The organism is Pseudomonas sp. PB101, from assembly GCF_009764265.1.
Lineage (GTDB): Bacteria > Pseudomonadota > Gammaproteobacteria > Pseudomonadales > Pseudomonadaceae > Aquipseudomonas.
Window position 1 is genome coordinate 400,941 of record NZ_RWIR01000092.1, and the last position, 89,640, is coordinate 490,580.

The window sequence follows — 89,640 nt, forward strand, 5'->3', positions numbered from 1 at the left end:
GGTTCTTCAACGCCCCGACGTTCTCGATGATCTGCTCGGGCCGGCTCGCGCCGATCAATGCCGAAGTGACCCGAGGATCGCGCAGCGTCCAGGCCAGCGCCAGTTGCGCCAGGCTCTGGCCACGACGTTTGGCGATTTCGTTGAGCGCACGAACCTGCGCGATGTTGGCGTCGGACAAATGCGCTGCCTGCAACGAACCACCGCCCGGACGATTGACCCGCGCATCCGCCGGTACGCCGTTGAGGTACTTGTCAGTCAGCAATCCCTGCGCCAGCGGCGTGAAGGCGATCACGCCCGTGCCGAGTTCATCCGTGGTGTCCAGCAGGTCTTTTTCCACCCAGCGGTTGAGCAGGTTGTACGCCGGTTGGTGGATCAGCAACGGCACCTTCCACTCCTTGAGCAACGCCGCCATTTCCCGGGTTTTCACCCCGGAATAGGACGAGATGCCGATGTACAACGCCTTGCCCTGTTGCACCGCTGTGGCCAGTGCGCTGGCGGTTTCTTCCAGAGGCGTGTCCGGATCAAAACGGTGGGAATAGAAGATGTCGACGTAATCCACGCCCAGGCGTTGCAGGCTCTGGTCGAGACTGGCCAGCACGTACTTGCGCGAACCGCCGCCCTGACCGTAAGGGCCAGGCCACATGTCCCAACCGGCCTTGCTGGAAATGATCAGTTCGTCGCGGTACTGCTTGAAGTCTTCGCGCAGCAGACGGCCGAAGTTGATCTCGGCGCTGCCATACGGCGGGCCGTAGTTGTTGGCCAGGTCGAAATGGTTGATGCCCAGGTCGAACGCTGTACGCAACAACGCGCGCTGGGTATCGATCGGCGTGCTGTCGCCAAAGTTGTGCCACAGGCCCAACGACAGCGCGGGCAGCACCAGACCGCTGCGGCCCACGCGGCGGTAAGGGATGGAGTCGTAGCGGTTTTCGGCAGCGGTATAAGTCATCGAATCCTCTCTTGTCGGTCTTGAATCTGGTATCGACTGCTTTGCCAGTCGCCCAGCATACGCCCGCGCGGACACCAGAAAAGCCGGGATTCGACTAATAGCTGAAACGTTTCACAAAAAACCCGATCTGCCCGCAGCATTGAACAAGGCAGCGACAGGCTTGCGCGATCAGGGTCGACAGGAACACAGTCGCCAAAGCAACGAACAGGCGATACCTGTCGCAAGGATGGAGCAAACCATGCACACCACGATCATCATCACTTTCGGCCTGGTCCTGCTCGCGATGATGCTGTTCATCGGCGAGAAACTCGGCTTCAGCCGCCAGACGCTCACCTTCAGTTTTGTGATCCTGTGGCTGGCGCTGACGGTGATCAACGGCGCCATCGGCATAGTGTCCGCCGGTCAGTCGCTGAGTACGGAACTGGGGATCGGCACGATGGTGTTCAGCATTCCGGTGGCGGCGCTGGTGTTGTTCATGGTGCTCAGCGCCGAGAGCTGAAAGCCCCGGCGCCCTGCCCCGCGATCAACGCACCAGATGCAGGAACTGCATGTGCCGTTCGTACTGGTCGAGGATGTCGTTGATGATCTGCTCCTTGGTGTAGCCCATCAGATCGTAGTCCTGACTGCCCTCGCTCAAATGCACTTCGGCCCGGTAATAACGGCGATTGTTGAGTTGCTTGGAACCCATGCCGCCACGAGCAAAGGACGGCGTGAAGTAACCGCGCATCTGCACCTGATAAACGAACGGATGCTGATCGCCATGGCCGATTTCCAGGCTGACGCTGTCATTGGCCGGGTCCGGGTGTGTCGCTACGTGCAAACCCTTTTCGATGAACACGGCAGAGACTTCTTCAATCGCCGGGCGCACCGTCGTGTCGAGGAAGCGATAGACCTCATCGCGCGACGGAAAATGCACCGCCTGGCTCAAGCGTTGCCGCCAGCCGCCGCGCCGGGAACCGGACACCGGCGCCAGGGAATGCATCTGCGCGATCTGCTTCTGCGACTCCAGATAAAACGCCTTGTGCAGCCCCCACATCATCAACAGCAGGATCAACGAGAACGGCAACGACGTCAGGACCACCGCCGACTTCAGTGCATCGATGCTGCCCGAGAACAGCAAGGCACTGGTCACCAGCGCAGTCATTGCGCCCCAGAACACCCGCAGCCATTTCGGCCCGTCTTCATCGGGATTGCCGCCCTTGGCGGACAGCGTCGAGAGCACCACGGTGCCGGAGTCGGCCGAGGTGACGAAGAACACGAAGCTAATGAACACCGTGACCGCGATGACGGTTTTGCTCCACGGGTAGGTTTCCAGCAGCAGATAAAGAGTCATCGACGGGTTGTCGATGGCCGACATGCCCAGCGCGCTCATGCCGTGGTTGAGCACCTGGTCGATGGCGCTGTTGCCGAAGATCGACATCCACGCCAGGGTGAAGCCGAGCGGAATCAGCAGCACGCCGAAGACGAATTCGCGGATGGTCCGGCCACGGGAAATCCGCGCGATGAACAGGCCCACGAACGGCGACCAGGCAATCCACCAGGCCCAATAGAACACCGTCCAGCCGCCCAGCCAGTCGCTGGGTTTGTCGTAGGCGTAAAGGTCGAAACTCTTCATCGGCAAGGCGCCGAGATAATCGCCGACGTTCTGGATCAGGGTATTGAGCAAATGCTGCGTGGGGCCGGCGAACAACACGAACAGCAGCAGCGCACAGGCCAGCAGCATGTTGATGTCGGACATCACCCGCACGCCCTTGTCGACGCCGGATACGGCAACGATGATCGCCGCACCCATCATCAGCGTGATCAGGCCGACCTGAATCCATTGGGTGTGGGCGATGCCGAACAGGTAGTCCAGGCCCGAGTTGAGGTGCAACACGCCAAAGCCCATGTCGGCACCGAGGCCGAACACCGTGGCGATGATGCCGAAGCCATCCACCGCGTAGCCGATGGGGCCGTTGATGCGCTTGCCAATCAGCGGGTACAGCGCCGAGCGCAGGGCCAGCGGCAGGTTATGCCGGTAGGCAAAGTAGGCCAGCGCCATGCCGACAAAGGCGAATACACCCCAGCCATGCAGGCCCCAGTGCAGAAACAGAATCTGCATCGCCTGGCGCGCCGCATCCGCCGTACCGGCCTCGCCCTGGGGCGGTTGCAGCATGTGGGTCAGCGGCTCGGACACGCAGAAGAAAAACAGGGTGATGCTGATCCCGGCGGCGAACAACATGCCGGCCCAGGACAGGTAACTGAATTCGGGCTCGTCGTGGTCGGCACCGAGTTTGATCTTGCCGTAGCCCGATAACGCGGTGACCACCACGAAGACCAGATACAGGGTCATCGCCAGCAGGTAATACCAGCCGACCGTGTTGGCCGCCCAGTTTTGCGCCGCCAGCAACCAGGCACCGGCCTGCTCGGGCATGGCGATGACAACGATGCCAAACAACAGAATGAAACTCGCCGAGAACCAGAACACCGGCGGATTCATGCGGATCAGACCGCTTGGAGGAATGGACGATGCACTCATGTACGGTGCACCTCGAAGGGGAAAATCGTGGCTGTAGAAATCGGACTCAGCAAAGGCAAGCCTCCTGTTGTGAGCGGGCAGCGAACCACCGGTTTAACTTGAATGAACGTTCAAGTTAAACATGGATAGGGGGCTAAGGACTAATCGCAGGGCTCGGCGGTGGTGTTCTTACGCTAGCTCAAGGGAGGAAATAAGCAGGATTTAAAAGCTTCGCGAGCAGGCTCGCTCCCACAGAGGAACGCATTCCAATGTGGGAGCGAGCCTGCTCCGGGCGGCGTTCCGACGAAGAGGTCGGGACAGTCAATGAAGATTCAGGAGCTTACTTCTGCGCCCCATCATCATGCTGCAGGTTCGCCTGGGTCAGGTTGCTGCCCGCCGGCACGCTACGGGTCAGCCAGACATTGCCGCCTATGGTCGAACCCTGGCCGATGGTGATCCGCCCGAGAATCGTCGCCCCGGCATAGATCACCACGTCATCCTCGACAATCGGGTGCCGCGGCTGGCCTTTCTGCAACTGACCGTCTTCGTCCGCCGGGAAGCGCTTGGCGCCCAGGGTAACGGCCTGATAAATCCGCACGCGCTCGCCAATGATCGCCGTCTCGCCAATCACCACGCCTGTGCCGTGGTCGATGAAGAAACTGCGGCCGATCTGCGCACCGGGGTGGATGTCGATGCCAGTAGCCGAGTGGGCGATTTCCGCACTGATCCGCGCCAGCAACGGCAGCCCGGCGCGGTACAAATGGTGGGCAAGACGGTGGTGAATGACCGCCAGAATCCCCGGATAGCACAACAGCACTTCATCGACACTGCGCGCCGCCGGGTCACCGTGATAGGCCGCCAGCACGTCGGTGTCCAACAGGCTGCGCAGCCCCGGCAGAGCAAGGGCGAAGTCCTGAATGATCTGGATGGTCCTGGCTTCGATTTCGGTATCGGCCTGAGCACTGTGGCGCGCGGCGTAGCGCAGTTCGAGCCGCGCCTGGGCCAACAGCGCGTTCAGCGCCACATCCAGGGTATGGCCGACGTAGAAGTCTTCGCTCTCCTCGCGCAGGTCAACCGGCCCCAGTCGCATCGGGAACAGCGCACCGCACAAGGCTTCGAGAATCTCTGCCATGGCCGCCCGGGAGGGCAGCTCGCGACCGCCCTGTTCGGTACTGGCCCGGCCATTTTGCGCTCGCCACTGCTCACGCGCGGTGCGCAGCTGGCTGACGATGGTCTGCAATTGCCAATGGCTGGAACGCTCACTCACGGTAAAAAACTCCTCACGGGCGACCGGACTGTCTGGCCGCACTGACGGCGATTACTTTACGGCAAGGGTTGCGAGGCAAATTAAGAACCAATAGTGCTGTACTCAGTACAAATGGCTATAAGCGATTGGCGGTTGCCCAGGCTTTGGGGCGTGCCTATAGTCCTGAGATCTTCCACGGCCAGTACGGACCCATGATCAAACAACAGCTTGCCCGCTTTAACCGCCTCGACCTGCTCGGTCAGCCCACCGCCCTGGAAAAACTCGAACGCCTGTCGACCTGGCTTGGACGCGATGTTTACGTCAAGCGCGATGACCTGACGCCGCTGGCGATGGGCGGCAACAAGCTGCGCAAACTCGAATACCTGGCCGCCGATGCGCTGGCCCAGGGTGCCGACACCTTGATCACCGCCGGCGCGCTGCAATCGAACCACGTGCGCCAGACCGCCGCCATTGCCGCCAAACTGGGGCTGGGCTGCGTAGCCCTTCTGGAAAACCCCCTCGGCACCGATGACAGCAATTACACCGGCAACGGCAACCGGCTGCTGCTCGACCTGTTCGATTGCAAGGTCGAACTGGTGGAAAACCTCGACAACGCCGACGAGCAACTGCAAGCCCTGGCCAACCGACTGCGCAGCAACGGCAAGAAGCCGTACCTGGTGCCGATCGGTGGCTCCAATGCGCTGGGCGCCTTGGGCTATGTGCGCGCCGGACTGGAACTGGCCGAGCAGATCAAGGACACCGGCCTGGCCTTCGCCGCCGTGGTTTTGGCCTCGGGCAGCGCCGGTACCCACAGCGGTCTGGCCCTGGCCTTGAGCGAAGCACTGCCGGATCTGCCAGTGATCGGCGTGACGGTCTCGCGCAGCGATGAAGATCAGCGGCCAAAGGTTCAAGGCCTGGCCGAGCGCACCGCCGAACTGCTGGGCGTGAATCTGCCGGAGGCTTTCAAGGTCGAGTTGTGGGATGAGTATTTCGGCCCGCGTTATGGCGAACCGAATGCCGGCACACTGGCGGCGGTGAAGCTGCTGGCGGGGCAGGAAGGCTTGCTGCTGGACCCGGTCTACACTGGCAAGGCCATGGCGGGGTTGCTGGACGGGATCGGGCGTCAGCGTTTCGATGAGGGCCCGATTATCTTCCTGCACACCGGCGGGGCACCGGCGTTGTTTGCCTATAAGGAATTTCTGTAACGCTCGTACGGGTACAACGCGAACAATGTAGGAGCCGGCTTGCCAGCGAAAGCAATCGACCTGGCTATATATACCTTTAAGATATAACAAAAAGAATATTTATTATTTTCCTATCTAACGGCTCCATCTTATAGTCACGCCGCAGGCGAATTTGCAGCGAGACGCATAAGCTGCATTAGGGCAGGATATCGCAGTCGTCCAAATCCCGAATTTGCCAACTTTCCTAAAGCGTCTTCCATAAGAAAACACAGGGGCTTGTCATGAATTTTTCCGCACTACGTCGCAATCTGCTGGTGGGTTCTCTGGGCCTGGCATTGAGCGCCGGCCTGATCGGCCAGGCGGTTGCCGGTGAGCAGCTGCAACAAATCAAGGACAAAGGCGTAATCAACGTCGGCCTGGAAGGCACCTATCCACCGTTCAGCTTCGTCGATGCCGACGGCAAGCTGAGTGGCTTCGAAGTCGAGTTCTCCGAAGCCCTGGCCAAAGAGCTGGGCGTGAAGGTCAAGCTGCAACCCACCAAGTGGGACGGCATCCTGGCTGCCCTGGAATCCAAGCGTCTGGACGCAGTGATCAACCAGGTGACCATCTCCGAAGAGCGCAAGAAGAAGTATGACTTCTCCGAGCCCTACACCGTTTCCGGGATTCAGGCGCTGGTGCTGACCAAGAAAGCCGCCGAGCTGAACATCAAGTCCGCTGCCGATCTGGGCGGCAAGAAAGTCGGCGTGGGCCTGGGCACCAACTACGAACAGTGGGTGAAAGAGAATGTGCCGACCGCAGACATCCGCACCTACGAAGATGATCCGACCAAGTTCCAGGACCTGCGTGTCGGCCGTATCGATGCCATCCTGATCGACCGTCTGGCCGCACTGGAATATGCCAAGAAAGCCAAGGACACCACCGCTGCCGGTGACGCGTTCTCCCGTCAGGAAGCCGGTATTGCCCTGCGCAAAGGCGAGCCTGAACTGCTGGCCGCAGTGAACAAGGCAATCGACAAGCTGCGCGCCGATGGCACCCTGAAAAAGCTTTCGGAAAAATACTTCAACGCTGACGTCACTCAATAATGGAAGAAGCTTTTCAACTCGCGCTGGACTCCGCGCCCTTTCTGCTCAAGGGCGCGTACTACACGGTCATCCTCAGTCTGGGCGGGATGTTCTTCGGCCTGGTGATGGGGTTCGGCCTGGCGTTGATGCGCCTGTCGCGCTTCAAACTGGTGAGCTGGATCGCCCGCATCTACGTGTCGTTCTTTCGCGGCACGCCCTTGCTGGTACAGCTGTTCGTGATCTATTACGGCTTGCCGCAACTGGGTCTGGAACTTGATCCGCTACCGGCGGCCCTGATCGGCTTCTCGCTGAACATGGCCGCCTATGCCTGCGAAATCCTGCGTGCCGCGATCAGCTCCATCGAGCGCGGCCAGTGGGAAGCCGCTGCCAGTATCGGCATGACCCGTGCGCAGACCCTGCGCCGGGCCATCCTGCCGCAGGCGATGCGCACCGCATTGCCGCCGCTGGGCAACAGCTTCATTTCGCTGGTCAAGGACACCGCGCTGGCCGCCACCATCCAGGTGCCGGAGCTGTTCCGCCAGGCGCAGCTGATCACCGCCCGTACCTTCGAAATCTTCACCATGTATCTTGCCGCCGCACTGATCTACTGGGTCCTGGCCACGGTGCTTTCGCACCTGCAGAACCAGCTGGAAGCGCGGGTCAATCGGCACGACCAGGAGTCCTGACCCAATGATTGTCGTGGAAAAACTGACAAAGCAGTTCAAGGGTCAAGTCGTGCTCAACGGCATCGATCTAGAGGTCAAGGAAGGCGAGGTGGTGGCGATCATCGGCCCTAGCGGCTCGGGCAAGACCACCTTCCTGCGCTGCCTGAATTTTCTGGAAGAGCCCACCAGCGGCCGGATCAAGGTCGGTGATATCGAGATCGATACCAGCCGTCCCCTGAACCAGCAGCAGAGCCTGGTGCGGCGCTTGCGCCAGCACGTGGGTTTCGTGTTCCAGAACTTCAACCTGTTCCCTCACCGCACCGCCCTGGAAAACGTTATCGAAGGCCCGATCATCGTCAAGAAGATCCCGCTCGCCGACGCCGTTGCCCTGGGTAAAAAGCTCTTGGCCAAGGTCGGTCTGGCAGGCAAGGAGGACGCTTATCCGCGTCGCCTCTCCGGTGGTCAGCAACAGCGCGTGGCGATTGCCCGGGCGCTGGCGATGGAGCCGGAAGTGATCCTGTTCGACGAGCCGACCTCGGCCCTCGACCCGGAGTTGGTGGGCGAGGTATTGGCGACCATCCGCGGCCTGGCCGAAGAGAATCGCACCATGGTGATCGTCACCCACGAAATGGGTTTTGCCCGGGACGTGGCCAACCGTGTGGTGTTTTTCGACAAGGGTGTGATCGTCGAGCAAGGCGAAGCGAAGGCGTTGTTTGCCAACCCGAAAGAAGAGCGAACCAAACAGTTCCTGAGCAAGTTCCTGAATAACGCTCACAACTAACACCCCCGCGCAACAACGGTAATCTTCCATGGATGGAAGTGATACCCCTCGAAATAGCCATGATTAATACCAAACTAATTTTATCTATTCGACCTGCATATCCTGTATGCGTGCGCGGTACATACATACACATCACAACCATTAAACAGTGCTGACCAAGTCAGATCGTCCTTCGCGGACGGGGCTGATGACTTTGCAGAAATCCGCCCGTATTCACGTGCTTTCAGCGGATAACTTCGACGCATGGGCATGGTTTAATTACTTCAGATTGTAGGAATTTTCTGAATAACACGACACACCACCTATAACTAACAATTCTTATTGACACTTGATCCCCCTGACTCTTATCTAGTCTCCAGCCAGCGATACTCATCACGCCCTGATCATTATTTCAACTCAAGATAATGAATGGTTTTTCTATTCGTCTTTTAGTTTTTGATATTCCAGAAACGGACTTCGTTGCAAGACTTCAAGGAGACTCCATGAAAAGCACCCCGAACAAATCCGGGCTTGCAGCCCCGACCCTGGCGCAATCCAACAAGACCGGTATCAACGTCACGTGCGCGGCGCACCTGCTGATCGATGTGGCGCCCTACCCCACCATGGACGCCGGTGACCTGATCGAACTGTTCTGGGACGACTGCTACGTGGCCTCCCGCGTGCTGACGGCCAGCGATGTCGGCCAACCGGTGCAGCTACGAGTGCCCGAGAGTTTTATCGCCAACGGTACTTCACGCTTTCACTACCGCGTGATGCAGGTTGGCCGGGGCCCGGCGATATCGGCCAGCGCAAACGTGAAGATCAAACTCGACTGTCCAGGCGGCCAGCCCTCCGCTTTATGTGGCGATGAAAACCAGTGCCTGGCACCGGTGGGTATACCCGACGCGATTCGCCGTCATGGGGTGAATCCGAACCAGATCAAACGCGGTGTTCCCTTGACCATCGAGCCGTACGTGAACATGGCCGTCGATGATGAAATCACCCTGCGCTGGGGCGATGTGCGCATGGACCTGCCACGGCTCAAGCCCACCGATGTCGGCCAGCCGATCCAGGTCTGGATACCGCCGGCCATCATCCTCGAAGCCGGCGAAGATCTGCGGCTGGAAGTGACGTACTGCATTCTCGACAGGGTGGGCAACAACTCCCGCTGGGCACCGGCTCGGACACTGAAGATCGGGTGCGCCAATCCTTATCTGAAAGCCCCCCCGAAGCAATGTCTCAATGCGGCTGAATCCCGCAAGCAATGAACACCGCTTCTGTGGTGAGGGGGCTTGCCCCCTCACCACAGGGTTTGCGATCTCCCCCGAGAACACCCTTCTATGCATATTCCTAAAAGTTAGTTCATAAAATATTTATACACGTTTAGGGTATATGCACCGGACCACCGGACATCCTTGTTTTCATGCGCGGCCACAAGCGGCGCTTCCATAAGATGTGAGGTAGGTATGGTCCGGAACACAATCACCCCAGTGCAGATCGCCAGGGCATTGCGTGCAGCCAGGGAGTGGCACTGATGTCCAGTCTGGCAGATGCAATCGTCCAGAGTGACCTGGACATCGCCCCGCTGTTGTTGCCCGCACAAATCCTGCGCAACGATGCCCAAGCCATCAAGGCGGCCCAAGAACTGGCGCAAGTCGCGCGCCTGCAAGCAGCCAAACGTGACCGGCAGCGCAAGCTGCCATGGTCTGAAATCGAACAGTTCACCCGCAGCGGCCTGGGCAGCATTTCCATCCCCCGGGTGTACGGTGGTCCGCAGGTTTCGTTCGTCACCCTGGCCGAAGTGTTCGCGATCATTTCCGCCGCCGACCCGGCGCTGGGGCAGATCCCGCAAAACCAGTTCGGCATTCTCAACCTGATACTCGGCAGCGCCACCGACGCGCAGAAAAGACTACTGTTCAAAAGCGTCATCGATGGCTGGCGAATCGGCAACGCCGGGCCGGAGCGCGGCAGCAAGAACACCCTGGAACTGAAGGCGCGCATCACCGCTGACGGCGTCCTCAACGGTCAGAAATTCTATTCAACCGGCGCCCTGTTCGCCCATTGGGTCGCGGTCAAGGCATTGAACGACGACGGCAAACAAGTGCTGGCATTCATCCGTCGCGGCACGCCGGGATTGCGCATCGTCGATGACTGGTCCGGCTTTGGTCAGCGCACCACCGCCAGCGGCACGATCTTGCTCAACAACGTGCAGGTCGAACCCGAACTGGTTGTGGATAACTGGAAGATCAACGACACGCCGAACATCCAGGGGGCCGTCTCGCAACTGATTCAAGCGGCCATCGACGCCGGTATCGCCCGAGGCGCCATCGACGACGCCATCGATTTCGTGAAAACCCGCGCCCGCCCGTGGATCGACGCCAATGTCGAACGGGCCAGCGATGACCTGTATGTGATCGCCGATATCGGCAAGCTGAAAATCGAATTGCACGCTGCCGAAGCGCTGTTGCGCAAGGCCGGACAGGTGCTCGATCTGGTCAGCGCTGCGCCGCTCACCGCCGAGTCTGCCGCCCGCGCCTCGATTGCCGTGGCCGAAGCCAAAGTGCTGACCACCGAGATTTCGTTGCTGGCCAGCGAAAAACTGTTCGAACTGGCCGGCAGCCGCGCGACCCTCGCCGAATTCAACCTCGACCGCCACTGGCGCAACGCCCGGGTGCACACCCTGCACGACCCGGTGCGCTGGAAGTATCACGCGGTCGGCGCCTATCGCCTCAACGGCACGCTGCCGGCAAGACATTCCTGGATCTGACGACCAGACATCTGGAGAAGCATATGAGCATTTCTCACCCCGTCGCGGTCATTACCAGCGATGAGCAAGCCCTGATCATTGCCAGCGATCTGGCCGATGACTTCAAACGCGACAGCGCCCTGCGCGACCGCGAGCGCCGTTTGCCGCACCCGGAACTGGAAGTGTTTTCCCGCTCGGGCCTGTGGGGCGTCAGCGTGCCAAAAGAGTACGGCGGCGCCGGTGTTTCCAACGTCACCCTGGCCAAGGTCATCGCATTGATTGCCCAGGCCGACGGCTCGCTGGGGCAAATCCCGCAGAACCATTTCTATGCCCTCGAAGTGCTGCGCGTGAACGGCAGCCACGAGCAGAAACAACGTCTTTATGCCGAAGTCCTGGCCGGTCAGCGCTTCGGCAATGCGCTGGCCGAACTCGGCACCAAAACCGCACATGATCGCGTCACCCGCCTGACTCGCGACGGCAGCGGCTATCGCATCAACGGTCGCAAGTTCTACGCCACGGGCGCGATCTATGCCCAGCGCATTCCCACCTCGGTGGTGGATGAAAACGGCGTGCAGCAACTGGCGTTCGTGCCGCGCGACAGCAAGGGCCTGAGCGTGATCGACGACTGGAGCGGTTTCGGCCAGCGCACCACCGGCAGCGGTTCGGTGGTGTTCGAAGATGTCTTTGTTGCCGCCGAAGATGTCATCCCCTTTCAAAGTGCTTTCGAGCGCCCGACCCCGGTCGGCCCGCTGGCGCAGATTCTCCATGCCGCCATCGACACCGGCATCGCCCGCGCCGCTTATGAAGATGCGCTGCACTTCGTGCGTACCAAAACCCGGCCATGGATCGACGCCACCCACGAAAAGGCCACGGACGACCCACTGACCCTCAAGAGTTTCGGCCACCTGAGCATTCGCCTGCACGCCGCCGAGGCACTGCTCGAGCGTGCCGGTGAATACCTCGACAAGGCCCAGGCCGAGACGAATGCCGAGACCGTCGCGGCCGCGTCGATTGCCGTTGCCGAAGCCCGCGCCCTGAGCACCGAAATCTCCCTGGCCGCCGGCAGTACGCTGTTCGAACTGGCCGGCAGCCAGGCGACCTTGATCGAACACGGCCTCGACCGCCACTGGCGCAACGCCCGGGTGCACACCTTGCACGACCCGGTGCGCTGGAAGTACCACGCCGTGGGCAATTACTACCTCAACGATGAAAACCCGCCGCTGCGGGGGACCATCTGATGACCGCCGCGAAAAAGAAAATCCTGCTCAACGCGTTCAACATGAACTGCATCGGGCACATCAACCACGGTTTGTGGACGCACCCGCGTGACACGTCAACCCGCTACAACACCATCGAATACTGGACCGAACTGGCGCAGCTGCTGGAGCGCGGGTTGTTCGACGGCCTGTTCATCGCCGACATCGTCGGGGTCTATGACGTCTACCAGAACTCGGTGGACGTGCCGCTCAAAGAGTCAATCCAGCTACCGGTCAACGATCCGCTGTTGCTGGTCTCGGCCATGGCGGCGGTCACTAAAAACCTCGGTTTCGGCCTGACCGCCAACCTCACCTACGAAGCGCCGTATCTGTTCGCCCGACGCCTGTCGACGCTCGATCACCTGAGCCGTGGCCGCGTTGGCTGGAACATCGTCACCGGCTACCTCGACAGCGCCGCCAAGGCCATGGGCCTGAGCGAACAGGTCGAGCATGACCGCCGCTACGACCAGGCCGACGAGTACCTGGAGGTGCTCTACAAACTCCTGGAAGGCAGTTGGGAAAACGGCGCGGTGCTGAACGACCCGCAACAGCGGATCTACGCGCAACCCGAGAAAGTGCACAAGGTCGAGCACAAGGGCGAGTTCTATCAGGTCGAGGGTTATCACCTCAGTGAACCCTCGCCGCAGCGCACGCCGGTGCTGTTCCAGGCCGGCAGCTCGGATCGCGGTTTGCTGTTCGCCGGGCGACATGCCGAGTGCGTGTTCATCAGCGGCCAGACCAAGGCCTCGACCAAGGTGCAGGTGGACAAGGTGCGCGCCAGCGCCATCGAAGCCGGGCGCAACCCCGAGGACATCAAGGTGTTCATGGGCCTGAACGTGATCGTTGGAGCCACCGAAGAGCTGGCCTGGGCCAAGCGCGCCGAATACCTGAGCTACGCCAGTGCCGAAGCCGGTGTGGCGCACTTTTCGGCGTCCACCGGGATCGATTTTTCTCAGTATGAAATTGACGAACCGATCCAGTACGTGAAGAGCAACGCGATCCAGTCCGCCACCAAACACCTGCAAAACAACGACTGGACCCGACGCAAACTGCTGGAGCAACACGCCCTCGGCGGTCGCTACATCACCGTGGTCGGCTCGCCTGAACAGGTGGCCGATGAGCTGGAATCCTGGATCGCCGAAACCGGGCTGGATGGCTTCAACCTGACCCGCATCGTCACGCCGGAAAGCTATGAGGATTTCATCGAACTGGTGATTCCCGAGTTGCAACGGCGCGGGTCGTACAAGACGGCGTACGACAGCGGCACCTTGCGCGAAAAGCTGTTTCAGCGGGAGGCATTTTTGCCTGAGCAACATACCGGTTCCGCGTTTCGCCGCTAAAAGCTTCGCGAGCAGGCTCGCTCCCACAGGGATTGTGTGAACACCCAAGATCCACTGTGGGAGCGAGCCTGCTCGCGAAGAGGCCTGACCAAACGACACAAACCATATGCACTGACTGGATAACTCATCATGAAAAAGAACTACCTCTCCCACCCAGTCAAAGCACTGGCCCTGGCCCTCGGCCTGTTCAGCTCGGCAACCTTCGCCGCCGACGCCGCGCTGAAAATCGGCACCACCGCCGCCTTCGCCATTCCCCTGGAAGCGGCCGTCGAAGAAGCCGGCAAACAGGGCCTGAAAGTCGAGCTCGTAGAGTTCACCGACTGGATCGCGCCGAACGTCAGCCTCGCCGCCGGCGACATCGACGTGAACTACTTCCAGCACATTCCGTTCCTGGAAAACGCCAAGGCTGCGTCCGGTTTCGACCTGGTGCCGTTCGCGCCGGGCATCATCAACAACGTCGGCCTCTATTCGAAGAAATACAAAAGCTTCGACGAACTGCCGCAAGGCGCCAGCGTGGCCATCGCCAACGACCCGATCAACAGCGGACGCGGCCTGCAACTGCTGGCCAAGGCCGGTCTGATCACCCTCAAGCCCGGCGTCGGCTACAAGGCCACCGAAGAAGACATCATCGCCAACCCGAAGAAAATCAAGATCCTCCAGGTCGAAGCGGTGCAGTTGGTGCGCGCCTATGACGACGCCGACCTGGTGCAGGGCTACCCCGCCTACATTCGCTTGGCGAAAACCTTCGATGCCGGCTCCGCGCTGCTGTTCGACGGCCTCGACCACAAGGAGTACGTGATCCAGTTCGTGATCCAGCCGAAAAGCAAAACCGACCCGCGCCTGATCAAGTTCGTCGACATCTACCAGCACTCACCCGCTGTGCGCGCCGCGCTGGATAAAGCCCACGGCAAGCTCTACCAAGCCGGTTGGGAAAGCTGAGCATGACCGCCGCGATCCAACGGCGACTGGAGATTCCAGAGCCTCAACGTGCTGAACAAACCGAACTGCATCCCGAGCTCAATCGTGCCCATGTGCGCTTCATCAATCTGGGCAAAACCTACAACGGCCAGCAAGGCCCGGTGGCCGCGTTGCACGGCATCGACCTGGCGATCCAGCGCGGCGAAGTGTTCGGCATCATCGGCCGCAGCGGCGCCGGCAAGTCGTCGCTGATCCGCACCATCAACCGCCTGGAACAACCGAGCAGCGGTCGGGTGCTGATCGATCAGGTGGACATCGGCGAGTTCGACGAAGACCGCCTGGTGGCGCTGCGTCGACGCATCGGCATGATCTTCCAGCACTTCAACCTGATGTCGGCCAAGACCGTTTGGCAGAACGTCGAACTGCCTTTGAAAGTCGCTGGCGTGCCCAAGGAAAAACGCGAGCAAAAAGTTCGCGAATTGCTGGAACTGGTCGGCCTGCAAGCCAAGCACAAGGCCTACCCGGCGCAATTGTCCGGCGGGCAGAAACAGCGCGTGGGCATTGCCCGGGCGCTGGTGCATGACCCGCAAATACTGCTGTGCGACGAAGCCACTTCCGCGCTCGACCCGGAGACCACGCAATCGATTCTCGGCCTGCTGCGTGAGATCAATCAGCGCCTGGGACTGACCATCGTATTGATCACCCACGAGATGGCGGTGATTCGCGAGATCTGTGATCGGGTGGTTGTCCTGGAACACGGACGCATCGTCGAGCAAGGTCCGGTGTGGGAAGTGTTCGGCAACCCGCAGCACGAGGTCAGCAAGACATTGCTGGCGCCGTTGCAGCACGCATTGCCCAAAGAGTTGCAAAGCCGTTTGCAGCCGCAGCCAAAGTCCTCCGACGCAGCCGTAGTCCTGCGCTTGCAGTTCACCGGTAGCCAACGCGACGAACCGGACCTGGCCGCGCTGTTCAGCGCCCTGGGTGGGCGAGTGCGACTGCTGCAAGGCGGCGTGGAACGGATTCAGGGTCACGCCCTCGGGCAACTGCTGCTGGCGGTGACCGGCTCGTCCCTCGACGCCGAGGAGTTGTGTCAACGCGCCGCCCATTGGGCGCAACAGGTGGAGGTACTGGGCTATGTGGTTTGATCGCTTGCTGCAAGGTTTCATCGACACGTTTTTGATGGTCGGTGTGTCGTCGTTGATTGCACTGTTGGCGGGCATCCCGCTGGCGGTAATCCTGGTCACCAGCTCCAAGGGCGGCATCTTCGAAGCCCCAGGGCTGAACCGCGTTTTGGGTGCTTTCGTGAACCTGTTTCGCTCGGTGCCGTTTCTGATTTTGATGGTGGCGCTGATTCCGTTCACCCGATTGATCGTCGGGACCACCTATGGCGTATGGGCGGCCGTGGTGCCGCTGACCATCGCGGCTACACCGTTCTTTGCGCGCATTGCCGAGGTCAGCTTGCGCGAGGTCGACCACGGTTTGATCGAAGCGGCGCAAGCCATGGGTTGCCGGCGTTGGCACATCGTTTGGCATGTGTTGTTGCCGGAAGCGCTGCCGGGGATTGTCGGCGGGTTCACCATTACCCTCGTGACGATGATCAACTCGTCGGCCATGGCCGGGGCGATTGGCGCAGGCGGCTTGGGAGACATCGCGTATCGGTATGGGTATCAGCGCTTTGATAGCCAGATCATGTTGACGGTGATTGTGTTGCTGGTGGCGTTGGTGGCGGTGATTCAGTTGGGTGGGGATCGGTTGGCTCAGGGGTTGAATAAGCGTTGACCCAGGGAAGATTATTCCTACGCAGACCGTAGGAATAATCAACAGATAAATGCAGCTCATAGCACCTTGAATTACTTAACCAATGGATATGCCAAAGACTTCACCAGAATGGCGATAGAGTCTGCATTAGATAAAAGAACGCGATTTAAAAGCTCAGGGTTATCATTCAATTGCTTCTCAATACCGACTGCATCCGCTTTACCAAAGTATTTTTCTCGCCTTTCCGCGATGATATATTTCATTGAGTACTCTCCTATACTCGAATTTTGCAGACCGCTTGAAACCACATCAACTATCGAAGCAGATCTGTTTACATCATCGGGTTTTAAAACCCTATCAGCCGCATAATACATAAAATCCCAGGTAGGTTTTTTAAGACGATGTGATGACTCATGAATAATGATTGTCATTAACTCAACCGGTGACTTATCAAGAGCGTCACCACTTAAAAATATCCGCTTCTTTTTATCTTCGGGATGTGTGGATGCCACACTCGGGAGAATTTCACTCTTCGTTGACCAAACTAGCTGTTCAGCTCTGTCGCCCGCGTATTTATCGGCAGTTTTCTTTAACGGAATGAGTATTTTCAGCAAAGCGCTCCTCAAATCTTCAGGTTTAGCGAACGTGCCGAAGATTCTCGATGTAAAATCGCGATATACGGTATCCACATCACCTTCTTGCAGTACTCTGATCGCCTCACCTGTTGCAATTGGAACATTCCTTAACGCCGCCTCTAAACGCTCCCCCTTTTCCGCATTTACTTGCTTTATCTCACTTAGCCCTCGCGCAACAATTTCACTACCCCAGCTTGCTCTTGTCTTTTCCAATACATCATTTTTACCTTTGTACTTGACCAGACCGAGAGCATCTCGATAGTTGATCGCGTTATTTCCGCAAAACATATATAAATTAAGACCATCCATACTCCCACTTGGATCAGCACTTACCCAACGTCGTAACCACGGTGCGTAATACCGATAACCGTAGTAATAAAGCCCCGTCGTATCCCGTTCCTTGCCCGAATAACGGATGGTCTTGTATTTGGCCACCAATGCACTTTTGCCCGCCCAGCACGCCGTGCCGCCAAAGGGGTAATAGTGCTCATGAGTCAGCACGCCCGCCTCATGGTCAAGTTCCAGGGTGCTGGAGCCAAGGTGATCGCTGAGGCTGTAACGCCATTGATCGCCATGCTCACCTTGGGGCCAGTGCCGCGCCCGCACGTTGTTGCGCCCGGCTTCGACGCTGATCACGTGATGTTCTTCGCCATCGGCCTGGTGGTGGACTTCCAGACCCGGGAGGTAGCGGATCTCAGTGCGCAGGGTGCGGCCACTGCTTTGGACAAAACCCACTTTGCGCAAGCGATGGCCGGGGCGGTCGTAGCGGTAGCATTCGTAGTCGTCGGGGTCGGTTTCGCGGTTAACCAAGGTCACGTGGTGCAATTGGTTGCGTACGTCCCAAAGCATGGCTTGGCCGCGCTGCAGTTCCTGTTGATTGCCAGCGGCATCGAAACCCGAGGCGATATCGGGCTCGCCCGGCAGCGAACCGTCGTCACGTTGCCCGAGGCTGCGGTTGCTGCGTGTCGAGGTGAACATCGAGAAGCCAGGTGCACCGCTGTGCTGGCGGGTGATGAGATTGCCACCCCGGTCGTACTCGAAACGTTGGGTGTAATTGCGCCGTTGATTGGGGTCCAGCGGTGTGGGCAACAGTTCGGGTAGCGCGGGCCCATGACTCGGCTGGCTGACTTCCCAGCCCTGAGCCTCTACCAGTTGATAGAGGCTGTCGTAGCGGTAGTTGTTGATCGGGTCGATGCGCTGATTGTTGAAATGGGTCACGGGTTGGGACAGGTCGTGCAACTCGACGATGTTGCCCATCGCGTCATAGACGTAGTTCAGGTCCTGCAAGGGTTTTTGGTTGCCGAGCGCCGCCACCAGCCGGATCAGCCGACCGTCATCGGCAGCGTACTCGGCATGGGTCACTACACCATTGCCCGCAGTTTCGCGCTCGACCTGATCCTGGGCGTTGTAGCGGATGTCGCTGACCGGGCGTTGCGGCGGCTTTTCAGGGTCAGCCATTTGCAGCCAGACCACATTCAACTTGCCCGCTACGTCGTAGCTAAAGGTGCGAACGTTGCCCATTGCATCGGTTTGTCGCTGAAGCTCTTCGTCGGGATTGAAGGTGTGGCGGGTGATGAACGATTGGGCTTCCAACCATGAATCGCGTTCATCGAAATCCAGCGGCCAATCCGGTGTTTCGAGGTCGGCGAGAAAGCGTTGCGCTTCAACCAGCACTGCACCCGCGAGCCCATAGTCAACGACACACTGCGTGCCTGCCGGATGGTCATGGCGGGTCAACTGCCCACATTGGTTGTGCTTGGCGAACGCTGGATCGGCGCCAGCATAGGTCAGCCGCTCCACCACGCGTGGCGACTCTCCAGCAGCCTGCTCCAAGATTGTGACCGGCCGCTGTTGATCGTCATGTTCGGTGTGGCGCTGACTGCCACGTGCATCCCAGAACGAACCGGGCAAACCCGCCTGATCCAGCAAACTCAACTGCCAACCGGCATCGACGCTGTCCGTCAGCAACGGTTGCCCGCTCAAACCGTAGCGTGTGGCCAGGTTCGGTTGCGGCGCCATGCCCCACAAACGTGGGTCCCAGGACTCGACCAAGCGCCCCGCCGTATCGAAGCGTTGCCGGGTGATGCGTGGATCAATCACCGGGCTATCGGGGTGGCGGCAATAACCGACGCTGCGGATTGCCAGGGCGCGTGGATCGATGACCGACAGCGTGGGTGTCGCGGCGTGGGGGTTCATTACGCTGTCGGTCCTTCCCTATGACTGAGGACAGACTGAACTTTTTTTGACCGAGCCGAAACTGTAAGAAGTTACAGGTAGATGTCTTTGAAAGCAGGCAAGAGTCCTGATCAAAAGGGAAGTTTTCGTACAGGAAAATCAGCAGTTTTGCAGGTTCTATCCCTTTCTTTTGCAGGACATTTCCTAGATCATTTCGCTCGCTTGCGCCTGCCGAATCCGATGGCTAGTCTCGGTCCGTCACTGCTTATCAGTGATCGGGTTTAGTCGCCCGGATTTCATCGGGCGCACAGCGCCACCTTTCTTCAGGTGTTTTTTATCGCCTGAAATCTATGGTGGCTGTGCGCAGGGCACCTTCGGGTGCGCCGGTTCCCGATGTCCGGTCGACTAACCTGCGTGCAGCCGCCACCCCCTATTCGTTTAGTCGCGATATCGGTTGGCTCCAACTACATCGGAGTTTTACCAATGAAGAAACCCGTTCCCGATCCACCTCCCGAAAACCCTACCAACGAAACCGTCACCGACGATTTGCTCAGGGATCGTTCCGCGCTCTACCGAGCCATCGATTTCCACCTCACCGGCAAGCAACCCACACCCCCCGATGAAATGCGCTTCTACAACGTCAGCAAAGACGTGAGCTTCGAAGACACCCAGCTCTATGTCGCCGACCTGCTGCGTTGTGCTTCGGTCACGGCGTATCAGTGTGGCGAACAACTGAAGGGCGCCGACCGGGCGATGGTGTATTCGATCTGGCATTTGCTGGAGATTGCCAAGGCGATGGTGGATCACTCCATTGAGTGTCTGGGGATGAAAAAGGGCTGATATTTTTTGTGTTTTCCAGATAGCCATCGCGGGCAAGCCCGCTCCCACAGGTATCGCGGCGCTTGAAGCACCGCGCAATCCTGTGGGAGCGGGCTTGCCCGCGATGGGCTGCGCAGCAGCCCCAGGCCTCATGGCGTATATTCGGTGAATCCAAATTGCCTGCGCAGCCGATCATGAAGCAAACACCCGACGACCTCGAACAGATCACCTCCACGACCCTCGGTCACTACAACGCGGTCGCCGAAGACTTTCGCGAAGGCACGCGCGATCACGACGTCAGCCAGAACATCGATGCCCTGCTGCGGCATATTCAGGGCGAGGCGCCTTTCGACATTCTCGACTTCGGCTGCGGGCCGGGACGCGATCTGCAAACCTTCACCCGCATGGGCCACAAGGCGGTCGGCCTCGACGGTTCGGAAAAACTTGCGCAGATGGCGCGGGACGATAGCGGTTGCGAGGTGTGGCAGCAGGACTTCCTGAAGCTTGATCTGCCAGCCGAGCGTTTCGACGGGATTTTTGCCAACGCGGTGCTGTTTCATGTTCCGCGTCAGGAATTGCCTCGGGTGTTGAAGCAATTGTGGGGAGCGCTGAAGCCAGGTGGGGTGTTGTTCAGTTCCAATCCCCGTGGCGAGAATCAGGAAGGCTGGAACGGGCCGCGTTATGGGTCGTACCACGACCTGGCGGCCTGGCAGCATTTGTTGATCGAGGCGGGGTTTGTGGAGCTGGAGCATTACTACCGGCCGGCAGGGCTGCCGCGGGAGCAGCAGCCCTGGTTGGCGAGTGTTTGGCGTAAGGCTGTGTAGTCAATTCGGACGCCATCGCGAGCAAGCTCGCTCCCACAGGGTTCAGCGCAATCCCTGTGGGAGCGGCGGTGCGGCGATCCGACTTGCCCGCGATGAGCGCGCAGCGCTCGCCTTACTGCACCTCTTTCTTCGGCTCGCGAATCTTGTACCAGGCCACATACAGCGCCGGCAAAAACAGCAGCGTCAGCAAGGTGGCGATGACGATCCCGCCGATCATCGCGTAGGCCATCGGCCCCCAGAACACTTCCCGGGCAATCGGGATCATCCCCATGCTCGCCGCCGCCGCGGTCAGCAGGATCGGCCGACGCCGGTGCTCGGTGGCTTGCACCACCGCATCCCACGGCGTGTAGCCCTTCTGTTCGTATTCCTCGATCTGGGTCACCAGGATCACCGAGTTACGAATGATGATACCGATCAGCGCCAGAATCCCGAGGATCGCCACGAAGCCCATCGGCGTACCGGTAGGCACTAGCGCGAGCACCACGCCGATCAGCCCCAACGGCGCGACACTGGCCACCAGGAACAGCTTCTGCACGCTGTGCAGCTGGATCATCAGGAAGGTCGCCATCATGAACAGCATCAGCGGCACGACCTTGGCAATCGGCCCTTGGGCCTTGCCGCTTTCCTCCACCGTACCACCGGTGGCGACCTTGTAACCCGCCGGCAGTTTGGCTGCAAAAGCGTCGATGGACGGCTTGAGGATTTTCACCAGGTCGGTCGGCTGGATCTCGTCACGTATCGCCGCCTTGATGGTGATGGTCGGCAGGCGATCCCTGCGCCATACCAACGGCTGCTCCAGTTCGTAACGCACGGTGGCGAACGCCAGCAGCGGAATCGACGTGCCGCTCGGCGTGACGATTTGCAGGTTCTGCAGGGTTTCCGGCGTACCGCGTTCGGAGTCCACCGCGCGACCGACCACGTTGATCAGGTAAATGTCGTCATCGACCTGGGTCACTGACTGGCCGCTGACGATGCCGTTCATCAGGTTGGCCACGTCCTCGGAAGACAGCCCCAACTGCCGCGCCTTGTCCTGCGCGATGTCGATGCGCAGCACTTTGCCCGGCTCGTTCCAGTCGTAGATGATCTCGCCGATGTGCGGGTTCTTGTCCAGCTCCGTGGCCAGGTCGATGGCATGTCGACGCACCTGATCGATGTCCTTGCCGCTGACCCGGTACTGGATCGGCCGCCCTACCGGCGGGCCCATTTCCAGCGCCTGGACATAACCACCGATGCCGACGAAGTCGTTGCGCAAGCGATCGCGCAGCTTCTGCATCATGGCCTCGCGGGTATGGCCTTTGCTGACGATCACCAATTGTGCGTAGAACGGGTTCTGCAGTTGCTGGTCCAGAGGCAGGTAAAAACGGATGGCGCCCTGACCGATGTAGGTACTCCAGCGCACGATGTCCGGATCATCCTTGAGCGTGGCTTCGAGGCGATCGACCGCCCTTCGGGTTTCGTCGATCGAGGAGTTTTGCGGCAGGTTCAGGTCCACCAGGATTTCCGGGCGATCCGATGACGGGAAGAACTGGTTCTGCACGTAACGCATGCAAAACAACGCCAGCACAAAGCACAGGACAGTGATGCCAATGGCCCACCAGCGATTGCGCATGCACCACAGCAGCCCGCCGTTGAACGCCTTGCCGATACGCCCGGGCTCGTCCTGGTGGGGTTTTACCTTGGTGCTGAGAATGTGCACGCCGATCACCGGCGCAAACAGAACCGCCACCACCCATGACACCAGCATCGCACAGGCAATCACCGCAAACAGCGTGTAGGTGTACTCACCGGCGGAGCTGGCGTTCAAGCCGATCGGCACGAAGCCCGCCACGGTCACCAGCGTACCGGTGAGCATCGGGAATGCCGTGGAGGTGTAGGCGAAGGTTGCCGCCTGCTCCTTGGTCTCGCCCATTTCCAGGCGCGTGACCATCATTTCCACGGTGATCATCGCATCGTCCACCAGCAGGCCGAGGGCGATGATCAGTGCACCGAGGGAAATCCGCTGCATGGTGATGCCGCTGTATTCCATGAATACAAACACCATCGCCAGCACCAGCGGGATCGAGCATGCCACCACCAGCCCGGCGCGCACGCCAAGGCTGACGAAACTGACCAGCAGCACGATCACCACCGCCTCGAACAGCGCGCTGGTAAAGCCGCCGACGGCCTCTTCCACCACCACAGCCTGGTCGGAAACGTTGTAGATGCCGACACCGATCGGCAGGTCGGCGGTCAACTGGTCAATACGGGTGTGCAAGGCCTTGCCGAACGCCTGGACGTTGCCACCCGTTTGCATGGCAATCGCCAGGCCGATGGCCGGTTTGCCGTTGATGCGGAATTCCGGCGAGGCCGGATCGACATAGCCGCGACGGATTTCAGCGATGTCGGCCAGACGATAGTAGCGGTCGTTGAGCTTGAGGTTGACCTCGGCGAGGTCTTTCTCCGAAGCGAACTTCCCTGAGGTGCGCACCGAAATCCGCTCCGGCCCGGCCTCAATGACACCCGCCGGAGTCACGGCGTTCTGGGTTTGCAGGCTCTGCACCACCTGACGCTCATCGATGCCCAGCGCGGCGAGTTTGCGTGTGGAGAAGTTCAGGTAAAGCACTTCGTCCTGCTGGCCGACCATCTCGATCTTGCCCAGCCCCGGCACGCCGCGAATTTCCATGCGCGCCTGTTCCACGTAATCGCGCAGCTGACGCATGGTCAGGCCGTCGGCGGTGAAGGCGTAGATCGATCCGAAGACGTCACCGAACTCGTCGTTGAACGACGGCCCCTGTATGCCCTGCGGAAACTGGTACTTGATGTCGTTGATCTTCTTGCGCACCTGGTACCAGATTTCCGGGATGTCCTTGGCACTGGTGGTGTCGCGCAGGTACACGTACACCGTCGACTCGCCGGGGCGCGTGTAACTTTTCACGTAGTCGAGGGAGTCCAGCTCCTCAAGCTTTTTCTCGATCCGGTCAGTGATCTGCTTGAGCGTTTCCTCCTGGGTCGCGCCCGGCCATTTGCTCTGGATCACCATGGTCTTGATGGTGAACGAAGGGTCTTCTTCGCGCCCCAGGTTGAAATACGAGAACACACCCATCAGCAACGCGACGAACATCAGATACCAGATGAACGACTGATGCTTGAGGGCCCATTCCGAGAGGTTGAAAGGCCCTTTCATTGACTGTCCTCGTCGATTTTCACTTTTTGCCCCGGCTTGAGGCTGTTGACACCGGCACTGACCACCCGCTCGCCGTTCTTCACGCCGCCGGCCAGCACCACGGTGCTTGCGGTACGGCTGATCACGGTGATGTCACGGGGAGAGACGGTTTTACTCTGTGCATCGATCACCCAGATGCGTGGCTTGCCATCGACCTCCTGCAACGCGGTGACCGGCAACTCGATGCGCGGCTTGATCGCCGAGCTCAGGGTCACGCTGATGGCCGTACCGAGGCGAAAACCGTCGGGCGTTTCGGCCAGGGTCAGGCGCGCGCGACGGGTGCGTGTGGCGCTTTGAGCCTGAGGCTCGATTTCGCGGATGATGGCGGTGGTGTTGATGTTCGGATCAAGTTGCGCCGCGACCGAAAACACCACATCGCTGGGCAGTTGGTCGACCAGGGTATCGGGCAGGTCGATCACTGCTTCCTTGATGTCCGGTTGCGCCAGGGTCACCACTTGCTGACCCGCGGAAACCACTTGCCCGGCCTCGGCGCTCCAATTGGTGACCACGGCTTTATGGTCGGCACGCAATTCGGTGTAGCCCAGTTGGTCCTTGCTCTGGTTGACGGCTGCCCGGGCCTGATCGAGGGAGGCCTGGGTGGTTTTCAGGTTGGTGTTGGCCTCGTCGAGTTGCGCTTGCGCGCCAACCCCGCGATCAAACAAGGCTTGCTGACGCTGGGCAGTCGCCTTGGCGTTGATCAGTTGCGCCTGGATTTTCGCCAGGTCGCCCTGAGCCGAACGCAATTGGTTCTGTTGATCGGAAGGATCGAGGGTGGCGAGCAATGTGCCCTTTTGCACCTCGGTGCCTACATCGACGTTACGACTGGCGATTCGCCCGCCCACACGGAACCCGGTATCGGTTTCATAGCGTGCCTGGATACTGCCGGCGAAGCGGCCCAGGTCCTCTTCGTTCAAGGCCTGGACCTTGATCGACAGCACCGGCCGTACCGGCTCCGGCGGCGGTTCGCTTTTGGAACAGGCGCTCAGCACCAGCCCGATGGACAACGCCCATAAAGGCTTCATGGCTTGGCTCCCCACGTCAGATCCTTGTAAGTGTTTTCGGCAATTTCAACTTCCATGTCCGGGTGCAAGAGTTGTCCGCCGGCGATGATGACTTTGTCACCGTCCTTCAAGCCGCCGCTGACAATGATCTTGCCGGTCAGGTAGCGGCTGACCGTCACCGTATGCAACTGGGCCTTGCCCTTGTCGTCGACAATCCAGACCGCAGGTTCACTGATGTTTTTGGTCAGTGCCGACCACGGCAGTTCGATGACCGATTTGCCCGATCCCCTGGCCGTGGCGCTCACCACCGAGCCCAATTGCATGCCTTCGGGCAGTTTGTCGAGGCCGACCTTGACCTGCACGGTGCCTGATTGCGCCGACACCGACGGGGTGACTTCACGCACGGTGCCGGTGGTTTTGATCGCCGGGTTGTCGAGCAGGCTCAGGACAATGGTCTGATCCTTGGGCTTCTCCGCCAGCAGCGATTCATAGACGTTGAACACCGCATCGCGGTCGCCGTCCCGGGCCAGGCTGAAGACCGGCATGGTCGCTTGCACCACCTGGCCAACCTCTGCCTGACGCTCGGTAATGATCCCTGGGGCGTCAGCAATCAATGCCGTATAGCTCAACTGATCCTTGGCGTTGGCCAACTGCGCCTGGGCGGCGCTCAAGGCACTCTGACTACTGTGCAAGGCGGCCTGGGCCGAGTCGTATTCACTCTGGCTGGTGTAGCCCTTGGGCAGGAGTTTTTGCTGACGCACGAATGCCGCCGCGCTCTGCTTGACCCGCGCCTGTTCGGCGACCACTTGTGCCTGGGCCGAGTCGACGCTGGTCTGCAGATCCTTGGGATCGAGCCGGGCGAGCACTTGCTTGGCGGTCACACGATCGCCAACGTCAACCGAGCGCTGGATGATCTTGCCACCGACGCGAAAGGACAGCTCCGTCTGTACCCGCGCCTGGATATCACCGGTGAGGGTGACCGAGGCCGCGTAATCCGCTGGTTTGACGACCTGCACGAACACCCGTGGCAGGTATTCCTGTACGGGCTTTTTCTCGTCGCAAGCCGTCAGCAGGGTGACGACACTCAAGGCCATTACTACTTTCAATCCGGGAACCACCATGCAAACTCCTTGGCCTTTTTCATGTACAACACGACAGAGAGCTTAGAACAGGATTGGAACCTTGCACGAGCGTCTTATGAAGAAAAAGTTCACACCTTTTTACCCTTGAAACAGTTGCAATAGACACCTGTGCATGCCTGACAATGAGCCACGGTCGATCCCGCCTCAGGAACTCACATGCTCAAAACCCTCGCGGTGGCCAATTACCGCTCGATCAACAAACTGGTGATCCCGCTGGGCCGGCTGAATCTGATTACCGGGCCCAACGGCAGCGGCAAATCCAACCTTTACCGCGCGCTGCGCCTGCTGGCGGAAACCGCCCACGGTGGCGTGATCAATGCCTTGGCCCGTGAAGGTGGCCTGGATTCGACCTTTTGGGCCGGGCCGGAAAACATCAGCCGACGCATGCGCAACGGCGAAGTCGCCATCGAGCCCAGCGTGCGCCAGGGCGTCAAACGCCTGCGCCTGGGGTTTGCGGGAGAGGATTTCGGCTACTCGATCAGCCTCGGCCTGCCCGATTCCAATGGTCATTTCATGCTGCCCGGACGCAGCACGCCGACACCGTCTTATTTCAGCCTCGACCCGCAGATCAAGCGGGAATGCCTGTGGGCTGGTGCGTTCTATCGCCCGGCCAGTCTGCTGGTCGACCGTGACGGTCCGATGATCCGCGCCCGCGCCAACCGCAAGTGGGATGTACTGGCGCAGCACACGCCGATGTTCGACAGCCTGTTCGACCAGGTCGGCAGCCTGCGCAACTCTCCGGAAGTGCTGGAGATGCGCGAGTTCATCCGCCGCTGGCGTTTTTATGATCACTTTCGCAGCGACGCCGAGGCTCCGGCCCGTCAACCGCAACTGGGCACCCGCACGCCGGTGCTGCATCACGACGGACGCGATCTGGCGGCGGCCTTGCAGACGATCATCGAAATTGGCGATCAAGAGGCGTTGCAGGCCGCCATCAGCGACGCCTTTCCCGGCGCGCGACTGAATATCGAACCGCTGCCGGGAGGCCGCTTTACCATCGAGTTCTTTCAGGAAGGTTTGTTGCGACCGCTGTCGGCCGCCGAATTGTCGGACGGAACCTTGCGTTATCTGCTGCTGGTCGCGGCGCTGCTGACACCTCGGCCGCCAACGCTGATGGTACTGAACGAGCCGGAAACCAGCCTGCATCCGGACCTGCTGCCCGCACTGGCGCGCCTGATCATTCGCGCCTCGGAGCAGTGCCAGGTGTGGGTGGTGTCCCATGCCCGACGCTTGATTTCGGCATTGCAGCAGGACCCCGACTGCAACTGCATCGTGCTGGAGAAAAATCTCGGCCAGACTGCAATTGTCGGCCAGCGCATGCTCGATGAACCCGCATGGTATTGGCCGGATTGAACGGCGCGTGATTTGCCGGGACGCTGGATGACGTCTATTTTCCCTTGCGCCGCAGGAAGGATCTTTTTTTCGAAACACAACTCCAAGGACGAACCACTTTTGGCCAGACTCACGGCCAGAACCTCACAAGGACGAGAACATGGCAGACAAGCAAACGCCGCAACGGCTGGATCCGCAGGACATTCTGAAACTCTTGATGGCGTTGCGCAGGGCCCTGGAGGCCAGGCCGGCCTGAGTGCTTTTGATCTTGTGGCGAGGGGGCTTGCCCCCGTTGGGCTGCGAAGCGGCCCCATGTAACCTCCAAAAATCTTAATGACGCACCTTGGGCGAATGCTGCGCATTCGAACGGGGGCAAGCCCCCTCGCCACAAAAGCGTCCTCGCCACTGGTAAACCAACACACATAAAAAAACGCCGACGCTATTGATAGCCGTCGGCGTTTGAAACCTTGAAGGGGCTTGCTTCGCGAATCAGAACGCCGGCAGTACCGCGCCGCTGTACTTCTTCTCGATGAAGGCTTTCACTTCCGGGCTGGTCAGGGCCTTGGCCAGTTTCTGGATGGCAACGCTGTCCTTGTTGTCCGGACGGGCCACCAGGAAGTTCACGTAAGGCGAATCGGCACCTTCGATCACCAGGGCGTCTTTAGCCGGGTTCAGACCCGCTTCCAGTGCGTAGTTGGTGTTGATCATGTCCAGGTCGACTTGATCCAGCACGCGCGGCAGCATGGCCGATTCAAGCTCCTTGAACTTGAAGTTGTGCGGGTTCTTGGCGATGTCTTTCGGCGTGGCCAGGGCGTTTTTCGGGTCTTTCAACTCGATCAGGCCAGCCTTCTGCAGCAGGATCAGGGCACGGCCGCTGTTGCTGCCTTCATTCGGGATGGCAATGGTCGCGCCGTCCTTGAGCTCAGCCAGGGTTTTGACTTTCTTCGAGTAGCCGCCGAAAGGCTCAACGTGTACGCCGATCACAGTGACCAGGTTGGTGCCTTTGCCTTCGTTGAAGCTTTTCAGGTACGGCAGGGTCTGGAAGTAGTTGGCGTCCAGGCGCTTCTGGTCGACCTGCACGTTCGGCTGAACGTAATCGGTGAAGACCTTGATTTCCAGGTCCACACCTTCCTTGGCGAGGGTTGGCTTGATCAGCTCAAGAATCTCGGCGTGTGGAACCGGGGTTGCCGCAACCACCAGTTTTTCGCCAGCCTGGGCCAGGCCCGCAGTGAGGGCAGCCGCCAGCGCGGTGAACAACAGAACCTTTTTCATGCAGTGTCCTTATCGAAAATCACAGTCGCTTGTGGCGACGGCTTGAAAACGAGAGTGCCAGTGAAGTGCTATCGCTGGAGTGAAGCGGACGATACCGGGATTTTTTATTCCCGAACAATAACTTTTATTCAAGTTGATATTCCATTTTGAAAGCATAGAGATCTCTGGTCATCCCTGTTCAAATACCGCGCAGCTTGATGATCTGCTCGCCAATCTCATGGGTGAATGACTCCAGAGCGTCCAGCGCATCGCTACGAAACTTCTGGGCGCTGAAATCCTCCGCCAGTGATGGCCAGTAGTCTTGAAGCAATGCGTCGGCTTTGGCCGCGTACTGATCCGAATTCGCGACCACGAATGCTGATTTGGCAGCGATACCCACCCCGCTGGTGACCGTTTTTGCCGTCAACACGTTGGTTAGCCGGCTCTGTAGTTTCACCGTGCTTCTCAATGCCTCATTTGCCGTGGAAACAGCGCCGTATAAACGCCGCCCCACCGCCACCCGCGCTGCCCCTCGCTGTGCAGCCACCACGTCTGCCAGGGAGCCCACACTTTTCGTCAACGCAAAGCCAATGCCTTTACTGCCGATTTTTGCAACCGCGCTGGCCCCGAACGACACCACTCCCAGCGCTATCGACGAGTAGGTCAATATCTGGGCGCCAACGGTATCCGGAGCCAGCTCATCGACAATCGCCGAGGCAATTGAAACCGTCGCGGAAATGACCTCCAGGGTTAAAAAGGCCAAGGCGTTGGCCGAGATCGGCACGAGTGGTGCGGTTGCGCCCACGGTCACGACTGTCAGGGCAATCGCGGCGGCGGCCAGGGCGGCGGTCACTCCGATTTTCACCCACCCCAGGGTCGAGATATGCCCGGTGGGATCCTTGAGATTGACCGGATCGCCCAGACAATAGGCATAGGCATTGATGCCACCACCCTCAAAGGGGCTCCAACTGTCGGGGCTGTGAAATCGCATCAATCGGGGGTTGTAGGCCCGATACCCCCTGCCGAGCAGATAGCACCCGGTTGAAGGGTCCAGTCGCTCGCCCTGAAACCCCAGCAGGGCGCCAAGTCCGCTCGTTGCCGGGCGATCACCATAAGGTACGTAGGACAAAACAGGTTCGTCTTGAGGTCCAAGGCGCGCAACGGCCGTACCCTGACCATCCGTGACAAACAAGACGACGTCGTCACCTTGCTGTTCGGCCAAGAACTTGCCATCGCCTGCCAGCAGACTGCGGCGATGGTTACCCGAGACTTCGCTGCACAGCGCATGTTCGCTATGGAAAAGCCTGATCAACTCTGCGGATTCTGCAGCCACCGCATGCAATTGATCCTCACCGTCGAACTGATAGTGCGTACGACCGCCAGCGCTGGCCACACTTTCGAGCCGACTCAGTGCGTCATACCTGAACGTGCGCCCCTGGTTATCGTTGAGCAGATTACCGTTGGCATCGTATTCGAAACTCACCTGCCCGGGCTGATAGTGCGCGTGACTGTGCGTCATTGAGCTCAACTGGGTTTTATCAGGACGATCGTAGGAAAACCTGCACAGGTTCTCCTCCCCATCGAACCCCGTACGCACCGTCAACAGGTTGTCGAGGTGGTCGTAGGTGAACGCCTGAAAATCAATGCGTTTCCCCCAGGCATCGATTGGTGCCTGCGTGCCTTCACAGTCATAGCGCACCAGGCGCCCGCGGCTGTCGTAGGCGAAGACTTCTGTACGTGACTGCGCACCGGACACCAGCGATCGCTGCTGAAGTTTGTCATCGGCCCCAAATACTTGAAGGATTTCCAGGCGAGATCCGTCGCCGAACTGCGAAATACGCCGGACCTCACGACCGAACTCATCGTGAACCAAGGTGGTCGTCAGCGAACGTTTCGAGGCGGTGTCCTCGACACTCAATGTCAGCAACTGGCCCTGGGGCCCGTAGGCGTACTTCGCCAGAACCGGTCCCTGCCGTATTTCCACGGGCCGCGCCGCAGCGTCATGGAGGTAAGTGGTTTCTACATCGTTGACATCGGTAAAGCTGATGGGCAGCCCATTCAATGAATGGGTAGTGGCAGTGCCGAAGCGGCCTTCGCTGGAGATCCACTCCCGGGACTTTTCCTTGCCCGACCCGGAGTACTCAAACCGGCGCTGAATGGCAGGGCTGGAAGTTTCGACGAGCTGCCCGGTCAATGGATCAAATCGATACCTGGCTGATTCAGCGTGACCGCCCATCCGCGCGGTCACTGCCCCGTTGAGCATGGGATCAAGGGCGAACCTGAAAACATCGCCCGCCGCCGTCACTTGCTGCAAAGCTTGAGCGCCACCCCCCTCATAGGTCCTGGTTTCGGTCCTGCCGCCGACGGTCGTACCGGTGACACGCAACAAACCGTCATAAGTCCGGGTGCCCAACACGTAGTCATCGGCACTGATTTCAATCGGATGATCCCCCGTGCTCAGGGGGTCATACTTTTTTTTTATCGAAGTACCATCCGGTAGAGTCGTCTCGACCAGACGCCCGTAAAGGTCATAACGGAAGCTCGTTTCAAATCCCGCCTCGTTGGTTTGCGTCAGGCAACGCCCAAGTCCGTCGTAGGTAAAAGTCGCGATAACAGTGACCACACCTTGGGAGTCGATGCGTTCTTCCCGATCCGGCTTACCGAACACGTTCAATACGGAACGGGTTTTGCCGGCGCCGTCGAGCCAGCGAGTTCGAGTCAATGAAACCGGGTCAAACACATCATTCACCGCGACACCGTCAGGACCTACCGTTCTGCATACACGCCCCCAGCCGTCGTGGCTGTAGGTCGTGGTTGATTCGGTGGCCTTGCCATCGGACCAGTCCTGGCTGGCTTCGCTCACCAGTCGACCAAAATTGTCGTAGTGGGCTTCATAGGTCAGGCGTAATGGCCTGTCGGCTGAGTCGAAATCCTGAACCTTGACCTTGGTCGTGCGCCCGACCCCGTCGAGCCATATCTTGCTCAGCACTCCCCGTATGTTGGTGATGCCGATGGTCGCGCCGTCCTCTGACTGGCTATCGCCGTAGAATTCAGTGATGCGTGACGCGATATCCGTCCCATCGAATGCCGCCGTCTCGCGAACGACACGGTTGAGATTGTCGTACTCCTTCAACAACTCATTGCCGCCACCATCCCGAAGCTTGACCTCCTGCCCGATAAATCGGTCATGCCAGACTTTGCGCTCATGCCTTGCGCCACCCACGTACAATTGTTGAAGGGTTTTTACCCAATCTCCTTCAATTGAATATTGGAATTCGAGACGGCGATTGCCGTTGTGCCCGGCTTGCGAGCGACTCTTGAGGCGACCGTAAAACGTATCGCTGGCATCATCGATGTATTCGAATCGAGTATCCACGCATAGCGTATTGCTCCCGCCTTCAAACAGCCTTTCGCTTTGAGGCAACAAGAACCGATGACCGCCTTCGCGCATGGAGGGCACGTCAATGTAGGAAAAACGGACAATGACCGTCGGCGCCGGGGCAAAATCAGGTGAAGGCGTGACCGATCGCTCCTTCAATGCCGTGATGAAGCCCAGTGGATTGCGGGGGCAACCTTCGGCACCTTCGGCCGGATAATAGACGTAGTCCTCCCGGGCTCCGCTCGGATTGATCTGCGTTAGCAGATTGCCGAATTCATCATAGGTTGTATGGGTGGTTTCGGTTCGGCGCGTGGCGTTCGCGAAAGTATCGACATAACTGACGACAGCTGTTTTCTGCAGTTGGAAATAGGCGGGCTGACCGGAAAAGTCCAGACCGTCGACATCGTGATAATCAACCGTTTTTTGCTGCACCTTGCCGTTGGAAATGGACTTTTCCGAGATCATCAGGTGAAAGCGGTTGTAGGTTCTTTCGATGCGACTCAGTTCAACCGCATTAACACCCTCCCCCCTGACCAGGCGTTCGGTGGAGGAGTAGGTGTAAGGTCCTTTGTGCCCATGCAGATGGTCCCCGTCCTGCGCCCAACGAAGTCCCGATTGATAGCCGAGGAAATTTTTGTCGGAGTAGTCATAGACACGGGTGATCGTCGGCAACCCTGTACCCGGCACCAGAACACTGCGCCGCACCGCCGGCAAGGCATTGATCGGTGCCCCGAGCGGCAAGCGATGCTGCTGAGGAGCGTACTCGATACGCTCGACACTGCCCGCCGGCGCGCGGACATCCGTCATGACCAGAAAACCATCGTGTAGCTGGTAATCGAATGACCATGCAAGGTGGTCGGCAGAACCGTGATCAAGGGTTATCTGCCGAAGCCAGCCATTGCGAACCGCCAAAACAAATTTTAAGCGTCTTGGCGGATGATCAGGCCATACGGTAATGCTGGGAGGTTGATCATTGGTTCCATGACTCAGGGCCACGACGCGGTGTTGCTGATCATGAATTTCGTGCAGGACGCGACGGCCCCGTACCAACCTGTATTTCAGACTGATCGAGCGCCCTTCGTTGGAGTAGACATGTTCGGGCAACCATTCGTCATAGGTTTCGTCCGGCCTGGTCAACCTCTCGATCAGACCGTTTTTATGGCTGACAACCAGGTTGTCGCCGTCGAGCGTGACACGAGTGTCCTGGAGCTTTTTATCCCGGACGATCAACCGCCCTCTGCTGATGTAGACAAGATAAGAAACTCCGCTTGCAAGGGTCAGCTTACGGGTCTTTCGATTGTAGGAGCTCAAGCCCAATGACCAACCGCGCCCCCAACCGAAATCCGTTGTGCGGAAGCTATCGAATGAAATACTGAAGGGTGTCAGCGGACCGTTTATATTGTTGGCCACCCACCCCGCGAGATTAATGCATGTACTATAAGAGCCGGTACGGACATCAACTCCAGACTGTATAAATTCAGAAAAATTGAACGCACCGGATTCCACTTCTGGCATAGCTGTACTCATCATCATTCCTTGACGCTGCAGATACAGTAAAATTAAACAACTTCGATCATCGAAGGGTTTTGGGTGTTCATTGCGACGTCGACTTCATGCCTGTTCCCATACATATCCCGAACAAACATCTTCACTGACAATTGATCGTATCGAACTGTGGACGCTCCGCCCTTTTTGGCAAAGTGCATCAAAAAAGTTACTTTGCCTTGTTCATCATGGTAGGCCGCAATTTGATCGGCTGTTTCCCACAACACCTCCGCGCCGTCATTCGCCTTGAGACCATTAAAATAGCCAACGGCGTAATACCCGAGATAGTCGGGATGCTCACTGCGTGCCTGCAACACGCCGGCAATCGAGCAATCGACGAATTTTATATGGTGCTGGTCCACCAACAGGTCCAGGACATATCGATCGACCTTGGCAACGTTCTCTGTCGGTTTCCAGTTGGCGGACAGGTGTTTGACCCTGAACTGCTCTTTTCGATAGATCGCCGGTGGCACCGTCCTCAGGCTTATATCACCGAATTCCGAGCTTTCTTCCGAATAGAACACCTCGCCATCCGAACGGGTAATGGCCGCAATCAGCTTGATGGGGTCGGGGGAGTTGCTGCTGACGTAGAATTCCTTGCGAAAGATGGCTTTGCCTCGCACAACGGGGCCATGCAGTTCACCCGTGTGAGGAAACGGTGCGTACGGCAAGCGTCGCTCCAGCATGCACTTCCACATCGGTTCCTCGCCGTCTCGAATGGTGTCTATCGGCAGGGCTTTGCCGGAATAGGCATCCAGCAGTTGAATGCTGTCGAACTCGCTTTCGGAGATTCCAACTACCTTTTGCCCATCGCCGACAACTTGCACAACTACCACCAACTTTAACTGCTGATACCCATTGGCATAAATTATATTTCCGCCCGAAGTCGAGTAGATTTGAAATCGTTTGATGTCTACCCACTCAGGAAAGTCGGCTTCTTGGGAAGGCAGGGGTGCCATCCCCGGGTCCGCAGGCATATAACCCTCGACAAGGGGACTGATATCTTTCAACTCATCGCCGACACCTGGAGCTATCGCAGCATTATTTCCAACAAACTTCACAGAAAAATCCTTTTTCATATGATATTTAACAATGACGGATATCAATGTATCCAGGGAGAAATCAAAAGATATGTCAAAACCTATCAGCCCACAAAACACAAAATTGTTACAGCCACACTGCAAATAGTACAAAATATAACAACAAGAATCAGCGCCCATAAAAAAACCAGGCAAACATCAATTGCCTGGTTTTTTATAAAGCCAATACACGCGCTTATATATTGATGCCTGTGAAGTATTCTTTCAGTGCCCGGACTTCAGCGACATCTCCTTGTTGTACAAGTTGATCTATCCATCCTTGTACAAGCACAGCAGATGGCCGGACAACCGGCAGATTCAAATGCTCCGGCAAGATTTCGTCACCCGTACTGACCAGCAATGCAAAGTGAATGACGTTCTCCAGTTCCCTGGTATTGCCCGGCCAACTGTGATGCTCCAGCGCAAGCTGTGCCGCTTCGCTGATCAGCGGCACCGGCAGGTCGAGGCGCTGGCTGTAGATGCCGAGGAAGTATTCGGCCAGCGACAGGATGTCACCCGTGCGCTCGCGCAGCGCCGGCAGTTCCAGCGGGCCTTCGCTGAGGTAGTGATAAAGCCGCTCATGGAATTTTCCCGCGGCGACCGCCTGCGCCAGATCGATGCTGGTGGCCGCCACCAACCGCACATCCACCGGGCTTGGCTGATGGGCACCGACGCGAGTGACTTCGTGGTTCTCCAGGGCGGCGAGCAATTTGATCTGGATCGGCAGCGGCAAATCACCGATCTCGTCCAGATACAGCGTGCCGCCGTTGGCCGAGCCGAACCAGCCGGCACGGCTGCTCGCCGAACTGCTGTAGCTGCCCGCCGCATAGCCAAACAACTCGGCGTCGGCATAAGTCGGGCTGATGGCGCCGCAGTTGACCGACACGAACAACCCGCCGCGATCACTGGCGCGGTGTATGTGGCGCGCCAGCAATTCCTTGCCGGTGCCGGTTTCACCACGGATCAGCACTGACACTGAACGCGTGGCCAATTGCTCAAGGTCTTCACGCAATTGCCGTGAACGCGGATCGACAAACACCAGCGCCTTGGCGCGAATGCTCAGAGGACTTTTTTCGGCATCGGGAAAGGTCAGCAGCGGCTGACCGAAGGTTTCAAAGCTCATGGCAGACTCCCGCCCAAAACCGCCGGGAGACGGGGGCGCTTTACGAAAAAATGAAATTCAAAAGGTTCAAGCGCGGCGCAGGGCGTGGTGTTCCATGCGGTTCTGCAAGCGATAGAGATAAGCAAAACCCTGCTCCCAGCGCTGATGACCGGACTTCACGTTGATATGCCCCGCCCCCGCCAGAATCCCCGCCTCGGCACCCCAGTTGCGCGCCAGCTCAAGCGCTCGCGGTGCACTGACGGCGCTGTCGTTGTCGGAGCTGACGACCTGGCTCGGAAATGGCAGCAGGTCCGTCGGAATCGGCGCAAAGTTGCGCAAGGCCGGCGCGCAGGCCGGGCGCTCGACGTCCGCCGGTGCGACCAGCAGGGCACCGCGCACCTGACGCAAGAACTGCACAGGCGCTGTAGCCGCCCAGTGCGCGACGGTGATGCAACCCAGGCTGTGGGCGATCAGGATGACCGGCGTGCTGTCCGCGGCAATCGCCTCGGCCAGCGCCGCGACCCAGTCTTCGCGGCGCGGCGTCAGCCAGTCGGCCTGCTCCACCCGCGCACTGTTCGGCAGGCTGTTCTGCCAGTGGCTTTGCCAATGATCTTCCGGCGATCCTTGCCAGCCCGGCACAATCAGGTAGCGAATTGATTCGTTGCGCATGGGGGAGCTCTCCTGCTGCGTGTCTGTTCCTGGTCGAGTATAGGGAGTGGATTTATATTCGTTAAGGAATAAGAAGCTATTTATTAAGACCTACATCGAATATCAAATCCCGACCTGTAGGCGCTGGCTTGCCAGCGATGGCGTCCTCCCAATCGATAAAGATGTTGCCTGTCCCGCCGCTATCGCTGGCAAGCCAGCTCCTACAGGGGACAGTGTCTTCGCGAAAATCGCGGAATAAAAAAAGGGCCGCACCCTGCCAAGGAGACGGCCCCGGAAAACGAAAATCCGTTATCGCGCAGTGATCACTGACAGCTTGGTGATCCCTGCCCGTTCAATCGATGCCATGGCCCGCGCCACCTCGCCGTAATTCACACCATCGTCCGCCTGCAACTGCACGCGCACCTCGGGGTCCCTGGCCTTTGCCGACTTGAGGTTGAACTCCAGCAAGTCCGGTTGTATTTCGTCCTTGTTGATAAACAGTTTGCCGGCCCCGTCGATGCTCACCACCAACGGGTCTTTCTGCTCCACCGGCGCCACTGCTTCGGTCTTGGGCAGATTTATCGGAATGGCGTTGGTCAACAGCGGTGCGGTGACGATGAACACCACCAGCAGCACCAGCATCACATCCACCAGCGGCGTCACGTTGATCTCGCTGAGCACCTCATCGGTGTCTTGCGTGGAGAAGGCCATATCAGGACGCCTCCTTCACTTTCTGCGCATTGCCCTGGGCTGCCGCCTTGTGCGCCGTTGGGTGGATCAGCACACGGAACGAGCTCTTCTGCGCCAGGCTGTAGAAGTCGTGGGCGAAGTCATCCAGGTCCGCCGCCGTCAGTTTCAAACGACGCAAAAAATAGTTGTAAACCAGCACCGCCGGCACCGCGACGGCGATCCCCACGCCGGTGGCGACCAGTGCCGCACCAATCGGTCCGGCGACCGTTTCAAGGCTTGCCGAGCCCGCCGCGCTGATGCCTTTCAACGCTTCCATGATTCCCCACACCGTGCCGAACAAACCAATGAACGGCGAGGTGCTGCCAATGCTCGCGAGCACAGCCAACCCGGTTTCCAGCGACCGGCGCTCACGCACGATCTGCTGACGCAAGGCACGCTCCAGACGATCCTGATGATTGATCGCCTGGCTCAAGTCCGCCGCCTGTGGCGCCTCGCCCACCTGGATGGCCGCATAACCGGCCTGGGCAACCCGGGCGGCCGCACCGGGCCGGGTTTCGCTCAGTTCGGCCGCCGAATCGAGACTCGAAGCGGCCCAGAATTGTTGGTGAAATTTTCGATCCTGTGCCTTGAGGCGGCCGAACTGCACGCCCTTGAGCAATGCCAGCCCCCAGGTCGCGACGGAAAAAACCACCAGCAGCCAGATCACCGCGCTTTCGATGGATTCAAGTGGAGATGCCAGTAACGTCATGGTGTATTCCTCGTGTAAACGTTTCGCGCGAAATTGGTTTCTGTTTAATGAATCTTGAAATCGATGGGCACGCTGACCCAGCCGTCCTGGGCGACGTCACCTTGCTTTGCCGGCACGAAACTCCAACGTTTCACCGCGTTCAGCGCCGCGTCGTCCAGCGCATCGCGACCACTGCTTTTCTGGATCTGGATCTCGCCGGGCTTGCCGCTGGCCAGCACATGCACTCGCAACAGAACCGTGCCTTCCCAGCCGCGACGCTGGGCCAGCGACGGGTATTCCGGCGCCGGGTTTTTCAGGTAACCGGCAGTGGCGGAGGCCGGTGTCACCGGCGCGGGTGCAGGTGGTGCAGGTGGTGCCGGGGCCGCGACGGGCGCAGCCGGTTTCGCTGGCGCGGGGGGTTGCTCAACAGCCTTTGGCGCCGGTTTCGGTACGGGTTTGGCCACCGGCTTGGGCTTGGGAATCGGCTTTGGCGGAGGTGGCTTCACGGCCAGTTCGTCTTCCAGGGGCGGTGGTGGCTCAACCACCGGCTGCACCGGTTGCGGTGGCGGCGGCTCAATCACCGGTGGCGCCGGACGCGAAAACTCGATGGTCATCGGTGGGACTTCCGGCGGCACGATCGGCAGCACCGGGGTCGGTTGCTGATTGACCCAATAGATCACCGCGCCATGCACCAGCAACGCCAGCACACCCAGCACAATCGCTTCCCGTCGGCGCAGGACGCCCTTGGGCGCTCGCTGCAAACGCAACTGCCCCAAGGGCACGCGGTGCGGTCGGCCGAGGTCGACCAATTCGCCACCGGGTGCCTGGCGCCACAGCACCTCATGTGCACCGGCGGCGATCTGGACATTGCCCATTGTTTAACTCCCTGCGGTCTCTTTGCGGATGACCGGAACGTCGTGCTGAACATCCCCCGACGACGTCCCGGTGGAGCAATCATTGGCTGGAACGCTTAGTTCCGAAAGTAATGTTTAAACTTATGTTTAGACCCGAAACGAATAACAATTATCATCAATCCAGCGCCAGAGCCCGCCGATCAAGGGCTCTGGCTCAAAGGAAAAAAGACGATGCCTTTGCTGCATGGAAAGTATTCATTCGAGGCATGCGTTTTCGCCGTCAGAAGTCGTATCGACCGGTCACGCCCAACGTCCGTGGCGTGCCGAGCAGGCCTTCATAACCGCCGTTGGCGGCCGTCCACAGCGTCGTGTAGTAGGTCTTGTCGAAGGCGTTTTTCAGCCACAGAGAAACGTCCCACTGCCCCTGGTTGAAGTCGCCGCGCAGGCCGGTGGACAGGTTGACCACGGCATAGCTGGGGATCTGGCCGAAGTCGGAATCTTCCACGGTGCCCACCGCTTTGGAACGGAACGCATAGCTGGCGGTGACGTACTCTTCGAAGCCGTTGCTCAGGTTCCACTTGTATTCGCCGTTGGCGTTGCCGATCCATTTCGAGGCGCCGACCACCTGATGGCCGCTGAGGTCGCAGGACGCCGGAGCACCCGGCGCCAGGCTGACTTCCGGCGGGCACGGTGCATCCTTGTACGAGAGGTAGCTGACGTCGTTGTACGAGCCGTTGATGTTCAACGTCAGGCCGCGCAACGGGATCAGGGTGCTTTCGAATTCCACGCCGCGCGAGCGTACCGAGCCGGCGTTGGTCAGGTACTGCACGCGGTTGGCGTCGTCGTAGGCGTTGGTCTGATAGCCGTTGACCTGGGTCCAGAACAGGTTGGCGTTCAATTGCAGGCGACGGTCCCACAGGGTGCTCTTGAAGCCGAGTTCGGCGTTGTTGGCGCGCTCGGTGCCGATCAGCAGCGAGTCGGCTCCCGCCACCGGCGCGGTGCCGACGGCCAGGTTGACCCCACCGGATTTTTCGCCATGGGACAACGTGGCGTAGGTGAGCAGGTCGTCGGTGAGGCGATAGCTGAGGTTCAACAGCCCCGATGGACTCGAGCTGTACTGGTTCAGATCGCCGGAATCGTAGGCCCCCGCGCGAGCGCGTCGTGACGCGGCCGCCGCGCCGGTGACCGCGGTACCACCGGCGGGTGCGTCACGGGTGACCCAGGCGTTTTTCTCTTCATAGGTGCCGCGCAGGCCGGCGGTGAAGTCCAGGCGCTCGGTCAGGTGCCAGGTGCCTTGGGCGAACAGCGCGAAACTGTTGGTTTCGATATGACCGTTGCCGACACTGTCGATGTTGTTCAGCGCACCGGTGGGCGTGCCGCTCCAGATGTCCGCCTGCGGGCCGTAAAAGGTGAAGGACTTGTTGTCCAGGTTGGAACCGAAGTAGTAGGCGCCAAGCACGTAATCGAAGAATCCGCCGGTAGGCGACGCCAGGCGAAACTCCTGGGAATACTGTTTGTCCTCCACCGAAACGCCGGCGTTGTAGAAGGCGGTTGCGTTCAGGCCGTCATCATTGCGCGGGGTGAAATTCCACCAGCGATAGGAGCTGATGGAGGTCAGGGTGAAGTCGCTCGGCAGCGTCCAGTTGGCCTCCACCGATGTGCCGCCCTGATGCACGGTGACGTGCTGGTCGTTGTTCAGGTTGACCTTGCGGTGGGTGCCGTCAACCAGGGTCGCGCCCGCGGCATTGGCCCGAGCCTGATAAAGGTTGGTGCCATTGATGGTCGGCCCGGTGTTGTACAGCACACGGGTGCCGGCGCTGGAGTCTTCCTCGTTGTAGTCGCCGATCCAGCGCAGGTTGAATGACTCGTTGGGCTTGAACAGCAACTGGCCACGGAAGCCATCGCGAGAGCCGCCGTTCAAGTCATGGCCGTCGAATTCGTTCTTGATATCGCCGTCGCTGCGGGTGCGGTAGGCAGAAAAGCGTCCGGCCAGTTCGTCATTCAACGGACCGGAAATCGTGCCCTTGGTCTGGAAATAACCGTCCTCGCCCACCGAAGATTCGATGCTGCGCTCCGGAGTAAACGTTGGCGCACGGGTGCTGATGTTGATCACACCGGCGGTGGTGTTTTTACCGAACAACGTGCCTTGCGGACCACGCAGCACTTCGAGCTGCTCGATGTCCATCAGATCGAACACGGCCATGCCCGGCCGCCCGAGGTAAACGTTGTCGATGTACAGCCCGACACTGCCTTCCAGACCATCGCTGGCCGGGTTGTTGCCCAGGCCTCGAATCGACACGCTGGACTGGCGCGCATGCATGTAGGCGACGTTGACGCTGGGCACCAGTTGCTGCAAATCCTGAATGCGATAGACCCGCTGGGTTTCCAGGGTCTGGCCGCTGACCACGCTCATGGGGGTCGGTACGTCCTGCGAACTTTCCTCGCGGCGGCGAGTGGTTACGGTCACGGTTTGCAGTTGCGTATTGTCGGCCGTGGCGGTTTTTGCCGGGGTGGTTTCAGGGGTGGCACTGTCGGCCGCATAACCCTGAGTCCAACTGGCGCTGCCGGCCAGCAACAGAGCGAGAGGAAGGCGTTTGAGCCGTTGGGGTGAAGAGGTTGGGGCGAGGTGCAACGGACTCATAAGGCGGGGTTCCCGATCAGAAAGTGATTCTTTATTGCTTGATAGGCCGCCATCGCGGGCAAGCCCGCTCCTACAGATCCCCTGTGGGAGCGGGCTTGCCCGCGATGGCGTCAGGTCAGACGCCGCCGATATCCGGCCCTTTCACGGTCTGGCTGACCTGCCCGTTCACACCCACCGCCACCTCGCCCTTGAGCGTCACACGGCGCACGATCCGGTCCTGGGTGCCGTAGTCATCCACCGCGTAATGCTGGGTGGAGCGGTTGTCCCAGATCGCCACATCGCCAGCCTTCCAGCGCCAGCGCACGATGTTTTCCTGGCGGATCACATGGCTCTGCAACAACCCGAACAGGTGCGCCGAATCAGCCTGGGAATAGCCCTTGATGCGCTTGACGAAATGCCCCAGCAGCAAGCTCTTCTCACCGCTGATCGGGTGCACGCGGACCACCGGGTGTTCGGTCTCGTAGACGGTCGAGGTGAAGATCTTGCGATAGCGCTCCAGCTTTTCCGCCGAGACGTCAGGCCTGGTGCCGGCGTAGTCGTATTCGTTGCTGTGCACCGCGACCAGTTTGTCGGCCAGCTCGCGCAGCTCCTCAGACAAGCCGCTGTAGGCGGTGGCGGTGTTGGCCCACAGGGTGTCGCCGCCGAAAGCCGGGGCCACCACCGAGCGCAGGATCGAGGCTTTCGGGTAGGCCTCGACGAAGGTCACGTCGGTGTGCCAGGAGCTCGCGCGCTGACCTTCGGCACCGTCCAGTTCCAGCAGAAAACGCGTGCCTTCGCGCACTGGCACGGTCGGGTGCGCCACCGGTTCGCCGAGCAGGTGAGCGAACGCTTCCTGGCGCTGATCGTCGAGCTGGGTCTGCTCGCGGAAGAAGATCACCTTGTATTGCAGCAGCGCCTGTTGGATGGCTTCGACGGTGGCGGCATCCAGCTCGCCGGAAAGCTCTACGCCACGAATTTCGGCACCGATGCGACCGGCCACCGGGTGGATTTCAAGCGCGTGAACAGCGGGTTGTACTGCGAAAGCGGCGTTGCTCATGGGTAGACCCTCATCAGACTGCTTGCGGTTGACCGGCCTCGAAACACTGCTCTATCTATATTCTTTTTTGATCTAATAGATATCTACATGCTTCGTTGACGGAATAAGAGGTTGCATTTAAAACCTCAGTCAACCCTCGTCGCAAATGCCTTCGAGCTATTTTTAGGATGCCGGAAAAGCATATGGATCTTCGCCAGTTGCGTTACTTCATCGCCCTCGACGAACACCGCAGTTTCGTGCGCGCGGCCGAGGCCATGGGCATTACCCAGCCGGCTTTCAGCCGCAGTATTCAGGGGCTGGAACACGAATTCGGCTGCGTCCTGGTGGACCGTGGCAACAAGGATTTGCGCCCCACACCCGAAGGCCTGGTGGTGCTGCAACATGCCCGCAGCCTGGTGCAGGGTGCGGCGCTGCTCAGCAGCGAAGTGACGCAGATGACCAAGCTCGATGCCGGCGAACTGCGCTTCGGCTGCGGCCCGGCACCGGCGGTGAAACTGGTGCCGGATGCGGTGGCGCAATTCATCAACGCGCACCCGAAAGTGCGCACCTGCTTCGAGGTGGATAACTGGGAAAAACTCAGCCGCGCCCTGAGCCGTGAAGAGATCGAATTCTTCATCGCCGACATCCGCCATTTCGAGTCCGATCCGAACTTCCAGACCCAGGCCCTGACGCCCAAGCGTGGCGTGTTTTTCTGCCGTCCCGGACATCCGCTGCTGGTCAAGGAGAGTCTGTCGACCAACGACATGTTCGATTACCCGCTGGCAACCACGATGATCCCGCCGGGCATTCGCAAACTGCTGGCGAACCTGAGTGGACGGGTGGATTTTTCGCCGACCATCCAGACCGAACATTTCCCGGCGCTGGTGAAAGTGGTGCTGCAATCCAACGCGATCGGCGTGGGCACGGAGGAGGCGTTCATCGAGGACGTCGCCCAGGGATCGCTGGTGCTGCTGCACTGGCGTAATTTGCCGCAGAACATCGAGAGCATGAATGCACGCTGCGGGATCGTCAGCCGCACCGGGTTCCGCTTGTCACCCGCGGCGCGGGCGATGATCGAGACGTTGGTGGCGGTGGACAGGCAGCAGATTGCCGTCGCGGTTTAGGGCCTCATCGCGAGCAAGCTCGCTCCCACAGGAGATCTCCGGTGTTTACACGGTCGGTGTGGGAGCGAGCTTGCTCGCGATGGGGCCAGTGAGCTTACTGAAAACTCAAAGCTTCGCCGCAGCCAACTCCGGCGCCACCCAATCACTGACCTTGAACGACTTGCGAATCAGCTTCTGCTGCGAAGCCAGGTCTACGGCATCCTGCAATTTACCCAGGAACACCGGGTCAAGCGTCGAGGGGAACACCTCGCTCAGTTTCTGATCCTGCAGATCCTGCTTGAGGATCACCGGCGGATAACTCGCCAGCCCCGACACCAGCTGAATGTAGGCGTCCTTGTTGCTGTCCTGGGTCAGCCACGTCACCGCTTGCTGTTGAGCCTTGAGCAACGTGGCGACCGCCTCGGGGTGCTCGTCGACGAACTTCCCGGTCCCCACCAGCACCGCCTGCACACTGCCGGCGCCGCCCAGGTCCTTGGTGGTCAGCGGCAACTCGGCCAGCCCCTTGGCTTGTAGTGCGGTGAGCCCGGAACCGCCCCACGAGGCATCGATCTGCTTCGCCGCCAGCGCCGCGACCGCCGCGTTGAAGTCCAGGTTGATGACTTTCACGTCCTTCTCGCTCAACCCCTGGCTGGCCAGCGCTGCATCGAAGGACAACTGGCTGGCGGTGCCACGGAAGATCGCCACGCGTTTGCCCTTGAGGTCTTGCAGGGTCTTGATCCCCGAGCCCGGCACCACGCCGAGGTAATGCTTCACCCCACGCGCCGAGGCGCTGAGCAAGCGCGTATCCAGGCCATTGGACTTGCCGATGATGGCGGCCAGGTCGCCGAGGTAAGCCAGGTCCACCTGACCGTTGGCAAACGCCTCGTTGATCACCGGGCCTGCACCCTTGAAGAAGCTCCATTGGATATTGATGCCTTGATCGGCAAAGGCCTTTTCGAAGATCTGTTGATCGCGCAACACATCCACCACACCTCCCCCGCTGTGCTGGGTACCGGCACTCAGGTCCGGCACGGCGATGCGGATTTCCTTGAGCTCGCCGGCGTTGGCCGCGAAGGCCAGCAGCCCCGCCAGGGCCGGTGCGGCGAACAGGCTGAAAACACGTTTGAAGGGAAGGTTCATGGGTGCGGCTCCTTGGGGCAACGGGCGTTGATGAACCGAAAGTAGGCCGAAGTAGAACCAACACTTAAATACTATAAATTCACATTTTTAGATCATTAGGATCTATATCAACACTGGCGGGCCTCTTGGCCGGGTATGCAGCAACGGCATCGAAAATATTCTTCGAATGCATTGGATGCAGCGGTAGATGGAGGCCTTAAATGGTCTCGCTTATCTCTCAATAGTATTGATTTCAGTTTTTATAGATCAATTTTGCATACACCTTGAACCCTGTGGGAGCGAGCTCGCTCCCACAAAAAAGCAGGTCTTTATTGCAACCCGACAACGGAGGTCGTTCATGGCCCGTGTTTCCCTTCTCAGCCTGCCGCTGGCCGCGCCGTCACTTAAAAACAGGCAACGTTGGCCAAGCCTGAGTCAACGTTTGTTGCCCTGGTTGTTGCCCACTGCCCTTTTCACCCTCTGGTGGCTGGCCAGCCGTAATCACTGGATGAGCGAGCAGATCCTGCCGGCGCCATCCCTGGTCTGGAACAGCGCCATTGAATTGTCCCGGGGCGAGTTGTGGAGCCATTTGTGGATCAGCCTGCAGCGCTTGTTCTGGGGGCTGCTGGCCGGGGTCAGCGCAGGTGCTGTCCTGGGTGCTGCGCTGGGTTTCAGTCGGCGCCTGGAGCGCCTGGTGTTTCCGACCTTTACCGGGTTGGCGCAAGTCCCGACCCTGGCCTGGATCCCCTTGTTCATGGTGCTTTTCGGCATCGGCGAAGTGCTGAAACTGGTGGTGCTGATCAAAGCCATCGTGGTGCCGGTGACCCTGCACACGCTGGTCGGTGTGCGCGATGCGCAACCCAGGCTGCGTGAAGCCGCCGCCGTGTTGCGCCTGCCCACGCACCTGTTGATCCGCCGTCTGGTGCTGCCTGCCGCACTGCCGGCATTCATGGCCGGGGTGCGCCTCGCGCTGGCCGCCGGCTGGACCTCGCTGCTGGCTGTGGAGCTGCTCGCGTCGAGTGAAGGCATTGGTTACCTGATGGTCTGGGCGCGGCAGCTGTTCATGCTCGACATCGTGTTCGTGTGCATCGTGGTGATCGGCTTGATCGGCGTGGCGATGGATCGCGGCATCGGTCTGCTGGACAGGAAACTGGTGCACTGGCCGCACCCGGCCACCGCCGAAATCCGTCGCGGGCCGCGTTATCAAGGTTGGCAGCGCGTGCAACCGTGGCTGCTGCCGTTGGCGCTGCTGGCGTTGTGGCAACTGGCCTCGGACCTACAGTGGATTGACCCGAACATTCTGGTCAGCCCGCTGGCCGTCCTGCAGACAACCCAGGATGGTCTGCTCGACGGCACACTGCTCGGCGGCATGGCCCTGAGCCTGGGTCGCACCCTTGGCGGATTGCTGCTCGGTGGCGGGCTTGGGTTTGCCCTGGGGCTGCTGCTGGGTTTGTCGCGCACCAGTGAACGCGTGCTCGGCCCAACCCTCGCCGCCGTCCGCCAGATCGCCATTTTTGCCTGGGTGCCGCTGCTCACTGCGTGGTTCGGCCTGGGTGAACTGGCCAAGTGGGTGTTCGTTGCCCTCGCCGCCTTTTTCCCGCTGTTCATCGCCACCCAACGCAGCGTTGCCAATCTGTCGCCGCAATTGAACGAGGCCGCACAAGTGTTGCGCCTGAATGTGCGCCAGCGTCTCGCTCGACTGGTGTTGCCGGGCGCTGCGCCGGGAATTTTTGCAGGACTTCGCCTGAGCCTGATCTACGCCTGGCTCGGCACCATCGGCGCCGAATACTTCATGCCGTCCAACGGCGGCATCGGCAGCCAGATGATCGGCGCCCAGCAACTGCTGCGCATGGACCTGATCATGGCCGGCATGTTGCTGGTAGGCCTGACCGGCGCCCTGCTCAACCTCATTGGCCAACGCCTGGAAATCCGCGCCACCCGCTGGAGACACGCATGAACGCACCGATTGTCAGCTTCAATCACGTGGGCAAAACCTTCGACGTCGACGGCTTCGAACTGGAAGCCATTCGCGAATTCAACCTGGACATCGCCGAGGGCGAGTTCGTCGCCATCGTCGGCTCCAGCGGTTGCGGTAAATCCACCTTGCTGCGACTGCTGGTAGGCCTCGATAGACAATTTCGCGGGCAGATCAGCGTGGACGGCAAAGCCGTCACCGGCATCGGCGACGAGCGCGGCATCGTCTTTCAGGAGCATCGCTTGTTCCCGTGGCTGAGCGTGGCCGACAACATCGGCCTGGGCCTGGTCAACGAGCCGTTGAGCGCTGCGCAAAGGCACAAGCGCATCCATGACTTCATCGAACTGGTGGGCCTCGGTGATTTCGCCCGCGCCTATCCACACCAACTCTCCGGCGGCATGGCGCAGCGCGTGGCCATTGCTCGCGGCCTGGTGGCCAGCCCACGGATTCTGCTGCTGGACGAACCCTTCGGCGCCCTCGATGCGCTGACCCGCCAGCAGATGCAGGACGAACTCCTGGCGATCCGCGCGCGGGCAAAAATCACCACCATCCTGGTCACCCACGATGTCGAGGAGGCGATCTTCCTCGCCGACCGCGTGGTCGTGATGGAACCGCGTCCGGGACGGATCAAGCAGGTGGTCGACATTGCCCTGCCGCATCCTCGCCAGCGCAGCAGTTTCGACTTCCACCAGCTGCGCGAAGAACTGCTTCACGAACTCACCAGCGACGATCACTACCAGCCCCCCGTGCCGGTGCAGGTCCGCGATCTGCCGCTGTCCTTCATTGCCTACTGAAAAAGGAAATCATTGATGCCACAACGTCCCAACTTTCTTGTGATCCTGGCCGACGATCTGGGCTTTTCCGACCTCGGCGCCTTCGGTGGCGAAATCAATACGCCGAACCTCGATGCCTTGGCCAACAATGGCCTGCGCCTGACCGACTTTCACACCGCGCCGACCTGCTCGCCGACTCGTTCGATGCTGCTCACCGGTACCGACCACCACATCGCCGGCATCGGCACCATGGCCGAAGCGCTGACACCGGACCTGATCGGCAAACCGGGTTACGAAGGGCACTTGAACGACCGCGTGGTCGCCCTGCCCGAGCTGCTGCGCGAGGCCGGTTATCAGACCTTGATGAGCGGCAAATGGCACCTGGGCCTGACCGCAGAACTGGCGCCCCACGCCCGGGGTTTCGAGCGTTCGTTTTCGCTGCTGCCGGGCGCGGCCAACCATTACGGCTTCGAGCCGACCTACGATGAAACGACGCCAAGGCTGCTCAAGTCCACCCCGGCGCTGTACATCGAAGACGACCAATTCATCGATGAACTGCCCAAGGATTTCTATTCCTCCGATGCCTTTGGCGACAAGCTGCTGCAATACCTCAAGGAGCGTGACCAGACCCGGCCGTTCTTCGCCTACCTGCCGTTTTCCGCACCGCACTGGCCGTTGCAGGCGCCCGCCGATGTGGTCGAAAAATACCGTGGCCGCTATGACGCAGGCCCGGAGGTGCTGCGACTTGAGCGCCTGGAAAAGCTCAAGCAACTCGGCTTGATCGAAGCCGATGTCGAGCCCCATCCACTGATCCAGCTGAGCGCACAATGGGATGCCCTGAGCGAAGAACAGCGGCAGATTTCCGCACGGGCCATGGAGGTGTATGCGGCGATGGTCGAGCGCATGGACTGGAACATCGGCCGTGTCGTCGACTACCTGCGCCAGCAAGGGCAACTGGACAACACCTTCATCCTGTTCATGTCCGACAACGGCGCCGAAGGGGCGCTGCTCGAAGCCTTCCCGAAATTCGGCCCGCAGCTGCTGACCTATCTCAACCAGCATTACGACAACAGCCTGGACAACATCGGCCGCGCCAACTCCTACGTCTGGTACGGGCCGAACTGGGCGCAAGTGGCGACCGCGCCGTCGCGGTTGTTCAAGGCCTTCACCACCGAAGGCGGCATTCGCGTTCCGGCGCTGGTGCATTACCCGCAGCTGCCGCTCAAGGGGCAGATCAGCCACGGTTTCGGCACAGTGATGGACATCACGCCGACCATTCTCGACCTCGCCGGCGTGCGCCATCCGGGCAAGCAATGGCACGGCAAACCCGTGGCGGAAGTTCGCGGCAAATCGTGGCTGGGGTTTCTGTCGGGCGAGACCGCGCAGGTGCATGACGAGCACACCGTCACCGGTTGGGAGTTGTTCGGGCGGCGGGCGATTCGACAAGGTCAATGGAAGGCGGTGTACATCCCCGGGCCGGTAGGGCCGGCGACCTGGCAGCTGTATGACCTGGGCAGTGATCCGGGGGAGATTCACGACCTGGCGTTGAGCCAACCGCAGAAGCTGAATGCCTTGATCGAGCATTGGCAAAAGTATGTGGATGAGACCGGGGTGATCTTGAGTGAGTCGCCGTTTCAGCCGGATTGATGTTGCCTGATCCGGCCCCTTCGCGGGCAAGCCCGCTCCCACAGGGATTTGTGCTGAACGCAAACTTCGCATTCGCCACAGAAACCTGTGGGAGCGGGCTTGCCCGCGAAAGGGCCCTTTCAAACACTACTAAGCCTGCGCCGTACGCACCTTCTCCCCAACCACTTCGTCCTTGCGCTCAAACCTGTTAGCCCGCGCAAACGTGCCGAAATCATTGAACCGCACACCCATCTCCCGCATCACCTTGTGCCCCACCGGCACGGTCAACTGGCGGATGTAGAACGGTTCCTTCACCACAAAGTGATGAATCCCGTGGCTACTGCCGAAATTGAAGCAGAACGCCTGCAACGGCCACAGCCACCACGCGTTGAGCACCTGGGTCTGCTGCATCACGTTGCCCGGTTCCACGTCACCGTAGTAGTGCATGTTCGAGCTGATGAAGTGCAGGCAGAACGTGCGCAACACGTTCGGGCCGATGATCACGACTGCCGCGATGTCGATCACCTGCATCACCGACAACGTCGTCGCCGACCACTCGATCGGTGCGCCCAGTAGATATGCAACACCATTCGCTGCGTGGAAACCGAGAAACACGTACCACGCGCCCCAATGCATCAGCGCCAGCGGCGCATACACCTTCAGGGTGCGCTGGACGATGCTGATCTTTTGCGCCCAGGTCTTGGCTCGCAGCATGCGGATGAACGACGACATCATGTTGTCGCCAATCATCAAGAATCGCGCGATGCCCCATGGCTCGCCGTTGGTGATGGCGCGTTCTTCCATATCGGTTTCAGAACCCGACACCTTATGGTGATTGAGGTGCAGATGGCGGCGAATCCATGGGTTGATGGTGCTTGGCCGCGCCAGCCATACCAGGCCCATCATCAGGTTGTGCGGCACTTTCTGCTTGCGGAAGTACATGCTGTGGATCAGGTCGTGTTCCAGCTCATGGGTCAGCGAAGCGAAAAATGCATTGAGCAGCAGGCACGCCCACCAGGCCATGTGCCCGGTGATATAGAGCGCCGCCGAACCGACCATGCCCGCCAGGGCGAAGGCCAGAATGCCCGCGCCGAGGGCGTCCTGATGCTTGAGAATCGGGTATTGCGCGCGCAACTCGACGCCTTTGGCCAGTACCACTTCACGGATATGCGCAGATCGTTGTGCTGCATTCAGTCGCTGGGGGCTTGCAGAAGTACCGCTCATGCTTCCATCCTCTGGTTATTGATGGTTGCATCCTGCCTTGCGGAGCCTCGCAACGCGGTAGCCGAGAACGCCAACCTGTTGACCGGAAGCGCCAATCAGCATGACTGAACCGACCTCCCTCGCCAGCTGGACCCGCGCCCTGCGCAAGCAACTCGATGCCCTCGGTATCGACAGCACTGCCCTGTGCCAGCAAGCCGGGCTCGACCCCAACCTGATGGACGACCCGAACGCGCGCTATCCGCTGTCGCGCACCACGCAGCTGTGGCAATTGGCGGTACTGGCCAGCGGCGACCCGGCGATCGGTTTGCGGGTGTCGCGCTTCGTCAGCCCGACCACCTTCCATGCGCTGGGTTATGCGCTGGTGGCCAGCGGCAGTTTGCGGGAGGTGTTCGAACGTATCGTGCGCTATCACCAGGTCGTCAGCGATGCCCTGGAACTGGAACTGACCCGCGCTGAAGACCGCTACCGTTTCCGACTGAATATCCCTGCCGGCAACCCGGCTCCGGCGTTCGAAGCCATCGATGCGTTCATGGCGATTTACGTGCGCACCTGCCGCAATCGCCTGGGCCGCGACTACGCGCCGCTGGCGACCTACCTGCGCCGCCCGGAGCCGGCCGACGCGCACCAATGGCATAAAGTCTTTCGCTCGCCCGTGCACTTCGGCGCCGACGAAGACCGACTGGAATTTTCCCTCGTCGACTTCGACAGTCACCTGGATGACGCCAACCCGGAACTGGCCGAGCACAATGAGACGGTGCTCAAGCGCACCCTGGCGCAACTCAAGCCGTTGACCTGGGAGCGCAAGGTCCGCGACGCCATCGAGGAACAACTGCCCGAAGGCGAACCCAGCGCCGAACACATCGCCAAGGCCCTGCACCTGAGCCTGCGCAGCCTGCAACGGCACCTGGCCGATGAAGGCTGCCGGTTCGACACGCTGCTCAACGAAAGCCGCGAAAACCTCGCGTTGCTGCACCTGCGTGACCCGCAGGTGTCGCTGAGCGAAATCAGTTATCTGCTCGGTTTTGCCGACACCAGCAGCTTCAGCCGCGCGTTCAAGCGCTGGACCGGGATGACGCCGGGGCAGTTTCGGGATGGGTTGCGCTGATCAGCCTTTGACCAGGCTGCGCGCCATACCCTCGTTCCACTGCTCCAGCATTGCCCCTCCCACCTCGGCAAAGGCACTGTTTGCCTTAATGTGCCGGCCCATCTCGCCCATCGCCATCTCCATCCCATGGATGACTTGTTGCAGCAATTCGTTGCAGCGCCCCTCGGTCAAATTGCAGGCGGAACGGCCAAACCGCATCAGCATTTTGTACTTGGGCCACGCCTTCGATCCGCCCAGTAACAACGCCATGCTATCGGTCTTGATGTAGACCGACGTGGTGATGATGTCGTAGGCAGGTGCCAGGCTGATTGGCGCATCGACACCACAATCTTCGTACAGAACGCCAAAATTCTTGAGGTGCGCGTCGCCATTTTTCAACCCCGATGACAGCGCGACGATTTTGAAAAACGACTCCAGTGCCTGATTGAGCAAAGGCGGAGAAACAAAGGCCTTGATCTGCTTGGCCGCACCTTCGTACGAACCATCGTATTTGGCTTTTGATGGCCAGGCATTGAGCACGCAGAAGTCCTCGAACCCCAGGTAACCTTTTTCATTCAGGTCGAAGCGTTCAACGATCAAAAACTTGCCGTGCTCACTGAGTTCAAGCTTCGGCACCTCAAGACCCGAATGCAACGCCGCCCGCATGCAGAAGTATTCATTGGCAGCGAGCTCCGGGTATTGCTCTGGACGAAAGGTTTTGACCAGGTGCGTCGCCCCCCGATGGGAGAGCCGATCGATGGTTGACGCGCTGTCACGCACCAGTACCTTCGGCTGTACACCGGAAACGCCGGAATACTGACCATAGGTCTGCAAGAGATCCTCGAACAGACCTTGCGCGCCATCATGTACAAGAAGGTCCGCCAAGCTGGTTTCAGGCGGCTGCTCGACTGGACCCTGGGCCTTTGAAATACCGACTCTTCCGAGCTGGTGCGGACCGACGATGGCAAGCATCGAAAAATCATCAAACCCTCGAACGGCCTTGCTGAAGCGACGAGTCAATTCATCGCGCAGAGCGCCCTCAGGCAGATTCATTTCAAAAATCGGTGGAACACCGGGTTCCCACGCGTAACTCTCCAAACGCACCGGCATGGTCAATGAGACAGCGTCTTGTTCGGACGCATTTTCGGCGTAGGCAAACACGGTATCGATGGGAGACTGGCCACGGCCAAGGGTTCCGATTGCACTGTTGGAAACGCTGATCGCCAGTCGACCCTGCGGCTCATCCATGGAAATCCACCTTTTTCAGGGCGTCCAGCGTCGGCCGCTTCGACTGTCGCGGCACGGCGGTCAGCTCATAACCGAAGCCATTGAGTATCGCCTCGACCTTGCGCAGACCAATTTCGGAAATGGTGTTGTTTTCGATGCCGGAGATCGTTGCCCGGCTCATTCCGTACTTCTGTGCCACGTCTTGCTGAGAGAGTTTTCTCTCCTTGCGCAAGGTTCGGATCAGTTCGCCAAGGTTTTCCATTGATCACCATGCATCGTATACAGTGCATATATCGTCGATTTGACGAGCATGCATTGTATTTAATGCAGAATTTGATAGAAGTCCAGCTTCATTTGCTGACGCCCCTATCAAGCATCAAACCAGGGCCAACACCCGCAACCGCTCGGCATCGAGGATTTCAATTTCGCCGTAACTCAGCCCGATGATCCCCTGCCCCTGCAAATCCTTAAGGATCTGGTTGGTGGTCTGGCGCGACAGCGACAGCATTGCCGCAAGCTGCTCCTGGGGCAGTTGCAGGATGCGGCGTGGTTCTTCAAGTTCGCCGTAGCCTTCGGCGATCATCAACAAGCGATGGGCCAGCCGTGCCGGGGCCGGCAACAGGCTCAACTGTTCGAGGTTGATGAAGGTCATGCGCAGTTTCTGGCTCATCAGCAACGCCAGTTGCCGCCAGTGCTGCGGATGCTCGTCGAGCAGCGCCAGCAAGATGTTCTGGGGAATGTGCAGCAGTGTGCACTGGCCCACGCCGTAGGCATCGTGGGTGCGCGGCTGACCGTCGAACAGGCAGATTTCGCCGAACCAGTGCGGCGGCTCCACCAGGCTCAGCAACGCTTCCTTGCCCTGCTCGCTCACGGCACCGACGCGCACCGCGCCTTCCAGTACCGCGTACAGGCCACAGGGCGGATCGCCGCGTTTGAACAGCCGCTGGCCCGGGGTCAAGCGCCGCAGCCTGGCCACCGACAGCAGGCTATCCTGTAGGGAAACAGGCAAATGGCTGAACCACTGACCGCTCATCAGGCGTGGACGCCAGACCTGCATATCCATGAAAACTCCTAGAGATTGTCGCCTGGCTGACAGAGCGTTAAGTGGCCCCGGGGCATGATCAACTACCCCACAGGAGAACAACAATGAAAAGCCTCGTCGACCACCTCAGTCAATACGCCGCCTACCACCGTGACCCGCGCAACATCGCATCGCACTTTATCGGCATTCCGCTGATCGTGGTGGCCGTCGCGGTGTTGCTGTCCCGGCCGCAATGGTCGCTGGGCGGCGTGTGGCTGTCACCGGCGGTGCTCGTTTCGCTGGCATCGGCGTGGTTTTACCTGCGCCTGGAGTTGCGCTTGGGCGTGTTGATGACCGTGTTGCTCGGGCTGAGTGTCTGGGCCGGTCATGCGCTGGCGCAGCAAAGCACGCTGGTCTGGCTGAGCAGCGGCGTGGCGATGTTTGTGATCGGTTGGGCGATCCAGTTTGTCGGCCATCACTACGAAGGGCGCAAGCCGGCGTTTGTCGACGACGTGACCGGGCTGATTGTCGGGCCGTTGTTCGTGGTGGCCGAGCTGGCGTTCATGCTGGGGATGCGCCATGACCTCAAAGAGCAGATTGAGGCACGGGCGGGTGGGGTGCGGGTCAATCCGAAACGTGCTGCTGTTTAGAGAGCAATCGCGAGCAAGCTCGCTCCCACAGTGGATCTATGGTGTACATGGAACCCTGTGGGAGCGAGCCTGCTCGCGAAGCTGTTGCTTTAGATGTTGGCAACCTTCTGCCAGACCTTCGGCTTGAAGAACAGCGTCTCACCCTTCGCCAAACCAACCAGGCTGTCGTGATCCTTGACCACTTCAGCCTCGATCAGATCGCTCTGCCCTTCGACCTTCAACGTCACCCGTGTGGTCGCGCCAAGCGGACGAATATCGCGCACTTCAGCCGCGTGATGGTCTTCCAGTTCATGACGCGACAGCGACACCTCGTGCGGGCGGAACAGCACGTGCTTGTCTTCGCCCAGGTGCAGACGGTTCGAATCACCGAGGAAGTGATAGACGAAATCGCTGGCCGGGTTTTCGTAGACGTCGCCCGGTGAGCCGATCTGCTCGATCACACCCTTGTTCATCACCACGATGCGGTCGGCGACTTCCATCGCTTCTTCCTGGTCGTGGGTCACGAACACCGAGGTCAGGTTGATGTCTTCGTGCAGACGCGCCAGCCACCGGCGCAGTTCTTTACGGACCTTGGCGTCGAGGGCGCCGAAGGGTTCGTCGAGCAGCAACACTTTCGGTTCCACCGCCAGCGCGCGGGCCAACGCAATGCGTTGACGCTGACCACCGGAGAGTTGTTCCGGGTAGCGGTCCGACAGCCAGTCCAGTTGCACCATGTTCAGCAGTTCATGGACTTTGGTGGCGATCTGGCTTTCGCTCGGGCGCTGGTTTTTCGGTTTCATGCGCAGGCCGAACGCGACGTTGTCGAACACCGTCATGTGGCGGAACAAAGCGTAGTGCTGGAACACGAAACCGACGTTGCGGTCCCGTACGTCGTGGCCGGAAACGTCTTCTCCGTGGAACACGATGTTGCCTTTGTCGGGCGTTTCCAGACCGGCGATGATCCGCAGCAGCGTGGTCTTGCCGCAGCCGGACGGGCCGAGCAGTGCCACGAGTTCGCCGCTGTGGATGTCCAGGCTGATGTTGTCCAGCGCCTTGAACGCGTTGAAATTCTTGCTGACGTTACGCACTTCGATCGACATGAATTATTCCTCCGCGGCGCTGGCGCGCAGGCGGTTAATACGGTTTTCGCTCCACTGCTTGAGCAGCAGGATGAAGAGCGCCAGGATCAGCAACAGGCTCGCCACGGCGAACGCGGCCACGTGGTTGTATTCGTTGTAGAGGATCTCGACGTGCAGCGGCAGAGTGTTGGTCACCCCGCGAATGTGCCCGGAAACCACCGACACCGCACCGAATTCACCCATGGCCCGCGCAGTACACAACACCACGCCATAGATCAGGCCCCATTTGATGTTGGGGACGGTGACGTGCCAGAACATCTGCCAGCCATTGGCCCCGAGCAGGCGCGCGGCCTCCTCTTCCTGGGTGCCTTGCTCCTGCATCAGCGGGATCAGCTCACGGGCCACGAACGGCACGGTGACGAAGATCGTCGCCAGCACGATGCCCGGCAGGGCGAAGACGATCTGGATGTCGTGGTCCTGCAACCACGGCCCGAACAGGCCCTGGGCGCCGAACATCAGCACATAGACCAGACCGGCGATCACCGGCGACACCGAGAACGGCAGGTCGATCAGCGTCACCAGCATGCTCTTGCCGCGGAACGAGTACTTGCTCACGCACCAGGCGGCGCTGACGCCGAACACCAGGTTCAGCGGCACCGAAATCAGTACGGCGATGACCGTGAGCTTCAGTGCCGACAGCGCGTCCGGCTCAAAGATCGCGGTGAAAAACGCCCCGAGACCGAGTTTCAGGCCCTGGGACACCACGATGAACAACGGCAGCAACAGGAACAGGGCAAAAATCAGCCAGCCAAGGCCGATCAGGACTCGCCGCGACGTCGCACTGCCTCGACGGGCAGCGTTGGAGGAAGCGGCAGCAATAGACGATTGGGACATGGGTGCGCCTCCTTATGGGGTTTCGATGCGCCGCTGCAACAAGTTGATCAGCAGCAACAGGACGAAGGAAACCACCAGCATCAGTACACCAATGGACGTGGCGCCGGTGTAATCGTATTGGTCGAGCTTGACCATGATCAGCAGCGGCAGAATCTCGGTTTTCATCGGCATGTTGCCGGCGATGAAAATCACCGAACCGTACTCGCCGACCCCGCGGGCAAAGGCCAGCGCAAAGCCGGTCAGCCATGCCGGCAACAGCGCGGGCAGCAGGATATGGCGGAAAACCTGCAAGGGTTTCGCACCCAGGCACGCGGCCGCTTCTTCGACCTCACGCGGTATGTCTGCCAATACTGGCTGTACGGTACGTACTACGAATGGAAGTGTCACAAAAGTGAGGGCAAGGGTGATGCCCAGAGGGGTGTAGGCAATCTTGAAACCCAGATCCGCTGCAAATTGACCGACCAGGCCGGTAGGGGTGTACAGCGCGGTCAGGGCAATACCGGCCACCGCCGTGGGCAATGCGAACGGCAAGTCGATCATTGCATCGATCACTTTTCGTCCAGGGAAGGTATAGCGCACCAATACCCAGGCCAGCAGCGTGCCGATGATGCCGTTGATGATCGCGGCACACAGGGCGGTGCCGAAGCTGAGCTTCAACGCCGCCAGCACCCGTGGCGCCGAGATGATTGCCCAGAACTGATCCCAGGTAAGTTGAGCGGCATGCACGAACATCGCCGCCAGTGGTATGAGCACAATCAGGCTGAGGTACACCAAGGTGTAGCCCAGCGTCAGCCCGAAGCCGGGTATGACGGGGGAGATACGACGCGACATAAAAGTCCTTGGTTGAGAACGCACAAAGCCCCGAAGGTAAACCCGGGGCTCGTTGATGGCTATTTAAGATTACTGTGCCTGGTAGATCTGGTCGAACACGCCACCATCATTGAAGAATTTCGGCTGTGCGGTTTTCCAGCCGCCGAAGTCCTTGTCGATGCTCACCAGCTCCAGTTTCGGGAACTGCTGGGCGTACTTGGCGGCCACGTCCTTGTCACGCGGGCGATAGAAGTTCTTCGCTGCGATCTCCTGGCCAGCCGGGCTGTACAGGTGCTTGAGGTAGGCTTCGGCGATCTGCTCGTTGCCCTTTTTCTCGGCGTTCTTGTCGACCACCGCCACCGGTGGCTCGGCGAGGATCGACAGCGAAGGCACAACGATCTCGAACTTGTCGGCGCCGCCTTCTTCTTTCAGCGCCAGGAAGGCTTCGTTTTCCCAGGCCAGCAATACGTCGCCCTGACCGTTGTTGACGAAGGTAATGGTCGAGCCGCGAGCGCCGGTGTCCAGCACTGGCACGTGCTTGAACAGGGTTTGCACATATTCCTTGGCCTTGGCTTCGTCACCGCCATTGGCTTTCAGACCATAGGCCCAGGCTGCGAGGAAGTTCCAGCGGGCACCGCCGGAGGTTTTCGGGTTCGGCGTGATCACCGAGACGTCATTCTTGACCAGGTCGCCCCAGTCCTTGATGCCTTTAGGGTTGCCCTTGCGCACCAGGAACACGATGGTCGAGGTGTAGGGAGTGCTCGCTTCCGGCAGGCGTTTCTGCCAGTCCGCCGGCAGGGTCTTGCCGAGCTTGGCGATTTCGTCGATATCACCAGCCAGGGCCAGGGTCACGACGTCGGCACGCAGGCCATCGATCACCGCCCGGCCTTGCTTGCCCGAGCCGCCGTGGGATTGCTGGACTTTCACGGTGTCGCCGGCATGATCCTTCTGCCAGAACTTGATGAATTCAGCGTTGTAGTCCTGATACAGCTCGCGGGTCGGGTCGTACGACACGTTGAGCAGTTCGTAGTCCTTGGCAACTGCGGAACCGGCAAAAAGGGCGCTGGCCAGGGCGGCCAAGGCGAAGTGGCGAATCGACGACATGATGAAAGCTCCTGGAATTCTTGGTGTGTTGGCTTTTTCTTATGGATAACGGGAACCGCGATGCCTGTTTCGCCTCAGCCCGGCTTGTTGCCCGGCTGCTGCAAACGGAATTTTTCTTTGCGTTCGATCTGCACCACCTGGGCGTTGTGCACGGTGATTTCCACGGCACCGAAGCGCAGGTCGCGCAGGGCACTCTGGATTTCCCGCAGGATGGTGGCTTCGTCTTGACCGTCGACGCTACGCAGGGATGCGCTCATGTTGCTGCTCCTTCAACTGAGAGGTTGCCTCGCAGTGTCGGCACTGCTTGCGGCTTGGGAGCAATACTAGAGAGATGTTGATATTCTTAAAAAGACTATTTAAGAATGTTTATATAACCAGAAGAGATTACTTGAAAGGACAAGGGCTTGAGCTCAATCGCCCTCTTTCAACCACACACAAAAACCCGTAGGAGCCGGCTTGCCGGCGATAGCGGCCTTGAATGCGATGCAAGGTTTGATGGCCCCATCGCCGGCAAGCCGGCTCCTACAGGGATTGAGCCCGGGCCCAGTCGAGCTGCTCCGCCGGCACCGGCCGCCCGAACCAGTAGCCCTGACCCAGGTCGCATTCGTGCTCGAGCAGAAATGCCGCCTGCTCGGCCTGCTCGATCCCCTCGGCATGCACTTGCATGCCCATGCTTTGGGCCAGCGCGATGATCACCCGCGAGATCGCCGCATCATCCTCATCCCAGGGCAATCCGGCGACGAAGCCCTGGTCGATTTTCAGTTTTTGCACCGGCAGACGCTTGAGCCGCAGCAGCGATGAGTAACCGGTGCCGAAGTCGTCGATGGCCAGGCGCACGCCCAGCTCGCGCAGGCGATGCATCTGCTCCAGCGCGACTTCTGGATCATCCATCACCGCGCTTTCGGTCACTTCCAGCTCCAGGCAGGCCGGCTCCAACCCGGTGTCACGCAACACCTGCGCCACCTGCCGGTACAGCTCACGACGGGCGAACAGGCGCGAGGAGATGTTGACCGCAACGAACGACAGCACCACGCCATCCTGCTGCCACTGACACATCTGCCGGCACGCCTGCGCCATGACCCAGGCATCGATTTCGGCAATCAGACCGGTGCGTTCGGCAACCGGGATGAATTCCGCCGGCGACACCAGGCCCCGCTGCGGATGCTGCCAACGTACCAGCGCCTCGACGCCAATCAGGCGACTGGTCTTGAGGTCGTGAACCGGCTGGTAATAAACCCGCAGCTCTAGCTGGTCCAGGGCGCGGCGCAGTTCAAAGGCGATCTCGACCCGTTGCTGGGCGTGGGCCGTCAGCTCTTCGGTGTACAGGGCATAGTCATTGCGCCCCGTGCTCTTGGCCTTGAACAGCGCCGAATCGGCATTGCGCAGCAATTGCTCGACGCTCAAGGCATCACCGGGAAACAGGCTGATGCCGATGCTGGTGTTGATGAACAGCTGGTGCCCGCCAATCAGGAACGGCTCTTTAAGGCCATCGATGATCCGCTGAGCCAAGGCCGCGGCCTGAACCAGTTGCGGACAGCTTTCGGCGAGTACGGCGAACTCATCCCCGCCCAACCGCGCCAGGGTGAAGCCCGGGCCGAACATGGCGCCCAGGCGCTCGGCCACCGCCTTGAGCAACTGATCGCCGATGGTATGCCCGAGGCTGTCGTTGATCATCTTGAAATGATCGAGATCGATCATCAGCAGCGCACAGCCGCGCTTGTGCACCTGCGCCGAAGCCAGGGCCTGCTCGGCGCGGTCGGTGAACAGCAGGCGGTTCGGCAGGTCGGTCAGCGGATCGTGGTGCGCCAGGTGCATCAACTCGTGTTCGGAGTTCTTGATGGCACTGATATCGGAAAACACCGCCACGTACTGGCTCGGCTGACCGTAGTCATCGCGGATCAGGCGGATCGTCTGCCATTGCGGGTAAATTTCACCGCTTTTGCGCCGGTTCCAGATTTCCCCGCTCCATTCCCCGGCGCTTGCGAGCGCGGCGAACATCGCTTGATAGAATTGCGCTGGATGGCGCCCCGACTTGAACATGTTGGGCCGCTGCCCCAATACATCCTCAGAACCGTAACCGGTGATTTCCATAAAGGCCCGGTTCACATGGACGATCACGCCTTCGCGATTGGTGACCAGCACGCCTTCGCGGGTGCAATCGAACACCGCCGTTGCCTGGCGCAGACGCTCGCGGTTGATGTTGCGCTCACGCAATGTGGCGCCGATCCCCAGGCAGCGCAGCAGCCGCGCGCGGGCAATGAAGATCAACCCGGCGCTGAACAACACCCAGACATAACCGTTGATCAGTTGCCATCGCAGTCGCTCGACGGAGCTATCGAAGAAGCTGTTCAATAAATAGCCACTGATCTGCAGCCAAACCACAGAAAGCAACAGATAGAGCAGCGCTGCACGCAAGGCATCGCGATAGGTGGGAGACATCCGACGATCCATGTCCTTACAAAAAGGTTGGAATTATAGTTTAAAGACACATCCAGCCACTCTTATCTGAAAGGGTGACTGGTTTTCTGTGTTGGCTTAGTGATAATGCAACGGCTGTTTTTTTCTTTATCGAGGGCCCTACAGCCTATGTGGTACGAAGGTTTTCTTGGCTTGTCCGCCTGGTCACTGGTGGCAGTCACCCTGCTGATGACCCACGTCACGATCATCGCCGTCACGGTCTATCTGCATCGTTACTCGGCCCATCGCTCCCTGGAGCTGAATGGGGGCCTCAAGCATTTCTTCCGTTTCTGGCTGTGGCTGACCACGGCGCAGAACACCCGCGAGTGGACCGCCATTCACCGCAAGCATCACGCCAAATGCGAAACCGTCGATGATCCGCACAGCCCGGTCGTCAAGGGCTTGTCCACGGTGCTGCGCAAAGGCGCCGAGCTGTACCGCGCCGAAGCGGAGAACCCCGAGACCCTGCGCATCTACGGCAAGAACTGCCCCGAAGACTGGATCGAGCGCAACCTCTATAGCCGTTTCCCGCTGCTGGGCATCGCGATCATGGGCGTTATCGACGTGCTGCTGTTCGGGACCATCGGCATCACCATCTGGGCCATCCAGATGATGTGGATCCCGGTGTGGGCCGCCGGTGTGGTCAATGGCCTGGGCCACGCCATCGGCTACCGCAACTTCGAATGCCGCGATGCGGCGACCAACCTGGTGCCGTGGGGCATCCTGATTGGCGGCGAAGAACTGCATAACAACCATCACACCTACCCTAACTCGGCAAAACTGTCGGTGAAGAAGTGGGAATTCGACCTGGGATGGGCATGGATTAAAGTCTTCAGTTTCCTGCGCCTGGCCAAGGTTCAGCGGGTTGCGCCCATCGCCCATCGCGTCGAAGGCAAGGGCAGCCTGGACATGGACACCGCCATGGCGATCCTCAACAACCGCTTCCAGATCATGGCCCAGTACCGCAAGCTGGTGATCGGCCCGCTGGTCAAGCAAGAGCTGGAAAAGGTCGATCACTCGGTCCGTCACCAGTTCCACCGGGCCAAACGCCTGCTCTCGCGGGAGACCAGCCTGCTGGATGACAAACACCACGTGCGCATCCAGAACATGCTCGAGCACAGTCAGGCGCTGAAGGTAATTTACGAGAAACGCCTGGCCCTGCAGCAGATCTGGGTCAAGACCAGCTCAAATGGCCACGACATGCTGGCGGCCATCAAGGACTGGGTACACGAAGCCGAAGCCAGCGGGATTCAATCCCTGCGCGACTTCGCCGATCAGTTGAAAACCTACTCCCTGCGTCCAACCGCCGCCTGACCTGTAGGAGCCGGCTTGCTGGCGATAGCGCCCTGAAAGACGCCATCGCCGGCAAGCCGGACTCCTACCGGCCCGCGTTATCCCGAAGTGACCGTACCGCCCGGCGGGAGCAAGCTCCCTCGCCACAAAAGGCGGGAACTTCATCTGAAAAGCCTTATCTCAAAGACACTTCGCCATCCCCGGCGGGCCCGGTGTCACCGTGATCGATCACGCGGCATGCCCTTTGAGATTTGTGTCGATGGCCCAGAAAAACCTGCAAGACTCATCTCCGTCCGATTGGCCCGAGGCCGCGCAGACCCTGATGGCGCTGATGCACGCCCAGGGCGAAGTCGCACGCCTGAGCGAACGCGAACAGCTGTTCTGCACCTTGCTGGCCAGCATTAACGCCGTGCTGTGGGCATTCGATTGGGAAACCCGTCGGGTGCTTTACGTCAGCCCGGCCTATGAACGGATCTTTGGCCGCTCGGCCGATCGGCTACTGGCCGACTGCAATCAATGGCGCGACAGCATTTACCCTGACGACCTCGACTACGCCGAACGCAGCCTGGCCGAGGTGCTGGACAAAGGCGCCGTCGAAGACCGCGAGTATCGAATCATCGCCGCCGACGGCCAGGTGCGCTGGCTCAGCGACAAATGCTTCATCAACCGCCAGGCCGAGCCCGGTCAGCCGGTGATCATCGTCGGCCTCGCCGAAGACATCACTGACAAGAAGCAGATGGAAACCGAACTGCATCGCCTGGCCACCACCGACGCGCTGACCCAGAGCAGCAATCGCCATCATTTCTTCGAGTGCGCTCACCGCGCGTTCGCACACGCCAGGCAACAGGGCGAGCCGCTGTCGTTTCTGATGCTGGATATTGATGACTTCAAAACGATCAATGACACCTACGGCCACCAGGAAGGCGACAACGTGTTGCAACGCATTGCCGAAAGCGGCCGCGCCGCGTTGCGCCGTCGCGACCTGTTCGGGCGCATTGGCGGTGAGGAATTTGCTGCGGTGTTCCCCGGGTGCACCCCGCAGATGGCCCTGCAAGTGGCTGAACGCCTGCAACGGCAGATCCAGCAAATGCGCTTCAATCATGAAGGCCAGACGTACGGCATCACCGTCAGCCAGGGCCTGACCAGCCTGAGCGCCGCAGACAAAAACGTGGAGGACCTGTTTTCCCGGGCGGATGCCGCGATGTATCAGGCCAAGCGCGAGGGCAAGAACCGGATTGTTACTGCCTGATCAAGCCCCCCTGTAGGAGCTGGCTTGCCAGCGATTGCGGAGCATCAGGCGACTAAGATGCTGGATGGGACGACCCCATCGCGGGCAAGCCCGCTCCCACAGGGAATCGCGTGAAAACCTATTTTTTGCGCAGGCGCATCAACTCCGGCAAGCCGATCTTGAGCAACCGCGCCGTCCGGCTCTTCGCCAGCTCCTCGATGCCCTCATGCTCGGTCAGGCGCGCCATCTGCGCCGCCATGTTCATCACCAGCGCTTCGCGGGAATAAACCCCGCCACCGAGCTGGTAGGCCGCCGCAATCAGCTCCCGCAGCTCCAGTGGCAGACGCCAGCGCGTGCGCAGGGCCGAACCGTAGGCGGCGCCATATTCAACCAGCGCTTCACCCACTTCCTCCAACTCGTCCAGCTCGCCGCCGGCCTGTTGCCATTCCTGCAAACAGCGCAGCAACGCCAGATCGCCAAGACGATGCAACATGCCAGCGCAATAACAACGCTCCTGATCCAGATCGAGCAAGCGCGCCAGGGTTCGCGCATATTCGGCGGTGTGCAGTGACAGGTTCCAGTAGCGCTCGGCATAGTCGGCCAATTGCGGATCGCTGAGCCGGGCACTGCGCTTGAGCGCCAGCCCGAGAATCAGGTTCATGCTCTGCCCGGTGCCCAGGCAATGCAGCGCCTGGGACAGGGTTTGCACAGCGACGCCGCGGTGCTGGGCCGCACTGTTGGCAGCCGCGATCAGCACGGCCGTCACCTGCGGATCGGTGCGAATTTCGTCTTCCAGCACCGTCAGGTCGAGGCCATTGGGGTTGAGGCTGCGTTTGACCGCCACTTGCACGTCGGTCATCAGCGGCGCGCCCTCGGCCAATTCCCGTCGACGCTCCAGATACACCGTCAACGTCATGCCCGGCGCCAGCGACGGCACTTCGCACGCGACTTCTTCGCCGGCGTGCAGCAGCAACCCCTGCAACCGATGGGTCAGGCTTTCCATGTTCAGGGGCTTGGTCAGATACGCGGCCGGCGCCAGGGGTAAAGCCTCGCGCACGCTGGCACTGTCGTTGCGGCTGCTCATTAGAATGAACGGCAGGGGTGGATTACGTTTGCGCTGGCGGATGCTGCGCAGCACATTCAGGCCATCGACGCCCGGCAACTCCCAGTCGGCGATGACCAGGTCATAGGGGTTGGCAGCCAGCAGCTCCAGCGCCTGCTGACCATCGGCGCACAAATCCAGTCGCGCATCGCAGCGTACGTTCAACAACACTTCCTTGAGCAGATCCCGGGACCAGGGGTCGGCCTCGGCGATCAGCACTCTCGGAACCGCGGGTAAAATGACGGTTGTCATACAGCTCTCCCTGGCAATGCAAGAACCTTAGCCAATGCTGGCCATTCGATACAGCGCTAATGCGCGGGATACGTTTCAAGAGGCATGAAAAAACCCGCCGAAGCGGGTTTTTTGTGGATCAGGTCACACCGGGGATCACAGCTCGGAGAAGCACTCTTCGATGATCGCCAGACCTTTGTCCAGTTGCTCGTCCGGCGAGGTCAGCGGTACCAGGACGCGCAGAACGTTGCCGTAGGTGCCGCAGGACAGCAGGATCAGGCCCTTGTCGCGAGCCTTGGCGACAACGGATGCCACGGCTGCAGCGTTCGGCTTGTGGCTGTCGCCGTTTTCGAACAGCTCGACCGCGATCATCGCGCCCAGGGCACGGACTTCGCCGATCACCGGGTACTTGGCCTGGATGGCCTTCAGGCCGGTTACCAGACGCTCGCCGACTGCCTTGCAGCGGTCCAGCAGGTTCTCTTCTTCGAACACTTCCATCACGGCCAGGGCCGCGGCGCAAGCGATCGGGCTACCGGCGTAGGTGCCGCCCAGGCCGCCTGGAGCGATGGCGTCCATGTATTCGGCCTTGCCGCACACACCGGCCAGCGGGAAGCCGCCAGCGATGGATTTGGCGAAGGTGGTCAGGTCGGCAGCAACGCCCATCTGTTCCATGGCGAAGAAGGTGCCGGTACGGCCAGCGCCAGTCTGTACTTCGTCAGCGATCAGCAGGATGCCGTGCTGGTCGCACAGGGCACGCAGACGTTTCATGAACGCTGGAGGCGCGACGTAGAAACCACCTTCGCCCTGAACCGGCTCGATGATGATTGCAGCGATGTCACGCGGCTCGGCATCGTTCTTGAAGATGCGTTCGATGGAGGCGATCGAATCGTCGATGCTCACACCGTGCAGCTCGTTCGGGTACAGCGCGCGGAACACGCCGCCTGGCATCAGGCCCATGCCGGCCGAGTAAGGCACGACTTTACCGGTCAGGCCCAGGGTCATCATGGTGCGACCGTGGTAAGCGCCGGTGAACGCGATTACACCGGCACGGCCAGTGGCGGCACGGGCGATTTTCACGGCGTTTTCCACGGCTTCGGAACCGGTGGTGACCAGCAGGGTTTTCTTGGCGAAATCACCTGGCACCTTGGCGTTGATTTTTTCGCACACTTCTACGTACGGTTCGTAGGCCAGAACCTGGAAGCAAGTGTGGGTCAGCTTGTTCAGCTGCTCGGTCACGGCGGCGATGATTTTCGGGTGCACGTGGCCGGTGTTCAGCACGGCAATACCGCCGGCGAAGTCGATGAACTCGCGACCTTCAACGTCGGTCACGGTAGCGTTCTTCGCGGACTCGGCGAAGATCGGGTGAATCTGGCCAACACCACGTGGAACTGCGTTGGTACGGCGGGCCATCAAATCAGCGTTAGTCTTGCTCATTACATTCCTCATTCGCCGCTCATCGGTCGGCGTGGTTCAAGGATAAAGCGACGGGGATCAACGGCGGCAGCATGCGATGATCGACTGCCACAGCGTTCCCGGTCACCGAGAATATTCCGGTTTGAAGCGGCGCAAAGGGACAGCGCTCTCGTGCCCTTTGCGCTTGAAGCAATGCCGTGCCGGGCTTAGATGCCCAGGCAGAGGTATTTGATTTCCAGGTAATCTTCGATGCCGTACTTGGAGCCTTCACGGCCCAGGCCCGAGGCCTTGATGCCACCGAACGGCGCGACTTCGTTGGAGATCAACCCGGTGTTGACGCCGACCATGCCGTATTCCAGAGCTTCAGCCACACGGAACACACGACCCAGGTCGCGGGCATAGAAGTACGAGGCCAGACCGAACTCGGTGTCGTTGGACATCGCGATCACGTCGGCTTCGTCTTTGAAGCGGAACAGTGGAGCCAGTGGGCCGAAGGTTTCTTCCTTGGCCACGGCAGCGTTGTTCGGCACATTGGTCAGGATGGTCGGCTCGAAGAAGTTGCCTTCCATCGGCTTGCCGCCGGACAACACGGTGGCGCCTTTGGAAATGGCGTCAGCGATGTGCTCCTGAACCTTGGCCACGGCTTTTTCGTCGATCAGCGGGCCAGTGGTGGTGCCGTCTTCCAGACCGTTGCCGATCTTGAGCTTGGCCACAGCCACTTTCAGCTTCTCGGCGAACGCGTCGTAGACCGAATCCTGAATGTACAGGCGGTTGGCGCAGACGCAGGTCTGGCCGTTGTTGCGGTATTTGGAAATGATCGCGCCTTCGACGGCCTTATCCAGGTCGGCGTCGTCAAACACGATGAACGGCGCGTTGCCGCCCAGTTCCAGGGACACTTTCTTGATGTCCTTGGCGCATTCCGACATCAGTTGACGACCGATTTCGGTCGAACCGGTGAAGGACAGCTTGCGCACGATCGGGTTGCTGGTCAGCTCGCTGCCGATGTCGCCGGCGCTGCCGGAAACCACGCTGAACACGCCAGCCGGGATGCCGGCACGCTGGGCCAGTTCAGCCAGGGCGAAGGCGGAAAACGGAGTTTGCGAAGCAGGCTTGAGCACCATGGTGCAACCGGCGGCCAGGGCCGGGCCGGCTTTACGGGTGATCATGGCAGCCGGGAAGTTCCACGGGGTGATTGCAGCGGTCACGCCGATCGGCTGCTTGATCACGATCAGGCGCTTGTCTGGCTGGTGGCCCGGAATCACGTCACCGTAGATGCGCTTGGCTTCTTCGGCGAACCATTCGATGAAGGAAGCGGCGTAAACGATTTCGCCCTTGGCTTCGGCCAATGGCTTGCCTTGTTCCAGGGTCATCAGGCGAGCCAGGTCGTCCTGGTTCTCGATGATCAGCTCGTACCAGCGACGCAGCTTGTTCGCACGCTCTTTGGCGGTCAGTGCACGCCAGGCCGGCAGCGCTTTGTCAGCGGCTTCGATTGCACGGCGGGTTTCGGCAGCGCCCATTTTCGGCACGGTGCCCAGAATTTCGCCCGTTGCCGGGTTGTTGACCTTGATCGTCTGACCATTGTCCGCATCAACCCACGCGCCATCGATGAAGGCTTGCTGGCGGAACAACTGGGTGTCTTTAAGCTGCATGTCGGCTTTCCTTAACAGCACCGCATAAAGATGCGGAGCGAATTATGATTGTAGAAAGGCGCCTCGATAGGCTGCCGTCAGGGAAATCATTCACCGGGCTGAAGCACATAAAAAGCGCACTGATTCAAATCGTGCGGCTCAGCACCCAGACAAGAGCGTTTGAAATCTCAAACGAATCCTAGGATCAAAGGGGGTAAAGGACAATAGCCTGTTCGAAAAAAAGAACGAAAACGACGCTTTTGCCTATTTTTTCTGATCAACGTAGCGAACGAGCATTACAGCTTTAAAAAAACGCAGGCGATTCAGCAGCATGGACGCCCGCAATGCATATGCGTATCATGGCGCCCGCTGCACCAGTAGCTCAGCTGGATAGAGTACTGCCCTCCGAAGGCAGGGGTCGTGGGTTCGAATCCCGCCTGGTGCACCATACGCAGAAACAAGAAAGCCCCAGGCCTTGCAGGCCCGGGGCTTTTTTGTTGGCTGTGAAACCGATGCATCTCACCGCACCAGATACCCCAAAATCACCTCCGTCACATGGGACAGTCGCTCATTGAGCGCCTTGGGCGTCACCAGGTCACGACCATGAATGGTCGACAAGGTGTGCTGGTTTGCCAGGTAAAAGTAGGTCAGGCCCACCAGGGTGAAATACAGCTGTACCGGATCGACCCCACCACGAAACACGCCGTCGACTCGGCCCTGCTCCAGAATCCGACCCAGGCTATCCACCAGCGATGAGCGAAACTCCGGCAAACGGGCAGACGTCGCCAGGTAGCGGGCACGGTGCAGGTTTTCGTTATTCACCAGCGCCATGAAATCGGGGTGTTCGTTGTAGAAGCGCCACGAGAACTCGATGATCCGGCGAATGGCATCCATCGGCTGCTGGCCTTCAAGATCCAGCTCGCGCTCGGCCTGACGAAGCTCCAGGTAGCCCTCTTCCAGCACGCAAAGAAAAAGCTCTTCCTTGCTGGCGTAGTAGTAATAGATGAGACGCTTGTCGACACCGGCACGCTCGGCGATGTCTTCGAGGCGGGCACCTTCGAGCCCTTGCTCGGCGAACACCGAACGGGCGGCCACAAGGATCGTTTGCTGCGTACGCTTGGCGTTGCGCGTGCGCTTGCCTTGGGTTGCTTCGTTGATTGAGTCGGTCATGAGCTGGAAAGTGGCCGGGATCCTGATGACTGAGGTTTCGCAGAATACCCGAAGTCAGCGACTGCGGTGGAGGCCAGTTCCCCAACCTCCACCACATTACTCAGTCAGCGCTCGCCCGATACACGCCGCCAGGCTGTGCCTGGGGCGTTTCAGTGGGGACATCCCTGCCCAGATCCTCCATTTCGACGTTGTAGGTTTCCCGCGCCGTCCAGGTCGCATACGCCGCAATGGCGCAGGCCAGCAGAGTCAGACAGGCCGCAGGCAGCCAGGGCCGGGTGCTATTGGTCATGAAAGCGGCAGCGATGATCGGCGCGAACCCCGACAGCGCAAAGCCAACCTGGGTGCCGATGGCCATGCCCGACAAGCGCACCCGGGTGCTGAACATTTCGCCAAAGAACGCCGGCCAGATGCCGTTTGCCGCACTGAAAAAGATGCCCGACATCAATATCCCCAGCACAAAGGCAAGCGGCAGGTTGTGCTGCTCGAGCGACCACAGGTACGGAAACATCATTGCGCCGCTGGCCAGCACACCGAACAGATACACCGGTCGGCGTCCAATGCGATCGGACAGCTTCGCCCACAGCGGAATGGCGAACAGTGCCACGACGTTGGTCGTGATGGTCAGCCAGAGCATGGTGCTGCGCTCGACACCGACGATGTTCACCGCATACGACAGCGAGAAAATGCCGAACACCGTACTGACCGTGGACACCATCGCCGCCAATGCGACACGCACGACATCGCTCTTGTAGTCGGCAAACAGCGTCGCCAGCGGCATCCGTGCGGTCTGATTGCGCTCACGCTCTTCCTGGAACACCGGTGTCTCTTCGATATTGCGTCGAATCAGGTAACCGACAATCAACACCACCACACTCAGCCAGAACGGAATGCGCCAGCCCCACGACAACAGTTGCTCCTCGGGCAGGCTGGAGATCGGCAGAAATACCAGCGTCGCCAGAATCAGCCCCGCCTGGGTACCGCTCAAGGTGAAGCTGGAGAAGAAGGCGCGCTGCTTCGAAGGCGCATGCTCAAGCGTCATCGAGTTCGCGCCAGCCTGCTCGCCGGAAGCGGAAAACCCCTGACACAAGCGCAGTATCACCAGCATGATCGGCGCGGCAATGCCGATACTGTCGTAGCTCGGCAGACAGCCAACCAGAAATGTCGAAACGCCCATCAGCAGCAGGGTCAATACCAGCACCCGCTTGCGTCCGAACTTGTCGCCAAGGTGCCCGAGAAACAACGCACCGACAGGCCGCGCAATGTAACCGACGCCAAAGGTGGCCAACGCCAGCAATATGCCGGTGGCCGGTGCGGAAGCAGGAAAGAAAACCTTGCCGAAGACCAGCGCCGCCGCCGTGCCGTAGATGAAAAAGTCGTAATACTCCATTGCACTACCGATCCAGCCCGCAATTGCAGCTTTGCCCGGCGTTTTTTTATGCTCTGTTGCCTGGGTGTTCATGCTACCTCCAATACCGCTTTACGGCCGCCCATGGGGATACGGGGATTGCCCGTACCCTGGATGCCTTATTGTTTTTGTTGTTGAGTCCAGCCAGCCGGGATCCGGCAAACGACTGTGTCGATCGTCAGGTCAGTCGATGAAAACCTCCTCAATAATGATCCCGCGCCTGACTTCTCCTTCGGCTCAGTGATAGAAGGTCGACGTTTCGGCGAGCTCGGCGAAGGCGTCAGTCTCCAGGCTGGCAAGCAGCACCCGGGTTTTCTCCAGCATGCGTCGCGCCCGCTCCACCGCCGGCAATTCACTTGCAAGGCGACGCATCGGCACTTCCAGGCTAAGCGGGATATGGGAGGGCATCGCCCTCAACAAACCACACAGATCCAGGCCGCCGTCACCCGGCATCAGGCGTTCGTTGCGGGCCTGATATAGCAAAGTGTCGAGCTTGTCGGGGCGTTCCGCCGGAGCATCGCAAAGCTGCATCAATCGGAAGTACTGCGCAGGGAGTCCGGCCAATGCGTCGACGCGATCGCCCGCACGGTCGAAGTGGATCGGGTCGACCAGAATGCCGGCATTCGCACAGCCCGCCGCTTCGATCAGCCGCACCGCCGCGCCGAGGTTGTCGATCGCCACCCAAGGTGTCGGCTCCAGATTGGCACTGATGTCGAACTCACCCGCCAGCTCGCAAAAACCGGCGAACAAATCCGTCATCTGTGAGAAGTCTTCCACCTGGCCCGACACCACGGCATTGCGCGCGCCCAGCAGAGCGCCGGTCTCCAGCGCAGCGCGAAAACCATCGAGCTGCGTGGTCGACTGCAACCGAAACAGCTCGATGTCCGACACTTTCACCCCGGTATCACGCAGACGCCGGGCAACCTCGCGAATCAGCGGCGTATTGCCGACGCTGTCGTGGCGCGGCTCGTCGGGAGTCGCTGGAATCAGCCGTAAACCGACGCAGTCGAAACCGGTCAACGCCGCGCACTCAATCATTGCCACGGGCGACAGCTCCAGGTGCGAGAGCGGCGCCAGGCCGATCAGGCGGCCCATGACGAGTCACCCCCCAGTTGCACCGAGCCGCCGGAGCGAGATGCCGCATGGACCGCCAGCGTTGCTTCGAGTGTGCGCAGGCCGTCTTCGGCAGAGCACACAGGCTGCTCAAGCCCTTCGATCACCGCACAGAAGTGGCGCATCTGCTCGGCGTAGGGGCAGCCGATATGCGGCACCGAGCGCTCAACCGTGATTGCGTCTTGCCAACCGGGATTGTCGCGATAGCGCCAGAGCTCCAGGCGCGGCAGCGTAAGCGAGCCCTCCGTGCCGGAAAAGAAATGCGAGTTGACGTCGTCCTGACGCGCAAAGCGCTCTGCCTCACCGGCCGACAAGTCCCAGTTCCAGGGTGCCGCCGTGGTATCCGAGACCGACACGGTGCCCAGCGCGCCGTTGCGAAATCGCAGCATCACCGCCGCAGTGTCTTCCACTTCAAAGTGACGAATACGGTTGGAGGTGATCGCTTGCAGACTCTCGATCTCACCGAAGAGAAAGCGCAACAGGTCGATATCGTGGATCAGGTTGATAAGCACCGGCCCGCCACCAACCTGCCGCCGCCAGGAGGTTTCGAAATACTCCTCAGGCTTGAGCCAGGTACAGAGCGCAGTCACGCTGACCGGCCGACCCAGCAGGCCGGCATCAACGATGGACTTGGCCTGGCGCATGATCGGGTTATAGCGCCGCTGGTGACCGACTAGCGCCGGTACGCCATTGGCAGCAGCGGCAGCACAGATTCGCCGAGCGTTTTCCAGGGTATCGGCGATCGGTTTTTCCACCAGCACCGCGACTTTTTGCGTGAGGCAGTCGACGGCAACATCGGCGTGGGTCACGTTGGGTGTCGCCACCACGACACCGCGCGGCTTGGCCACCTGCAACATCGCGCTGTAGTGCTCGAACCATGGCACCCCCAACGAAGCCGCCAACGCCTGCGCCGCCGGCGAAGGATCGGCAATGCCCACCAGTTCCACGTTATCCGCCGCCATGGCGCGTTCGATGTGTGTCTTGCCGATGAGGCCTGCACCAATGACGCCGATAGGGATTTTTTTCACGTTATTTCCTACTTCGGGGAATTAATCATCGAGACTTTATTCACCATGTACTGAATAAAGCCGTAAACACAGCACAATAAATGCCACTGGGTATAGATTATTTCCCCAAAAAAGGAATTTCAACTCGTTATATTTTCCGCTCAAACTACATAAAATCTTTATATTTCAGGAATTTATTCATTTTTTATTCCAAAATAACAATTATAATCAACCATTAAGAATAAATTAGTATAATTGTATTCACCATAGCGGGAATTAAAGGGATCCACGCACAAAAAAACCGCCGAAGCGGTTTTTTCATTCTGTCGTCCAGTCGAACTCGTCGTATTCATCATCCTCGTCGTCCTCGAAAAACTCCTCTTCAAGGTCGTCGTCTTCAACAGTCGCCTCTTCCGGCTGGTTCAGCAGAAAATCCTTGCGACTCTCGGTAATCGCTCGCCGCAGTTCCTCGCCCTTTTGCGGGCAGTTGAGCATTTGGGCGATGCGGTCGATTTTTTTTGCCACGGCATCCTCCAACGCATCGGCTATGTCCCGATATTGCGCGCTTTCGGGCCGGGATGACAAATGGCTGCGTTAACTGATGAAAAATTCTTCAGCGGTGATAGCGCCGTACCACGCTGCTGTTTTTCAGCACATGACCTTTGATTTTTTCCAGCAACTGCGCACGGGTCAGGCCGGCGGGCAAGGCGTCAGGGGCCAGGTCCAGGGCGTAGATCTGGATGATGTAATGGTGCGCGCTGTCGCCAACGGGTGGGCAAGGGCCGATGTAGCCGGTGGTGTTTTTGCTGTTGGTTCCGCCGACGCCCTCAAGGCCGGGTTTGCTCCCGGCGCCGGCGGGGATCTGGTGGGTGGCGGCCTTGATGCCGTAATGCACCCACTGATCGAGGCCCTGGCCTTTCTGGCCGTCCGGGTCGTGCATGACGATGGCGTAGCTTTGGGTGGCTGCCGGCCCGGTGTTCCAGTTCAACGCCGGGGAAATGTTGTGTCCGCCGCAGCCGGCGGCATCGCTGGCGGCGGCCGACGTGAACAGTCGGTCATCGGAGACTCCGGGAATGTTCAGGGTGAAGCGCTCCTGGGCCTGCGCCGGGAATTGCACGCAAAGGGCGACTGCCAGGGCCGCGAGCCAAGGGTTCATTGAGGTCAATCGGGGCATACCGGAGCACCTTGTGCGTGTTGGGCCGTCGTCGGCGTGCAAACTATAGCCGGAGCGTTCACGCCTTGGCAGGGGGAATTGGCTGAACCTCGCGATAAAGAATTCCGGACAGCAAAACGCCCGGCGCCTGCGCGATGCAGAGGCCGGGCGTTATCGGTTAAAGGGCCGCCGTTATTCGGTGGCTTCAGCACCCGAGAACTTGCTCATCACGAAACCGGCAAACTCTTCGACGGTCATTTTCTGGCCGTTGAAGTCCACCTGGTTGTTGGCGTAATGCAAGTTGGTGACGATGTTGTTGCCGTCCAGTTTTGCCAGTTGGCTGCCGACCGCCATGCTGCTGAACATGTCTGCGGTGGCGGTGGCCTGGTCGGCAATCAGCTTGGCGTCGGTCTGACCGTCGATTTGCGATTGCACGGTCAGCACATCGACCAGCATGGGCTTGGACACTTGCAGCTTGAAGTCCAGCAACGCGATCAACTGTCTGACCAACTGCTCGGTCGGTAGGTCGATGGCCTGTGGCTTGGTCAGGTCGAGCACCATGTTGGCGCGGCTCTCACCATTGGCTGTGTTGAACGACAGGTTTTCCAGGGCCACCTGCGGACCGGCCGCCAGCAGTTTTTCCAGGCTGGACTTGAGCAGAGCCTCTTCGGCTTCGGTCAGTTTCAGCTCCGGCGCAGGCAGGCCAGCCGCGGTGGCTTCGGCCGCTGCACGCTCATACGGCTGCAGTTTGCTCTGGTAAACCTGCATCAACGACAGGGTGGCCGGAATGTCGAGGTTCTTCAGGCTCAGGGCCAGCGCACCGGAGCCGATGGTCTTGCCGTTCAGGGACACTTCACCGACCTTGTAATCGGCACGCCCGGAGGCGTTGCTGCCCTTTTCTTCGGTCAGGTTTTTCATCTCGAATTTCTTGAAGTCCAGCACCGACTGCTTGATACCAAAGGTCGATTTTCCGCTGGCCAACTCAAGGACGTTCTCGCCGGTGTAGAAACCGTAGGTGCTTTTGGTCAGGTTGCTGGCCAGGGTCAGGCCGTTCAACTCAACCTGCACCGGCGCCTGGTCTTCGGACACGGTGGTCACTTTCAGGCTGTCCATGTAGCCGTTGGCCTTGACCTTCTGCGCCTTGGCGCTGGCGTCGACGTCCATGCTCAGGCCGGAGAATTTCAGGCTCGACTTGTCATCCAGCGCCATTTCCAGCGGCTGCAGTTCGAGGGTGCCATTGGTGGCGTTGTCGTAGCCGATATTGACCACGCCGGTCAGCGGGGATTTGTCCTTCGCGGCGGCAAACCACTTCTCGGTCAGCGGGGTCTTTTCCAGTTCGTAGTGACTGGTCGCCATGACCGGCAGCAACTTCAGCGACATCAACCGCGAGAACGGCAACGGGCCGTGTTCGATGTGATCGACAAACAGTAGCTCGACCGGCGTTTCGCCGAACATTTCACCTTCGCCCTTGAGGCGGTAGTGCGCGGTGCTGCTGAATATATGACGCTCCAGCGACACCAACTCCAGCGACGCGGTGCCGTTGGAACCGACCATGGCCGCCTGCAATTCCTTGTTGCCATCGGCAATCGAGGTGTTGAGCACACCTTCGATTTTGGTGCCGGTGAACCAGGCTCCGCCTGCGCTGATGGCACCGATTGCGACAACAATTCCCAGTAGCACGCCTGCTGATTTATTCATGTATGACCCGTTCAATGTCCGTTGTTGAAAGTGAGGTCGTCTTCCCTGAACCCATGGCGGGTTGCAGCTCGACTGCGCTGAAATTGGTATGCAGATTAGCACCGGGCGCGACGAACGGCCCAATGTTTAAAGGTGAAAGAGTGTCATGGGCAGGTTATAAAATTGGTGCACATTAGACCGCCATCGTCGGAACGCCGCCCGGACCAAGCCCGCTCCCACAGGGATCACGCCATACCTGTGGGAGCTGGCTTGCCAGCGATGGCGGCAGAACAGCCACCACAAAATCAGGAATACTGGACTTCGATCTCATCCAGTTGATGGTCAAAGCTTTTGAGCCGCGCAGTCCAGGTGTAAACCAGCACTTCGAAGTCGCGGTTGATCACCGCCCCGCCCGTCACCTCCGCGCGCGGGTCGCAGACGTCCAGTTGATAACGTTCACGGGCCATGGCCGTGGCGACATCGGCCAGTTCCCGGGCATTGCTGAGCCAGTGTCGACCGTCGTCCGCCACCTGCCGGTCCAGCGCCAGGCACTGTTTTTTCAGGTTTTCGAGGCTTTTTTCCAGCGGCGTGCCGGTCAATTCGCCCATGACTTCCTGAAACGTGCGCCCCGGTTGCCAGTAACTGCCCCAGAAATAACGGTCGAACACCGTTTCGACACGACGCAGCGCCACCTTGGTGTCCCAGATCAGGACCAGGGTCTTGCCTTGTTCGAGTTGTCGTTTCTTGATGCGTTGATTCTGGACCGAGGCCCAGGCCACCACCGCAACGGACATCACCGCAATCAGCGCGACGGCACTGTCGAGGAACACCAGAGCCTTGTCGATCTGGTGGGCCAGCATGATGCCGTAGAAATAGGTGGCCGATAGCAGCACCAATGCCGCGATGGCGCACCAGAAGCCGAGAGCATAAGGGTTTTTCATTATTGGTTTCCCCCTGACCTGCGCGAGCCTTGTGCGAAGAAAGGGCGCTTTGCACGGGGCGCCCTTCCAACACTTCAAAGCATAGCAACGGCCTCAGGGTTTGCCGGGGTTCGACGCTTGCGTTCGTCCGCTTTCCCAACCGCCGCCAAGCGCGAGGAACAAATCGATCTGGCTGGCGGCAACCTGGGTGTTCGCGGCCGCCAGTTGCGCCGTGACATCGATGTAGGTGCGGGTGGCTTGCAGGTCGGCCAGGAACGAGGCGCGGCCGGCCTGGAAGAAGCGGTGCGTCTGGTCGGCCGCCAGTCTGGCCGATTGCTCGGCGTCCGCCAGGGCATCGCGACGTTGCAGCAGCGCGGCGTATTGGGCAAGGCCGGTCTGGGTTTCACGAATGGCGTTGAGCACCACCCCGTCGAAATGCGCCAGCGTCGCCTGGGTCACCGCTTCGGCTTCGCGGATGCGCGCCCGGGCGCCGTTGGTCGGCACTTTCCAGGTCAGCGACGGGCCGAAGCCCCAGCGATTGGTGGACGGGTCGCCGAGATCGTCGAGGATACCGACGGTACCGATGGTCGCGCCGATGCTGATGTTCGGGTACAGCTCGCCCGTGGCGACGCCGATACCGGCCGTCGCCGCCGCCAGGCGCCGCTCGGCCTGCCGTACATCGGGACGACGCTTGAGCAACGCGGCGCCATCGCCCACCGGAACCAATTGCGCGATTTTCGGCAACTCGTCGCAGGTAGCGGTGCCGGCCGGCAATTGGTCCACCGGCTTGGCCAGCAACATCGACAAGCGGTACAGCCCGGCCTGACGTGCCGCTTCATAACGCGGCATGTCGGCGCGCAGGGATTTGAATTGGGTCTGCGAGCGGGTGACCTGGGTTTCGTCGCCACGCCCGGCATCGCGCAGGCGCTGGATCAGCGTGGTGCTCTGGGCTTGCAGGTCGAGGGAGTGCTGGGCAATTTCCCGCTCTTCATTGGCCGCGCACACCTGGGTGTAGGCCCGGACCACGTCGGCCACCACGGTGATGCGCGCGGTATCGGCGGCGGCCTGCGTGGCATCGGCATTCGCCTTGGCCGCTTCGATGCCGCGCTGCAAGGTGCCGAACAGATCGAACTGGTACGACGCGCTGATGCCGATATCGCCGATGTTGGCCACCGGCACTTTTTCCGGCAGCAGAAACGCCTGGCCGGACTCCTGCAAACGCTGGGCGCCCATCTGCACGCCGCCGCTCCAGCCGCCCGCCGCTTCGGCCTCGTCGATCTGGGCGCGAGACCGCGACAGGCTGGCCGCCGCCACACGCAAATCGGTGTTGGAGGCCATGGCCTGCTGCACCAACTGGTCGAGTCGCGGATCCTTGTACAGGCGCCACCAGTCGGCCGGCACCGGTGCGGAAACCACCGTTTTACCGTCTACCGCCAGATCACCCTGCAAGTCCGCACGATGCACAGCCGCCTCTTCGGGCAAATGATAGTCCGGCCCGACCATCTGACACGCCGACAGCAGCAAGCCTAATCCGGCGACCGCCAAACCCGAGGCCTTGCTCATTGCTCGGGCTCCCGTTTTTTGTCGTCGATGATCGAAACGGTGGCGGTACGCCCGGCGATCATGCGGAAATCCGCCGGTACGTCGTCGAAGGCAATCCGTACCGGAATCCGCTGGGCCAGCCGCACCCAGCTGAAGGCCGGGTTGACGTTGGGCAGCAGGTTGTTGCCGCTGGTGCGGTCGCGGTCTTCGATACCGGCGACGATGCTTTCCACATGCCCGCGCAGGCGCGCATTGTCGCCGATCACGCGGATGTCGACGCTCTGGCCGATATGGATGCCGTTCAGCTTGGTTTCTTCGAAATAGCCGTCGATGTGGAACGAATTGCTGTCGACCACCGACAACACCGGACGCCCGGCGCTGACGAACTCTTGCGCCCGTGGCGCACGGTCGTTGACGTAGCCGTCCACCGGGCTGCGGATCACCGAGCGGTCGAGGTTGAGCTGTGCGCTGTCCACCGCCACCTGGGCTTCCATCAACGCCACTTGGGCGCGGGCCACCTTCGACTGGCTTTCTTCCAGTTGCTCACCCGGCACCAGGTTGCCCAGACCCTTGTTACGCTTGGCCTCGCGCTGGGCCTGGGCCAGGGTTTCTTCACGGTCGGCAACGGCCGCTTTCGCCTGGCGCAGTGCCAGCTTGAAACGGTCCGGATCGATGCTGAACAGCACCTGGCCGCGCTTGACCAACTGGTTGTCGCGCACTTCCACTTGCTGGATCAGCCCGGAGACATCCGGGGCGATTTGCACGATGTCGGCACGGATGTGCCCGTCGCGGGTCCACGGCGCGAACATGTAATACATCACCATGCGCCAGACCACGACAACGGCGAAGGTCACGATCAGCAGGGTCAGCACCACGCGACCGAGGGTTAGAAACGGTTTTTTCATGTCATCAGGTATCGACTGAGTGAATCCACGACGCCAAGCAGCAGGGCGTAGAGAGCCACGTTGAACAATGCCCGGTGCCAGACCAGACGGTAAAAGTGCAGGCGCGTCAGCACCCCGTGCACCAACAGGTACAACACATACGTAATGCCCATCAGCACCAGCAGCGTGGGCAGGAACACCCCGCTGACATCCAGATCACCGATCATAAAGGCGCTCCATCAATGCCATGGGGAAGCGGTTCTTCGAGCTCGGCCGAACCGACGAATTCGACACCGGGCAACAGCGCCAGGCGCAGGCCGCTCAGGGCGTGCAGCAAATGCCGACGGGTTTCATCATCGCCGGCACCGCTGAGGGCGCGACGGGTGCGGTCGAGGGTCATCAGCAGCGGGCTCGGTGCCGGCAAGCGTTCGCCGGCCTTGAGGCAAGCCTTGAAATACTCGCCCACCTCGGCCACCACCTGGCGCAGCAGCACTTGCGGCAATCCGAGGATGCGCGGCGTATACGCGAGCAGGTCCAACAGGTTCAGCGCCACACGCACTTCGCGCAGCGCCACGCCGGAGTCCTGGCCGGTCATGGCCAGGCGCGGCAGATGCTGCATCAGCCGATCGAGCATCCGTATGCCCAGAAGCCGATGCTCGGACAACGTGGCCGGCTCGGCGAGGCTGACGATGTCGCGCCAACTGAAGCGGGTCAGGCGCTTGGCTGCCAGTTCAGCACCGAACGGCCGGGCAATCAGGGTCCAGATGAACGCGAACAGCAGCCCCATGGGCCCGGCGAGGTTGGAGTTGGCGAAACTGAGGAAGTCCGCGTCGTAGGCACCCTGAATGCTGATGAAGGACGAGGTGTTGACCAGCGTCAGCAGCATGCCCAGGTAAAACTGCGGCTTGACCGTGAGGGTGCCGACGACGATGAACGGCACGGCAAACGCCAGCACCAGCATCGGAAAGTCATGCAGGTTGGGCAGCACCAGAAACAGATAAAGGCTGGCGAACACCACCGACATCGCTGTCCAGAAAAAGAACCGGTAGATCTGCGGCGCCGGGTCGTCCATCGAGGCGAAGAAGCTGCACGCCACCGCCGCCAGGATCACTGCGCTGCCGCCATCGGTCCAGCCGAGCAAAATCCACAATACCGAGGCGACAATGATCGCCGTGACGGTCGATGCGGCGGAATAGAACATCAGGCCGCGATCCAGAAACGGCGTCAGCCGTCCCAGACGCCAGTGCCGATACACGGCACGCCAGCTGTCCTGGCTTTCGCACTGGATGGCGTATTGCAGGCTGCGGCAGTCCTGCCACAAATCGATCCACTCGCCGAGACGGTAAATGGCGTTGGAGAACAGCAATTGCTTGCGGTCGTCAAGCGCGTCGGGCGCGGGCTGCAGGGCCTCGAGTTGATCCTTCAGGGCTTGCCAGCGGTCGAGATTGGCATCCTTGTGCTCGAGCCATTCGGTGGTGGCGGCCAGCAATGGCGCAAACTTGTCCACAAGCTCGGGGGTGCGCCGTTCCAATGCGTAAAGCGCATCGTCGAGGGCATCGATCACCGGCAGCAGGTGAATCATCCGCCCGCGCAACTCCTTGGTGTTGCGCACCGTCTGCGGGCGTGAGCCTTCGTGGGGCAACTGGCCGATCATCAACTCCAGGGAGTTGAACGTGGCGACCATCGCTGCGCGCAACCCGCTGACTTCTTCGGGCTGCACGTTGCGGCTGAGGAAGCGCTGGCTGTAGGTCGAGGCATCGGCAAACCATTTGCTCACCGAATCATTGAACACCGGGGCCAGGCGCCGGGGCCAGAACATCGCGCCAACCACCGCCGCCACGGCGATGCCGAGAAAGATTTCTTCGGTCCGCGCTTCGGCCACGTCCCACACCCCCAGCGGGTTGTTCACCACCGGCAGGGCAATCAACGGCAAGGTGTAGCCGGCGAGCATCAAGGCGTAGTTGTTGGCCGTGCGCAAATGCAGGGACAGAAACAGCAGCGTGCCGGTCCACAGCGCAATCACCACCACCAGCACGTAGGGGCTCTGCACGAACATCGGCACGAACAGCACGGCGGCGGCTGCGCCGATAAAGGTGCCGACCGCCCGGTACAGCGCCTTGGAAGTGGTCGGCCCGAGAAACGGGTTGGAAACGATATACACCGTGGCCATCGCCCAGTAAGGACGCGGCATTTGCATGAGCAGGGCGATGTACAGCGCGATCATCGATGCGGCGAAGGTGCGCACGCCGTAGAACCAGTCCCGTGCCGGGGGCATGCCAGAGAAAAATCCGTTCAAGAGTTGGCCACCGATGGCGGCGTGGCCGCTTCAAAAGCTCTCAGTACCCGCAGCGTAGCTTCCAGATCACTCTGGTCAATGCCTTCAAGTACTTCGTGGCGCAAGCGCACCAGTTCCACTTCGACCGCCTGCACCAGCTCACGACCGGTTTCGGTCAGGCTCAGGCATTTGGCGCGGCGATCCTGTGCATCTTCGGTGCGGCAAACGTAGCCGCCATGGCACAACTGATCGAGCAAGCGGACCAGCGACGGGCTCTCCATCCCTGCCGCCTGGGCCACCGTCACCTGACGCACACCCTCGCCCAGACGCCCGATCATCAACAACGGAACGGCACAGGCTTCGGAAATTCCATAGTTGGCCAGCGTGGTCTGGCAGATTTTGCGCCAATGCCTGGCGGCCACCACCATGGCACTGCTGATATTCATCTGGAGAAGGTCGAGGTTATTCGGCACGAGGGAAAACACACACTGTTAGTTTGCTAACTATCAATATCGCATTGCAGGGGATTTTCCGTCAAGTTTTGAAACAATTACGTAATCGGGACCTGTCGAGAGCGATCAACGTTTCTTGGCGCGCTCATACACTTCGCTGCGCTCGCGCTTGCCTACTGCAACGACAGAAACGACGACACGCTCATCTATCACCTCGTAGACGAGTCGGTATCCAGATGACTTCAGTTTGATTTTGTAGCATTCGGGCATGCCATGGAGTGAGTCAGACGGGATTCGAGGCAGCTCGAGCCGTTCGGCCAACTTCTTTTTGAATTGCACCCGTACCGTATGCCCCAATTTGTCCCATTCTTTGCGTGCGGACGGCAGAAACTCGAGCTTATATGTCATCCAGGGTTACCGGGATCGGCGTTTCATGACGACGAGAACGCACGATTTCCGCCAACTCCAGATCATCAAGGCGCTCCATCATGGCTTCGAACACATCGGCAGGAACCATGTAGCCCATGACGCGATTGTGATTGAGCACTGCGACGGGCCCTCCATGGGCGCCATTCAAAACGGCAGAGGGATTTTTCTTTAGTTCAGACACGCTGACAGCCATATCAGCCAAAACACTTTGCATAATTAAGACCTCAAATAAGGTCTTAATTCTGGTCAATTGTTTTGATCAGAGCAACCGTTGCAGATCACCGCCTATCAGTTTTTACACCCCCCGCCCCTTCCTCAACATCACATCCAGCTGATCCACCACCTCGGCCCAATCCGCGTCATCGAGTATCTCCTCACGCAGTAGCTCGGCCTGACTCGGGTTCCAGAAAAATGCATCCGCAAGGTGCAGTTCCGGCTTGAGTGGTGAATGGGTGGCGATGAATTTATCGATGCTTTCGGCGTCGTCCGGCAGGCCGAGTTGCTTGAACAGGGATGGAAGGTTGTGGGTTGGGTTTTCCATGTCTGGCTCCTGTGAACCTATTAAGAGACCGCTGCGCGGTCATCGCGGGCAAGCCCGCTCCCACAGGTTAATCGCAGTCCCTGTGGGAGCGGCGGTGCGACGATTCGGCTTGCCCGCGATGACGGCAGCATTGACGAAACAAATCTCAATGACTCAACTCCCGCACCTCCGCATGCGGCACCATTTTGAGGAACTCGGGCATGTCCATGCGCACCAGGTTCACGTGGTTGCCGGCCTCCAGATAGATGTCTTTCTGCCGGGTCAGCAGTGGGTCGATGACCACCTCCAGCCCATAGGACTCACCCAGCGCCGGTACGGCGCCGCGTTCGCAATCGTCGAACAGGTGCGCCAGGTTGCTTTCGCGGGAAACCTGCCACTCCCCGCTGCTGCGGACCTTGCTCAGGTCAAGGTGGCGGCTGGCGGGCAGCACGGCCATCAGGTAATGCCCATGGTGATCGTCGAGGATCACCGATTTGGCCACCCGCTCGGCAGGAATACCTGCGACCCGCGCCGTTTCAAGGCTGCTGGCCGAGTGTGGGTGGCTGACGATGTCGTAGTTGCATTGAGCCTTTTCCAGGCTTCGCTGCACGGTTCTTGCCATACGCATGATGCACCTCGGTATCCGTCATGACCGCTGGCGGACGATAGTTAACGCTTTGCTTGCGTAGTGAAAGTCTAGGCCCGCCGACGGGTTCCGGCGGGAAATCCGCCCATCGGGCGTCGTCGACAATTGAGCAAAATTCATACAACCCGCGGCTCAACTAAACTGTCTACAGAGCCACCTCAAGACTCTCCCGGAGGGTCAAGTGAACACGCGTTGCTGGGCAGTTGCGTTGCTGTTGGCGTTGAGCGGATCGGCCTGCGCCGCCGACACGGTCGTGGTGCTGATGCCCAACCCCGTCGGCATCTGGCTGATCACCTTCGGCATCGCGTTTCTGATCGCCGAAGCCGCCCTGCCCAATTACGGCGTGATCGGTTTGGGCGGCATCGTGATGTTCGTGATCGGCGCGGTGATCCTGACCAATACCGATGTGCCCGTGCCGCTGATGATCGGCCTGGGACTGGTCAGCGCGCTGCTGCTGATCTACCTGGTGATTCACGCCCTGAAAACGCGACCGCGCCAAATCGTCAGTGGTGATGCCGGGCTGCTCGGCAGCGTGACGGCGGTGACGTCCTTGCAGGCCGGCAACGCCTGTGGCGGCTGGGTGCATCTGCAAGGAGAACAATGGCAAGTGCTCAGTGCGACGCCACTGCAACCCGGGCAACGGGTGCGGGTGGTGGGGCGCAAGGGCTTGCTGCTGCAAGTGGCCGCGGCTGACGCGGTGCCGGGCGGAGAATAGTCATGGGTTTGCAATTGGGTCTTGTCGCGCTGCTGCTGTTGCTCATCGCACTGGCGGGGTCGACGTTCCGCATCCTGCGCGAATACGAGCGCGGCGTGGTGTTCCAGCTCGGGCGCTTCTGGCAGGTAAAGGGCCCCGGCCTGATCCTGCTGATTCCGGTGGTCCAGCAGATGGTCCGGGTCGATTTGCGCACCGTGGTGCTGGACGTGCCGCCGCAAGACGTGATCACCCGCGACAACGTGTCGGTCAAGGTCAACGCGGTGCTGTATTTCCGCGTACTTGATCCGCAGAAGGCAATCATCCAGGTCGAGGACTTCCTCGCCGCCACCAGCCAGTTGGCGCAAACCACGCTGCGGGCGGTGCTGGGTAAACATGAACTGGACGAACTGCTGGCCGAGCGCGAACGGTTGAACCTGGACATCCAGCAAGTGCTCGACGCCCAGACCGACGCCTGGGGCATCAAGGTCGCCAACGTCGAGATCAAGCACGTGGACCTCAACGAATCGATGATCCGCGCCATCGCCAAGCAGGCTGAGGCCGAACGGGAACGGCGAGCCAAGGTGATCCACGCCGAAGGCGAGTTGCAGGCCTCGGAAAAACTCATGCAGGCCGCCGAAATGCTTGGCCGCCAACCGGGGGCCATGCAGTTGCGCTACATGCAGACCCTGAGTTCGATTGCCGGCGACAAGAGCTCGACCATCGTCTTTCCGCTGCCGATCGAGTTGCTCAAGGGCATGGCGGACTTGTCCTCGAAACCTTGAACGCCGTCCGGCTCAGGTCCCGGGCAGGACTTCGGATTCAGCCAGCCAGGTCAACAGTCGATCAAGGCAGGCCTCGACCGTTTGCACCCCGGTATCGAGGACCAGCGCCGCATCGACCGGCGCCTGATACGGCGCAGACACCCCGGTAAACCCGGCCAACTCACCGCGTCGGGCGCGGGCATAGTGACCTTTCGGATCACGCTGCTCGCATACCGCCAGGGGCGCGTTGCACCAGACTTCCCGATAGTCGTCACCGAGCCGCCGGGCGAACACATCGCGCAGTTCCACCAACGGCGCAATCATCGCCAGGATCACGATTTGCCCGTTCTCCACCAGCAACGACGCCAGCTCACTGGCGCGGCGGATGTTCTCCTGACGATCGCTGTCACCGAAGCCCAGGTCCCGATTGAGCCCCACCCGCAGCCCGTCACCATCGAGCACCACGCTCTGCAGGCCGCGGGCAAACAACTCGGCGTGCAGCGCTTGCGCGAGGGTCGACTTGCCCGCCGCCGGCAGGCCGGTCAGCAGGATCGCCGCGCCGCGATGGCCGTTGCGCCGCTCGCGCTGGGTCCGGCTGACGCTGGCGCTCGGGGCCTTCACGTCAACGCACGGGGGCATGCGTCACCGGCTCCGTAATATCACCTGCCGCCCAGGCCGCTTCGCGGTTGGCCAGGGCCGTGGCGATGGACTGGACCTGCGTCGACTGCACCTGATCCGGCAGCGGGTCGAGGCCGGCGCTGGCGAAGATTTGGCCATAGGCATTGCGCAGGTCGGCGTAGGACAGGTCACGACGCAGGTCGGCCTGCAAGGTATTGAGTTCACCCTGGATCAGATCCAGCTCACCAATGCCGTCCGCCTGGTGGCGGTTGCGCAACTGACCGACGATTTGCCCGTCGATGTCCGACAATTGCTGATTGGTCTTGAACTGGCGCAAGGCCTCGCGGTAGTTGGCGTTGGCCACATACAGCTGCGCCAGCACGGCAATCGACATGGCCTGACGGCGCGCAGTGGCGACTTCTTCACCGGCCTTGGCCACGTTGATGGCCGCAGGAGCCGAGATCACGTTGAACAGGTTCCAGGTGACTTTGACGCCGTAGTCGGCCCAGCCTTGCTCGACCAGGAACGAGTTGCTGTCGTAGTGTCCGCCAGCGGAGAACTCCAGGCCTGGCAGCAGGCGCAACATGGCCTTGCGCGTCTCGGCCGCGCTGATGCGGGTCTGATAATCCTGTTCGCGCAGTTCCGGGCGGCTGGTCAGGGCTTCCTGTTCGAGGCTGGCCAGATCGACCTTGAGCTCGGGAATCTCATAACCGCTATCGGTCGCCAGGGTCAGCTCGGTGCCCATCGGCAGGTTGATCAGGGTCGCCAGTTCGGTCTTGGCCAGCGACAACGCACGACGCTGCTCTTCCAGCTGGCGTGTCGCTTCAATCAGCGAACGCTGATAACCGAGGGCCTGGACCGGGTCGCCAATGCGTTGCTGGCTCATGCTCTGGCTGTCGTTGCGCGCGGTTTCAACACGCGCCATCAAGCTATCGATCTGCTTGAGCAGGCGCTCGGCAGCCATCGCCCGCCAGTACGCCGAACGCACGTCCTGGACGATGGTGTTGATCACCTTGCGGCGACGCTCCTGCACGATCAGGCGCTGGTCGCCCTGCTGCTTGGCGCTGATGTAACTGACACCGAAATCGAGCACGTTCCAGACCATGGTCAGGTCCGCTACATCACGGTCGCGGTCCTGGGAGGTCGAAGGTTCCAGGGACTGCGTGCCGGTGCGCACACTCTGGCTGCTGGAGGCGTTGACGTTGTTGCGGCCCACGTACCCGGCGTCCAGCGCCATGCGCGGCAGCATGTCGAAACTGGCGAGGTCGAGCTGACGCTTGGCCAGGGCCTCCTCCATGATTTTCAACCGGCCTTCAAGGTTGTACTTCACCGCACGGGCCATGGCCTGGTGCAGGGTCAACGGGCCGCCAAGAGGCTCCTGCCCCTGGTACATGCTCTGCAGGTCACTTTTGGCCCGCTGCTCACTGACGCTGCGCTCGATCGGCTCACTGGTGACTGCGCATCCGCTGATCGCCAGTGCCAGCAGGCTGGCGCCGAACAACTTATGACTTGTTTTCATCCTTGCATTGCCCCTGGGTACCGCATCAAAAGTGAAGGTTTTCATCAGGCCTGCATTTCGCTGATGCCGGCCAGTTTCAAAGCGGCGGCCAGGCTGTCGACCTGCTGCTGCTCGTTGTCTTTGAGCTGTTGCAATTGCTGGCCCAGGGTCGGTGCGCCAAACACCCCGCGCAGGCCCTGGGAAACATCGCCGGACTTGATCGACTGACTGCCGAAGGCGTTCAACGAATCGCGCTCGGCACTGTTGTCCTGATTGAACAGGCTCGACAGCGTGCTGGTGCTGAACACTCCGCCGTCGCCGCCACCGAAACCGAGGAAACCATGCCCCGAACCATCGCCACCGCTGTCATCGCTGCTGAACACCTGGGCGATGAAGCTCGGGGTCAATGCGCCGTGGTTCATGAAAATATCGCCCAACGGCCGGATGCCATTGCCGATCACCCGCTGTTCGAACAACGGCTGGAAGGTCAACGGTGAAGCGAGATTGCCCACCGGTGGCGTGAAAACGAACGGTTGCAGCGGCACGTTGGGTACATCGGGCAACGTCACCGGGGTACTGCTTTGGAACTCGGGGTCTACCGTTACGACGACAACCGATGAGGTCGGTACCGTGTTGATCACAAAGTTGTCGGACTGGCTCACGCCGCTGCCACTGTTGCCGGCCATGTCGCTGATACCGGCGCGGTTGATGCTGATGGCGTTGCGGGCGAAGTTGATATTGGCCGTCGGTGTCAGCGTCGCCGTCCAGGTCTTGCCGCCGTCGCTGCTGCGCAGGTCGGACAAGGTGCCGTTGGCAATGCTGATGTCGGACAAGTCAAAGCCGCTGACCGCTTCGCTGAAGGTGATGGTCACCTGCGAGGTCTGGCCCACGCCCAGGTTCGGATTGGCGACCACGACAGTGGCGCTCGGCAGCTCGCTGTCGAGGGTGTAATTGTTCGACACCGCCACCGTGTTGCCAGTGTTGCCCACCAGATCGGTGACGTTGCGGGTGTCCAGCGCGATGAAGTTGCTTGGGTCGGTGACATTGGCCGTAGGCGTGAAGGTCGCCGTCCAGGTCTTGCCGCCATCGCTGCTGCCGAGATTGCTCAGCTCGCCGTTGGTCACGCTCAGGTCGGACTGGTCGAAGTGGCTGACCGCCTCACTGAAGGTGAAGGTCACCGTGGTGGTCTGGCCGATACCGAGGTTCGGGTTGGTTACCACGATGGTCACCGTAGGCCGGGTCGCATCGAGCGCGTAGTTGTCGGAGACGGCGATGCTTGCGCCAAAGTTGCCGGCAACGTCCTGCACGCGCCCGGTGTCGAGCACGATCAGGTTGGTTGCGTCGCTGACATTGGCAGTCGGTGTGAATGTCGCGGTCCAGGTCACGCCGCCATCGCGGCTGCTCAGGTTCGACAGCGCGCCATTGGCAACGCTGATGTCCGAGACGTCGAAACCGCTCACCGCCTCGCTGAAGGTGATGGTCACGGTGGTGGTTTCGCCAATGCCCAGTTGCGTGTCGGCAACAACGATGGTCGCGGTTGGCAGCGCGGTGTCGATGGCGAAATTGTTCGAGTCGGTGGTGCCCGCCCCCGTGTTGCCCGACAAATTGGCCACGCCGCTATTGTCGAGGGTGATCAGGTTGCTGGCGTCGGTAACGTTCGAGGTTGGCGTAAAGGCAGCCGTCCAGGTGATGCCGCCGTCGCTGCTGCTGACGTTGCTCAACGTACCGTTGGCGATGGTCAGGTCGGCATTGCTGAAACCGTTGACCGCCTCACTGAAGGTGATGGTCACCAGGGTTGTTTCGCCGGCCTTGAGCGCGGTGTCGGCAATCACGATGCTGGCGCTCGGCACACTGGTTTGCACCAGGTAATTCGCCGAGTCGGTCACTCCGCTTCCGGCGTTGCCTGCCGCATCGGTGACACCGGCGTTGTTCAGGCTGATCAGGTTGGAGGTGTCGGTGACCGCGGCCGTCGGGGTGAAAGTCGCGGTCCAGGTAAGTCCCCCGTCGCTGCTGCTCAACCCGCTCAAGGTGCCGTTGGCGACGCTCAGGTCAGCACTGTCCAGACCACTGACCGCTTCGCTGAAAGTGATGGTCACCAGGGTCGTTTCGCCGGGACGCAGGTCGGTGTCGGCCATGACGATGGTCGCGGTCGGGCGCTGGCTGTCGATCGCGTAATTGTTCGAATCGGTAGTGCCGCTCCCGGCATTGCCCGCCGCATCCTGAACACCGCTGTTATCGAGGCGGATGAGGTTGCTGGTGTCGGTGATCGCCACCAGCGGTGTCAGGGTGGCCGTCCAGGTGATACCGCCATCGCTGCTGCTCAGCGCACTCAGGGTGCCATTGTCGATGGTCAGGTCGGCGTTGGTGAAGCCGGTCACGGCTTCGGAGAAGGTGATGGTCACCAACGAGGTTTCACCAACATTCAGGGCATTGTCCGCAACCACGATGGTGGCCGTCGGCAGCACGGTGTCGATGGTGAAATTGGCGGAATTGGTCGTGCCGGTGCCGGCGTTGCCCGCGAGGTCGGCGATCCCGGTGTTGTCCAGGGTGATCAGGTTGCTCGTGTCGTTGACCGAGCTGTTCGGTGTGAAGATCGCCGTCCAGGTGATGCCGCCGTCACTGCTGCTCACCGCACTCAGGGTGCCGTTGGGTACGGACAGGTCAGCGTTGCTGAAACCGCTCACCGGCTCGCTGAAGGTGATGGTCACCAGGGTCGTTTCACCGGCGCTCAGGGTCGGGTCGGCCAGGACAATGGTCGCAGTCGGACGCAAGGTATCGACGGCATAGTTGTTCGAGTCGGTGGTACCGCTGCCGACGTTGCCCGCCAGGTCAGCGATCCCGCTGTTGTCCAGTGTGATGACGTTGCTGGTATCGGTGATGCTGGTGGTCGGCGTAAAGGTCGCTGTCCAGGTGATGCCGCCGTCGCTGCTGCTCAAGCCGCTCAAAGTGCCGTTGGCTACGGTCAGGTCGGCAGTGGTGAGACCCGTCACCGCTTCATTGAACGTGATCGTCACCAGCGTGGTTTCGCCGACATTCAAGGCATTGTCGGCAACCACGATGGTGGCGCTCGGGCGCGCGGTGTCGATAGCGTAGTTGTTGGAATCGGTGGTGCCGCTGCCTGCGTTGCCAGAGGCATTCTGCACGCCGCTGTTGTCCAGGGTGATCAGGTTGCTGGCGTCGGTGATGTCGGTGGTCGGCGTGAAAGTCGCCGTCCAGGTGATGCCGCCATCGCTGCTGCTCACCGCGCTCAGGGTGCCGTTGGCGATGGTCAGGTCGGCGTTGCTGAAACCGCTTACCGCTTCGCTGAAGGTGATGGTCACCAGCGAGGTTTCGCCGACGTTCAGGGCAGTGTCGGCAACCACGATGGTGGCGGTCGGCAGCACGGTGTCGATGGTGAAATTGGCGGAGTTGGTCGTGC

At 60.2% G+C, this 89,640-nt stretch carries 76 protein-coding genes and 1 tRNA gene (1 of these 77 cut by a window edge); 26 read left to right on the plus strand and 51 right to left on the minus strand.

What is annotated here, in order from left to right; translation table 11 throughout:
- Window positions 1-946, minus strand: the 5' portion of a protein-coding gene (gene mgrA / locus EI969_RS29320; RefSeq protein ID WP_160390762.1) for an L-glyceraldehyde 3-phosphate reductase. Its footprint begins 92 nt before the window's first position; only the first 946 of its 1,038 coding nucleotides appear in the window; it begins with the start codon at window positions 944-946; the stop codon falls past the left edge of the window.
- A 238-nt stretch (window positions 947-1,184) separates the two neighbouring features.
- On the opposite strand from mgrA, the gene EI969_RS29325 reads away from it, so the two are divergent.
- The gene (locus EI969_RS29325; protein ID WP_160390763.1) at window positions 1,185-1,445 is read left to right on the plus strand and encodes a hypothetical protein; all 261 of its coding nucleotides are present in this window, start codon (window positions 1,185-1,187) and stop codon (window positions 1,443-1,445) included.
- Between the two features lie 24 nt (window positions 1,446-1,469).
- On the opposite strand, the gene betT is transcribed toward EI969_RS29325, so the two are convergent.
- Entirely contained in the window at window positions 1,470-3,425 is a 1,956-nt protein-coding gene (betT, locus tag EI969_RS29330; protein ID WP_160390825.1) for a choline transporter BetT, read from the minus strand.
- Window positions 3,426-3,783: 358 nt separating this feature from the next.
- Complete coding sequence (gene epsC, locus EI969_RS29335; protein ID WP_150716138.1) at window positions 3,784-4,710, minus strand: serine O-acetyltransferase EpsC; 927 nt, start codon at window positions 4,708-4,710, stop codon at window positions 3,784-3,786.
- A gap of 191 nt (window positions 4,711-4,901) precedes the next feature.
- Here epsC and EI969_RS29340 point away from each other — a divergent pair, with 191 nt between their 5' ends.
- From EI969_RS29340 to EI969_RS29390, 11 genes are all read left to right on the plus strand, one after another.
- Entirely contained in the window at window positions 4,902-5,894 is a 993-nt protein-coding gene (locus EI969_RS29340) for a D-cysteine desulfhydrase (RefSeq protein WP_160390764.1), read from the plus strand.
- A 260-nt stretch (window positions 5,895-6,154) separates the two neighbouring features.
- Window positions 6,155-6,955: a cystine ABC transporter substrate-binding protein gene (gene tcyJ, locus EI969_RS29345; protein ID WP_160390765.1), complete on the plus strand. Its 801-nt coding sequence runs from the start codon at window positions 6,155-6,157 to the stop codon at window positions 6,953-6,955.
- Window positions 6,955-7,620 carry a cystine ABC transporter permease gene (gene tcyL / locus EI969_RS29350; protein WP_007983131.1) on the plus strand — a complete coding sequence of 222 codons (666 nt, stop codon included), beginning with the start codon at window positions 6,955-6,957 and terminating at the stop codon, window positions 7,618-7,620. Before tcyJ ends, tcyL begins: the two co-directional genes overlap by 1 nt.
- Window positions 7,621-7,624: 4 nt before the next feature.
- Complete coding sequence (gene tcyN / locus EI969_RS29355) at window positions 7,625-8,380, plus strand: L-cystine ABC transporter ATP-binding protein TcyN (RefSeq protein WP_160390766.1); 756 nt, start codon at window positions 7,625-7,627, stop codon at window positions 8,378-8,380.
- 482 nt (window positions 8,381-8,862) lie between these two features.
- Window positions 8,863-9,627 (plus strand): hypothetical protein, encoded by a 765-nt coding sequence (locus EI969_RS29360; RefSeq protein ID WP_160390767.1) that lies wholly within the window; start codon window positions 8,863-8,865, stop codon window positions 9,625-9,627.
- Between the two features lie 266 nt (window positions 9,628-9,893).
- Window positions 9,894-11,126 (plus strand): SfnB family sulfur acquisition oxidoreductase, encoded by a 1,233-nt coding sequence (locus EI969_RS29365; protein WP_160390768.1) that lies wholly within the window; start codon window positions 9,894-9,896, stop codon window positions 11,124-11,126.
- Window positions 11,127-11,149: 23 nt separating this feature from the next.
- The gene (locus tag EI969_RS29370; protein WP_160390769.1) at window positions 11,150-12,343 is read left to right on the plus strand and encodes an SfnB family sulfur acquisition oxidoreductase; all 1,194 of its coding nucleotides are present in this window, start codon (window positions 11,150-11,152) and stop codon (window positions 12,341-12,343) included.
- Window positions 12,343-13,701, plus strand: a complete 1,359-nt coding sequence (locus EI969_RS29375) for an LLM class flavin-dependent oxidoreductase (RefSeq protein ID WP_160390770.1) — start codon at window positions 12,343-12,345, stop codon at window positions 13,699-13,701. The genes EI969_RS29370 and EI969_RS29375 overlap by 1 nt, the downstream gene beginning before the upstream one ends.
- 129 nt (window positions 13,702-13,830) lie before the next feature.
- The gene (locus EI969_RS29380; protein ID WP_160390771.1) at window positions 13,831-14,640 is read left to right on the plus strand and encodes a MetQ/NlpA family ABC transporter substrate-binding protein; all 810 of its coding nucleotides are present in this window, start codon (window positions 13,831-13,833) and stop codon (window positions 14,638-14,640) included.
- 2 nt (window positions 14,641-14,642) lie between these two features.
- Complete coding sequence (locus EI969_RS29385; protein ID WP_160390772.1) at window positions 14,643-15,764, plus strand: methionine ABC transporter ATP-binding protein; 1,122 nt, start codon at window positions 14,643-14,645, stop codon at window positions 15,762-15,764.
- Complete coding sequence (locus EI969_RS29390) at window positions 15,754-16,398, plus strand: methionine ABC transporter permease (RefSeq protein WP_160390773.1); 645 nt, start codon at window positions 15,754-15,756, stop codon at window positions 16,396-16,398. The genes EI969_RS29385 and EI969_RS29390 overlap by 11 nt, the downstream gene beginning before the upstream one ends.
- A gap of 71 nt (window positions 16,399-16,469) precedes the next feature.
- On the opposite strand, the gene EI969_RS29395 is transcribed toward EI969_RS29390, so the two are convergent.
- Window positions 16,470-19,208: an RHS repeat domain-containing protein gene (locus EI969_RS29395; RefSeq protein WP_160390774.1), complete on the minus strand. Its 2,739-nt coding sequence runs from the start codon at window positions 19,206-19,208 to the stop codon at window positions 16,470-16,472.
- Between the two features lie 462 nt (window positions 19,209-19,670).
- Between EI969_RS29395 and EI969_RS29400 the strand changes: the two genes are divergently transcribed.
- Both EI969_RS29400 and EI969_RS29405 read left to right on the plus strand, forming a co-directional pair.
- Window positions 19,671-20,027 carry a DUF6124 family protein gene (locus EI969_RS29400; protein ID WP_160390775.1) on the plus strand — a complete coding sequence of 119 codons (357 nt, stop codon included), beginning with the start codon at window positions 19,671-19,673 and terminating at the stop codon, window positions 20,025-20,027.
- A 173-nt stretch (window positions 20,028-20,200) separates the two neighbouring features.
- A complete protein-coding gene (locus EI969_RS29405; RefSeq protein ID WP_160390776.1) occupies window positions 20,201-20,830 on the plus strand; it encodes a bifunctional 2-polyprenyl-6-hydroxyphenol methylase/3-demethylubiquinol 3-O-methyltransferase UbiG in 630 nt (209 codons plus the stop codon).
- A gap of 112 nt (window positions 20,831-20,942) precedes the next feature.
- Here EI969_RS29405 and EI969_RS29410 read toward each other — a convergent pair whose 3' ends face one another.
- From EI969_RS29410 to EI969_RS29420, 3 genes are read right to left on the minus strand one after another with little or no spacing between them, the layout of a single operon-like run.
- The gene (locus EI969_RS29410; RefSeq protein WP_160390777.1) at window positions 20,943-23,993 is read right to left on the minus strand and encodes an efflux RND transporter permease subunit; all 3,051 of its coding nucleotides are present in this window, start codon (window positions 23,991-23,993) and stop codon (window positions 20,943-20,945) included.
- Window positions 23,990-25,054 (minus strand): efflux RND transporter periplasmic adaptor subunit, encoded by a 1,065-nt coding sequence (locus EI969_RS29415; protein WP_160390778.1) that lies wholly within the window; start codon window positions 25,052-25,054, stop codon window positions 23,990-23,992. Before EI969_RS29415 ends, EI969_RS29410 begins: the two co-directional genes overlap by 4 nt.
- Window positions 25,051-26,154, minus strand: a complete 1,104-nt coding sequence (locus EI969_RS29420; RefSeq protein ID WP_160390779.1) for an efflux RND transporter periplasmic adaptor subunit — start codon at window positions 26,152-26,154, stop codon at window positions 25,051-25,053. Before EI969_RS29420 ends, EI969_RS29415 begins: the two co-directional genes overlap by 4 nt.
- Before the next feature lie 177 nt (window positions 26,155-26,331).
- Here EI969_RS29420 and EI969_RS29425 point away from each other — a divergent pair, with 177 nt between their 5' ends.
- Window positions 26,332-27,528, plus strand: a complete 1,197-nt coding sequence (locus EI969_RS29425; protein WP_160390780.1) for an AAA family ATPase — start codon at window positions 26,332-26,334, stop codon at window positions 27,526-27,528.
- Between the two features lie 468 nt (window positions 27,529-27,996).
- On the opposite strand, the gene EI969_RS29430 is transcribed toward EI969_RS29425, so the two are convergent.
- The 10 genes from EI969_RS29430 to EI969_RS29475 form a co-directional block, all read right to left on the minus strand.
- Window positions 27,997-28,779, minus strand: coding sequence for a MetQ/NlpA family ABC transporter substrate-binding protein (locus EI969_RS29430; protein WP_010464830.1), 783 nt, complete (start codon window positions 28,777-28,779; stop codon window positions 27,997-27,999).
- A 178-nt stretch (window positions 28,780-28,957) separates the two neighbouring features.
- A complete protein-coding gene (locus EI969_RS29435; protein WP_160390781.1) occupies window positions 28,958-33,652 on the minus strand; it encodes an RHS repeat domain-containing protein in 4,695 nt (1,564 codons plus the stop codon).
- Between the two features lie 44 nt (window positions 33,653-33,696).
- The gene (locus tag EI969_RS29440) at window positions 33,697-34,902 is read right to left on the minus strand and encodes a hypothetical protein (protein ID WP_160390782.1); all 1,206 of its coding nucleotides are present in this window, start codon (window positions 34,900-34,902) and stop codon (window positions 33,697-33,699) included.
- A 55-nt stretch (window positions 34,903-34,957) separates the two neighbouring features.
- A complete protein-coding gene (locus EI969_RS29445; RefSeq protein WP_160390783.1) occupies window positions 34,958-35,884 on the minus strand; it encodes a sigma 54-interacting transcriptional regulator in 927 nt (308 codons plus the stop codon).
- Between the two features lie 66 nt (window positions 35,885-35,950).
- Complete coding sequence (locus tag EI969_RS29450; protein ID WP_007972928.1) at window positions 35,951-36,532, minus strand: alpha/beta hydrolase; 582 nt, start codon at window positions 36,530-36,532, stop codon at window positions 35,951-35,953.
- Between the two features lie 288 nt (window positions 36,533-36,820).
- Window positions 36,821-37,222 carry a biopolymer transporter ExbD gene (locus EI969_RS29455; RefSeq protein WP_057399168.1) on the minus strand — a complete coding sequence of 134 codons (402 nt, stop codon included), beginning with the start codon at window positions 37,220-37,222 and terminating at the stop codon, window positions 36,821-36,823.
- 1 nt (window position 37,223) lies between these two features.
- Window positions 37,224-37,949: a MotA/TolQ/ExbB proton channel family protein gene (locus tag EI969_RS29460; RefSeq protein WP_110660782.1), complete on the minus strand. Its 726-nt coding sequence runs from the start codon at window positions 37,947-37,949 to the stop codon at window positions 37,224-37,226.
- Window positions 37,950-37,993: 44 nt separating this feature from the next.
- On the minus strand, window positions 37,994-38,803 hold the full coding sequence (locus EI969_RS29465; protein WP_160390784.1) for an energy transducer TonB: 810 nt from the start codon (window positions 38,801-38,803) through the stop codon (window positions 37,994-37,996).
- Window positions 38,804-39,062: 259 nt separating this feature from the next.
- Window positions 39,063-41,423: a TonB-dependent receptor gene (locus EI969_RS29470; RefSeq protein ID WP_160390785.1), complete on the minus strand. Its 2,361-nt coding sequence runs from the start codon at window positions 41,421-41,423 to the stop codon at window positions 39,063-39,065.
- 115 nt (window positions 41,424-41,538) lie between these two features.
- Window positions 41,539-42,459, minus strand: coding sequence for a TauD/TfdA family dioxygenase (locus tag EI969_RS29475; protein ID WP_160390786.1), 921 nt, complete (start codon window positions 42,457-42,459; stop codon window positions 41,539-41,541).
- 182 nt (window positions 42,460-42,641) lie between these two features.
- On the opposite strand from EI969_RS29475, the gene EI969_RS29480 reads away from it, so the two are divergent.
- Complete coding sequence (locus EI969_RS29480; RefSeq protein WP_160390787.1) at window positions 42,642-43,562, plus strand: LysR family transcriptional regulator; 921 nt, start codon at window positions 42,642-42,644, stop codon at window positions 43,560-43,562.
- 105 nt (window positions 43,563-43,667) lie between these two features.
- On the opposite strand, the gene EI969_RS29485 is transcribed toward EI969_RS29480, so the two are convergent.
- Window positions 43,668-44,681 (minus strand): ABC transporter substrate-binding protein, encoded by a 1,014-nt coding sequence (locus tag EI969_RS29485; RefSeq protein WP_160390788.1) that lies wholly within the window; start codon window positions 44,679-44,681, stop codon window positions 43,668-43,670.
- A gap of 337 nt (window positions 44,682-45,018) precedes the next feature.
- Here EI969_RS29485 and EI969_RS29490 point away from each other — a divergent pair, with 337 nt between their 5' ends.
- Genes EI969_RS29490 through EI969_RS29500 form a run of 3 tightly spaced genes read left to right on the plus strand, consistent with a single transcriptional unit; the run spans window position 45,019 to window position 49,055 of the window.
- Window positions 45,019-46,617 (plus strand): ABC transporter permease, encoded by a 1,599-nt coding sequence (locus tag EI969_RS29490; RefSeq protein ID WP_160390789.1) that lies wholly within the window; start codon window positions 45,019-45,021, stop codon window positions 46,615-46,617.
- Window positions 46,614-47,429, plus strand: a complete 816-nt coding sequence (locus EI969_RS29495) for an ABC transporter ATP-binding protein (protein WP_160390790.1) — start codon at window positions 46,614-46,616, stop codon at window positions 47,427-47,429. The genes EI969_RS29490 and EI969_RS29495 overlap by 4 nt, the downstream gene beginning before the upstream one ends.
- Window positions 47,430-47,444: 15 nt before the next feature.
- Window positions 47,445-49,055 carry an arylsulfatase gene (locus tag EI969_RS29500; RefSeq protein ID WP_160390791.1) on the plus strand — a complete coding sequence of 537 codons (1,611 nt, stop codon included), beginning with the start codon at window positions 47,445-47,447 and terminating at the stop codon, window positions 49,053-49,055.
- Window positions 49,056-49,184: 129 nt separating this feature from the next.
- Here the strand turns inward: EI969_RS29500 and EI969_RS29505 are convergent, their stop codons facing one another.
- Window positions 49,185-50,258 carry a fatty acid desaturase gene (locus EI969_RS29505; protein ID WP_160390792.1) on the minus strand — a complete coding sequence of 358 codons (1,074 nt, stop codon included), beginning with the start codon at window positions 50,256-50,258 and terminating at the stop codon, window positions 49,185-49,187.
- Window positions 50,259-50,358: 100 nt separating this feature from the next.
- On the opposite strand from EI969_RS29505, the gene EI969_RS29510 reads away from it, so the two are divergent.
- Window positions 50,359-51,363 carry an AraC family transcriptional regulator gene (locus EI969_RS29510; protein ID WP_160390793.1) on the plus strand — a complete coding sequence of 335 codons (1,005 nt, stop codon included), beginning with the start codon at window positions 50,359-50,361 and terminating at the stop codon, window positions 51,361-51,363.
- Here EI969_RS29510 and EI969_RS29515 read toward each other — a convergent pair whose 3' ends face one another.
- From EI969_RS29515 to EI969_RS29525, 3 genes are all read right to left on the minus strand, one after another.
- Window positions 51,364-52,590 (minus strand): type II toxin-antitoxin system HipA family toxin, encoded by a 1,227-nt coding sequence (locus tag EI969_RS29515; protein ID WP_160390794.1) that lies wholly within the window; start codon window positions 52,588-52,590, stop codon window positions 51,364-51,366. It lies immediately after the preceding gene.
- Window positions 52,583-52,831 carry a helix-turn-helix domain-containing protein gene (locus tag EI969_RS29520; RefSeq protein ID WP_160390795.1) on the minus strand — a complete coding sequence of 83 codons (249 nt, stop codon included), beginning with the start codon at window positions 52,829-52,831 and terminating at the stop codon, window positions 52,583-52,585. Before EI969_RS29520 ends, EI969_RS29515 begins: the two co-directional genes overlap by 8 nt.
- A gap of 114 nt (window positions 52,832-52,945) precedes the next feature.
- A complete protein-coding gene (locus EI969_RS29525) occupies window positions 52,946-53,632 on the minus strand; it encodes a Crp/Fnr family transcriptional regulator (protein ID WP_160390796.1) in 687 nt (228 codons plus the stop codon).
- Between the two features lie 83 nt (window positions 53,633-53,715).
- Here EI969_RS29525 and EI969_RS29530 point away from each other — a divergent pair, with 83 nt between their 5' ends.
- Entirely contained in the window at window positions 53,716-54,240 is a 525-nt protein-coding gene (locus EI969_RS29530) for a DUF962 domain-containing protein (protein WP_160390797.1), read from the plus strand.
- Window positions 54,241-54,329: 89 nt separating this feature from the next.
- Here the strand turns inward: EI969_RS29530 and EI969_RS29535 are convergent, their stop codons facing one another.
- From EI969_RS29535 to dibA, 6 genes are all read right to left on the minus strand, one after another.
- On the minus strand, window positions 54,330-55,319 hold the full coding sequence (locus tag EI969_RS29535) for a sulfate/molybdate ABC transporter ATP-binding protein (protein ID WP_160390798.1): 990 nt from the start codon (window positions 55,317-55,319) through the stop codon (window positions 54,330-54,332).
- A 3-nt stretch (window positions 55,320-55,322) separates the two neighbouring features.
- A complete protein-coding gene (gene cysW, locus EI969_RS29540) occupies window positions 55,323-56,192 on the minus strand; it encodes a sulfate ABC transporter permease subunit CysW (protein WP_008068643.1) in 870 nt (289 codons plus the stop codon).
- Between the two features lie 12 nt (window positions 56,193-56,204).
- Complete coding sequence (gene cysT / locus EI969_RS29545; protein WP_007972956.1) at window positions 56,205-57,023, minus strand: sulfate ABC transporter permease subunit CysT; 819 nt, start codon at window positions 57,021-57,023, stop codon at window positions 56,205-56,207.
- A gap of 69 nt (window positions 57,024-57,092) precedes the next feature.
- Window positions 57,093-58,106, minus strand: a complete 1,014-nt coding sequence (locus tag EI969_RS29550) for a sulfate ABC transporter substrate-binding protein (RefSeq protein ID WP_103396806.1) — start codon at window positions 58,104-58,106, stop codon at window positions 57,093-57,095.
- Between the two features lie 74 nt (window positions 58,107-58,180).
- Window positions 58,181-58,363: a sulfur starvation response protein OscA gene (oscA, locus tag EI969_RS29555; RefSeq protein ID WP_007975618.1), complete on the minus strand. Its 183-nt coding sequence runs from the start codon at window positions 58,361-58,363 to the stop codon at window positions 58,181-58,183.
- A 265-nt stretch (window positions 58,364-58,628) separates the two neighbouring features.
- The gene (gene dibA / locus EI969_RS29560) at window positions 58,629-60,545 is read right to left on the minus strand and encodes a phosphodiesterase DibA (RefSeq protein ID WP_160390799.1); all 1,917 of its coding nucleotides are present in this window, start codon (window positions 60,543-60,545) and stop codon (window positions 58,629-58,631) included.
- Between the two features lie 147 nt (window positions 60,546-60,692).
- Here dibA and desA point away from each other — a divergent pair, with 147 nt between their 5' ends.
- Both desA and EI969_RS29570 read left to right on the plus strand, forming a co-directional pair.
- Entirely contained in the window at window positions 60,693-61,877 is a 1,185-nt protein-coding gene (gene desA, locus EI969_RS29565; protein ID WP_160390800.1) for a delta-9 fatty acid desaturase DesA, read from the plus strand.
- Window positions 61,878-62,115: 238 nt separating this feature from the next.
- Entirely contained in the window at window positions 62,116-63,105 is a 990-nt protein-coding gene (locus EI969_RS29570; RefSeq protein WP_160390801.1) for a sensor domain-containing diguanylate cyclase, read from the plus strand.
- 118 nt (window positions 63,106-63,223) lie between these two features.
- On the opposite strand, the gene EI969_RS29575 is transcribed toward EI969_RS29570, so the two are convergent.
- The 3 genes from EI969_RS29575 to gabD all read right to left on the minus strand — a co-directional run bounded on the left by EI969_RS29575 (window position 63,224) and on the right by gabD (window position 67,479).
- Entirely contained in the window at window positions 63,224-64,438 is a 1,215-nt protein-coding gene (locus EI969_RS29575) for a response regulator (protein ID WP_160390802.1), read from the minus strand.
- A gap of 135 nt (window positions 64,439-64,573) precedes the next feature.
- A complete protein-coding gene (gabT, locus tag EI969_RS29580) occupies window positions 64,574-65,851 on the minus strand; it encodes a 4-aminobutyrate--2-oxoglutarate transaminase (protein ID WP_150716098.1) in 1,278 nt (425 codons plus the stop codon).
- A 185-nt stretch (window positions 65,852-66,036) separates the two neighbouring features.
- Complete coding sequence (gene gabD, locus EI969_RS29585) at window positions 66,037-67,479, minus strand: NADP-dependent succinate-semialdehyde dehydrogenase (protein WP_110660876.1); 1,443 nt, start codon at window positions 67,477-67,479, stop codon at window positions 66,037-66,039.
- Window positions 67,480-67,829: 350 nt separating this feature from the next.
- On the opposite strand from gabD, the gene EI969_RS29590 reads away from it, so the two are divergent.
- Window positions 67,830-67,906, plus strand: a tRNA-Arg gene (locus tag EI969_RS29590).
- 71 nt (window positions 67,907-67,977) lie between these two features.
- Here the strand turns inward: EI969_RS29590 and EI969_RS29595 are convergent.
- The 17 genes from EI969_RS29595 to EI969_RS29675 form a co-directional block, all read right to left on the minus strand.
- Entirely contained in the window at window positions 67,978-68,628 is a 651-nt protein-coding gene (locus EI969_RS29595; RefSeq protein ID WP_160390803.1) for a TetR/AcrR family transcriptional regulator, read from the minus strand.
- A gap of 100 nt (window positions 68,629-68,728) precedes the next feature.
- The gene (locus tag EI969_RS29600) at window positions 68,729-70,087 is read right to left on the minus strand and encodes an MFS transporter (RefSeq protein ID WP_160390804.1); all 1,359 of its coding nucleotides are present in this window, start codon (window positions 70,085-70,087) and stop codon (window positions 68,729-68,731) included.
- A gap of 183 nt (window positions 70,088-70,270) precedes the next feature.
- Entirely contained in the window at window positions 70,271-71,128 is an 858-nt protein-coding gene (locus tag EI969_RS29605; RefSeq protein WP_160390805.1) for a sugar phosphate isomerase/epimerase, read from the minus strand.
- Complete coding sequence (locus tag EI969_RS31150) at window positions 71,116-72,174, minus strand: Gfo/Idh/MocA family protein (protein ID WP_160390806.1); 1,059 nt, start codon at window positions 72,172-72,174, stop codon at window positions 71,116-71,118. The genes EI969_RS29605 and EI969_RS31150 overlap by 13 nt, the downstream gene beginning before the upstream one ends.
- 297 nt (window positions 72,175-72,471) lie before the next feature.
- Window positions 72,472-72,678 carry a hypothetical protein gene (locus EI969_RS29615; RefSeq protein WP_160390807.1) on the minus strand — a complete coding sequence of 69 codons (207 nt, stop codon included), beginning with the start codon at window positions 72,676-72,678 and terminating at the stop codon, window positions 72,472-72,474.
- Window positions 72,679-72,766: 88 nt separating this feature from the next.
- The gene (locus EI969_RS29620) at window positions 72,767-73,327 is read right to left on the minus strand and encodes a YbhB/YbcL family Raf kinase inhibitor-like protein (protein WP_160390808.1); all 561 of its coding nucleotides are present in this window, start codon (window positions 73,325-73,327) and stop codon (window positions 72,767-72,769) included.
- A 171-nt stretch (window positions 73,328-73,498) separates the two neighbouring features.
- Window positions 73,499-75,004 carry a YdgA family protein gene (locus EI969_RS29625; RefSeq protein ID WP_160390809.1) on the minus strand — a complete coding sequence of 502 codons (1,506 nt, stop codon included), beginning with the start codon at window positions 75,002-75,004 and terminating at the stop codon, window positions 73,499-73,501.
- 284 nt (window positions 75,005-75,288) lie between these two features.
- Window positions 75,289-75,924 carry an NADH:ubiquinone oxidoreductase subunit N gene (locus EI969_RS29630; RefSeq protein WP_160390810.1) on the minus strand — a complete coding sequence of 212 codons (636 nt, stop codon included), beginning with the start codon at window positions 75,922-75,924 and terminating at the stop codon, window positions 75,289-75,291.
- A gap of 93 nt (window positions 75,925-76,017) precedes the next feature.
- Entirely contained in the window at window positions 76,018-77,466 is a 1,449-nt protein-coding gene (locus EI969_RS29635; protein WP_160390811.1) for an efflux transporter outer membrane subunit, read from the minus strand.
- Window positions 77,463-78,350, minus strand: a complete 888-nt coding sequence (locus tag EI969_RS29640; RefSeq protein WP_160390812.1) for an HlyD family secretion protein — start codon at window positions 78,348-78,350, stop codon at window positions 77,463-77,465. The genes EI969_RS29635 and EI969_RS29640 overlap by 4 nt, the downstream gene beginning before the upstream one ends.
- Complete coding sequence (locus EI969_RS29645; RefSeq protein ID WP_160390813.1) at window positions 78,347-78,556, minus strand: DUF1656 domain-containing protein; 210 nt, start codon at window positions 78,554-78,556, stop codon at window positions 78,347-78,349. Before EI969_RS29645 ends, EI969_RS29640 begins: the two co-directional genes overlap by 4 nt.
- Complete coding sequence (locus EI969_RS29650; protein WP_160390814.1) at window positions 78,553-80,625, minus strand: FUSC family protein; 2,073 nt, start codon at window positions 80,623-80,625, stop codon at window positions 78,553-78,555. The genes EI969_RS29645 and EI969_RS29650 overlap by 4 nt, the downstream gene beginning before the upstream one ends.
- Complete coding sequence (locus EI969_RS29655) at window positions 80,622-81,050, minus strand: MarR family winged helix-turn-helix transcriptional regulator (RefSeq protein WP_046040691.1); 429 nt, start codon at window positions 81,048-81,050, stop codon at window positions 80,622-80,624. Before EI969_RS29655 ends, EI969_RS29650 begins: the two co-directional genes overlap by 4 nt.
- 132 nt (window positions 81,051-81,182) lie before the next feature.
- On the minus strand, window positions 81,183-81,464 hold the full coding sequence (locus EI969_RS29660; protein WP_160390815.1) for a type II toxin-antitoxin system RelE/ParE family toxin: 282 nt from the start codon (window positions 81,462-81,464) through the stop codon (window positions 81,183-81,185).
- Window positions 81,454-81,699: a type II toxin-antitoxin system prevent-host-death family antitoxin gene (locus EI969_RS29665; RefSeq protein ID WP_110659015.1), complete on the minus strand. Its 246-nt coding sequence runs from the start codon at window positions 81,697-81,699 to the stop codon at window positions 81,454-81,456. Before EI969_RS29665 ends, EI969_RS29660 begins: the two co-directional genes overlap by 11 nt.
- Before the next feature lie 81 nt (window positions 81,700-81,780).
- Window positions 81,781-82,026, minus strand: a complete 246-nt coding sequence (locus tag EI969_RS29670; protein ID WP_160390816.1) for a DUF2789 domain-containing protein — start codon at window positions 82,024-82,026, stop codon at window positions 81,781-81,783.
- Window positions 82,027-82,171: 145 nt separating this feature from the next.
- Entirely contained in the window at window positions 82,172-82,633 is a 462-nt protein-coding gene (locus EI969_RS29675; protein ID WP_108219767.1) for an aminoacyl-tRNA deacylase, read from the minus strand.
- Window positions 82,634-82,832: 199 nt separating this feature from the next.
- Here EI969_RS29675 and EI969_RS29680 point away from each other — a divergent pair, with 199 nt between their 5' ends.
- Both EI969_RS29680 and EI969_RS29685 read left to right on the plus strand, forming a co-directional pair.
- The gene (locus tag EI969_RS29680) at window positions 82,833-83,366 is read left to right on the plus strand and encodes an NfeD family protein (protein WP_160390817.1); all 534 of its coding nucleotides are present in this window, start codon (window positions 82,833-82,835) and stop codon (window positions 83,364-83,366) included.
- 2 nt (window positions 83,367-83,368) lie between these two features.
- The gene (locus tag EI969_RS29685) at window positions 83,369-84,127 is read left to right on the plus strand and encodes a slipin family protein (RefSeq protein ID WP_103396787.1); all 759 of its coding nucleotides are present in this window, start codon (window positions 83,369-83,371) and stop codon (window positions 84,125-84,127) included.
- Between the two features lie 12 nt (window positions 84,128-84,139).
- On the opposite strand, the gene cysC is transcribed toward EI969_RS29685, so the two are convergent.
- From cysC to EI969_RS29700, 3 genes are all read right to left on the minus strand, one after another.
- Window positions 84,140-84,745, minus strand: coding sequence for an adenylyl-sulfate kinase (gene cysC, locus EI969_RS29690; RefSeq protein ID WP_160390818.1), 606 nt, complete (start codon window positions 84,743-84,745; stop codon window positions 84,140-84,142).
- A complete protein-coding gene (locus EI969_RS29695) occupies window positions 84,729-86,243 on the minus strand; it encodes a TolC family protein (protein WP_160390819.1) in 1,515 nt (504 codons plus the stop codon). The genes cysC and EI969_RS29695 overlap by 17 nt, the downstream gene beginning before the upstream one ends.
- 44 nt (window positions 86,244-86,287) lie before the next feature.
- The coding region (locus EI969_RS29700; protein WP_256678377.1) for an Ig-like domain-containing protein at window positions 86,288-89,640 on the minus strand (3,353 nt) is incomplete at its 5' end.

What these genes read in the sequence shown, in the direction of transcription:
- betT (WP_160390825.1), bottom strand. Translation starts at nt 3,425, where the DNA reads ATGAATCCGCCGGTGTTCTGGTTCTCGGCGAGTTTCATTCTGTTGTTT.
- EI969_RS29490 (WP_160390789.1), top strand. Translation starts at nt 45,019, where the DNA reads ATGGCCCGTGTTTCCCTTCTCAGCCTGCCGCTGGCCGCGCCGTCACTT.
- EI969_RS29455 (WP_057399168.1), bottom strand. Translation starts at nt 37,222, where the DNA reads ATGGCCTTCTCCACGCAAGACACCGATGAGGTGCTCAGCGAGATCAAC.
- dibA (WP_160390799.1), bottom strand. Translation starts at nt 60,545, where the DNA reads ATGTCTCCCACCTATCGCGATGCCTTGCGTGCAGCGCTGCTCTATCTG.
- EI969_RS29525 (WP_160390796.1), bottom strand. Translation starts at nt 53,632, where the DNA reads ATGGATATGCAGGTCTGGCGTCCACGCCTGATGAGCGGTCAGTGGTTC.
- EI969_RS29515 (WP_160390794.1), bottom strand. Translation starts at nt 52,590, where the DNA reads ATGGATGAGCCGCAGGGTCGACTGGCGATCAGCGTTTCCAACAGTGCA.
- EI969_RS29645 (WP_160390813.1), bottom strand. Translation starts at nt 78,556, where the DNA reads ATGATCGGTGATCTGGATGTCAGCGGGGTGTTCCTGCCCACGCTGCTG.
- EI969_RS29435 (WP_160390781.1), bottom strand. Translation starts at nt 33,652, where the DNA reads ATGCCAGAAGTGGAATCCGGTGCGTTCAATTTTTCTGAATTTATACAG.
- EI969_RS29625 (WP_160390809.1), bottom strand. Translation starts at nt 75,004, where the DNA reads ATGAATAAATCAGCAGGCGTGCTACTGGGAATTGTTGTCGCAATCGGT.
- EI969_RS29365 (WP_160390768.1), top strand. Translation starts at nt 9,894, where the DNA reads ATGTCCAGTCTGGCAGATGCAATCGTCCAGAGTGACCTGGACATCGCC.
- EI969_RS29600 (WP_160390804.1), bottom strand. Translation starts at nt 70,087, where the DNA reads ATGAACACCCAGGCAACAGAGCATAAAAAAACGCCGGGCAAAGCTGCA.
- EI969_RS29575 (WP_160390802.1), bottom strand. Translation starts at nt 64,438, where the DNA reads ATGACAACCGTCATTTTACCCGCGGTTCCGAGAGTGCTGATCGCCGAG.
- EI969_RS29685 (WP_103396787.1), top strand. Translation starts at nt 83,369, where the DNA reads ATGGGTTTGCAATTGGGTCTTGTCGCGCTGCTGCTGTTGCTCATCGCA.
- EI969_RS29475 (WP_160390786.1), bottom strand. Translation starts at nt 42,459, where the DNA reads ATGAGCAACGCCGCTTTCGCAGTACAACCCGCTGTTCACGCGCTTGAA.
- EI969_RS29635 (WP_160390811.1), bottom strand. Translation starts at nt 77,466, where the DNA reads ATGAGCAAGGCCTCGGGTTTGGCGGTCGCCGGATTAGGCTTGCTGCTG.
- EI969_RS29665 (WP_110659015.1), bottom strand. Translation starts at nt 81,699, where the DNA reads ATGCAAAGTGTTTTGGCTGATATGGCTGTCAGCGTGTCTGAACTAAAG.
- EI969_RS29640 (WP_160390812.1), bottom strand. Translation starts at nt 78,350, where the DNA reads ATGAAAAAACCGTTTCTAACCCTCGGTCGCGTGGTGCTGACCCTGCTG.
- EI969_RS29660 (WP_160390815.1), bottom strand. Translation starts at nt 81,464, where the DNA reads ATGACATATAAGCTCGAGTTTCTGCCGTCCGCACGCAAAGAATGGGAC.
- EI969_RS29360 (WP_160390767.1), top strand. Translation starts at nt 8,863, where the DNA reads ATGAAAAGCACCCCGAACAAATCCGGGCTTGCAGCCCCGACCCTGGCG.
- EI969_RS29405 (WP_160390776.1), top strand. Translation starts at nt 20,201, where the DNA reads ATGAAGCAAACACCCGACGACCTCGAACAGATCACCTCCACGACCCTC.
- EI969_RS29430 (WP_010464830.1), bottom strand. Translation starts at nt 28,779, where the DNA reads ATGAAAAAGGTTCTGTTGTTCACCGCGCTGGCGGCTGCCCTCACTGCG.
- EI969_RS29595 (WP_160390803.1), bottom strand. Translation starts at nt 68,628, where the DNA reads ATGACCGACTCAATCAACGAAGCAACCCAAGGCAAGCGCACGCGCAAC.
- EI969_RS29695 (WP_160390819.1), bottom strand. Translation starts at nt 86,243, where the DNA reads ATGAAAACAAGTCATAAGTTGTTCGGCGCCAGCCTGCTGGCACTGGCG.
- EI969_RS29390 (WP_160390773.1), top strand. Translation starts at nt 15,754, where the DNA reads ATGTGGTTTGATCGCTTGCTGCAAGGTTTCATCGACACGTTTTTGATG.
- EI969_RS29630 (WP_160390810.1), bottom strand. Translation starts at nt 75,924, where the DNA reads ATGAAAAACCCTTATGCTCTCGGCTTCTGGTGCGCCATCGCGGCATTG.
- EI969_RS29500 (WP_160390791.1), top strand. Translation starts at nt 47,445, where the DNA reads ATGCCACAACGTCCCAACTTTCTTGTGATCCTGGCCGACGATCTGGGC.
- EI969_RS29675 (WP_108219767.1), bottom strand. Translation starts at nt 82,633, where the DNA reads ATGCGTATGGCAAGAACCGTGCAGCGAAGCCTGGAAAAGGCTCAATGC.
- EI969_RS29425 (WP_160390780.1), top strand. Translation starts at nt 26,332, where the DNA reads ATGCTCAAAACCCTCGCGGTGGCCAATTACCGCTCGATCAACAAACTG.
- tcyN (WP_160390766.1), top strand. Translation starts at nt 7,625, where the DNA reads ATGATTGTCGTGGAAAAACTGACAAAGCAGTTCAAGGGTCAAGTCGTG.
- EI969_RS29340 (WP_160390764.1), top strand. Translation starts at nt 4,902, where the DNA reads ATGATCAAACAACAGCTTGCCCGCTTTAACCGCCTCGACCTGCTCGGT.
- EI969_RS29375 (WP_160390770.1), top strand. Translation starts at nt 12,343, where the DNA reads ATGACCGCCGCGAAAAAGAAAATCCTGCTCAACGCGTTCAACATGAAC.
- EI969_RS29510 (WP_160390793.1), top strand. Translation starts at nt 50,359, where the DNA reads ATGACTGAACCGACCTCCCTCGCCAGCTGGACCCGCGCCCTGCGCAAG.
- EI969_RS29325 (WP_160390763.1), top strand. Translation starts at nt 1,185, where the DNA reads ATGCACACCACGATCATCATCACTTTCGGCCTGGTCCTGCTCGCGATG.
- EI969_RS29370 (WP_160390769.1), top strand. Translation starts at nt 11,150, where the DNA reads ATGAGCATTTCTCACCCCGTCGCGGTCATTACCAGCGATGAGCAAGCC.
- EI969_RS29535 (WP_160390798.1), bottom strand. Translation starts at nt 55,319, where the DNA reads ATGTCGATCGAAGTGCGTAACGTCAGCAAGAATTTCAACGCGTTCAAG.
- EI969_RS29420 (WP_160390779.1), bottom strand. Translation starts at nt 26,154, where the DNA reads ATGGTGGTTCCCGGATTGAAAGTAGTAATGGCCTTGAGTGTCGTCACC.
- tcyJ (WP_160390765.1), top strand. Translation starts at nt 6,155, where the DNA reads ATGAATTTTTCCGCACTACGTCGCAATCTGCTGGTGGGTTCTCTGGGC.
- EI969_RS29505 (WP_160390792.1), bottom strand. Translation starts at nt 50,258, where the DNA reads ATGAGCGGTACTTCTGCAAGCCCCCAGCGACTGAATGCAGCACAACGA.
- EI969_RS29465 (WP_160390784.1), bottom strand. Translation starts at nt 38,803, where the DNA reads ATGGGCAATGTCCAGATCGCCGCCGGTGCACATGAGGTGCTGTGGCGC.
- EI969_RS29655 (WP_046040691.1), bottom strand. Translation starts at nt 81,050, where the DNA reads ATGAATATCAGCAGTGCCATGGTGGTGGCCGCCAGGCATTGGCGCAAA.
- EI969_RS29415 (WP_160390778.1), bottom strand. Translation starts at nt 25,054, where the DNA reads ATGAAGCCTTTATGGGCGTTGTCCATCGGGCTGGTGCTGAGCGCCTGT.
- EI969_RS29670 (WP_160390816.1), bottom strand. Translation starts at nt 82,026, where the DNA reads ATGGAAAACCCAACCCACAACCTTCCATCCCTGTTCAAGCAACTCGGC.
- EI969_RS29485 (WP_160390788.1), bottom strand. Translation starts at nt 44,681, where the DNA reads ATGAACCTTCCCTTCAAACGTGTTTTCAGCCTGTTCGCCGCACCGGCC.
- cysC (WP_160390818.1), bottom strand. Translation starts at nt 84,745, where the DNA reads ATGCCCCCGTGCGTTGACGTGAAGGCCCCGAGCGCCAGCGTCAGCCGG.
- EI969_RS29605 (WP_160390805.1), bottom strand. Translation starts at nt 71,128, where the DNA reads ATGGGCCGCCTGATCGGCCTGGCGCCGCTCTCGCACCTGGAGCTGTCG.
- EI969_RS29380 (WP_160390771.1), top strand. Translation starts at nt 13,831, where the DNA reads ATGAAAAAGAACTACCTCTCCCACCCAGTCAAAGCACTGGCCCTGGCC.
- EI969_RS29400 (WP_160390775.1), top strand. Translation starts at nt 19,671, where the DNA reads ATGAAGAAACCCGTTCCCGATCCACCTCCCGAAAACCCTACCAACGAA.
- EI969_RS29530 (WP_160390797.1), top strand. Translation starts at nt 53,716, where the DNA reads ATGAAAAGCCTCGTCGACCACCTCAGTCAATACGCCGCCTACCACCGT.
- EI969_RS29495 (WP_160390790.1), top strand. Translation starts at nt 46,614, where the DNA reads ATGAACGCACCGATTGTCAGCTTCAATCACGTGGGCAAAACCTTCGAC.
- EI969_RS29395 (WP_160390774.1), bottom strand. Translation starts at nt 19,208, where the DNA reads ATGAACCCCCACGCCGCGACACCCACGCTGTCGGTCATCGATCCACGC.
- cysW (WP_008068643.1), bottom strand. Translation starts at nt 56,192, where the DNA reads ATGTCCCAATCGTCTATTGCTGCCGCTTCCTCCAACGCTGCCCGTCGA.
- desA (WP_160390800.1), top strand. Translation starts at nt 60,693, where the DNA reads ATGTGGTACGAAGGTTTTCTTGGCTTGTCCGCCTGGTCACTGGTGGCA.
- cysT (WP_007972956.1), bottom strand. Translation starts at nt 57,023, where the DNA reads ATGTCGCGTCGTATCTCCCCCGTCATACCCGGCTTCGGGCTGACGCTG.
- EI969_RS29550 (WP_103396806.1), bottom strand. Translation starts at nt 58,106, where the DNA reads ATGTCGTCGATTCGCCACTTCGCCTTGGCCGCCCTGGCCAGCGCCCTT.
- EI969_RS29520 (WP_160390795.1), bottom strand. Translation starts at nt 52,831, where the DNA reads ATGGAAAACCTTGGCGAACTGATCCGAACCTTGCGCAAGGAGAGAAAA.
- EI969_RS29460 (WP_110660782.1), bottom strand. Translation starts at nt 37,949, where the DNA reads ATGACGTTACTGGCATCTCCACTTGAATCCATCGAAAGCGCGGTGATC.
- EI969_RS29480 (WP_160390787.1), top strand. Translation starts at nt 42,642, where the DNA reads ATGGATCTTCGCCAGTTGCGTTACTTCATCGCCCTCGACGAACACCGC.
- EI969_RS29440 (WP_160390782.1), bottom strand. Translation starts at nt 34,902, where the DNA reads ATGGGCGCTGATTCTTGTTGTTATATTTTGTACTATTTGCAGTGTGGC.
- gabT (WP_150716098.1), bottom strand. Translation starts at nt 65,851, where the DNA reads ATGAGCAAGACTAACGCTGATTTGATGGCCCGCCGTACCAACGCAGTT.
- EI969_RS29410 (WP_160390777.1), bottom strand. Translation starts at nt 23,993, where the DNA reads ATGAAAGGGCCTTTCAACCTCTCGGAATGGGCCCTCAAGCATCAGTCG.
- EI969_RS29620 (WP_160390808.1), bottom strand. Translation starts at nt 73,327, where the DNA reads ATGCCCCGATTGACCTCAATGAACCCTTGGCTCGCGGCCCTGGCAGTC.
- EI969_RS29445 (WP_160390783.1), bottom strand. Translation starts at nt 35,884, where the DNA reads ATGAGCTTTGAAACCTTCGGTCAGCCGCTGCTGACCTTTCCCGATGCC.
- oscA (WP_007975618.1), bottom strand. Translation starts at nt 58,363, where the DNA reads ATGAGCGCATCCCTGCGTAGCGTCGACGGTCAAGACGAAGCCACCATC.
- gabD (WP_110660876.1), bottom strand. Translation starts at nt 67,479, where the DNA reads ATGCAGCTTAAAGACACCCAGTTGTTCCGCCAGCAAGCCTTCATCGAT.
- EI969_RS29470 (WP_160390785.1), bottom strand. Translation starts at nt 41,423, where the DNA reads ATGAGTCCGTTGCACCTCGCCCCAACCTCTTCACCCCAACGGCTCAAA.
- tcyL (WP_007983131.1), top strand. Translation starts at nt 6,955, where the DNA reads ATGGAAGAAGCTTTTCAACTCGCGCTGGACTCCGCGCCCTTTCTGCTC.
- EI969_RS29450 (WP_007972928.1), bottom strand. Translation starts at nt 36,532, where the DNA reads ATGCGCAACGAATCAATTCGCTACCTGATTGTGCCGGGCTGGCAAGGA.
- EI969_RS29385 (WP_160390772.1), top strand. Translation starts at nt 14,643, where the DNA reads ATGACCGCCGCGATCCAACGGCGACTGGAGATTCCAGAGCCTCAACGT.
- EI969_RS29570 (WP_160390801.1), top strand. Translation starts at nt 62,116, where the DNA reads ATGGCCCAGAAAAACCTGCAAGACTCATCTCCGTCCGATTGGCCCGAG.